Raw genomic sequence first — 115,343 nt, 5'->3', positions numbered from 1 at the left:
AAATCAGCACAGTGCTCAAAAAAATATTGCCACAACTCAATTCTTTGTGATGCTCCATCATTACTATTTTTCAGATTAAAGAAAGAGATAAAAACTATGAAACCACAAGCAGAAATTAAAGCAACTATCGAGATTTTGCTAAAGTAACCGGCAATAAGAAATCTGTAAAACCCATACAGAAGAAGCATCCCCACCAAAGCCTGTCTAGAGAGGAATGATAAAGCGACTGCAGAAAATAATAGGAACGTGACGACACCTACTTTCTGATTTAGGTTGAACGCGATATAAAGATAAAGGGAAAATGTAGACACTACAAACATCGAAGATATGTTTTTTGTAAGAAACAAATCCCTTAACGGTTCAGCTATACCATACAAACTTGAACTATCTAAATCTGCACCTGTATTAAACAATGAAAGCAGATATGAAACGCTAGTAACTCCGTTTTTCATATATATAATAATAACAGCAATCAACCACATTAAAGATATATATTTTAGTATTGATAGACTTCGCTCAGTGAAAAATATTCTTTTCGTTCCGATTAATGAAAAAATTGTTATACAATTGACGACCAGTTTCGAAGATAAATCATAATTAGGTGATGAGGAAGAAAATTCAATAATAAATGGTGGCAAAAATGCAGCCAATCCAAAAAGAAATGCCAAAACATCATTTTTATATATTGCTTTATTTCTATTTAATGCAGAGGTTCCCGTAAGTAATGCCTGAGGTAGAATATAGAGTATATGACTGAGAGTTACTATTGGATAAAATAAAATAGTCAGCATGAAAAGGTCATGCTCTACTTTTCCTGTGGCGCTTTTATGACTTAACCTAGACTCTTGGATACTCTCATTTTCGCGTTGAATCACATCTAACCCATTGATTAACATAGGTATACTATTCCTCTAATGTTGCTCTTGCTATCTTAAAACAGGCATATCCTGATGTAACATCCATAATAAGTCAATTCAATAAAAGGTGATGCGTAAAGATTGGTGTGCCTTACTCAGATTTGAGTCATCATTGCATTTAGGAAATAACTGACAAAACTAACATCATTATCTGTGCAATGATGTCCCCACGTTAAACACACTATCATATAGGTAGAATGTAATGAAATGTGTAGCTAGTGCAGTGCTTATGGTTTTGTATTCAATTAGTTACAGCTCAATTGCATCGATCGAACCAGGTGTAATGGGACGTATTGATGGGATCCACGATGATAGCCCACAGTTTGCTAGAGGATTCTACGCGTCTAGGGATACCTTCGGTATGAGGGCAAATGCGGTTGCCTCTGCGGTTAGAGCTAACCCCTCTGATCCCTATACGTACCCAGTCATTGGCCTAAATTTTGTCCAAGGTCTTCATGAATACAGAGATCGTGATTCTGTAGGTTTCTATGCAGACAATACGTCCCCACCATTCAAATCGTGGGAGATAATAAAATATGCGACTTATACTCCAACATCTTTCTCATCAATTTCTATAGATGCCTCTAAAATAAAGCCAGGCATGATAATAGATACTATGCATAATCCTAAGTGGTCGACATATGTTGTTCGTGTTTCAGAAAAAAAAGTGATAACCTCTGGATGGGTTAATGCTAAGACCGGAAGCCTAGGTACACCAGAAAATGGTATCGGGCTAACAATAAACCCTATAACTAAGGTATGGGCTGTTAATTTTAATGCGTTACTTCCCTCAACCGGGAGGGCTGACAAGCTAACAATTCAAGAAAATGGAATTATAAACAATAAAGTTGAGAACCCACCGGCCGTTAATGGAGTAGATACTGTAATCCTTCCTCAGTCTAAATTCGGTGGTACCATTGCTTATTGGGCAAGATCGGCAACATCAGGATTTAAAAAGCAGTGGAACGTTGGTTTTATGGCCAATGGTTCAAAAACGGCAAATTTCTTTAGTGCAAATGGGGTAAAAGATAATAATACTGATACAGGTTTTCTTGAGAACTCCACAGCAGATAACGGTATGGTTTTCTCCGGCGCAAACAAAAAAAGCGCTGTTGAATTTAGATATTTAGGTAAGGTTACAACTAAACTATCCCCGGATGGAAAAATAGAAAAGATTGCATACAAGACAAAAATAATCACTCAAACAAGTAAGTTAACTGATGACTATGCAAGATATATAATAAAAGCAACAAGTGATATTTCAATAATTCTTCCTAATGCAGAAAATCTTCCTGACGGGTATACTTTAGAAATTTATAATTTTACAGGGCATAGCGTAAATTTTTCTGGAAAGGAGAAAATAACTAATGCAAAAACTCTATCGACAAGGATGACAGCCATCTTTGTCGATGGAGAATGGCAAATTTTATGATCAAAGCAATCTTTCGTTATCTATTAAAATATATATAAGTAAACCCTTACAAAAGCAGAGATCATCACCAAGTCGTATGAGTACGCACTTGGTGAATATTTGCCCTATACAATATGCTGATATAGCTCTGCCATGCTATTTTTATTGGTAGCTTACTTTATATCAAAACCTAAATGCAACGATAAAATATACATTGCTTCACTCACTCCGTAAATTATGCCCTCTGAGAACATAAAAAATGAAGAAAAAAACATTTCTCAGCGTGCCATGTTTCTTGATGTTTTTATTAAAAAATAAATTAGCTCGACGAGTAACGCTCTCGTTAAACGATTCTATATAATCAGCAAGCAAAAATTTTTTATCACTTTCTAATACTGTAGAAAAATCAGATAAAAATACTGCCGATTGATTTCGCGTTCTAATTATTGATTTTTTTGTCTGTTGTAATTTTTCTTTTATGCTATCAGTCTTAATCAAATCACCTAAAGCAAATGATTTAGCACCAACTTGGTTGCCACCATGTTGTCTATATAGAATAAGTGGTTTATCAATGAAGGTTATAATACCAAATGCTGAGGCACACAAGGCTGCATACCAATCATGCATTATTGATTCTTTGATGTTACTCTTTTTTAAAATAGAGATAAGTTCTCTATTACAAGCCATAACACACCCAGTTATTGAGTTACTCACTAGCAGTTGAGAGAAACTTGGTGATTTGTTAATATTTTGATATTCAAACATCGATATATTGATTGGCGACAAATTTTTATCCGCAACACTCAAATCAGAATGGACAAGTATAGGCCCACTAAAATCTGACTCAACTTCATTAAATCTATCAATAAAAAGTGATATTTTATCTGGTAACCATAAATCATCTTGGTCACTAAAGAAAACATAGTCAGCATTACTTGCATTAATTAAACATAAGAAATTAGCCTTCACACCTCCCTTTTTATCTTTGTTTATCAAAAATACCCTATCATCCAATAATTTTATAGATTCAATTATTTCAACGGTCGAATCCGTTGAACCATCATCAGAGATTAATAATTTACAGTCGAAATCACTCAATTTGTCAAAATTTAATAGTATTGAAAAAATCTGCTCTCGAATATATTTGCAACCATTATAAGCAGCTAAAATAACCTCTATCGTTTTCATTCTACACTCATCCTACTGAAGCATGTATTTTATAAGGTATTTAGGGTTTAGTTTAAGTAAACTCCAATATAAACTATCTAATAGTGTTGCTTTCTTATTCATACAGGAAACCAAAAAAATCATGTAATTTCTTTCCTTTTCAGAATAAATCACTCTATTCCTATCAACAAGACCGATCAATGACTCAGTGATCTTTGCATTTTGAGAAACTCGAATCTCGTTAAATGCATGATCATGATTCATGATGTATGTACTAATCGGTAAACGTAAGAAATCTCCAAATTCATATGAAAGGCGTAACCAAGTATCCCAATCTTGTAGTCTCTTAACAGAGGGATCAAATCCACCGATCTTCTGAAGACGTTTTGTGATAGTGAATATTTGGTTAGAGGCTTCATTCTCAAAAAGAATCTTCTTATAACTAAATAAAAGTGGGGTGTTACATTTTTTATAGTGGTCTTTCTTATGTCCATTAGGATGAACATTCGTAAAATTAGCACATATAAAAGAGTATTTATCCTCCCAGTTACTTAAAAAGTATGCTAAGCGATTAGATTTAAACTCATCATCATCATCCAACCCAGTAATAAAGTACCCTGTCGCTGAAGTTATGCCTAAATTTCTAGTCGCACAAGCTCCTTTATTAACGTTGTTACGAAGATAAACAAATCTCTTATCACGCAACAATAAATCCTTTACGTACTCTTGAGTACCATCAGATGATGCATCATCACAAATCAAAACTTCAATATTTGCATAATCTTGACGTAACACTGACTCAACAGCTCGCTTGAGCTTATCCAAGCGATTACAGGTAGATATATAGACACTGACTTTACGTGACTCTGTCAACTTAGCCATAAAGATCTCACAAATATCTATTCAATTTCAACTATTTTAAGGATAGGCCCCCAAGGGCCTATTTTAATCTAATTTTGCAATGACTAAACGCAGCGCGGACTCCCAAGCCGAAGTAAAAACACCTTCTTCTTTAATTTTAGCGCAGTTTAGCACAGAGTATTTAGGTCTTGCTGCGGGAGTCGGATATTGATCTGTAGAAATACCATTTACATTAGGCTTTTTAGTTAAAACCTTCTTCTCAATGGCTATATCAAAAATAGATATAGCAAACTCACTCCAAGCAACCTCTTTATCACCACCAAAATGGTAAATACCGCCATTAGCATTCTTCTGCACTAGAGTGATAATTGCTTGGGCTATATCACCAGCATAAGTCGGGCAACCTCGTTGGTCTGCAACTATCCCCAACGTATCGCGATCCTTAGCCAAACGCAGCATGGTCTTCACAAAATTATTGCCGTACTCACTGAACACCCAGGCAGTGCGAATAATAATAGCTTCAGGTTGAACAGTTGCTACAGCAATCTCACCATCTAACTTGGTTTGACCATACACGCCAAGTGGATTGGTCACATCAGTTTCAGTATAGGGTGTCGTTGCCGTCCCATCGAAGACATAATCTGTGGAAACGTGTACTAAACGTGCGTCAACATCTTTTGCCGCCAAAGCCAAGTTTTCAGGGCCAGTTTTGTTGATACTCGCAGCTAGCTCATATTCGGTCTCTGCTTTATCTACGGCGGTGTAGGCCGCTGCATTAACAATGATATTTGGCTTAAACTCCGCTACGGCTGCTTTTACGGCGCTCAAATCAGTAATATCTAGAACATCTGAGTCCGTCGCCCACAACTCCCAACCTGTTGGCAAACGATCTTGGAAACAGCTACCTAGTTGTCCTTTAGAACCTGTCAGCAGCACTTTCATTGTGTCAAATCCTTAAAGAGTTTACCAATTTTATCTTTCTCAGAAAGTAAAGGATTCTCAATCGGCCATTCAATACCGACTTGAGGATCATTCCACAACAAGCAGCCTTCATGAGCCGGATGATAGTAATCGGTGCATTTATATTCAAAATCGGCAACATCAGAAAGCACAACAAAACCGTGGGCCAAACCAGGTGGAATCCAGAACTGGGCTTTATTCTCCTCGGAAAGGATCAGCCCTTCCCACTCTCCATAAGTCGGTGAATCAGGGCGGATATCCACGGCAACGTCAAAAACCTCACCACGAACAACACGTACTAACTTACCTTGCGGGTTTACTTTCTGAAAGTGCAAACCACGTAACACACCTTTCGCAGAGCGCGAATGATTATCCTGAACAAAATCAAGATCGATATCCAGCACCTCTTGGTAGCGTTTTTTCTCAAACGTTTCGAGGAAGAAACCACGCGCATCACCAAATACTTTCGGATGAATAATTTTAACACCGGCTATTTTAGTGTTTTTAACTTGCATGTTACTTTTCCCCGATCAAATGCAATAGATATTGGCCATAGAGTGTTTTACCTAACAGTTTGGCCTCCTCTGCAACTTGTTCACGAGAGAGCCAACCTTTACGGAAAGCAATTTCTTCTAAGCAAGCAACTTTGAACCCTTGTCGTTTCTCAATAGTATGAATAAATTGCGACGCTTCAACCAAGCTATCATGGGTACCGGTATCTAACCAGGCGAAACCACGACCAAGTAACTCTACATTCAATTTGCCTGCATCCAGATACATCTGGTTAAGGGTAGTAATTTCCAATTCCCCCCTATGAGATGGTTCAACTTGCTTAGCCATCTCTACCACGTTGTTATCATAGAAATACAGACCCGTTACAGCCCAATTAGATTTAGGTTTCGCCGGTTTTTCTTCTAAAGAGAGTGCACGGAAATTTTCATCAAACTCAACAACACCAAATCGCTCGGGATCCATTACCTGGTAGCCAAACACTGTTGCGCCTGTAGCCTGCGCAACCACGTTCTCAAGTTTTTTACCGAAGCTTTGACCAAAATAGATATTATCGCCTAGCACCAATGCACAGCGATCGCCATTGATGAACTCTTCACCGATCAGGAACGCCTGCGCAAGGCCGTCTGGGCTTGGTTGGATTTCGTAACTCAGATTGATACCGAACCGGCTTCCGTTCCCAAGTAAACGTTTGAAGGAAGGCATATCGTCTGGAGTAGAGATAACCAGAATATCTCGGATTCCAGCCAGCATCAGCACTGAGATCGGATAATAAACCATCGGTTTATCATAAATGGGCAATAACTGCTTAGATACACCACGTGTAATAGGGTACAGGCGCGTACCAGAACCACCCGCAAGCACAATTCCTTTCATTCAAACTTCCCCAATTAAATTAACGAGTTAAACCTAAGCGTTCGCCAGCATAGGATCCATCTTTAACGCGACTCCACCACTCTTTATTTGCCAGATACCACTCTACGGTTTTTCGGATACCACTTTCAAAAGTCTCTTGCGGTTTCCAGCCCAGTTCGGTATCAATCTTCGATGCATCAATCGCATAACGCATATCGTGGCCAGGACGATCGGTAACATAGGTAATTAAATCTTCATATTTACCAATACCAGACGGTTTGTTTGGTACCAAATCATCAAGCAAACGACAAATAGTTTGCACAACCTCTATATTTTTACGCTCGTTATGTCCACCAATGTTGTAGGTTTCACCGACTTCACCCTCGGTCACTACTTTGTATAGCGCACGGGCATGATCTTCTACATACAACCAATCACGAATTTGGGCACCGTTGCCGTACACCGGGAGTGATTTACCATCCAGGGCGTTGAGGATAACCAGCGGGATCAATTTTTCTGGGAAATGATAAGGCCCGTAGTTGTTAGAGCAATTAGTCACTATGGTTGGGAAACAATAGGTGCGTAGCCATGCACGCACCAGATGATCGCTGGAAGCCTTGGAAGCAGAGTACGGGCTACTTGGGGCATAGGACGTTGTTTCTGTGAACAAATCGTCGGTGCCATGCAGATCACCATAAACTTCATCTGTAGAAATATGATGGAAACGGAAAGCTTTTTTCGCTTCATCATCCAGATTATTCCAGTAGTGCCGCGCAGCTTCCAAAAGTGTGTAAGTACCAACAATGTTGGTTTCGATAAATGCAGCAGGACCATCAATGGAACGATCTACGTGGCTCTCCGCAGCCAAATGCATCACCGCATCAGGCTTAAACTCTCTAAAAATGCGATCCAGTTGAGGACGATTACAAATATCGGCATGTTCGAACTTAAAACGTTCATTATCCTTAATCGGTTTAAGTGACTCTAGGTTTCCCGCGTAGGTCAAACTATCCACCACCATGATCTCATCCCGAGTATCGCATATTATGTGGCGAGCCACCGCTGACCCAATAAAACCAGCTCCACCGGTAACGATAATTTTCATAGTGCTCCTTATAATAAAAATAAAAAGATATAATTAAAAGATGATATAAATTTCAAATTAAAAAAGCATATTTTATTTATCTTTTAAACTTAAAGCCCTTTAGATAAGAGCGATTATTGAAAAGCAGTAGGGTTAATAAACCTGCCCAATATAGTTTCAAATAAACAAAGTATTTATCGCCATATATTGCCTCAACAGAGGCTCCTAAAATGCATAATAAGGTAAAAAAGTACAACTCAAATCGAGGTATTTTTTTCCAACAAAGTATTGAGAGCTCCGTACGAAAAATCAAGAAGAACCAAAATGTTATACATGTACTAACAGCGGCTCCTGCAGCACCAAAATAAGGAACCAGGATATAATTAAGGCCAAAATTAATAATCAGAGCCAGCAATGAAGCCAGCATTGAGTAATACGTTTTCTTGCTTATTCCAATTCCTACAACCGTGGTTTCTGACAACGTATAAAGTAAAGGATAACCAAGGCATGCTAATAAAATAAATTTAACATCGTTATAACTTTCTGGAATGAAAAAATCGACAATCCAAGATAAAAGCCCTGCAATGCAGAATAAAACGACAACGACTAACAATAAATATTTTGACGCTTTTTTCACGAGCCCCAAGCTTTCTTCGTCATTGTTAGCAAGCTTGTAGACCATCGGAGCCCAAAGCGTTGAGAAAATACTTTGTATTATAGTCGCTGCACTGGCAAAACTGACCGCGACAGAGAATATAGCCAATTGTTCAAATGTGGATAGTGTTCGTAAAAGCATTCTATCCATCGCCGTCACTCCCCAAAAAGCCAAGCTACCTAGTATTAATGGGAAGCCAAAACGAATCATTTCTTTAGATTTTAAATAATTCACGCGAGAAGTAATGGCTGATAGCCAGTCTTTCCTTGTGATAAGCAGCATAACAATTAAAGTTAGCAAAAAACCAAAGAAACTCGCCCACAATAATTGTTCAAACTGATGGCTCTCCCAGAAAAAATAAAAAAAGAGCAAAATAACCAAGATAACTATTTTGGGAACCAATTGGCTTAGTGAGAATCCGACTCCTCTTCCCTCCATCCTGACCACTAGCGACAAAAATCTTAATATGAAGTTAAAAAAAAGAATGAACATAACTAAAAAACCAATAGAGATACTATTTTTTTCAAAAAGAAGTGAAGATACATATTCTGGATAAAAAGACAATACAAAAAATGTCAACAGTAATAACATTAGCCCAGGGACTATGGATATTTTAAGCAACTCCCCTTTGCATTCACTTTCATGATATTGTCGAACATACGCTTGATCTAAACCTAATCCAAAAAGTAAGACTGTAAATGATATCGCAACATTTAACATACCAAATCGACCGACATCCTCAGGAGAATATAACCAAGTCATCACAGGTAGGGTAATAAAACCTAAGGCGGCAGCACCTATAGGTCCCATTGCAAATGAGAAAATAACTTTGAGCTTCAATTTACCCTTCTTTTTTTGTTAAAGTCGAAACGAGTTTTTTTGTTTTTTCTAGTAGCACAGCGTTTGACCAAATCCCTTCAATAATTACTCTATTTTCAATCACTTCACAACTCGTTAATGAAGACGATAAAAGAAGTGAATCTCTTTCAAGCTCTTGAACAGAGAAAATCATCACTCCTTTATTTCTGAGAAAATTAAATGTTGGATTTTCCTCTCTGAGAAATACTTTAGCCCCCATATAAATCATGCTAATGATATTTCCGACGCCTTGCTGCCGAACATGATTCATTATGACAAAGCCACACGAACTTATTTTTTCCATGTACTCTTCAAGAGGCATAAAATCAGCCAAAACATCAGCATTTCTACCGAGTATTTCATTTGCCACCTGCTGAATTCTGAAACCATAGTCCATATCACCATAGTTAAGCGGCACAATTAATTTTCGTTCTTGAAGATCAATTTTTTTTAAAATGTCAAAAATTTCAAGATGATTGTTTGTAATGGTGGCACTATTTCCTACCAATATATTTTCTCTAGTTGCATTTTCGGCATCATCAGAAACATAATATGAGAGGTCTTTTTCTGCTGCCCCATAATTCCAATCGACCTGTTCTGGGAAAACACTCCAATTCCGGCAATTTTTCAGTAGATTATATTCATCAGGTATTACAGGAGAAAAATACTGTATCCTTTCAATAACTTTCAATCTTCTAATTGTTGGGTAGAGGATTAGTTCTTTTATAGATTGTTTAAAATTTTTATTTTTCTTCAGCTGTGTGAAAAATAAATTTGTATCCTTTAACAACCATTTATCAATTCTACCAATTAAGTCATAATAATCATACCCCCACCCAATCCATACAACTGGAATTTTTTTATCTAATTTTTCTATTGTTTTAAACCAGAAGTCTCTCAAAGAATGAATGACTAAAACATCAACATGCCCTATTTTTGAGAAATCGATACCTAGCAATGACTCTTTAAATCCGGCTCTAAAATCCACCTCCCGCTTGATATGGAGTATTTCCTCTCCTTTGTTATATATACATACTATGTTTTGTTCAGGATAGGCTAATTCGAAGGTGCTAATTGCTCTATCTATAAATTTCTCATCTGTACATAAATGTAGTATTCTTAGTTTTTTCATGAGTTTGCTTTTTGTTTATTGAGTTTTTCCTCGAGCAATAAAATATCTTTCTTTCTTTCTTTTAGAGGTCGGACTGGCGTACCAGCATAAATAACAAATGACTCGCAGTCCTTATTAACCAAACTTAGTGATCCTACAGCCGCACCTTCTCCGATAGTAACTCCAGGTAAAATAACGCTTCCTGAGCCTATAATTACATGTTTTCCGATAAATACATCAGCATGCGATACTTTAGTGAACTCTTCACTGACAGTAGGGTTTGTCATAAACTCTCCACTATAGTCATCGTTGCTACTATATATTGCAACCTTAGAGGAAATATTGGCATAATCAGAAATGGTGACTTTGCCAGCGCCAATAATTGAGCTATACACAGCAATATGAATATTTTCCCCTATCTCAATCCCACCATTTCCAGCTGATAGTACACAGAAGTCATCAATTCTGACGTTATTCCCGATAGATATATTCCTACAGTTATATAAAGAAGAGTTCTTTGATATTTTTACATTATTACCAAGTTTACCAAATCCTAGCTCAAGCAGTTCGGAATCTGAGTAATACACCATTATCACCCTTGAATTAAAGATATTATCTTTTCTTGTTCTTCGTTAGTCAGATTTGGATATATCGGTAGGCAAAGCACTTTCCGTGCAATTTCGTTCGCAACAGGGAGATTTTCCTTCGATGCTGATTTCATCCCTTTATACATAGAGAAATCACTAATCAGTGGATAGAAATATCGACGAGAGTATACATTTTTCTCTTTTAAATAATTATAAAGTTCCTCTCTATTCATTCTGAATTCATCTTCCACTAAAATCGGAAAATAGGCATAATTGGCATCAACTTGTCCAGACTGGGGCACGACCGTAATTCCTTTCAATTTTGCAAAGGCCTTGCGATACGTCTCATCTATTTCCTTCCGGCGTTGAATAGTTTTATCAACATGTTTGAGCTGTAATAGACCAAAGGCGGCATTGATCTCACTCATTTTTCCATTAATCCCTGGCGCAACTACTGTCGTTTCATCGACAATGCCGAAATTCTTTAAGTTGTTAATTCTTATTTTAGTCTTTTTATCGGGACAAATTATAGCGCCACCTTCAAATGTATTAAATACTTTAGTTGCATGGAAGCTGATTGCACTTAAATCCCCATGCCTTAGAATGCTCCCCCCTTTATCAGTAACACCAAATGCATGAGCTGCGTCATAAACAACCTTTAAATTATAATTATCGGCTATTTCTTGAATTCTTTCGATATCACAAGGATTTCCATAACAGTGTACCGGCATAATCGCTGTTGTCTGAGGCGTAATGGCTGCTTCAATCTTATCCGGATCGATATTCAATGTTACTGGGTCAATGTCGACGAAAATTGGTTTAATACCGTTCCACAAAAGTGAATGTGCGGTTGCAACGAAAGAATATGGTGTAGTGATAACTTCACCTGTAATCCTCAATGCTTGTAGGGCGGTAAGCAATGCTATAGTTCCATTATTAAATAGTGCGATCTCATTAACGCCCAGATATTCACAGAGTTCTTTCTCCAATGCCTCATGCATTGGACCACCATTAGTCAAAATCTTGTTATCCCATATACATTCCAAATACGGAATGAACTCATTCAAATCAGGTAGGTAAGGTTGAGTGACGTAAATGTTTTTATTAGTCATAAATGAACTCCGCTAATATATTAGCTTAAATAAAAAGTGAATATGGATATATTAAAACAGTATAAACAATAAAGTTAGTAAGCCCCATCTCTCTTTAACACTACATTTATTGTCTTAAAAAGAATAGCGATATCATTCCAGAGAGACCAATTCTTCACATACCACGCATCGAAATATACACGTGTATCATAGTCAACATCATTCCTACCGCTAACCTGCCATAACCCCGTCATACCAGGTTTAGCCATTAAGTAATAATCTACATCACCAGCATACCGCTCTAGTTCTTTTTCAATTATTGGGCGCGGACCGACTAAACTCATATCACCTCTTAGAACATTGAAAAGTTGCGGGAGTTCATCTAAACTCGTTTTACGGATGAACTTACCTACACGAGTGATACGCGGGTCATCTTTTAACTTGAAATCTTTATCCCATTCCGCACGGGCATCAGGATCATTTTCCAAGAGCTGATCTAATACCTCTTGAGAATTCATTATCATAGATCGGAACTTTAGACATTTGAATTTTACACCGCCACGCCCAACCCGCTCATGACCATAAATTGCATTCCCACCATCTTTGGATACCAAATAGGTTAGAATACCTAAAATGGGGGAAAGCAAAGCAATAATAGAAACTGAGCCAATAATATCAAAACTTCTTTTTAGGAACCGCGAAGTTCTTTTTGCCAAATTATTATTCACACGCAAAATCATTACTTCATGGCTGAAAATAAATGACATATCCGTACCATAAAGCGGTACGCCGCGTAATGTTGGTATAACGGATACTGAACGACAGTTATGCTTTGCTAACTTCTTAAGCCACTCGTCTCGTAAAGCATGCTCATCAAACTCTAATGCAACTATAAACTGCGTATATTCAGGATCACATTGCTCCCACAATTCCTGCTCATCACAAATAATAGGTTTGCTTAGTAGTTCTTTTTCACATTGCCGAGAACTAGAAAAAAAGGCACAAATTGCAAAACCGAGAACTTCTTCACTTTGTAAGGCCGCATAGGCATCACATGCATTTTTCCCTGACCCAATGATAACAGTATGCTTTTGCCACATTCCGAACTTGTTAAGTAGTCGCTTAGTAATGGCTCGTGCCAATGGTACCAGTACAAGCGATAAAGACCACGTTATGAACCATACATGCCGAGAAAATTGCCATTTAGAAAATGCAACTAAAGCCAAGTCAAGAACAGCGAAAATAATTAAAGTTCTTAAAATCTCTTTAAGCTCAAACCAGAATGGTTTGCGGTAAGAATAATGCCGTAATCTCACCCAAAACCAACTGATGCAAAACACAGCCAGCATAACATGAGTTAGAATACGAGCTGGCATTTCTGATTTAGGGATAAATTCACTAACATCTCCATTAAAAAGGCTAATCAAGTAAATGGCGATTGAAAGAGATAATAACAAAAAAACAAAATCAGATAATGCTAATGTAAATTTAATGAAGTTTATTTTCTTTGAGTAACTAAGTGCACTCATAAAGTATCCTTTTATTCCTAAAAATTATCCCAATACCTTTTGTGCATGCTTAACTTCCTCCTAAAAATAGCTGGTATTCTTTTGTATCTTTGTCCCAGTTTGTAACCAGCCAATTTCGCGATATTATTAACACATGCTATAGGTAACCATAAAATACCATTTTTCAATAAGTATCTGAGCTCGGAGAAAATAAATTTTTTACCTTCACCACTAGCTCCACCAAATGATTTTCTTATCCATGGTTCATCTTGATGAAAAACCCCAATGTCAAAATAACGTTTAAATTCTTCAATAACTGTATAGTTATGTGAATGATATACTTCGGCATCAGCAACATATGCAATTTTAAAATTTGCCAAAATGGCCTTGGCAGCTAGATACATGTCTTCACAAAGAATCGTATTCTCCGGAAATGCACCTAACTCATTAAATATTGATACTCTATATGCTGAAAAAGAATTTGACATAAATACTGTTTTCAGCCCTAAACGATCGCTATCCGTAATATCGCTCACATAACTATTTTCGCCATAATTAAATTTTCTGGCATGCTTTGCTAGAGGATTAGCATCATTATGAGGTAACTGACGTCCATATGCACAGGCAACATCAGGATCGGAAAATGGAGCGAGGATTCTGTCTATGCTCTCTTTTTTAGGAATTGCATCCTGAGTGATGAAAACCACAATATCACCCGTACTGTTTTTCACTGCTTTATTTCTCGTACCGCCATGATTAAATTCTGACGAGGGAATTACCTCTATAAAAAAATTATACTTTCTTGCTACTTCTACAGTTGAGTCGTTACTAGATGAGTCAATGACAAGCACTTCGCTGCTCTGAGAATAGCTTTCACGAATGGCTTTTGCAGATTTTTCCCATAAGCTACCGCCATTGTATGTTGGTATTATTATACTTACTTTCATCTCTTTCATTTTTTACCAAATAGATGTTGACGTTATGAATTACCACACGACAATCACAGGCATAAGCGCTGCTGGAATATAATGCAATTAATTAAATAGGCCACATAATGTGGCCGTTATTTCACCCTTAATTATTTAATTAACCTTTGATTTATAACTATAGTCATAATAGTCGTATCCGTAATTATAATAATTGGATGCTTTCTTAATTACTGCATTAAGAATGACCCCTTTGATATCAATGCCATTCTGTTCAAATCGTCGATAACTAACTTCGACTTCTTTCGGGCTATTTAATTCAAAGCGAGCAACCATCAATGCGGTCCCTGCGTACTTACCTATAATTGCGGCATCTGTAACTGCAAGAATTGGTGGTGTATCAACCAATACAATATCATAGTGCTCCGAAGCCCAACTTATTACTTCAGAAAATCGATGATGCATCAGCAGTTCTGAAGGGTTTGGAGGAACGATTCCTCTTGGAATAAAGTCAAGCCCTTCGAAAGCCGTATGTTGCACAGCCGAAGTCACAGTTATCTTTCCTGACAAGATCTCCGATAAACCGTTTTTTCCATCCAAACCAACTAGATCATGCGCATAACCTTTGCGCATGTCGCTATCAATGAATAGCACTCTCTGCCCGGCTTGGGCAATGACCGCTGCCAAGTTCGCGCTAATAAATGTTTTCCCGATACCTGGGCTTGCTCCCGATATCATTAACACATTATTTTTTGCCTCCATCATTGCAAAATGAAGACTTGTACGAAGGCTACGAATAGCCTCGATTGCAAGATCTGCCGGATTACCAAATGCTAACAAGGAGTTTGAATCACTATTAAGTTTTTTGCCTTTATTCTTACTAAAAAACTCAAGATCTTTAGTCCGTTGCCACTCCGAAAGGGGAACACTTGCGTAAACGTTGATACCCAATTCTTCCAATTGTTCCGGGCTTTCAATACCATGATGTAGGAAAGAGCGTAAAAGTATATAACCTACTGATAATACTCCTCCAATAATGATTGAAAGCAGGATTACGATCATTTTCTTAGGTTTGACAGGATTTGTTTGAGTAACCGCATTATCAATAATACGCACATTACCTACTGTGCTGGCTTTCGATATGCTAAGCGCTTGTTCTTTATTCAAGAGTTGCATATACACCTCTTGCCCGGATTGAACATCGCGACTTAATCGTAAAATTTCCTGTTGTGTTTTAGGCATTGCGCTGACACGCTTATTAAGCTTTTCTCTTTCGTCTTCGAGAATTTTACGTTTTTCTAATAACGCACGATAAGAAGGGTGCTCCTTCGTGTACAACTTAGAAATTTCAGCCTCTTTAAACGTAAGTTCATTGAGTTGCGTGTCAACTGAAACAATCGAATCCAGTACGGCTTTTGCTTCAAGCGATAAATCTACTGAGTCATTCTGTTGACGATATAGATTTAATTTACCTTCAGAAGAATCAAGTGCAGCGCGTAATTTTGGTAATTGCACGTCTAAGAAATCTAAGCTTTTAGCATCTTCTTCTGATTTTCTTGCAACATTCTGTTGAAGGTAGTTATTTGTTATGGAGTTAAGAATGTTACGAATAAGAACTGGATCTTCACCCGTCAGTGTAAGGTTTAAAACTCCGGTATTTTTTCCCTTATCAGAAACATCAAACATATCCAACAATTTGTTGATAGCACTCAATTCACTTACTTTGGATACCTTGAACTTCGTCCCGGGCGCAGCCTGTATCTCACTCACCAAAAGCGACAATCCATCCTTCTGCAATAGACGTCCTGTTTCGCCTTTAGCAAAGTTATCACCGTCTTTCATCAGGGTAAAACTTTTCGGGCTATTAACGATTAAGACAATTGACGTTGAATCCCCCCAGGCCTCTGGTAAGTCAAACTGTGGGATAGAAATTTTACCGGGCACTTGACCTATCAGGCGGGAATAACCCTTACCAAACAGTGGAAAATATGCCTCTTCAATTACAGTCCGTAGATTTAAATCCTCTACTGTTTTGCTCAAAACCATTCTTGACTTGAGTAATTCAATTTCAGGAGCTGATTCAGGCTGGCTATTAGGTATCATTTGATTTATATTATTAAGTAATGAATTACCTACATTTTGTTCGACCTGCACCATAGCATCTGCACGGTAAATAGGTGTGGCAAACAAACAATATAAAATGCCTAACGTTAAAAATGATGTCATTACCCCAATAATCAACCAGCGACCATCAATTATTTCACCTAACATACGCCTAAGATCAATCTCCTCGGACGTATCATTTCCTGAATTATTTACTCTATTTTTTTCTGACATTGGAAATCCTGACTGGCTATCTATCGGCTTAAGGCTTTAGCCCACTTTTGGGCTGACTCATCAAGTAAGCGGTATATAAACTCAAAGGCTTCGCGACTCTGTCGATAGGGATCGGCTATTTCTTGCTGTTCAACCCAATGCCCAAAAAGCATCGTTTTCCCTCTAACCTCTGGAGCAATACGACAAACCGCATCAATATGTTTCTTTTCCATTACGAGGATCAAATCATACTCACGACACATCGAACTTGTCAGTTGACGCGCCTGATGTCCCTCTAGAGATAACGCATGCTGGCTAGCTACCTCTGTCGCCATCCCATCGGCGGGTTTGTCTACCAATGCACCAATTCCTGCGGAACCGACTTTTTTATTAGGCAGCGCTTTTTTCAGCAACCGTTCCCCCGTAGGGGAACGACAAATATTGCCAACACATACAACCAAAATTGAATTAAACATAATTTTTGCTCTGTCTACCTGTTACGACTATGGCCAATTGCGAACACGTAATGCGCCTTCGCTGAGATTGTTGAATCCATTGATTGTTGGTACTAGCTGACTAACTACACGGTTCCAACGAGCAATTGGCGCGGTTGTTACATAGACAATGTCATAAGGTTGCAAATGGAATTCAGTACCCATTACTAGTGCTGTTGCATCAGACGCATTTAACTGATAAATGCTTGCAAGCTTGCTACCTTCAGTACCACGTAGGGGACGGATAACAAATATCCCCGTTGCATCAGACATCGCTTGATCCATACCCTGCGCATTACCCAACGCTTCAGTCAGCGTCATGCCACTGCGATCCATCTTCAGCGTAGTTTGCTGCTTCACTTCGCCCATCACAAAGACTTTGAGATCATCATTGCGTGGTACGTAAAGAATATCGCCAGGGTAAAGCAGATGGTTTTGCATCAGGTCGCCCTTTTGCATTAACGCCTGCAGAGAAATACGCTGCTCTTTACCATTGTGCGTTAATACCACGTTGCGCCAGTCGGCATTTTCGGCAAGGCCACCGGCATTATTGATCGCATCCATAACGGTTAGCGGCACGTTGGTAATCGGTTGTTGACCTGATTTTGCCACTTCACCAGTCACATACGCCTTCTGCGAACGGAAGGCCGCAATGCTTACATCTACCTGCGGGCTTTCAATATATTGCGCAAGGCGTCCAGCGATATCATTTCGCACTTGGCTAGCAGTTTTTCCTGCTACTTTCACCTTGCCAATATATGGGTAGAAGATAGTACCATCGGCATTCACCCAGTTACCTGTGTCACTTGCGCTACGGTACTGGCCTGCAGGGGTGGTTAACTCAGGGTGATCCCAAACTGTAACCATCAATACATCGCCCACACCAATGCGGTATTCATAGCTCTGCAGGTCACGTTCCAAGGCTGGGTTGTTTTGCGCGACAACGGGTTTTGGTCGCATTTTATCAACCAGACTCGGCGTCATCGGGTAGATATTGACCAGCTTATTCAGGTTGAAATCGCTGTCTTCCTGCTTAACAACGTTTTTCCCGCTGGTAGAGAGGTGGGTGCCAGGGACCACGGTACAACCGCTGATCACACTGATCGATACCAGTAGCGGTATCAGCTTCCATTGTTTCTTTGCCATCGAATTTTCATCACTTTCAAAGTAAGTAAACTTGCAACGCTAAGCCCCTGGCCAACCGTGGCCGCTTGGGGTGGTGCTTAGCAAAATTTTTTGTTTGCGCTATGTACGGCAGTCCTGCGATACATGCATGAAAGCACTCATTGAGCAAACGTTGAGCCTGGGTTTGCTAAGATGCCTCTCAGACTCGTAGTGAGTGGCGCATGCACCAGGAGTGTTTTCATGTGCGAACTGTCTCGGACAAGTCAAAAGGCCCGCCGAGATTTCCGCAGGCCTCTAACTATAAAGATTTTTTAGCTCTTTTTCAGTACAAATTACTACAATTTTAGCTGCTCGGCCCATTCACGGAAGGCTTTGCCCTGCGTTGGGTGGCGCAGACCATAGGTCACAAACGCTCGGAGATAGCCTAGTTTTTCACCGCAGTTGAACGACTCTCCCACCAGTTCCATCGCTTCTACCGTCTGTTGTTTCATCAGGTCAGCAATTGCATCGGTCAGTTGAATTCGGCCCCAGGCGCCTGGCTGAGTTTTTTCCAAAATCGGCCAGATGTCGGCAGAAAGCACATAACGGCCTACAGCAGAATAATTGGATTTCAGCTGAACTTCGCGGCTTGGCTTCTCAATGATCGACGTCATGCGTGAGCTTTCACCTGGTTTTAAGGTCGTGGTCTCACATTCTGCCACCGAGTAGTCATGCAGCACATTTTCATCCGCAGGCTGCACCAGTACTTGGCTCAGCCCGTTATCTTCGAAGCGGGCAATCATATGCGCCAGGTTGTCTTTGTGCATATCGGCCTTGGCGTCATCCAGCAGCACGTCCGGCAGCACCACCACGAAAGGTGAATCACCTACCAGTGGTTTGGCACACAGTACCGCATGCCCCAATCCTTTCGGTTGTCCTTGGCGGATATGCATCAGGGTTACGCCCTTCGGCGTGATGGATTTAACTTCATCCAGCAGCTGACGCTTCACGCGCGCTTCAAGCATTGCCTCAAGCTCATAAGACGTGTCGAAATGGTTTTCGATCGCGTTCTTGGAGGAGTGGGTAACCAGAATGATTTCCTTGATCCCGGCAGCCACGCATTCGTTGACGATATATTGGATCAACGGCTTATCAACGATCGGCAGCATCTCTTTTGGGATCGCTTTGGTCGCAGGCAACATGCGCATACCCAGACCAGCAACAGGAATGACGGCTTTCAACTTCTTCGACATGGTGTTCCTCTTAAATCTCGTGGTCGTGCTAACCGGCTAAGGTAATTCAGATTGATGATAAAGTGGCAATGTTGCTGATTTGATAGAAAAAAACGCACCAATCCTTTCTAACCCATGGATTATCCTGACGGGCGCAGCATGCAGCGCCCCTACGTTGTAAGCCCGGTGAGGGTTTGTCAGTAGTCTCGTAATTACTTACTGTTCAGGGTCTGTTTCATCCACTGGGTGAAGTTTTCGCCTTCGGAAGGGTGGCGCAAGGCATACTGTACAAACGCCTTCATATAGCCCAGTTTGTCACCACAGTCGTGGGATTTGCCGCTCATATGAAAAGCTTCTACCGTTTCCTGCTCCATCAGCATGGCAATGGCGTCGGTCAGTTGGATTTCATCGCCAGCTCCCGGAGGCGTTTTCTCCAGCAACGGCCAGATATCCGCAGAGAGGACATAACGCCCCACTACGGCCAGGTTAGATGGCGCATCTTCCCGCGCAGGTTTCTCTACCACCGCAGTCATTGGCGTACTTGCACCAGCGGCTAACGCCACACCGCCGCAATCGACCACACCGTATTTTGAAACGTCCTCTTCTGGCACTGGCTCAACCATAATCTGGCTAAAGCCGGTTTGCTCGAAGCGCTGGATCATTTTGGCCAGGTTTTCTTTCTGCAGATCGGCGGTAGAGTCATCCAATAACACGTCCGGCAGCAGCACCACAAATGGGTTATCCCCAATCATTGGTTGCGCGCATAACACCGCGTGACCCAGCCCTTTGGCTTGTCCTTGGCGCACTTGCATCACCGTTACATCTGGCGGGCAGATACTTTGTACTTCGGCAAGCAGTTGGCGTTTTACTCGAGCTTCCAACGTCGCTTCTAGCTCAAAGGAGGTATCAAAGTGGTTTTCGATCGCGTTTTTCGATGAGTGCGTAACCAGTACGATATCCTTGATGCCAGCCGCAACGCATTCGCTCACGATGTACTGAATCAATGGCTTATCGACCACAGGCAGCATTTCTTTAGGGATCGCCTTGGTTGCGGGCAGCATACGCGTGCCCAAACCTGCTACTGGGATAACGGCCTTCAATCTTTTTTGCATGAATTTTTTCCACCGACAAATAACAAGTAAGTGTAACAGAGCCAGGAAAAGTGGTAGAGCCTAACGTCTCACTGAATTTTTAACTATAAAAATCAATTAACTACAATCGTAAAGTGACGTTTTAGGCACGCTACCGCCCTTGGCTTGCAGCTACCAATGCACTGTAGACAATGTTTGAACTGACAAGCGTGCAACCGGCTCCACGCTTGTAGATGAACCTTGGGTTCTGTTCAGAATTTAATGAGAGGCAAGTCGTAGAGTAGGGAAAAGGCTATGCCTTTCTGGCCAAGTGGTCAGTCTTGCTATCATTTATAGGATGCTAGGATTCTTATACTATTGACCCAGTGAAACAAGTCTTAGTGGCTTTATTAAGACCTTTTCAGAATAAGACTACTAAGGATACTCGATTTTTAAGATTTTACTCGTTTAACTACTTTATAACAAATTGATTATAATGCTTATTATCTAAGCGCAGAATTTATAAACAGCTATTTGTTCTCTGTTTTCTGGTGCTTACCTCCAGTGACAAGATCCTGGTACTGTCTAATTATTCTACTAACATAGATTACCCGCACCCAGTGCGGATTTAATGTTGAAATCCCCTCCCTCAGCGTCCATCATTCTCAATGCGGCATAAGCCGTCGAACTAAAAGGTGAAATTAGGCGTATGGAATGGATCGCAGATCCAACAATTTGGGCCGGCTTGGCCACCCTGGTTGTACTGGAAATCGTACTGGGCATTGACAACCTGATCTTTATCGCCATTTTGGCGGAGAAATTACCTAAGAAACAACGTGATAAAGCCCGCATTGTCGGTCTTTTGCTGGCGTTGGTGATGCGCCTGGCGCTGCTAGCCTCGATATCCTGGCTAGCCACCCTGACCAAACCGCTGTTTGTGGCCATGGGGCACGCTTTCAGTGGCCGCGACCTGATAATGCTGGTCGGGGGTATCTTCCTGCTGTTTAAAGCCACTATGGAGCTGAACGAGCGGCTGGAGGGTAAAGACGAAGAACACCATGGGTCACGCAAAGGTGCGCGTTTCTGGCCGGTGGTCGCGCAGATTGTGGTGCTGGATGCCGTCTTCTCGCTGGATTCGGTGATCACCGCCGTCGGGATGGTCGATCATCTGGCCGTGATGATGATCGCAGTATGTATCGCCATTGGTTTGATGTTGCTGGCCAGCAAACCGCTCACGCGCTTTGTGAATGCTCACCCCACCATTGTTATTCTGTGCCTCAGCTTCTTGCTGATGATTGGTTTCAGCCTAGTGGCCGAAGGCTTTGGCTATGCCATTCCGAAGGGCTATCTCTACGCGGCGATCGGTTTCTCGGTGATGATCGAAGCTTTGAACCAGTTTGCCCAGTTTAACCGCCGCCGTTTCCTTTCCAAGGTGCGGCCTTTGCGTGAGCGTACCGCAGAAGCCGTATTGCGCATGTTAAGCGGTAAGCATGAAGAAGCCGAGATCGACAGCCATTCGGCACATCTGCTGGCAGACAGCTATAACGAGAATGGTGAAATCTTCAACCAGCAGGAACGCCATATGATCGAGCGGGTGCTGGGCATGGCACAGCGCACCGTCAGCAGTATCATGACTTCGCGGCACGATGTGGAATACCTTGGGCTTAACGGCCCGCTGGATAAATTGACGCAGCTGTTGGAGAAAAACCAGCATACGCGCATCGTGGTAACCGAAAATAGCGCCAGCGATGAACCATTAGGGGTGATACACACCATTGATGTGTTGAAACAACAGTTGCAGCAATCACCGCTGGATCTGCGAGCCTTGGTGCGGCAGCCGCTGATCTTCCCGGAGCAGTTAACGTTGCTGTCGGCGCTGGAGCAGTTCCGCCAGGCCAAAACCCACTTTGCATTTGTGGTGGATGAGTTTGGTTCGGTCGAAGGGGTGGTGACGTTAACCGACGTGATGGAAACCATCGCCGGTAATCTGCCAGAGGCCGATGAAGAGGTTGATGCACGCCATGATATCCAGCAAACCAGCGAAGGCTACTGGATTGCCAATGGCCATATGCCACTGGAAGATCTGGTGCTGTATGTACCACTGCCGATAGAAGAAAAGCGGGAATATCATACCTTGGCAGGGTTGCTGATGGAGCATTGCCAACGCATTCCACGCGAAGGGGAACAGTTGAAGATTGGCGACTATCTGTTTGAACCGTTGGAAATCAGTAGTCACCGCATCGTGAAGGTGAAGATCACGCCGTTAGTGACACCTAACGAAGAGGACGAAGAGTAAATCTTTGCTGGGCACCCGCTTGAGGTGCCCAGCATTGATGTCAAATGGGCGCAGCATCCCGCCCCCACAGGCATAGCTTACAGGTGCACTGGCACCAGAAACTCCGTAGCCACAATCACCACCACCAGCCCGACAATCACCGGTACCGAGGTGCGTTTCACCACTTCGAACGGCGAGATTTTTGCCATGCCAGAAACCGCAACGACCACGCCAGACACCGGCGAGAGCGTACGGCCCAGGTTGGAAGCCTGCAGCATCGGGATCACCAGGTAAGCCGGGTTAACCCCCATCTGTGCCGCCAGTTTCGGGATCAGCTCAACAAACGCATAGAACGGCGCATTACCAGAGCCGGTCGTCATCGCCGCCAACATGGTGATCACCACCAACACCAGCATCATGATGATGCCACCGGTGCCAAACGACTGTGCCAGGCTGATCAAGCCGCTGATGAAGCCAACGGTGCTCAAGCCTTGGGCAAACACCCCAGCCGCGACCAACAGCATCACCACGCTGGCAAACGCATCGGCCATGCCACGGTAAGCCACTTCTAAACCGGCAAACACCGTTTTGGCGTTGAAGCTGCGGATAAACTCGATCACCGCGGCCATGAACATACAAATCACCAATACGGTAATGATGTGCAGCTCCGGCCCCCATTTACCATCAAAGACCAGTACCCCCAGGATCGGGGTAAACGGCAAGATGGCGTAAAAACCGGGCGCATTGGTAGTGATTTCACTCACGTCCATGATGTGGTGCTGTTCGTTGGCTTTACGGTCGAGGTAGCGCTGCCAGAAGAAGTGGGCAATCGCCATACAGATAATGGCGGCGATGGAGATAGGCAGCGTGGTTTTGAAGGCGAAATCCACCAGCGGCATTTCGGCCGCCTTGGCTGCCAGCACCACATCACCCGAAGTAGGCGAAAGGATAATGGCTGCAGGAGAAGCACAGATAGCTGCCGCCGCGCCACGGCTGATCCCCACGTTAACCATCAACGGGAACAGCGTTGCCATCAGTAGCACGCCCAGCCCTGTCGCCGAAGAGACGGCCAGTGACATCAGGCAGGCAACAAAGTAGGCCGCAATCATCAGCAAATACGGGGAGTTGATCATCTGCAGCGGGCGGGAGGCCAGCTTGACCACCACGTCATTGGCGCCAATATGCGTCATATAGGCGGCAAAGCCACACAGCATCATGATCATCATGCCGAGATCGCCACCGCGGCTCATCAGCAGGATTTTGACATATTCGAAAATATCGGTGGCGCGCCAGCCGGTCGAAGTCGCACTGGCGGGCAGCAGATTTTTGCCCATAAATGCACTCACCGCCAGCAGCACCAGGCCGCCAACCATTAACACCCCGGTGGCAGAATAGCCCTTGATGATGTAACGGCCAACGAACACCGCCACCAAGGCTCCAATCAGAAGTTCCATTGTTATTCCTCGATTTAATTATTTTATTTCAGCTCATTGCCCGATTGCAGCCGAATAACGCCACACTCTGCCGAAAATCAGTACAGGATATTATGACATTCATCAATGTTGCGGGAGGAAACTATCAACAAATCGTGAAATTCCAAGCCAGGTCGCTTTGGCGATAGCCTTCCACCTGGCGGGTAGATACCGGAAACTGCAGCCAGACAGCTCAGAGCAAGCCAACTGACCATCCAGCCGGATAATAATTGATTTAATTTCAATAAATTAAATGACTCACCGCTCCCCTATCTTGCATACAGCCGACATAACATTGTGATCATGATCTGAATTTGTAGAATCTTTACGCCAGATGTTAACGATGTGTGAGTTTGATCAAACAAATGTTTTCTCCAGTTTGGTTATATGATCGCCAATGTTCACGTTGTCATTTTTGATAAATCGTTAAAATCTGTTCATAAGATAATGAATAATATAACTTAAATAAGTATTAACCTTTTTATTTCCCTAAAAATGACAACGTCAACATTGGTTTCGTATCGCTATCTAGCATGATAATGGAGAGGAAAATGAGTCAGTTACCCGAAAAGATGAGCGCGGTAGTTTGCCATGGCCCGCAGGATTACCGGTTTGAACAAGTCCCTACCCCACTACCTAAAGCCAAGGAGTTGGTGATCAAGGTCGAAGGTTGCGGGATCTGTGCCGGCGATTGTAAGTGTAAAAACGGTGCCCAGATGTTTTGGGGTGAAAACCCTTGGGTAAAACCGCCGGTCGTACCCGGCCACGAATTCTACGGCCGCATTGTTGCCATGGGAGAAGGCACAGAGCAGAAGTACAAGATCGGCGAGCGCGTCATTGCCGAGCAGATCGTGCCTTGCTGGGAGTGCCGTTACTGTAAGTCCGGCAGCTATTGGATGTGCGAGACGCACAATATCTACGGCTTCCAAAAGGACGTGGCCGAGGGGGGAATGTCGGAATACATGCGTTTTTCCGCTAATGCCATCGTGCACAAGATCCCGGAAAGCCTCAGCCATGAAGATGCCGTACTGATCGAGCCGATGGCCTGTGCCATCCACACCGTTGCCCGTGGAGATATCCAGTTAGACGACGTTGTGGTGCTGGCCGGTGCCGGGCCGTTGGGTCTGTGTATGGTGCAAGTTGCCAAGCTGAAGACGCCGAAAAAGCTGATCGTGATCGACGCCATCGACGAACGCTTGGAGTTGGCAAAAGCCTTCGGTGCCGACGTGGTCATCAACCCGCTCAAGGAAGATGCCGATAAAATCGTCAAGGCATTAACCGACGGCTACGGTTGTGATGTTTACATTGAAGCAACTGGCGCACCGATCGGCGTGACCCAAGGATTGCAGATGATCCGTAAGCTCGGCCGCTTTGTCGAGTTCAGCGTGTTTGGCAAGGAAACCACCGTAGACTGGTCCATTATCGGCGATCGCAAAGAGTTGGATATTCGCGGAGCGCACCTGGCACCTTACAGCTATGAAATTGCCATCGATCTTTTTGAACGCGGTCTGGTGACGTCCAAAGGCGTGGTGACCCACAGTTATTCACTAAAAGAGTGGGATCAGGCATTCGCCCTGGCCGATTCAACGGATTCCATCAAGGTTATTTTAGTTCCTTAATATTGAGTGATTAGTTTTAAGCAAACAATGATAACGCCCTATGATGGCGAGGCCGACCTCTGGCCGATAACCACCTAATTATTATAAATAACACTGAAAGAAAAATACCGCCCCTACAACAGGAGAATAAACTATGTTTTCATTATTCAAGAAAACCTTACCCGTGATACTCGCCGGCGGCATGCTGCTGGCCAGCCAATCGGCATTAGCCAAACAGATCACCATTGGCGTTTCATTCCAGGAAATGAATAACGACTATTTTGTCTCCATGAAACAGGCATTAGAGCAGGCCGCCGGTGATATTGGCGCCAAGCTGTATATTGCGGATGCCCATCATGACGTCTCAAAGCAGATTAATGATGTGGAAGATATGCTGCAAAAGAAAGTCGATATTTTACTGATTAACCCGACAGATTCGGTTGGCGTGCAATCGGCGGTGATCTCGGCCCACAAGGCCGGAGCGGTGGTCGTGGCGATCGATGCCCAGGCCGAAGGCCCGTTGGATTCCTTTGTCGGTTCGGAAAACTATGATGCCGGTTTCCAGGCGGGTGAATACCTGGCCAAATCCCTGGGCAACAAAGGCAAAGTGGCGATCCTGGACGGTATCCCGGTGGTGCCGATCCTGGAACGCGTCCGTGGTTTTGAAGACGCCATTAAAAAGCACCCGGAAATGAAGATTGTCACCAAGCAGAACGGCAAGCAAGAGCGTGATACCGCACTGACCGTAACCGAAAACATGCTGCAATCCACTCCCGATCTGGCCGGTATCTTTAGCGTCAACGACGTAGGTGCCCTGGGCGCATTGGCAGCCATTGAGAGTAACGGTGCCAAGGTCAAGTTGGTCAGCGTCGATGGCCAGCCTGAAGCGATTAAGGAGATCCTGAAACCGAACTCGCCGTTTATCGCCACCTCCGCCCAGTTCCCACGCGACCAGGCACGTATTGCCTTGGGGATTGCGCTGGCCCGCCATTGGGGTGCCAACGTGCCAAGCACCATTCCGGTGAAAGTAAAGCTGATCGACAGCAGCAACGCCAAAGGCTTTAGCTGGTAAACGCCCGGCCTCGAGTTTGATGACCACGCGGCAATGCTGCTGAATGTGTAGTTTGCCTCAAACCAACGCATTGATTATCAAAGCGGGCGCAGAATACGGCGCCCCTACAACACAACGAGCCGGTTGAGGTTTGTACCCGCCCCATTTCACAACGGTGGGTATAAAACCCGAAGGAGTTAACCGTGACGGCGTTATTAGAATTAAAACAGATCAAGAAGTCCTTTCCGGGCGTGAAGGCGTTGGACGGTATTGACCTCACCATTCAACACGGCCAAATACACGCCTTGCTAGGGGAAAACGGAGCCGGTAAATCGACGTTGGTGAAAATCCTGTGTGGTATTCACCAACCGGACTCTGGCGAAATAATCATGGAGGGTACCAGCCGCCAGTTTGATAATTATCGGCAGGCCATTAACGCCGGAGTGGGGATCATATTTCAGGAATTCTCGCTTATTCCTTATATGAACGCTCTGGACAATATTTTCCTCAACCGGGAAATCAGGAACCGCTGGGGATTATTAGATCGAAAAGCGATGCGCAAGAAAGCCGAGGCTATTTTCAAGCGGCTGACGGTGAATATCGATCTGGATTGCCCGGTGGCGCAGTTGAGCGTGGCGCAGCAGCAGTTTGTCGAGATTGCCAAGGCGCTGTCGCTGGACGCCCGCATACTGGTGCTGGATGAGCCTACCGCCACCTTGACGCCGGGTGAAGCCGATCACCTGTTCAGCGTCATGAACGATCTGAAACTGCTGGGCGTCGGCATGATTTTCATCTCACACCACCTGGATGAAATCTTCACCATCTGCGACCAGATCACCGTCTTGCGCGACGGCACCTATGTGCAAACGCTGCCCACGGCCGACACCAACGTGGATGAACTGGTGAAGCTGATGGTCGGGCGCAAAATCGAAAATGCCTTCCCGGTGAAGTCGCACCCTGTCGATACCTCGGTTCGCCTGCTGGAAGCCAGCATTCAGCGCACCAAGCATCAGCAGGAAGATCGCTTCCATCTGTTCAAAGGCGAGATCCTGGGATTTGCCGGGTTGGTGGGCTCGGGCCGTACCGAGACGGTCTCCGCGCTGATCGGTGCCAGCGCCTGCTATCGCAAACAGGTCAGCCTTAGTGGGCAACCAACCACCCTGCGGAACCCAGCTTTGGCATTGAAGCAAGGCATTGGCCTACTGCCGGAAAGCCGTAAAACCGAAGGGTTGGTGCTGCCTTTTTCCGTAGCACAGAACATCACCCTCAACCGCCACGAACGGTTCGGCAAGATATTCGTTAACGCCCGCAAGGACAACGATATCGTTCAGCGCCTGATCCGTGCGGTAGGCGTGAAAACCCCGGACGCGGATACCGCCGTCAGCACCCTGAGCGGCGGCAACCAGCAAAAAGTGGTCATTGCCCGCTGGCTGAACAATGACTGCAACATCCTTATTTTTGATGAGCCTACCCGTGGCATTGACGTCGGCGCCAAATCCGAAATCTATCAGCTGATGCAACAGCTCACGCAGAAAGGCATTTCTATCATCATGATTTCATCCGAATTACCGGAAATCATCGGCGTTTGCGATCGCGTGCTGGTGTTCCGTGGCGGCCACATTGTTGCCGAATTGGCAGGGGATGAAATCGAATCTCACAACATCATGCTTCATGCAACCGGGAGTGCATTATGATCGGAATTGAACAATCCCCACCTACCCACGCGGCCCAGAAGCAGAGCCTCGGCAAGCGCTGGGAGAAGTTGCTGCACCACCCCGCGATGCTGCCTTTTATCGGCTTCGCCATTCTGTTCCTGCTGATGAGCGGGCTTAATGACAGCTTCCTGACGGTCAACAACCTGACCAACGTGGCACGCCAGGTGTCGATCAACGCCATTATTGCCGTGGGCATGACCTGCGCAATCCTGACTGGGGGCATCGATCTCTCGGTCGGGCCGGTGATGGCACTGTCCGGTTCCATTGCCGCTGGCCTGATGCTGGGAGGGATCCCTATTCCTCTGGCGATGGTCGCCGCGTTGGCGATCGGCGCCCTGTTTGGCCTGGCCAACGGTGCCTGCATTGCCTATCTGCGCATGCCGCCGATTATCGTCACCCTCGCCTCAATGGGGATCGCTCGTGGTTTAGCACTGCTGTACACCGGCGGCTACCCGATTTCTGGCTTGCCGGACATGTTCTCCTTCTTCGGCCGCGGTTCCGTATTAGGTATTCAAGTACCGGTGCTGATCATGGTCGGCGTTTATATTCTGGCCTACCTGATGCTTAACCACCTGCCGTTTGGCCGCTATGTCTACGCCATTGGCGGCAATGAAGAGGCCGCGCGCCTGAGCGGGATCCGCGTGCCCCGTTACAAAGTCCTGGTGTATGTGGTGAGTGGAACGACCGCCGCACTGGCTGGGTTGGTACTCACTTCACGCCTGATGAGCGGGCAGCCCAACGCCGGTGAAGGTTTTGAACTGGATGCCATCGCCGCCGTAGTGCTTGGTGGGGCCGCCATCTCAGGAGGCAGAGGCGCCATTATCGGCACGCTGGTAGGAGCCATGATGCTTGGCGTACTGAATAACGGCCTCAACCTGATGAGCGTGTCGCCTTACATCCAGAACGTGGTCAAGGGCGGCATTATCCTCGCCGCTATCTACCTCAGTTCCAGCCGCCGTAAATAAGCTAGGGAGAACCGATATGGGATATTTTCTGGGCATTGATATTGGCGGCACGCTGATCAAGGCGGGTCTATACCGAGCTAACGGTGAGGAAATTGCCGTAGCGGAGTGTGATGGGGAAACTATTTCCCCACAACCCGGTTTCTCTGAGCGCGAGATGGAACCCTTGTGGCGTGACCTTTGCCAGACCATTCGTCAGGTACTCAACCTCGCGGATATAACCGGCGATCGGGTGCGTGGCGTAAGCTTCTCATCACACGGCAAAGGGCTATATGCGATTGATAAAAAGGGCCTGCCGGTCCGCAACGGCATCGTTTCTTCGGATACTCGTGCCGGGGCGATGGTGGTTGAGTTACAGCAGCAAGGTATTGAAGCCGTCACCTACCCCCGTAGCCTGCAGCCCATCTGGAACAGCCATCCGGCAGTGCTGTTACGTTGGCTGAAACAGCATGAGCCCGCGCAATATGAGGCGATTGATCGAGTGCTGATGGCTCATGACTACCTGCGCTTTCGCCTGACGGGTGAAGCAACGGCGGAGATCACCAACATCTCCGGCAGCAACCTGTTCAACCAGCAAACGGCCGACTACGACCCAGTGTTGATGGCGGCATTCGGCATTGAGGAAGTGGCCGACAAAACCGCGCCACTGCTAGGTTCCGCCGAGCTTGCCGGGCAAGTGACCTCTACTGCTGCCGCCCAATGCGGATTACCGGCAGGAACGGCGGTGTATGGCGGCCTGTTTGATGTGGTTGGCGCGGCCTTGTGCTCGGGAGTGGTCGACGATCGCACCCTGAGCGCCGTGGCGGGTACCTGGTCGATCGCTACCTGCGTAACGGAGAACCTGATCCCCTCCTCCCATCCTTTTGCCTGGGGGCGTTATTGCATGGAGGGCCGCTACTTTGTTCACGAAGGCAGCCCAACCTCGGCGAGCAATCTGGCCTGGTTCTTACGGCAGTTTTGCGACAACGATCATCAGCGTTATGCGCAGTTCAACCGTTGGGTACAAGAACGCAGCAAACAGCCGAGTGACATCACATTCCTGCCGTACCTGTTCGGCTCCAACCTCGGTAGCAATCTGCCGGGCGGGCTGATTGGCCTGGGCGGGCACCATGACATGGCCGATATCGTGCATGCGATCTATCAAGGCATCGTGTTCTCTCATCTGGTTCATCAGGATCGTCTGGTGGCGCTAAATCCACGCGTAGAGCGTATTCGCATGACCGGCGGCCCCACACAGTCCGACGTCTGGATGCAGATGTTTGCCAACGCCGGTAATTTGCCGCTGGAGGTGGTGAATATCCAGCAAAGTGGCTGCCGGGCCGCGGCGATCTGTGCCGCCGTGGGTGCCGGAGAGTACAGCAGCTTTACCGAGGCCGTGCAGGTTATTCAGCCTGAAGTACATACCTATTACCCCGACGCGGCGGCTAACCGACGCTTACGCGATCGCTTTGCGGGCTACCTGAATATCGCCCAAGTTTTAAATGAGGCCAAACAGCATGCAAACCACTAATAACGTCTCGCTTGGGCTGTACGAAAAAGCCTTGCCAGCGGATCTTGATTGGGCACAACGCCTGGGTATCGCCAGCGAGTTGGGTTTCCAATTTATGGAGATCTCCATTGATGAGCAGCCGGAACGCCAACAGCGCCTGGACTGGGATCGTCAGCAGCGGCTGGCGCTGATCAACGCCCGTTTTGACAGTGGCATCACGGTGCCCAGCATGTGCTTATCCGCCCATCGTCGTTATCCGTTTGGCAGCCATGATGCCGCCATCCGCCAACAGGCACGCACGTTGATGGAAAAGGCGTTGGATTTCGCCGTCGACGTCGGGATCAGGAATATTCAGCTAGCGGGGTATGACGTCTATTACGAAACTGCCGATCGCCATACCCGCCAGCGTTTTATCGAAGGTATGCAATGGGCGGTAGAGCTTGCAGCCAAGGCACAGGTGATGCTGTCCGTGGAGATCATGGATACCACCTTTATCAACAGCATCAGCAAATGGCGCGAATTTGCCAGGCAGATTGAAAGCCCGTGGTTTACCGTCTATCCCGATATCGGCAACCTCAGCGCCTGGGGCAATGACGTCGATTTTGAGCTGGAGCAAGGCATCGACAAGATCACCGCCATCCATTTAAAAGATACTTTACCAGTGCTGCCGGGCACTACAGGGCAATTCCGCGATGTGCCTTTCGGCAGCGGCTGCGTGGACTTTGCTCATACCTTTGCCGTGTTGAATCGGCTCAACTATCGCGGCCCATTCCTGCTGGAAATGTGGACACGCAACGATGGCCAGGATATCCAGCATATCACCCAGGCCAAGAGCTGGATCGAGCAGCAGATGAAACAGGGAGGCATCACATGTTAAGTGAGTTGAAGCAGCAGGTATTGGCGGCCAATCTCAGCCTGCCGGGTTATGGTTTGGTGACCTTTACCTGGGGTAACGTGTCGGCGATCGATCGCCAGCAGGGGCTGGTGGTGATCAAACCTTCGGGGATCGCCTATGAGGTGATGACGATAGACGATCTGGTGGTGGTGGATTTGGACGGAGTTATCCAAGAAGGGCAGCGTAAACCGTCCTCGGATACCGATACTCATTTGGCGCTGTATCGCGCCTTTCCCGAGATTGGCGGCATCGTCCATACCCACAGCCGTAATGCCACCATCTGGGCACAGGCTGGCCAGGCGATCCCGGCCCTGGGCACCACCCATGCCGACTATTTTTATGGTGACATTCCCTGTACCCGCCCTATGCGTGAGGACGAGATTGCTGGCGACTATGAGCGGGAAACAGGTCAGGTGATTATCGAGACGTTCCAACAGGCGAAGCGCGATCCGCAGCAGGTGCCGGGGGTGTTGGTCTATTCTCACGGGCCGTTCGCCTGGGGAAAAACGGCGGCGGATGCGGTGCATAATGCGGTGGTGATGGAGGAAGTGGCAGCAATGGCGATGGCCACGCGGCAATTGACTCCGACGATCCCGCCCATGCAACCCGCGCTGCTGGATAAGCACTTTTTACGCAAACACGGTAAAAATGCTTACTACGGGCAGTAATGGGGTGGATTAGCCTGATAACTCAGCGAATTACCCCTCACCCTAACCCTCTCCCACAGGGCTGTCTCTTATACACAACTCGGCATCTTACTGTTTTTTATGGGAATTATTTCAAGCACATCAATAGGGCGCTCGGAAAAATTCTCTTTAAAATCAGCCTGCTATGTTTCTCAAATTACGGCCATTTGACCGCAACTTGAGATGTGTATAAGAGACAGCCCACAGGGAGAGGGGACCGATCGAGTTCGTTGATTGCCCTGAGTAAGACCTTGCCTTTCTTGTTTTTACTCCCTACTTTCCGAAGCTACACGGGCTACGTATGCGTACCGTACAGCTCCCTCTCCCTGTGGGAGAGGGTTGGGGTGAGGGGCCACATCACTCGACAAGCAACATTCCGGTAAAGAATTCCCGCCTCAATGGCTGATCGCTGTGATTATTTTTAATCGCATTAAACAATAACTCTGCCGCGATTTCCCCTAACACCTGCGTATCGTGATAAACCCCGGCAATATGCTGCCCATAATCCCGCGCCTTGGGCGGTTCATCGATCGAGAAGAATTTCACCCGATGGTAAATATCCAACTGATGGCATAAAGAAATTGCACCCAGCGTGATAATACCATTGAGGCCCACGATATAATCCGGTTGATGCCGTTCATCGGCAAGATACTCTTTTACCCGTGCCGCCTGCGAAATAAAATCATAGTCGCCATGGATAATGGTGATTTTACTCCCCTTCTCCTCCAGAGCATCAATAATCCCCTGGGTTCGTGCCAAGGTAATTTCCGAGTCGGCCGGGCCGCCCAGGATCAGAATATTACTTTCCGGCTGCTCGGCCAGATATTTCCCGGCCAGTTTGCCAATCTCTTGGTTGTTGAGGAACACGCCACTAAGCTGTTGATTATAAATGTCCCTGTCGATCAGGATCAGCGGAGTATGATAGCGTTCGGCCTGATCAAGGTAGGCGGGTTGATAATGCCGATCGTCGCGTACGGCAGAAAGCAAAATGCCCCGCGCCTTATAACCGAACAGCGCCTGTACCGCCTGCATTTCAGCCTCTTCGCTGCCGTCGGTATCAAACAGCATAATCTGATAGCCCTGCATGCGGGCAATGCGCGATACGGTTTGGATCAGGTTGGAATAAAAAGGGTTATACATGCTGCTGGTAACAATGCCGATAATTTGGCTGCTGCTTTTCTTTAATCCCTGAGCGAAAGCATTGGGAACATAATTAAGCTCTTTGGCAATAGCATGAATTTTCTCTAGCGTTTCAGACTTTACCAGTTCGGGTTTATTAAAAGCACGGGAGACAGTGATATTGGTCACGTTGGCTCGGCGGGCAATATCCACAATGGTGGCATTAGAATTCGCTTTTGACACCGTCAATCCTTGCTTTATTCATTAACAGATCCCTTATTGTAGGGAAGCCATCAGCAGTATGCCAGATGAATATCAAAGGTATCGATTTTGTCGTTTGGGGGGCAAACCCGCGCTCACCATAACCTAAAGAGAGCGCGGGCAGTGTTTGATAAGGTTTACAGCTTATCGAGCAGCTTTTTCAGATCCTGGCCATCCTGGGAGCCTTTATTCTTCTCCGCCCACTTGTTCAAGGCGTCTTTGGCACGATCCTGCAGTTTCTTACGCAATAGCTGATCGACCTGTAGCTGATAATTGAGCTGATCCCAAGGGCCATAGACACGCAGTGGGATCGGCGTTTCGCGCAGTTGTGCGATTAACGCATTGTTGCCCTGCCAACCCCCTGTTACCAGTACGTTCATGGTTAAATCGCACTGTTTGCCAGGCATATTAAGCGTACCGCTACCGGTCAGGCTCATCACCGGCGACTCTGCCTGTAACTCGCTGAGCGTGATCTGTCCCTTGCTCAAGCTGGCCTTGGCGCTCATTTGTTGCACCGCGGTGTAGCGCTGGTTGTTATCCTCACCACGCACGCTACTGTCATTACGCGCCACGGCTTGCTGGATAAGCTGTTGAATATTCAGACCATGAAGCTGCGCATTCTGCATGGACAGCTCCGCCGTTCCTTGCCAGCGATGTTCGAAAGCCTTGGCATTGAGGCGGTCGCCGCTCAAATCGCCCTGCATGTTGAACGTGCCGGTCAACGCCGATGGCATGTCGAAGGCCTTGAGTACCTCGCCCAGCTCAATGTGCCGTAACTGCGGCTGCAGTTTAATCAGCGGCTTATCAGTTCGCGCATCCATCGAACCTGGCAGGGAGAAATCACCACCGGCCAACTTGCCAGACAGCGTAGTCACCGTCATTAATCCCTGTTGGTTGCTTGCCTGCACCGCCAGCTGATTAATCGACATCCCACGGTAGGTAACCTGGTCCGCCTTCAGCTTGAGTTGGGCGTTGAAGTCACGTAACACCTGTAAATTCTGTTGCGGATCGTCCGCCTGATTGGCAATCACCGGGGATGCAGTCACCGGCGGCGGCAGCTTCTCCTCATCAGGGGTTTTTGTCTGCCAGCCCGAGAGTGCATCCAGATTGAGTTGTGTGGCACTGAGATCCAAGATGTAAGCAGGCACTGGTCCGAACTGCGCGCTAGCACTCCCAGTCAACTGGCTATCATTGGCACTGAGCATCAGTTGGCTCAAGACAATCTGCTGCGAAGCCTGCTGATAAACCGCCTGTACGCTCCCTTCCCCCTTGATGGCACCGGCAAGAATATCTGCGCCCTCAAGCTGGTAGCTAAACTGCGTGACCTGCGCGCCTATCTGGCGGGGAAACTGTTGCAGATCGAGATTGGCCGCCAGGTTGAAGCTCAGATCGCGTTGGTCGCGATTCACCCTGCTGGAAAGCTCGATCTGCGCCTGATGCTTGTCATTCTGCTGCAGGGTCAGATTGATATCGCGAACGTTAATCTGCTCGTTGTTGGCTCGTTGCCAGATCAGCAGGCTATCCACCACCCGCAGGTTGTCGATATCAAATTTCCACAGGGATCCCGAGCCATCATCTGCCTGGTTACCACCGGGGGCGATAGGGGCATCGGGCTGGTTTTGTTCTGCGCTGTCGGGGGTCAGGCGGATGACGGCATTTTTCAGCATCACCTGCTTAACGTAAAGCTGGTGGGAGAGGAGCGGCAGCAGTTTGACGTCCAGACGCATATTATCTGCGCTGACCGCCGGAGCCGCTGCCCCTGGCGCCGTCAGCGTCATTCGCCCGGCAAGAATGCTCAACTGTGGCCAGACATGCCAACGAAGGTCGCCTTCCAGCGTCAGATGATAGCCGCTGCTCTGCTCAACCTTCTTGATCATATAGCCGCGGAAATCATTCGGATTAACCAACAGCACCAAGGCAGACATCCCTGCCACCAGCACCACCAGCAAAATCACCAAAGTCGTCAGTAGTCTTCTCATGCCATCCTCGTGTCAGCGTAATACCGGTTCGCTGTTAATCCTTGTCAATACGACTGGCCACGGCCCCTTGCTGATCCCTGTATTTCGCGTCCTGGCGGCTATTGTATGGCCGTGCCGCAGGCCCGGAAAGCGGTTCAAAACTCAGCGCACCGATCAACATGCCAGGGCGTAATGCCAACGGCAGCTTACCTGAATTATAGAACTCCAGCACAATGCAGCCTTGCCAGCCTGGATCGATACGGTGTGCGGTAACGTGCACCATCAATCCCAGGCGGGCTAACGAAGAGCGGCCATCGAGCCAGCCAACCAGATCGTTAGGGATGGTGACCGACTCCAGCGTCACCGCCAGCGCCAGTTCACCTGGATGAAGGAAGAAGGCTTCGCCTTCCGGCAGCACGATTTCATCGCTCATTACGCGGTCGAGGGCGGCGCTCACTTCATCCTTTGGGCCACTGAGATCGATAAAGGCAGCGGTATGACCACGGAACACACGGAACTGATTGCCCAGACGGACATCCACTGTGGCCCCGTTAATACGCTCAATGGGAGGACGCGGTGAAATCACCAGTTTTCCGTTATCCAGCCAGGCTTCGATATCGCGGTCGCACAGTCTCATTATTTTCTCCATTCCATCAAGGCGCATAAACTTATACGAAAATTGCCACACAACGGGCTCAAGGTCTATGTCAGGGCTCAAATAGTTCGCTAAAGGCCAGCAAAAACAGGCTGGCCTGTTAATGAGTTATTCAAAGAATTGGCTGATTTTTGCCTTCAGGATATCTATCGCGATACGGTTTTTACCCCCGCGCGGTACGATAATATCGGCGTATTGCTTTGAAGGCTCAATAAACTGCAGGAACATTGGGCGGACGGTTTTCTGGTACTGCGCCATCACGGAATCCATGGAGCGGCCACGCTCATTCACGTCGCGCTTCATACGGCGCATCAGGCAAATATCCAGCGGGGTATCGACGAAGATCGAGAAGTTCATTTCCTGGCGCAGGCGGATATCCGTCAATAACAGGATCCCTTCCAGGATGATGACTTTCTTGGGCTCGAGATGGATCGTCTCTTTCTTACGCGTATGTTCGGTGTAGCTATACAGCGGCAGCTCAATCGCCTGGCCGGATTTCAGCATTTGCAGATGCTGGAACAGCAGATTGTGATCCATGGCGCTGGGGTGGTCATAGTTGGTTTTGACCCGCTCTTCCATGGTCAGGTGCGTCTGGTCTTTGTAGTAACTGTCTTCCGGGATCACACCGATATGTTGATCGCCAACCTGATCGCGAAGTTCGCGGTATAACGTACTGGCAATAAGGCTTTTTCCGGAGGCTGATGCGCCAGCTATACCAATAATGACGCACTGATGCGACTTGTCAGTCATAAAATTAAAGACCTGATTTCATATGTGGGGAAAGGGGGTATAAAACAGGTCAATTATAGGGAGTTAGTGCTCCCGGCGCCAGCGTTTAGACGGTATGGCGGGAGATTATCCCCACAATCCGGCGTAATTGACATGCAGAGTATCTTTTGCCGCGGGATTTAAGATTTTTTACGCTACTGCAAATCGGCGACTCAGGGTACAATTCACGCCATCATCAAGACCGTCTTCGATCCTATTTCTTAGAGTACAACCGCACATGAACTGGCATTTTCTGACTTTTTTTGGTGACAGCATGCTGCTGCTGCCCTGCGCAGCCATCGTCTTTATTATTTTACTCCTGTCCCCTACCAGCAGAAAACCGACCTGGCAATGGATGCTGTTGTTTGGCGGCGTAGGTGCCGTAGTTTGCGTATCGAAGCTGGCGTTTATGGGTTGGGGCATAGGCAGTCGCCACTGGGATTTTACCGGGTTCAGCGGCCACTCGGCCCTGTCTGCCAGTATCTGGCCGGTTTTGCTGTGGTTGCTCTGTGGGCGTTTCTCGTCGCCAGTCAGACGCACCGCGGTGATCGTCGGCTATCTGTTGGCCGCCGTAGTCGGTTATTCACGTTTGGTGATCCACGCCCATTCTACTTCTGAGGTGATCACCGGTCTGGCGCTCGGCTTTATCGTCAGCAGCACCTTCTTAATGCTACAACGTGGCACGCAGCCACCGCGGCTGTCCTACCGCAAAATCGCCGTTACGCTGGCGCTGCCCCTTGTCCTGATCAATTCTGGCACTGCGGCACCGACCCAGGGGTTACTGGAAAGGATTGCCGTGACTATTGCACCGGTAGAAAAACCTTTTGTCCGGGCTGATTTGCACAAAAAACCACAGGTTTCAGCACCTCAGAGTCGTTAATGACCCCTCACCCTAACCCTCTCCCATAGGGAGAGGGAACCGATCGAGTTAGGTTGAAAGTGTAGTGATTCTTCATCAGTTCCAGCTGACTGACCCTGTTCATCCTGGTTAAAGTGACGGTCGAGCTGCCTGATCACCTTATTACTTCCAAAAGAGCAGGGGTTATCAGCTCCCTCTCCCTGTGGGAGAGGGTTGGGGTGGGGGGGAGACGAGAGCACTAAACTAACAATTTAATGCAGGGCAATCACAAAGCGCGGAAGGAAATCTCGGTAGGGATGGCTTCCCCCTGCCAATACATCTGAGCCGCAACGCGCCCCGCCAGTTGACGGTACATCTCGGCAAACTCGCTGTCCGGGCGGCTGACCACGGTCGGTTGCCCGCGATCCAGATCTTCCCGCAACGAGATATGCAACGGCATCTGCCCCAACAGGCGGCTATGGTATTTCTGCACCAGTTTCTCTGCCCCACCGGTACCGAAAATTGGCTCGTGATGACCACAGTTGCTGCACACATGCATGCTCATGTTCTCAACGATGCCCAATACCGGCACATGCACCTTTTCGAACATCACAATGCCTTTGGCGGCATCAAGCAGGGCGATATCCTGTGGTGTCGTCACCACCAGCGCACCGGTCACCGGGATATTCTGCGACAGGGTCAGTTGGATATCTCCGGTTCCTGGCGGCATATCCAGCACCAGATAATCCAGATCCGGCCACAGCGTATCCTGCAATAGTTGCAGCAGCGCCTTGCTGGCCATCGGCCCGCGCCACACCATGGCGTTGTCGTCGGTCACCAGGTAGCCGATAGAGTTGGTCGCTAAACCGTGCGCCATGATCGGAGCCATATGCTGGCCGTCCGGCGAGGTTGGGCGTTCATGTTCAGTCCCCAACATGTTGGGGATCGACGGGCCATAAATGTCCGCATCCAGGATCCCCACTTTGGCACCTTCGGCGATCAGTGCCAGCGCCAGGTTGACTGCGGTGCTGGATTTCCCCACCCCGCCTTTGCCTGAGCTGACGGCAATTATGTTACGCACGCCCTTCACACCGGCCTGGTCATTGGCGCGTTTCAAGGTGGTGATATCGTGTTTCAGCTTCCATTCGATAGCCTGAACGCCGGTCACGCGCAGCAGTTCGGCGCTTACAGATTCTTTCAGCGCCTCAAACCCGCTATGCCAGGCAAACGGCATGACCAATTCGATATGCAGGACATTGTCCAGTAGCGTGCAGTGGTGGATGGCTTTCAGTGCGGTCAGGTTGTTTTTTAACGTCGGGTGTTCGAAGGCGGCCAATACTCCGGTCACCAGGGCGCGCAGAACTTCAGGGTTGGTCTGCTCAGGGGATTTGGCGTTCATCCCGGCTCCTTGATTTTGAATGGGTAGCAACCTGGTAAGCATATCAGAACTGCAGGGTAACTCGCTCGTATAACCCGAAAGAAACCGCCCTAGCAGCAGAGAGCGCGATCGGGTAACATCAAAGACCCTTTTCACTCATTAAAGAAAGCAACTTTTCATTATGGCTCAAGTCGCGAAAAAATTATTGGTGACGTGCGCGCTACCGTACGCAAATGGTTCCATCCATCTCGGCCACATGCTCGAGCACATCCAGGCAGATATCTGGGTTCGTTACCAACGAATGCGCGGCAACGAAGTTCATTTCATCTGTGCGGATGACGCGCACGGTACGCCAATCATGCTCAAAGCGCAGCAGATGGGTATCCCGCCGGAAGAGATGATCGCGGAAATGAGCCGCGAGCACCAACAGGATTTCGCCGGTTTTGGCATCAGCTATGAGAATTATCATTCGACCCATAGCGAAGAAAACCGTGAACTGTCAGGTGTGATCTATGGCCGCTTGAAAGAGAACGGTCATATCAAGCGACGCACCATTTCTCAGCTTTACGATCCCGAGAAAGGCATGTTCCTGCCGGATCGTTTTGTGAAGGGCACCTGCCCGAAATGTAAATCTCCGGATCAATATGGCGATAACTGCGAAGTTTGTGGCGCAACCTACAGCCCAACCGAGCTGATCGACCCTAAATCCGTGGTTTCCGGCGCTACCCCGGAAATGCGTGATTCTGAGCACTATTTCTTCGACCTGCCTGCTTTCAGCGACATGCTGCAAGCCTGGACACGCTCCGGCGCGCTGCAAGAGCAGGTGGCAAACAAGATGCAGGAATGGTTCGAATCCGGTCTGCAACAGTGGGATATCTCCCGTGATGCACCGTATTTCGGCTTCGAAATTCCGGATGCCCCAGGCAAATATTTCTACGTCTGGCTGGATGCGCCAATCGGTTACATGGGCTCGTTCAAGAACCTGTGCGATAAACGCGGCGATCTGGATTTCGACGAGTTCTGGCGTAAAGACTCCACTACCGAGCTGTATCACTTCATCGGTAAGGATATCGTCTACTTCCACAGCCTGTTCTGGCCGGCAATGTTGGAAGGCAGTGATTTCCGCAAGCCAACCAGCCTGTTTGTGCACGGCTATGTGACGGTGAACGGCGCCAAGATGTCCAAGTCGCGCGGCACCTTCATTAAAGCTGGTACCTACCTCAAGCACCTGGATGCCGATTGCCTGCGTTATTACTACGCCGCCAAGCTCTCTTCACGCATCGACGATATCGACCTGAATCTGGAAGACTTCGTGCAGCGAGTGAATGCGGATATCGTGAACAAAGTGGTCAACCTGGCTTCCCGTAACGCTGGCTTTATCAACAAGCGTTTTGCCGGGCAGTTAGCCGATCACCTGGCCGACCCTGCGCTGTACCAGACCTTTGTTGATGCTGCCACCAGCATTGCGCAGGCCTATGCCAGCCGTGAAACCAGCCGGGCGATCCGCGAGATCATGGCGCTGGCCGATCTGGCCAACCGCTATGTCGATGAGCAGGCTCCTTGGGTCGTAGCGAAAGAAGAAGGCCGCGACGCCGATCTGCAAGCTATCTGTTCGATGGGTATCAACCTGTTCCGCGTGCTGATGACCTACCTGAAGCCGGTACTGCCTGCGTTGACCGAACGTGCCGAAGCGTTCCTCAACTGCGAACTGAGCTGGGATGGCATTGAGCAGCCGCTTCTGAGCCATCAGGTGAGCACCTTCAAGGCGTTGTTCAACCGTATCGATCTCGACAAAGTGAATGAAATGGTAAATGCATCAAAAGAAGATCTGGCCGCCAGCCAGAAGGTTGTCAGCGGCCCGCTGGCGGACGATCCGATCCAGGACACCATCAGCTTTGACGATTTTGCCAAGGTCGATATGCGCATCGCGCTGATCAAGAGCGCCGAGTTTGTTGAAGGCTCCGACAAGCTGCTGAAGCTGCAGTTGGATCTGGGCGGTGAATCACGCCAGATCTTCTCCGGTATTCGCTCTGCCTACCCTGATCCTTCACTGCTGGAAGGGCGTTTGACGATTATGGTGGCCAACCTGGCACCGCGTAAAATGCGCTTTGGCGTTTCTGAAGGGATGGTGATGGCGGCTGGCCCTGGCGGCAAGGAGATCTTCCTGCTCAGCCCGGACAGCGGCGCACAGCCTGGCATGCAGGTTAAGTAAGCTTTTGTAATATCGAGCAAAGTCCCCTCACCCTAACCCTCTCCCACAGGGAGAGGGGACTGATCGAGTTCGTTGATTTCTCTGAGTTATACCCAGCCTTTCTTCTTACTCCTTACTTTCCGACCTAGTAATACCTATCGAGTTCGTTGATTTCTCTGAGTCATACCCAGCCTTTCTTCTTATTCATTTATTTCCGAAGCAGCACGGGCTAACTATATGCTCCGGGCAGCTCCCTCTCCCTGTGGGAGAGGGTTGGGGTGAGGGGCAATCTCAACGGCCAGAATGAGGGGATATCTTGCGCTGCAGATGCCATAAAATCACCTGTCTCACACCCTCCCAATTAAGTAAAACCTCATCATTCCAAAAACAAATCACGGTAAAACATTGCTGCTCTAGAAAATGGGTACGCTGCTGATCATAAGCCACCTGCACCGAATGCTGGCCGCCATCCAGCTCAACAATCAGCCTCGCCTGCCAACACGCAAAATCGGCAAAGAAAGGCCCAACCGGAAATTGTCGCCGAAACTTAAACCCCGCCAAGCGGCGATCGCGCAGCTGCAGCCACAAGGCTAGTTCTGCCTCGGTCATATCAGATCTTAAACGGCGTGCCTTAATCAGCGTGATTGCACTCTTCATCAGCCAAGATTACCGCCACCAGCACCGTCGATCTCCCGGCTCCTGCCAAAACTGCGCACCCCATCCAAACCAATCGTTATAACACCTGAGAAAAATTCATAAGCCGGTGGATTCCCAATTGCCGGGCATCTGGTTATGATGCTGCATCGCATAAAATAGACGTCCAGACGGAAAGATATCCACACATCCAATTTTACCGGGAACTCTTCACCTGCTTCGGAGCCAATCATGAAAACAATAAAGACCTCACTGCTCGCCCTCAGCCTGAGCCTGCTAACCAGCCTGCCCCTGCTGGCCGCTGAAGCCACGCTTGCCCCCGTTCCTGACGCTATTGCTCAGCATCAAGGGCAGATCCGCGTGGCGGTGATCCGTAACCTGGGTTCCGATGACAACACCACCCAGTTTTTGGCCGGAGCAATCCAGGAGGGGCGCAAGCTCGGTTTCAAGGTCGATACCTTTCTGAGCAACGGTGATGACGCGCGTTTTCAGGACTTCGTCAACCAGGCCATCAGCCAGAAGTATGACGGCATCATTCTTTCTCAAGGCCGCGCGCCCTATTCCACCGATCTGGTCAAGCGCATCGCTGCGGCAGGTATCGCGGTGTCGGCCTTTGATACCGACGTTAGCGGCGAGATCCCCGGCGTCACCGTTTCCCAACAGGATGATGCCTCGCTGGCCAATGAATCCTTCGGCCAGTTGATTAAAGACTTCGACGGCAAGGCCAACATTATCAAGCTGTGGGTTGCTGGCTTCCCGCCGATGGAGCGCCGCCAGGCCGCTTACCAGCAGTTGCTCAAGCAAAATCCGGGCATTCATGAGTTGGAATCGATTGGGGCGGTTTCCTCCGACGTCCAGGGCGATACCGCCAATAAAGTCGGTGCGGTGCTGGCCAAATACCCGAAAGGCAAAATCGATGCCATCTGGGGCACTTGGGATGCCTTCAGCCAGGGAGCCTATAAGGCGCTGCAAGAAAATGGCCGCACCGAGATCAAGCTCTACAGCATCGATATCTCCAACCAGGATCTGCAACTGATGCGCGAAGCTGGTAGCCCGTGGAAGGTCAGCGTCGCGGTAGATACCAAGCTGATCGGGGCCGTCAACCTGCGCCTGATTGCCAACAAGCTGGCGGGTGAACCAACTCCTGCCACCTATCAGTTTAAAGCCGCGGCCATCCCGCAGGCCTTGCTAGTCAGCCAGACCGGTCCAATCAACGTAGCCTCGCTGGGTAAAATTATTCCAGGCTGGGGCAGCAGCGAAGATTTCATCCAGCCTTGGTTTGCCACCCTGCAGGCCAAATCCGGTAAATAATGCTGTTTTACCTAGGGGCTACAGACGTAGCCTCTTTTTTTTAAACAATTTTTCCGTTGCCCTCTTCTCTGCACCACAAAATAAGCTACTGTAGTTGCATTAACGTAATAACTGTATGCATCAACAGGTTTGGTTATGAAGGGATTCCCCCCACTGATTAAAATATTGCTGGCAAGTTCGCTGGTGCTGACCATAGGCCGTGGCGTCACGCTGCCCTTTATCACCATTTACCTGACCGAGCACTTCCATCTGCTGCCGAAAAACGTGGGCATTATCTTGGGCGTCAGCCTGACTATCGGTATCATCAGCAGCTTTTATGGCGGCTATCTGGTCGATCGCTTTAATAAAAATCCGCTGATCCTGCTCGCCATCCTGCTATTTTCGCTGAGCTTTTTTGCTATCCCATGGGTCTCGCGCCCCGCTGGCGTTATCCTGGTGCTGGCCATCTTGCATACCGCCTATGCGGTGCTCAGCATCGCCATCAAGGCTTGCTTTGCCAGTTGGTTGCCGGTAAATCAGCGTATCAAGGCATTCTCGATCAACTATACGCTGGTGAACGTTGGCTGGGCCGTCGGCTCATCGTTGGGCGTGATGGTAGCCGGTTACAGCCCACTGCTGCCGTTCTACCTGTCCGGCGGGTTGGCGTTACTGACTGTGATAACCCTGAGCTTCCGCCTGCGCAGCTATCCATCGCCACCGATAGAAGACACTGGCAACACTCCACCGTCGGTTCTCAACTTCCGCCAGACGTTGAATGTGCTACGCGGCGATCGGCGGCTGATTTATTTCACCCTTGGCAGCACGTTAGGCGCGGTGGTGTTTGGCCAATTTACCGGCTATCTGTCGCAGTATCTGATCATCGTTAGCGATGCCGAATTTGCTTACAAAGTGATTGGCGTGGTGATGATCGTCAACGCCTGCATCGTCATCGCCCTGCAGTATCTGCTGAGTCGCGGTATGCGCCAGGACAACATGCTGCGCTGGCTGATGCTGGGCACGCTGTTCTTCGTCCTGGGGCTGATCGGCTTTATGCTGGCAGGTCTTTCGATATGGCTATGGGTGCTGGCCATGGCGATTTTCACCCTGGGGGAAATCATCGTCATTCCGGTCGAATATATGTTTATCGACTTTATCGCCCCGCCTCACCTGAAAGGCAGCTATTACGGCGTGCAGAGCCTGAGTAATCTGGGAGGTGCCCTCAACCCGGTGATGTGCGGTTTCCTGCTGAGCTATGCGCCACCGCCGGTCATGTTCCTGGTGTTGATCGCCGCCGCGTTGTTCAGCCTGCTGTTCTTTTTCCTTGGCCATCGTTTGGCGGAACAACAAAAGCCGCTTGCCAGCCTAAGCAACACGGAATAGCCTGGCCCGCTACACTTAAGGCGGGCCGTAATCTTGCCAAAATGGCATGATAGGCATAGCGAGAATTCATGATGCGTTTTGTGGCGTAGCTCACAGTTTAATTGTATGATGAATGAGTCAACATCAACGAGAATGCACTATGGGCAACCTATTTAACCTGTGTTGGAAATATGTCAGGGCGATCGTGCTGATCTACCTCAGCCTGTTCGCCGGTAACGCCATTGCGGCGCTGCTGCCGATCGCCATCCCCGGCAGCATTATCGGGATGTTGATCCTGTTTGCCCTGCTCTCCTCACAAATTCTACCGGCCAAATGGGTCAAGCCTGGCTGCCATCTGTTTATCCGCTATATGGTGTTACTGTTCGTGCCAATCGGCGTCGGTATCATGAAGTATTACGACCAGATAGTTGACGATTTGGCTCCGCTAATCGTGTCTTGCCTGATCAGTACGCTGCTGGTGTTTGTGGTGGTTGGCTATACTTCACATTACTTCCACCGCGAGCGTCCCATCCTCGGTAAAGCAAAAGATGCGGGGGATGAGCAATGATGCAAAATATCTGGTGGTCCTTGCCGCTGACCCTGATGGTGTTTTACGCGGCACGCAAGCTGGCGCAAAAGCTCCACATGCCGTTGCTGAACCCATTATTGGTCTCGATGGCGGTGATTATCCCGCTGCTGTTGCTGACCGGCATTCCGTATGAACGCTATTTTCAAGGCAGCAAAATCCTCAACGATCTGCTGCAACCGGCGGTGGTCGCCCTTGCCTTTCCGCTATACGAGCAGATCCATCAGATCCGCGCGCGTTGGAAATCCATCATCACCGTCTGTTTTATTGGCAGCATGACCGCAATGATCAGCGGCGGTGCCATTGCCCTGCTGATGGGGGCCAAACCCGAGATTGCCGCCTCGATCTTGCCCAAATCGGTGACGACTCCGATAGCCATGGCGGTAGCCGAGTCGATTGGCGGCATCCCGGCCATCAGCGCGGTGTGCGTAATTTTTGTCGGTATTCTGGGGGCGGTTTTTGGCCATTCGCTGCTTAGCCTGTTGCGGATCAACACCAATTCATCGCGCGGTTTGGCGATGGGTACCGCCTCGCATGCGTTGGGTACGGCACGCTGCGTAGAAATGGATTACCAACAGGGCGCATTCAGTTCGCTGGCTCTGGTTATCTGCGGGATTATCACTTCGCTGACCGCGCCGTTTGTGTTCCCGATACTGCTGCGGCTGTTTGGTTAACGGCTAAAAACCTGCGATACGTCTCGCATTTATAGGTTTCATTGCAGTTGTTTCATTAAAAAATAGATATTAGTCACACTTTATTGTGGGCCGGTTGCCTAGAATGTTAACCCGTTAACTTGTAGAGAGACTACTTATGCACTCGCGCTTTCAAACTGCCTACGGCGAATTGCCAACGGCCTTGCAATCCGCCCTGCTGCCCTATTTAGATGCGCCTGATTTCGCAGCCATGTTCAAGGCCGAGCAGATTGCGGCGATCAAGCAACAGTGCGGGTTGGATGACGATGCTCTGGCCTTTGCTCTGCTGCCATTGGCGGCGGCCTGCTCGTTAACGCCGATTTCGCATTTCCACGTGGGGGCGGTGGCGCGTGGCATCAGCGGCAACTGGTATTTTGGTGGCAACATGGAATTCCGTGGTGCACCTATGCAACAAACCGTGCACGCGGAACAGTGCGCTGTCACGCATGCCTGGTTGCGTGGCGAAGCCAAACTGGTTGCGGTCACCGTCAACTACTCACCCTGCGGCCACTGCCGCCAGTTTATGAATGAACTTAACAGCGGCACCGAGTTGGAGATCCACCTGCCTGCACGGGCAACCGCCACGCTGGGTGATTACCTGCCTTACTCCTTCGGCCCGAAAGATCTGCAAATCAGCGAGTTGCTGATGGATCCGGTCGATCACGGTTTCCAACTGACGCTGGATGATGAACTGGCGAAAGCCGCCCTGGATGCCGCCAACCGCAGCCATGCTCCTTACAGCACCGCCCATAGCGGCGTAGCGCTGGAAGCCGAAGACGGCAAGGTTTACGCAGGCCGCTATGCAGAAAACGCCGCATTCAACCCAAGCCTGCCGCCATTGCAGGCCGCACTGATCCTGATGAATGTCTCCGGCGGTGATTGCCAGAAAGTCCGCCGTGCCGTATTGGCAGAAGCGGAAGGCGCAATCCTGACCCAGTGGGATGCCACCCGCGCCACCCTGGCGGCCTTGGGCTGCGAAGACGTCCAACGCGTCACCTTCTGATCCCTCAGGCGGAGCCACCGTGCTCCGCCGCAATCCGTCTAAAAAACCAGCAACAAGCGACAATTCCTCATTATTTACTAACAAATGCTGTACATATTTTGCCGATATCTTAGGATCGGCAGTAATAAAGCTTACCCTAGGCAAAGAGTAAAACTGATGGAACTGGAATACGAAAGCAAACGCCCTCTCTACATCCCCTACGCTGGCCCCATTCTGTTGGAGTTCCCGTTACTGAACAAAGGCAGCGCCTTTTCCGAAGAAGAACGCAGTAACTTCAACCTGCATGGCCTGCTGCCGGAAGCGATAGAAACCATCGAAGAACAGGTGGAACGCGCTTACCGTCAGTATCAGGATTTCAAGAACGATAACGACAAGCACATCTACCTGCGCAATATCCAGGACACCAACGAAACGCTGTTCTATCGCCTGCTGGATTCGCACCTGAGCGAGATGATGCCCATCATCTATACGCCAACCGTGGGTGAAGCCTGCGAGCATTTCTCCGATATCTATCGCCGCGCACGTGGGCTGTTTATCTCCTACCCGAACCGCGATCGCATCGACGATATGCTGCAAAACGCCACCAAGCAGAACGTTAAGGTGATTGTGGTCACCGACGGGGAACGCATCCTTGGCCTGGGCGACCAGGGCATCGGGGGCATGGGTATTCCAATCGGTAAACTCTCCCTTTACACCGCCTGTGGCGGCATCAGCCCGGCCTATACCTTGCCGGTGGTGCTGGACGTGGGTACCAACAACCCGCAGCGCCTGAACGATCCGCTCTATATGGGGTGGCGTCATCCGCGTATTTCTGGCGATGAATATCACGCCTTTGTGGAAGAATTCATCCAGGCGGTGAAACGCCGTTGGCCGAACGTGCTGTTGCAGTTTGAAGATTTTGCCCAGAACAACGCCACGCCGCTGCTTAATCGCTATCGTGATGAGCTGTGCTGCTTTAACGACGATATCCAAGGCACCGCCGCCGTGACGCTGGGCAGCCTGATTGCCGCCAGCCGTGCTGCTGGTAGCCAACTACGCGATCAAACCGTTGCCTTCCTGGGTGCCGGTTCCGCAGGTTGTGGTATTGCCGAGCAGATCATTGCCCAGATGAAATCCGAAGGATTGAGCGAAGAAGAAGCCCGCGCCCGCGTCTTTATGGTTGACCGCTTTGGCCTGCTGACGGATAAGCTGCCTAATCTGCTCGATTTCCAGAGCAAGCTGGTGCAGAAAAGTGCCAGTCTGCAGCAATGGCAGGTGGAGAGCGATGCGATCTCCCTGCTGGAAGTGGTGCGCAACGCCAAGCCGACCGTGCTGATCGGCGTCTCTGGCCAGCCGGGGCTGTTTACCGAAGAGCTGATCCGTGAGATGCACCAGCATTGCCCGCGCCCGATCGTGATGCCGCTGTCCAACCCAACTTCCCGCGTGGAAGCCCGGCCAGAAGATATCATCAACTGGACCGACGGTGCCGCACTGGTCGCCACTGGCAGCCCGTTCTCACCGGTAACCTATAAAGACCAGTTGTTCCCGATTGCCCAGTGCAACAACTCCTATATCTTCCCGGGGATTGGCCTTGGCGTATTGGCTGCAGGGGCAAAACGGGTCACCGATGCCATGCTGATGGCCGCCAGCCGTGCCCTGGCAGACTGCTCTCCTCTGGCTACCGATGGCCACGGCGCACTGCTGCCGAATATCGATGATATTCAGGGCGTATCCAAATGCATCGCGATGGAAGTGGGTAAAGCCGCTCAGTTGCAGGGTGTAGCAGTGGTGACGTCGGAAGAGGCGTTGTCTAAAGCCATTGAGCATAACTTCTGGCGCCCTCAGTATCGCATCTACAAACGTACCTCGTTCTAAGTTCCTCACCGGGCCTGTTAATCAGGCCCGGTTCTCACGCCTAGACAAGATTATGCTGAAAAATGCAGCGTAATACCTGCGGTAAACGGCTCATTGCTTGCGTCTGCCGGGCAGGTAAAGTAGCCTTGAGTCTTACTTTAGCCCTCGTTCGCGCAAGGCATCAACATGTGGAAACGCCTGATAATTAGCCTGTTCATCATCATTTCGGTGCTGATGCTGTCGGCTATCGCGCTCGATCGCTGGATAAGCTGGAAAACCGCGCCTTACATTTACGAAGAAATGCAAACGCTACCACACCGTCAGGTGGGAGTGGTGCTTGGCACCTCCAAATATTACCGTACCGGAGTGCTTAACCAATATTACCGCTACCGTATTCAAGGGGCGATCAACGCCTATAACAGCGGCAAGGTGAAGTACCTGCTGCTGAGCGGCGATAATGCCCAGCAAAGCTACAACGAGCCGATGACCATGCGCCGCGATCTGCTGGCCGCTGGCGTTGCGCCTAGCGATATCGTGCTCGACTACGCCGGTTTCCGTACCCTCGACTCCATCGTCCGTACGCGCAAGGTGTTCGATACCAACGACTTCATCATCATCACCCAGCGATTCCACTGCGAGCGCGCCCTGTTTATCGCCCTGCATATGGGCATCCAGGCGCAATGCTATGCGGTACCTTCGCCAAAAAACATGATGACGGTGCGCGTACGCGAGATCTTTGCCCGCCTGGGAGCCTTGACCGATCTGTATATCCTCAAGCGTGAGCCCCGCTTCCTTGGCCCATTAATCCCGATATCTGCGATGCACAAGGTGCCGGAAGATGCGCCGGGTTACCCGGCGGTGTCGCCGGAGCAGTTGGTAGAGCTGGAGCACAAGCTGGCGGCAGAAAAGGTTAAGGCTCAGCAGCAGAAGAAGAGCTGAGTTTGACCTCACGCTTCAGCGATCGCCCCTCACCCTAACCCTCTCCCAAAGGGCGAGGGGACCGTACGTGCCACAGATTAACTCCTGCGTCTGACCACAACATCGAATGCGTCATGGCCACAAATAAACTCCTGTCCCTGAACGCAGCTCCGTTCTGCCCCCTCTCCTTTTTGGGGAGAGGGCTGGGGTGAGGGGGAACAGCGACGACTGGAATAACACTAAGATGGTATATCTGTCGTGTTACATAGCAAAAGCAAAACGGCCAGCAAATGCTGGCCGTTATCGTAAAGCGCAAAACAGACTTATTTTTTCTTGGCGTACTTAAGGGAGTCCAACGCTACCGCGAAGATGATAATACTACCCTTGATAATGTACTGCCAGTAAGGGTTCACGCCGATATAGGTCAGGCCATAGTTGATGACGGTAAAGATGATCACCCCGGTCACCACGCCCAGCACCGTACCTACCCCACCGGCGAACGACACCCCGCCGACCACACAGGCCGCGATGGCATCCAGCTCATACATAAAGCCGAGGTTGTTGGTGGCACTACCGATACGGCCCGCCTCCAGTAAACCGCCAAAGGCATAGAACACCCCGGACAGCGCATAAATCATGATCAGGTTCAGCGGGACGTTGACGCCAGAGACTTTCGCCGCTTCCGGGTTACCACCGATGGCGAAGATATTCTTGCCGAAGCGGGTTTTATTCCACAGCACCCAGACAAAGGCGATCGCAATAATGGCGTAGAAGGTGATATATGACAGCTTGAAGTCACCGAATCGCAAGAACCCTTGGGCAAAGGTGGAGAATTTCGGATCGAAACCGGCCACCGGTGAAGCCCCCACGTAATCGTAATACAGGGAGTTGATCCCATAAACGATGATCATGGTGCCCAACGTGGTGATAAACGGCGTCACGTTGAGATAGGCGATAATCAAGCCGTTGACCAGGCCAATCACCGCGCCCACGGCGCAAACCAGCAAGATCACCAGCGGGATCGACCAGGTTTCCATCTGCGGGAACACTTTGTTGACGTTATCCATCGATTGCAGCAGGGTCGCGGCAATCACCGCTGCCAACCCTACCTGACGCCCGGCGGAAAGGTCTGTCCCCTGCGTGACGATCAGCCCGGCCACGCCCAGCGCAATGATAATACGCACCGAGGATTGGGTCAGGATATTACTCAGGTTCATCAGGCTTAAAAAGGTTGGGTCCTGGATAATAATAATCGCCAGTAACACCAACAGGACCAGATAAATGCCACCTTCTTTAAAATAGGTGAACAAGGTTTTTTTATTCAGTGCGCTCATAATTACGATCCTTAAAGATGCAAGGAGGCTAGCCGCAATATTTCATTTTGCGAGGTCTGTTTGGTATTCACAATGCCCGCAACCTGACCATTACTCATCACCAATATTCTGTCGGTAATTCCCAAAAGCTCCGGCATTTCGGAAGAGATTATAATGATCCCCTTGCCCTTCTTCGCCAATTCGGTCATTAACTGGTAAATTTCAAACTTGGCCCCCACGTCGATACCGCGCGTTGGCTCATCCATCATCAGGATTTCCGGCTGTGTCAGTAGCCAGCGGCCAATGATCACCTTTTGCTGATTACCGCCGGAAAGCGAACCGATATTGGTATGGTGGCCCGGCGTTTTCACCCGCATGGCATCGATCACCCATTGGGTGTCGCTTTTCATCCGGTTATTATCCAGCAGGCCCATCTTGTTTTTGTATTGCCGAATATTGGCAATCAACGAGTTAAAGCCAATATTCAGGTAAGCATAAATACCGGTGGAACGACGCTCTTCCGTCACCAGGGCAAAACCGTGGTTGATAGCTTCGTTAGCACTGTTATTGTTGATATTTTTACCGTGCAGCTTGATGGTGCCGGCCACCTTCTCGCGGATGCCAAACAGGGTTTCCACAATGTCGGTGCGCTTGGCACCCACCAGCCCGGCAATGCCCAGGATCTCCCCATGATGCAGATCGAAAGAGATATCGCGGATCGAAGGTTGGCGCAAAGAGGTCAGGCCTTTCACCTCTAAAATCACCTCTCCCGGCGTATTCTGACGATCGGGGAAACGCTGGCTCAGCGAACGCCCAACCATCATCGAGATAATCTTGTCCATATCCAGCCCTTCCAGCGGCTGGGTGGCGATCCATTGGCCGTCGCGCAGAATGGTGATTTCATCACATAGCTGGAAGATCTCTTCCATCTTGTGCGAGATATACACGATGCCGCAGCCACGCTCTTTCAGCTTACGGATAATGGTGAACAGATGATTCACCTCCTTCTCGGTTAGAGAAGAGGTTGGCTCATCCATAATCACAATTTTAGCGTTGTAGGAGAACGCCTTGGCAATTTCGATCATCTGCATCTGAGATACCGACAGCGTGCCGACTTTGGCGCGGGGATCGATATCAATATCCAGTTCGTCGAAAATTTCCTTGGTGTCTTTGTACATCTTGTCCTGATCGACAAACAGCCCTTTGGTCGGGTAGCGCCCCAGCCACATGTTGTCCATCACGGTACGTTGCAACACCAGGTTCAGTTCCTGGTGCACCATCGAAACGCCCTGCTCCAACGCCTCTTTGGAACTTTTGAAATCGACTTCCTGCCCCTGAAACAGAATACTGCCGGAGTCTTTTTTATAAATGCCAAACAGGCATTTTAATAAGGTGGATTTTCCGGCGCCGTTCTCCCCCATTAGTGCATGAATGGAGTTTGGACGTACGCGTAAATTCACTTTGTCTAATGCCTTTACGCCGGGAAACGACTTACTGATATCCGTCATTTCCAGTAGCCACTCACGAGAGTTTTCGGCCATAAATAGTCCTGGCTAATTCTGGAACCAGCACTCTCCAAAGCTGGCTTGCAGCAGTGGAGAATTAACGGGTTCTTCTAATAAGTTCCCCCGCCTAAACACCGGCGGGGGCATTTCTCTCTATCTCGGTTTATTTCACGAACTGAGACAGGTTATCTTTATCTACACCCACGTAAGGAATACGCACGATTTTATCGACGATCTTCCATTGGGTGCCGTCAGCAGCAGGTTTGCCCGCGGCCAGGTTCTTCGCCAGATCGAAGGTCGCCTTCGCCTGATTGTCGGCATCGTTCAGCACGGTACCGGCCATCGCCCCGGATTTCACCATTGCCAGTGCTTCTGGCAGGGCATCGACACCAAAGACCGGAATGCTGCTCTTGTTGTGAGCTTTCAGGGCTTCAACCGCACCCATGGCCATCGCGTCGTTGTTGGCGATCACCACTTCGATCTTGTTGGCGTTAGGGCCAGACAGCCAGGCATCCATCTTGTCTTTAGCCTGAGCGGTATCCCACATCGCGGTGTCCATCTGCAGTTGCTGAGTCTTATCGCCTTTTTCATTCAGCGTTTTGATCACGTAGGTGGTACGCGCTTCTGCATCCGGGTGGCCTGGCTCGCCTTTCAACAGCACATATTGGATCTGACCGTCTTTGTTCAGATCCCAGGCTGGGTTGGCTTTCCAGTGTTTGGCAATCAGTTCGCCCTGGATCACGCCAGACTCTTTAGAGTCGGTACCGACGTAATAGGCTTTGTCGTAGCTATCCAGAGCCTTGCGGGAAGGTTCTTTGTTGTAAAACACCACCGGGATATCGTTGGCACGCGCCTTGTCGATCACCACCGGAGCAGCGGCAGGGTCCACCAGGTTGATCGCCAGCGCTTTTACGCCTTTGGCAATCAGTACGTCGATCTGGTCATTCTGCTTGGACTGGTCATTCTGTGAGTCATTCATCAGCAGCGTGACATCCGGAGAAGCCTTGGCATCTTTCTCGATCGCCTTACGCACCACCGACATAAAGTTGTCGTCATATTTGTAAATCGTGACGCCAATGCGGGTATCAGCATGCGCAGCTGCGCCAAACATCATGCTTGCGGCCAGCGCGGCCAGGGTGAAAACCTTCTTATTCATTGTCTGTCTCCGGTTTGTAGAGGGTCGTACTCGGTATTAAGCCTTTAGCCACAATGCACACAGTTGGGCGTGGCAGTTTCAAAAGAATTCCTGTCATCCATGTTGCTTGTTATTCCTGTGATGCTGTGTCAGCGCCAGATTAAAAGTTGGCTGGCAAGAGCCTTTGCGCTGGAAAACGACTAGAGCATAGACGGCACTATGTTAATAATCTGTGAATTTTCTCACAGATTGAAAACGGTTACACAATATTAAATGTTCAGAGAGTGACCGAAGCCTCACTTTGCCACGGCGCGACAGAGTGGCGGCGTACCAGCGTCGGCATGAACAGGTGTGAAGCCTGAGGTTCAAGCTGCCCGGCAGCGCCCTTCAGCGCCAGCTCAGTAGCCAGGGTGGCCATTGAAACGATCGGATAACGGATGGTGGTCAACTTGGGGCTGGTATAGCGGGCAATGGGGATATCATCAAACCCCACCAGCGAGAAATGCTGCGGCACTGTGATACCGTTTTCTTTCAGCACCGCCATCGCACCGGCTGCCATGGCGTCGTTATAGGCGAATACGGCGCTCAGGTGCAGGTTGCGGCCCAGCAGTTCAACCATTGCCGCTTCACCGCCTTGCAAATCCGGTGAGCCGTAGGCCCGCCAGCTATCCGGTGGGGAAAAACCTGCCGCGGCCATCGCCTGGCTATAGCCTTGCTGGCGCAGCGGGCCGTCTTCGATGGGGTGATCGGAGCCCAGATAACCGATCCGCTGATGCCCCTGCGAGAGCAGCAAACGCATGGCAACTTCTGCGCCAAACACATTGTTCAGGCCAACGCAGCGGTGCTCATAGCCCGTTACAATTCTGTTAATTAACACCATGCCCGGGATCTGCTCCATAAAGGCGATCAGTTCCGCGTCACCTAACGCTTTTGCATGAACAATCAAGGCATTGCAGCGTTGACGGATCAGCACCTCGATGGCATGGCGCTCTTTGTCCGCCTGATGGTAACTGTTGCCGATCAGCAGATATTTGTGGTTTTGCTGCGCCACCGTGTCTACCGCTTTCACTAACGCGCCGAAGAACGGATCGGAGACATCCATCACCACCACGCCCAGCGTTTCACTGCTCTGGGTAGCCAATGCCTGCGCGTTGGCGTTTGGCCGATAACCCAGTTCCGCCACCGCCTTCAGCACCTGTTCGCGGGTCTCTTTGCTGGTCAGGGCACTGTTGTTCAGCACTCGCGAGACGGTAGCGACGGACACACCCGCACGCTTCGCCACATCGCGAATGGTGGTTGAATGCACAGAATTCATGAAACGTCCCGAGGTCGACAGAGTAGACAGTGGCGTTATCCTACCCCGTTTGTCATCCTCCTCAGCGTGAATTCCGTCACAGGAAAGAAAACGTTTACATACAATTTTTTAACCTACCTGCGCCAGATCTCATTTTGTCGGCTGACGGAGACTTTCGCCCGCAGCAAGGGAAGTCAGCTTGCGCCATAGCCATTCCATCGGGCCCTGCGCGAAGTAACGCAGCCACAGCGTGGAAAACAGCAGGTTGGCCAGCCACACCAAGGGAACGACCGCCAATAGCTGCAAACGGTCGAGCTGTTGATAGAGGCCAAAATGAAAGAACAGCGTGCTGCAAATCAGGGTTTGTAGCAGGTAATTACTTAGCGCCATCCGCCCAACCTGGGTTAACCAGTGGCTGATACGCAGGCGGGAAAGCGTTGGCCAAAAACCGTAGACCAAAGCCAGGTAGCCAATGGCCTGCAGTGGCGAGCCCAATTCACGCGGCACCTGCAACAGAAAGCCACTCCAGCGATAATCCCAATTCAGATGCCACTGCAACAGCACACCGGGCAACTGGATCAACAATGAAAGCGGTATCAGCCAGGCGGCCTGACGGCGGTAGTAAGCCGGCGAATAGCTGTTACGCAGCCAACCGCTGCGCATCATGCCTGCACCAAACAGCATCAGCCCGGCCAGTTGCCAGCCATACTGCGCGCCGATGGCTATCAGGCTGGAAGAGAGCAGATCCAGACGGCTGCGCCAGGCTTCCGGGCCGCCTTGCAGCTTCCAGAACTTCTCATACTGCAATTCGGCCACGCTCGGCTGCCAGAAACTGCCCGGCTCACCGTGAGAGATAAACCCTAGCAGCAGCAACACCGCCACGCCGATCAGATACAGCACCGCACCGGTTTTCAACAGGGTGAAGGTATTCTGTGCGTCACGGATCATCCGCCAGCACACCAGGCCGATCAGCCCGTAGGCCAGCAGGATGTCCCCATCCCATAAGAAAATGGCGTGCCCGAGGCCAATCAGGACCAACCAGGATAACCGGGCGCGGATCCAGACTTTGCCCCGCCGTAGCAGCAGTTGCAGCCCGGCCCCAAACAGCAGCGCGAACATGGCCAGGAACTTGACCTGAGCGAACAGATCCAACAGTGCCCAGGTCCAGACATCGCGTGTGGAGGGCATCCCCAGATAGGCAGGGTTGAGGTAGGCGGCTTTCGGTAGGCCAAATGCGCTGATATTCAGCAGCAGAATGCCAAGGATGGCGATACCGCGTACGCAGTCCAGCGTAGCAATGCGTGGTAGCCGGGGAGTTTCGTTAGCGTTCATGTTATTCCGCTGTATTTCTATCAGTAAAAAGGCGCCCACAGGCGCCTTCATCGTCATAGCTCAGCCATCAACCGTGATGGTGACGCACCGCACGCAGGAACTCCTGGCGCGTATTCTGGCTGGATTTGAACAACCCGCCCAGCGACGTGGTAGTGGTAGCACTGGTAGCGTCACGAATACCACGAGCTTTAACACAGTAATGCACTGCATCGATCGATACCGCCACGTTGTTGGTGCCTAACAGCGTTTGCAACGCCACCAGGATCTGCTGAGTCAGCCGCTCCTGTACCTGTGGGCGGCGGGCAAAGAACTGCACGATGCGGTTTATTTTCGACAGGCCAATCACCGAGTCTTTAGGAATATACGCCACGGTGGCTTTACCATCGATGGTGACAAAGTGATGTTCGCAGGTGCTGGTCAAGGTAATATCACGCACCGTTACCATTTCGTCCACTTTCATCTTGTTTTCGATGACGGTGATCTTCGGGAAGTTGGCGTAATCCAGACCGGAGAAGATCTCATCGACATACATTTTCGCAATACGGTGTGGCGTTTCTGCCAGGCTGTCGTCGGACAGATCGAGGTTCAACAGCTGCATGATTTCCGTCATGTGCTCTTTGATACGGCGCTTGCGCGTCTCGCGATCCAACACTTCCCCACATAACGGGGTTTCCAGGCCGCGCGCTTCAAGCGCCGCGTGCACCAGTGCAGCTTCATTACTTAACGATGTCATGGCGATGTATCTCCAGCAGGCGGCCCCGGCAATATCCCCGTGGTCTTTCAAATTGCAGCGTTGTTATTGGCTGTTGGTTACTTGCCCCGTGTGATGAGGACGCAGTATACAGCGCCCCTACAAATCCAGGGAAAGAGCTAACTGCAGCTTGAAAGACGACGGATAGATAACGTGAACCCGATCAATATTTTCCCCCACTCTAGAGGAGAGTGAGACGTTTATCCAGTGATTGTGTTTCATCCTGGTATGAAAAATCCGCATCCAGCCCGTAGCAGGCTGGCTGCGGCTATCCCACATTTTTTGTATGTATTTTACTCAAGATAAAGTTGGCTTGTTTGCCGTGGCCCGCGCCGGGGTATTGATCACCAGCACACCGGCGATCACCAGCCCCAGTACCGCCACATACAGCGCGGGTTCCAGGCGATGCGTCAGTGCCGTTGACACCGCCGAGAGCATCGGGCCAACCAACTGGCCGATGGCATAACCCGTGGTCAACAACCCGGCCATATAACGTGCGTGATTCGGAGCCAATTCCCTACCGTGCTGGATAGATAGCTGTACCACACTGAGGAACCCACCGCCGGTTAGCATGGCCCCTATTGCCAGGCCGGTAACGCCCGGCACCACTTCGGCACAAAGCACGCCCAGTGCCTGTACCCACAGCGTGATCGCCAGGCGGGTCTGCGTGGTGAGCCGATGACGGGTTGCAATACCGATGATAATCCCCAGCACCGCCGCACCGCCAAAAATCGGCCAGACAAACTGGGCGAACAGGCTGTCAGGGAAACGAGCCGCCGCCATCTGTGACAGGAAGGTCGCAGGCAGGATATAGCCAAAGCCCGCCAGGCTGTAGCTCCACACCAGGCGCTTTAATGCCGGGGTGAGCACCAGCGGCTCAGGCTTCACATCGGGACGATGCAGCTCCCCTGCCCTTGGCAAATTAATGCTGATCGCGGCAATTAACACTAACGCCAATGCGCCATATACCAGCCAGGCCTGCGAAGCGCTCAAGCCCCAGCTGTTGATCGCCACCGCCAGCATGCCGCTGATGAATATCCCGGCCCCAGGCCCGGCAAAGACTGCAGCACTCAACGCTGGGCGGCCATAATGCGCCAACCGCTCGTTAGTCCAGGCCGCCACCAGCACCATCGACCAACCGCTGGCCCAACCAATCGCAAAGCGCACTGCACCGTGCAACCACTCCCCCGATACCAAGGCAGACAGCAGCGTCAGTGCTACAGCTCCCCACACGCCAAGCCACAGGCGGCGCTCCACATGGCGGCTGGCACGCATCGCATCATAGGCACCGCACAGGTAGCCCAGGTAGTTCAACGCCGCCACCAGCCCGGCCCCGGTCAGGGTGAACTGGTGCTCAGCAATCATCAGCGGCACCTGCGGGGTAAAGGCAAACCGGCCAATCCCCATCGCCACGATCAAAGCAATAAAACCACTCAAGGCTATTTTTAGCGCCATCGCTGTATCCAACCTGTTAAAAGAAAGTTGCGGCTAGCATGCCGCAGTATTACACTCACAAAAACTGAATAATACTCATCAAGTTCATCACGAAAAGAGAAGGTTATGGATCTTACCCAACTGCGCATGTTCTGCTGCGTGGCCGAAACCGGCTCCGTCGCCCGTGCCGCCGAGCAACTGCACCGCGTGCCGTCAAACTTGACCACGCGCCTGCGCCAGCTCGAGCAGGAACTGGGCACCGATCTGTTTATCCGTGAAAAGCAGCGCCTGCGCCTCTCGCCGATGGGCCATAATTTTCTCTGCTACGCCCACCGCATTCTGGCGCTCAGTGAAGAAGCCATGAGCATCACCCATGCCGGGGAACCGGCCGGTAATTTTGCGCTTGGCTCGATGGAAAGCACCGCCGCCACCCGGCTACCTACTTTGCTGGCAGCTTATCATCAGCGATTCCCGCAGGTTTCCCTTTCGCTGGCTACCGGCACCTCCGGGGAAATCATCGAGCGTGTACGCGCGGGAACCTTGGCTGCCGCCTTGGTAGATGGCCCGTTGCAACATGATGAACTGAACGGCTGTGTCGCTTTCCCCGAACGCATGGTGGTGATCACCTGCCTGGACCATCCGCCCATTCACAGCGCTCAGGATGTCAGAGGGGAAACCCTGTTTGCCTTCCGCGCCAGCTGCTCTTATCGCCTGCGCTTGGAGTCCTGGTTCAAGCGTGACGGTTCATTGCCAGGTACCATCATGGAGATCCAGTCTTATCACTCCATGCTGGCCTGCGTGGCCAGCGGTGCCGGGCTGGCGATGATCCCATATTCGGTGCTCAACCTGCTGCCCGGCTACAAGCGAGTCAAAGTTCATTCACTCCCTGCCGACATTGCCGAAACTGCCACCTGGCTGTTATGGCGGCGTGATGCGTTTGGGCCAAACGTCCGCGCGTTAAAACAACTGATTATAGAACAGGCTGAAAGTTCGGAGGTGGAGGCCGAGTCCATCCTCCTGACAGAGTAGGGGCGCCGCAAGTGCTGCCCATTCAGATATCAATGAATTAATTCGGGTCGAACATGTTCGACCCCCTAAAAGTAACGATTAGGAGAACATGATGGAATTTATCAAAACCCGTGCTGCCGTGGCTTGGGGGCCGAACCAGCCGCTGAAGATTGAAGAAGTCGATCTGATGCCGCCACAGAAAGGTGAAGTGCTGGTGCGCATCGTCGCTACCGGCGTTTGCCATACCGATGCCTATACCCTGTCAGGCAAAGATCCGGAAGGCGTGTTCCCGGCGATCCTGGGCCACGAAGGCGGCGGCATAGTCGAAGCGATCGGCGAAGGCGTGACCAGCGTTGCCGTCGGCGACCACGTGATCCCGCTCTACACCCCAGAATGCGGCGAGTGCAAATTCTGTAAATCCGGCAAAACCAACCTGTGTCAGGCCATCCGTGCCACCCAGGGCAAGGGTCTGATGCCAGACGGCACCACCCGCTTCTTTAAAGACGGCAAGCCGATTTTCCACTACATGGGCACCTCCACCTTTGCTGAACGCACCGTAGTACCAGAAATCTCACTGGCAAAAATCAGCAAAGAAGCGCCGTTGGAAGAAGTCTGTCTGCTTGGCTGTGGCGTCACTACCGGCATGGGCGCGGTGATCAACACCGCCAAGGTCAAGGCTGGCGATACCGTGGCTATCTTCGGCCTGGGCGGCATCGGGCTGTCGGCGATTATCGGCGCTCAGATGGCCGGTGCCAGCCGCATCATCGGTATCGATCTCAACACCAGCAAGTTCGAACTGGCTCGCAAGCTGGGCGCGACCGACCTGATCAATCCAAAAGATTACGATAAACCTATCCAGGACGTGATCGTCGAGCTGACCGACGGCGGGGTCGACTTCTCCTTTGAATGTATCGGCAACGTCAACGTGATGCGTTCAGCGCTGGAGTGCTGCCACAAGGGCTGGGGTGAGTCGGTCATTATCGGCGTTGCCGGTGCCGGTGAAGAGATCGCGACCCGTCCGTTCCAACTGGTGACGGGCCGCGTCTGGCGCGGTTCTGCCTTTGGTGGCGTGAAAGGCCGCAGCCAACTGCCGGGGATCGTGCAGCGTTATCTGGACGGCGAGTTCGCACTGAACGACTTTATCACTCATACCATGGGGTTGGAGCAGATCAACGAAGCGTTCGATCTGATGCATGAAGGCAAATCGATCCGTTCCGTGATCCATTTCGATAAATAAGCCAGGAGGCAGAGGATGACGATGTCATTAGAACTTCTCGAAGAGCACCGCATGTTCGGTGGTTGGCAACAACGTTACCGCCACGCGGCGCAGAGCCTGAATTGCAACATGACGTTCAGTATCTATCTGCCACCACCGCGCGACGATAACCCGCCGCCGGTGCTGTATTGGCTGTCGGGTCTGACCTGCAATGATGAAAACTTCACGTTGAAAGCCGGTGCCCAGCGCGTTGCCGCCGAGCTAGGGCTGGTGCTGGTGATGGCAGATACCAGCCCACGCGGCGATGAGGTGCCGAATGGCGAAGGTTACGATCTGGGCCAGGGGGCGGGGTTCTACCTCAATGCCACTCAGGCACCCTGGGATCAGCACTTTCGCATGTATGACTACATCAGCGATGAGCTGCCAGCGCTGATCAAGCAGCATTTCAGCGTCAGCGATCGTCAATCCATTGCGGGCCACTCGATGGGCGGCCATGGTGCGTTAATGATGGCAATGCGTAACCCGCAGCGTTTTCGTTCGGCGTCGGCCTTTGCGCCGATCGTCAACCCTTGCCAGGTGCCTTGGGGCCGTAAAGCCTTTGCGGCCTATCTGGGGGATGACGAAACGCAGTGGCTGCAATATGACAGTTGCCATTTGCTGGCCAGCGGGGCGGAGCAGCTGCCGATGTTGATTGACCAAGGAGATGGGGATCAGTTTCTGGCAGATCAGCTGCAACCGGCCAAGCTGGCGGAGTTGGCACGCCAGCGCGACTGGCCGTTAACCCTGCGTATTCAGCCGGGTTACGACCACAGCTACTTCACCATCGCTACCTTTATCGAGGATCATCTGCGTTTTCATGCCGAGCATCTGTTTAAATAGTCGATACCCCCCTCACCCTAACCCTCTCCCTCAAGGGAGAGGGGACCGATCGAGTAAGTTTGAAAATGCAGTGACGCACCTTGGATGAAGGAGTGATCGAATTTGCTGAGATAGCCTCTTTAACTTCCAAAAGAGCAGGGACTTTCAGCTCCCTCTCCCTGTGGGCTGTCTCTTATACACATCTCAAGTTGCGGTCAAATGGCCGTAATTTGAGAAACATAGCAGGCTGATTTTAAAGAGAATTTTTCCGAGTGCCCTATTGATTCGCTTGAAATAATTCCCATAAAAAACAGTAAGATGCCGAGTTGTGTATAAGAGACAGCCCTGTGGGAGAGGGTTGGGGTGAGGGGTCATCCCTTCAGTTTCGGATCCAATGCATCACGTAGCCCATCGCCTAACAGGTTAAACGCCAGCACGGTAAAAAAGATTGCCAGGCTGGGGAAGATCGCCACATGCGGGGCTATCACCATATCCGCCCGCGCTTCATTGAGCATCGCGCCCCATTCCGGCGTTGGCGGCTGCGCCCCCAATCCCAAGAACGACAGGCTGGCAGCGGTAATGATTGAAGTACCGATACGCATGGTGAAATAGACCACGATCGACGAGATGGTGCCCGGCAAGATATGCCGCAGAATGATGGTCCAGTCCGAAGCGCCGATACTGCGCGCCGATTCAATGTAGGTCAGGTGCTTCAGCACCAGAGTATTGCCACGCACCAGACGCGCAAACGCCGGAATGCTGAAGATGGCCACGGCGACAATCACGTTGGCCATGCCGCTGCCCATGATCGCCACCACGCCAATCGCCAGCAGAATACCGGGGAAGGCAAACAGCACGTCGCTGATGCGCATTACGATGCGATCCCACCAGCCTTCGTAATAGCCCGCCAACAGCCCGAGCACCGTGCCAATCACGCTGCCAACTAGCACCGAGAACACCCCGGCAGCCAAAGAGATCCGCGCTCCCATCAGAATACGACTGAAAATATCCCGGCCCAGCGAATCCACCCCAAGCCAGTGCACCAGCGAAGGCCCTTGATTGAGCCGATCGTAATCAAAGAAGTTTTCCGCATCAAAAGGCACCAGATGCGGTGCCAGCAGCGCAGCGGCCACCAGCAGCAACACAAACACGCCGGCCACCATTGCGACCTGCTGGCGACGAAAACGCCGCCAGAACTCATGCCAAGGCGTACGCACCGCGTTGGGATTAATCACCGGCATTGCCTTGAGCGCGGCATTACGCCGCCAATACTTCATCATACGGCCTGCCTATTGGTAACGAATCGAAGGGTTGATTGCCGCATACAGCATATCCACCAACAAATTAATCAGAATAAATTCCAGCGAGAACAGCAGCACTTCGGCCTGGATCACCGGGTAATCGCGCATTTCTACCGAATCCACCAGCAGGCGCCCCAACCCCGGCCAGTTAAATACCTTCTCGACCACGATCGAGCCACCCAGCAGGAAACCAAACTGTAGGCCCATCATGGTGATCACCGGGATCATGGCGTTGCGTAGCCCGTGTTTGACGATCACCAGTGTCTCCGGCACGCCCTTGGCGCGGGCGGTGCGCATGTAATCTTCCTGCATCACCTCAACGAACGAGGCGCGGGTGAAGCGGGCCATCACCGCCGCTACCGCAGCGCCAAGCGTGATTGAAGGCAAGATGTAATGCTGCCAAGTATCCGCTCCGACCGTCGGCAGCCAGCCGAGGTTGACCGAGAACACCTGCATCAGCAACATCCCCAACGCAAAGGCCGGGAATGAGATGCCCGACACGGCCAGCGTCATCCCCAGCCGATCCGGCCAGCGGTTGCGCCATACGGCGGAAATCATGCCGATCGCCATGCCAAAAATCACCGCCCACACCATGCTGGCGATGGTCAGCCAGAAGGTTGGCATAAAGCGCGAGGCGATCTCTTCACTGACCGGGCGTTTGGACACCATCGACGTGCCGAAATCGCCCTGCAAAATATTGACAAAGAAATGCACAAACTGCTGTGGCAACGGCTTGTCCAGCCCCAGATCCTGGCGCACCAGTTGGACGACGGCTTCGTCGGCCTCCGGCCCCGCCGCCAACCGCGCCGGATCGCCCGGCAGCATGTGGACAAACAAGAACACCAGCACGGCCACGATCAGCAGCGTCGGGATCAGGCCCAGCAGGCGTTTTAGAAAATAATTAAGCATTGCGCATAAATCCCCCTCACGCCGCCCTCCCCAACCGGGAAAGGGCGGCGCCCAGCGCTTATTTCAAATCCGCGTTATCAAAGTTAAACGAGGTGTCCGGCATCACGTAGAAGCCGCTCAGCTGTTTGTTGTTGGCAGACAGCAGGCGCTCGGTCACCAGGAAAATCCATGGTGCGTCGGCCCAGATGCGGTCTTGTGCATCTTTGTACAGCGCCTGTTTCTGGGCACGATCGGTGGTGGCCAACGCTTCGGCCAGATCCTTGTCCACCTGCGGGTTACTGTAGAACGCGGTATTGAACTGCTTAGGCGGTGCAGATTGGGTGGCGAACAGCGGCGTCAGCGCCCAGTCGGCTTCCCCAGTTGAGGCAGACCAGCCGGTATAGAACATGCGCACACCGGTATCCTTCACGCCGACGCTCTCTACCTGCGCCGCACGCTGGCCCGCATCCATCGCGGTGACGGTCACTTTGACCCCAACCTGCGCCAGCTGCTGCTGAGCAAACTGCAACACTTTCTGAGCAGTGCTGTGGTTATGGGAAGACCACAACGTGGTAGTAAACCCGTCCGGATAGCCCGCTTCTTTCAGCAGCTCACGCGCCTTGGCCGGATCGTATGGCCAAGCGTTGTAGAGGGTGGCAAAATCAATGGCCGGAGGCACCGGGCCTTCCGCCGGAACGGCAAACCCAGAAAACGCCACCTTAATCAGCGCGTCCTTGTTGATCGCATAGTTCAGCGCCTGGCGCACCTTCGGGTTATCGAAAGGCTTCTGCGTCACGTTCATGCTGATGTAGCGTTGCAGGATCGACGGCGCGGCCACCAGATCCAGCTTGCTGTTTTTCTCCAGCACCTTGGCTTGCTCATAAGGGATTGGGAAAGCAAAGGTCGCTTCGCCGGTTTGCAGCATCGCCGCACGGGTGTTGTTATCCACTACTGGCCGCCAGGTGATGCTGTCCAGCTTCGGTAAGCCCGCTTTCCAGTAGCCGTCGAATTTCTTCACTTTCACATAGTCGGTCTGGTTCCAGGTTTCGAACTGGTAAGGGCCGGTACCCACCGGATGGAAACCGATCTCCTTGCCATACTGCTTGAGGGCCGCCGGGGAAATCATCGCCGCCGCCGGGTGCGCCAGGTTGTTGATAAACGCCGAGAATGGCGCTTTCAGCACGATTTTGACCGTGGTGGGATCGACCACTTCGGTTTTATCGATCATCTTGAACAGGTTGTAGCGTTTCAGGCGATTATCCGGGTTACTGGCGCGATCCAGGTTAACCTTGACCGCCTCGGCATCGAACGCGCTGCCGTCGTGGAATTTAACCCCCGGCTGGAGCTTGATGGTGTAGGTCAGACCGTCTTTGCTGACGTCGTAACTGTCCGCCAGGACGTTCACCAGCTTCATATCCTTATCAAAGCCAAACAGCCCCTGATAGAAGGATTTGGCGACCGCCTGCGACAAGGTGTCGTTGGCATCGTACGGGTCGAGCGTAGTGAAATTGGACGCTACGGCAATCACCGCATCCTTGGCAGCCCAAGCCGGGCCAGCAGCGGCAGCCAGCAGTACGGCGGCCAAAACATTACGCTTGAATGTGTGCTTAGTCATATTGCTTAACTCTCCTGAGGCAAGGCTAAAAAGCACCGGCAATAGGGTGACGGGCCACAAAGTGCCCTGGCCCTACCTGCACTAAAGGTGCGGTAACGGGTTCATCGTCCAGCCCACGGATCGGGCTGGGTATTTCATCCACCAGCAGCGGCTGACGTTTATGCGCATGGGTTGGATCGGCCACCGGCACGGCGGCCATCAGCTTACGGGTATAGGCATGCTGCGGGTTTTCAAACACCGCGCGGCGTGGGCCGATCTCAACAATCTGGCCCAGGTACATCACCGCGACGCGATGGCAGACTCGTTCCACTACCGCCATATCGTGGGAAATAAACAGAAATGCAATGCCCAATTCACGCTGTAAATCGAGCAGCAGATTGACAATTTGCGCCTGAATCGACACGTCCAGCGCGGAGACCGCTTCATCGGCAATCACCACTTTCGGGTTGAGTGCCAACGCGCGGGCAATGCAGATACGCTGGCGTTGACCACCGGAGAACTCATGCGGATAACGCCGCGCATGCTCCGGCTTCAGCCCCACCCGCTCCAATAGCCAGGCCACCCGTTTTTCAGCCTCCGCCCCGCGAGCAACGTTGTGCACCAGCAACGGCTCCATGATGGAGAAACCAACGGTGAGCCGTGGGTCCAGAGAAGCGTAAGGGTCTTGAAAGATAAACTGAATATCACGGCGTAAATGCTGTAAGGCAGAGCCTTTCAAGCGGTTGATCTGTTGGCCGTTGAAGGTAATAGTGCCGCGTTGGCTATCGACTAGCTTTAACAGTGAGCGGCCGGTGGTGGATTTGCCACAACCGGATTCGCCGACCAACCCCAACGTTTCGCCGGGATAGAGGTCGAAGCTGATATTTTCCACCGCATGCACACGGCGCGTGACGCGGTTGAGAATGCCGCTGCGCAGATCGAAGCGCGTGACCAGATTTTCTACCTGCAAGATCGGCGTAGCTCCTGCGGGTATGGTGTCTTGCGGCTGGTCGTTATCGTCAACGCCCGCTAACGGAAATTTTGCCGGGAAGTCTTTATCTGCCATCGCGCCCAGCTGTGGCACGGCGGCCAACAAAGCTTGAGTGTAAGGCTGCTGTGGAGCGGCGAACAGCGAGCGCACCTCCCCCTGTTCCACCTTTTCACCTTGGTGCATCACCAGTACCCGATCGGCAATCTCCGCCACCACGCCCATATCGTGGGTAATGAAGATCACCCCCATGTGCATTTCCTGCTGCAACACGCGGATCAGCTGCAGGATTTGCGCCTGAATGGTGACGTCCAGCGCGGTGGTGGGTTCATCGGCAATCAGCAGCGCCGGTTTGCAAGACAGCGCCATGGCAATCATCACCCGCTGGCGCATCCCGCCAGACAGTTGATGCGGATAGCGACCAAGGACGTTTTTGGCCTCGGGAATGCGCACTAGATCGAGCATACGCAGCGCTTCACGTTTGGCGCTGCGGTGATCCATCCCCTGGTGCAGACGCAAAGATTCAGCGATCTGCTCCCCCACCGGAAACACCGGGTTGAGGGAGGTCATCGGCTCTTGAAAAATCATCGCCATATCGGCGCCGCGCAAGGTTCGCAGGGTGCTCTGTTTCGCCTTGGCCAGATCGAGCACCTGGCCGTTACGCCGGCGAAAATGCATTGCGCCGCTGGTCAACTCACCGCCGCCCTGCTCGACCAGACGCATCAACGCCAGTGAGGTGACCGACTTGCCGGAGCCGGATTCTCCAACGATCGCCAGTGTTTCGCCACGGTCGACGGTGAAATCCAGATGGCGCACGGCCTCAACGACGTCGCCTTCTTGGCGAAATTGTACGCACAGATCGCTCACCGCCAAGACGCGCTCGGGCGGTAAAATCAGCCCACGTTCTGCCTGTGGCTGGATGGCAGTATCGGTCATGCGCCCTCCCGGCAAGCATTCAGCGGTAGATACCTACGGAAGGGGCATCGCCGACATAGCCGAAACCGCGATACATTCCTTCACTGTTAAACGGCAGTGCGACGTTGCCAAAACGATCGATAGCGATCAGCCCGCCGCTGCCGCCCAGCGCCAACAGCTTTTCCATCACCACTTTGTCGCAGGCCTGTTGCAGGGTTAGACCGGCATATTCAATCAGAGCAGAAACGTCGTAGGCCGCGACGGTGCGCATAAAGATTTCGCCGGTACCGGTGCTGGAAACCGCCACCGTGGCGTTGTTGGCATAGCAACCGGCACCAATTATCGGCGTATCGCCAATGCGCCCTGCCGCCTTGTTGGTCATGCCACCGGTTGAGGTGGCCGCTGCCAGGTTGCCCAAAGCATCCAGCGCTACCGCACCCACGGTGCCAAATTTGCGATCGGGATCCAGTGGATCGCCGCTGAGCGCCGCCGCGCCGTCGTGATCGAGCAACACCCGGCCCTGCTCTGCCTGAGCACGGTGCAATTGGTCAAAACGTTCCTGGGTAAAGAAGAAATCGGGATCGACCATTTCCAGGCCGTGATTGGCGGCAAATCTTTCTGCCCCTTCTCCGCCAAACAGCACATGAGTGCTATTTTCCAGCACCGTACGCGCGGCCAGCACCGGGTTGCGTATCCGGCTGACCCCGGCAACCGCCCCGGCATCACAAGTTCGGCCATCCATCACGCAGGCATCCAGCTCATGGGTGCCCTGGTGGGTAAATACCGCGCCTTTGCCTGCGTTGAACAGCGGGCACTCTTCCAGCAGCCTGACGGCCTCCGTTACCGCGTCCAGTGCGCTGCCGCCTGCAGCCAAAATAGCCTGCCCGGCAGCCACAATGTCGGAAAGCGCCTGGATATAATCTTGTTCCTTCTCTGCACTCAATGCCGCACGGGTAATTGCGCCCGCACCACCATGAATGGCAATCACTGGTTTGCTCATTGACCTGACACCTGTGTCTATCCGCGGCAATTCAAGCAGGTACCGCATGAAAATGGAGAGAGAATTATTATTTAGTCTTTTTCGACTATATTTAGCCCGGCAATCGATGTAAAGCACAAACTCGTCGCCAAGCATTAAGCGTAGCCTGCTTAGACTATTTTGTGCATTGAAAGAGCTAAATGGTATAAAAACAGAGGGTTATCTGGGTTTTCATTTACCGCTGACAGATTTAACCGGCCTATTGGCGGCGGCAGAAAATAGGCCGGCTTGGTTCATGTTTAATAAGCGTTATCCCATGTCCCTCTCCGCTATTTCCCGCCTACACGCCAATGAAAAATATTCAGAAACCCGATCCCGGTTGTTGCAGAAATTCCTGCTCCTCAAACGTAGATTCCCGGCCTAATATCTCGTTACGATGGGGATAACGTCCAAAACGATCGATTATTGATTTATGACGTATTTCAAACTCCAACTGGTCACCATTATTTAATTGGCGAAACAGCTCCAACGCCTGCTGGTGGATCAAGGCGGATTCGGAATGCATAAACGGCAAATAGAGGAAGCCGCGCTGCTCGACCGTCAGGTTTTCACATAATCCAGTGGCGATCGCTTCCTGAGCCAGCACCAGCGCCATTCCGTCACAAGCAAAGGAGCGTGGCGTGTTGCGGAACAGATTACGGCTGAACTGATCGAGTACGATGATTTCCGCCAGTCGTCCTTTGATGGTTGCACGCCAATGCGCCAGTTCTCCTTGGGACGCTGCCTGCCACAGCTGGCCAAAGCGGGTGTGCAGCAAACGGTCGAACTCATCGTCCTTTTTAAACCACATGACTGGGTCGATCTCTTCGAACCAAAAATCCAGTACGTGCTGGTGCATGGCTGTCTCCTATTATTGATTTCAATACGTTAACCTGGTTTCTCCACCACGGCGTTATCTGCCATAATAGCCCTACTTTGCCGAAAAATTCGCGCACGCCGATTACGGAGTTTTGTTTATGGATCACTGTCATACTTCTGACCTCATTTCTCTTGAGCAGGCACTGGAGAAAATGCTCTCCCAGATCGCGCCACTGCAACAGAGCGAATCTATCGCCTTGACCAACGCAGCCGGGCGCATTACCGCCACCCCGGTGGTCTCCCCTATCGATGTTCCGCCCTTCGCCAACTCGGCGATGGACGGCTATGCGGTACGTCTCAGTGACCTGAACGGCAACTCTCCGTTACCGGTAGCGGGTAAAGCCTTTGCCGGAGCACCGTTTACGGATACCTGGCCAGCCAACACCTGCGTACGCATCATGACCGGAGCGCCAATTCCAGCCGGTGCGGATGCGGTGATCATGCAAGAACAGGCTGAAGTAACCGAGGCTGGAGTGCGTTTCAACGCCCCGGTAACCGCCGGGCAAAATATCCGTTTGGCGGGTGAAGATATCCTTCGTGGGGCGAGTGTGCTGCCCACCGGGATCACGTTGGGGGCCGCACAGTTGCCGTTACTAGCTTCATTGGGCGTGGCCGATGTGCAGGTGATGCGTAAATTGAAGGTGGCCGTATTCTCCACCGGTGACGAATTGCAGCCAGTCGGCCAGCCGCTACAAGCCGGGCAGATCTACGACACCAACCGCTTTGCCGTTCGCCTGATGCTGGAACAGCTCGGTTGCACGGTGATCGATCTGGGGATTATTCGTGATAATCAGGAAGCATTACGCGCGGCGTTTATCCAGGCGGATAGCGAGGCCGACGTGGTGATCAGCAGCGGCGGCGTTTCCGTTGGTGAAGCCGATTACACCAAACAGATGCTGGATGAACTCGGCAAAGTCAGCTTCTGGAAGCTGGCCATCAAACCGGGCAAACCTTTTGCTTTCGGCAAGCTCCAGCACGCCTGGTTCTGTGGCCTACCTGGCAACCCGGTCTCTGCGGCTTTGACCTTCTATCAGCTGGTGCAACCGTTGCTGGCCAAGCTGGCCGGTCACACCGAATGGCAACTGCCACCCCGCCTGAAAGCTCGCGCCCTGACGCCACTGAAAAAGTCGCCGGGTCGCCTCGATTTCCAGCGCGGCATCTTCACCAGCAATGCCCAGGGCGAGCTGGAAGTGAGCACCACTGGCCATCAGGGTTCCCATGTGTTCAGCTCATTCAGCCAGGGTAACTGCTTTATCGTGCTGGAGCGTGAACGTGGCTCGGTAGCCGCTGGTGAGACAGTAGAGATCGAACCTTTCAATGCGTTGCTGAGGAACTGAACATGCTGCCGGAATTAACCGATGCACAAGCGCTGCGCTACAACCGCCAGATCGTACTGCGGGGATTCGACTTCGACGGTCAGGAAAAGCTGCAGGCGGCGCACGTGCTGATCGTTGGGCTTGGCGGGCTGGGCTGTGCGGCGGCGCCTTATTTGGCTGCCGCTGGCGTAGGCCATCTGACGCTGGTTGATTTCGACACGGTTTCCCTCTCCAATCTACAGCGCCAGATCCTGCACCGGGATGACCGCATTGGTATGGCGAAGGTCGAATCTGCCCGCATCGAGCTGAGCTCCATCAATCCTCATATCCGTATTGATACCCTGGACACACAGCTGGATGACGAGCAAATGGCGGCGCAGATTGCCGCCTGCGACGTGGTGCTGGACTGTACCGATAACGTGGCGACCCGCGATCTGCTCAACCGCCTGTGCCATGCACAGCGTAAACCGCTGGTCTCAGGGGCTGCCATCCGCATGGAAGGTCAGCTCAGCGTCTTTACCTATCAGCCGGAACAGCCCTGTTATCGCTGCCTGAGCAGGCTGTTTGGGGAAAATGCGCTGACCTGCGTTGAGGCTGGCGTGATGGCGCCTTTAGTCGGCACTATCGGTACGCTGCAGGCGATGGAAGCCATCAAGCTGTTGGCAAACTATGGCCAGCCTTTGGTAGGGAAGTTGTTGATGTTTGATGCGATGAGTATGCAGTTTCGCGAGATGAAGCTGCCGAAGGATCCGCGGTGTGAAGTGTGTAGTAAAGATTAGGCCCCCTCACCCTAACCCTCTCCCAAAAGGAGAGGGGACAGATCGAGTTCGTTGATTCTTCTGCGTAATACCTATCGTTTTCTTACTCATCACGTTCCGAAGCCGTACGGGCTAACCACTCGCTCTGGACTGCTCCTTCTCCCTGTGGGAGGGTTGGGGGACAGATCGAGTTCGTTGATTGCCCTGGGTAAAACCTTGCCTTTCTTGTTTTTACTCCCTACTTTCCGAAGCTGCACGGGCTAATTACCTACTCCGGGCAGCTCCCTCTCCCTGTGGGAGAGGGTTGGGGTGAGGGGCGTGCGGTAAGACTCGAAGGGATCAGTTGATACCCTGGCTACGCAGGTAGTCTTCGTAGTTGCCGGTAAAGTCGATCACCTTGTTCGGGGTCATTTCAAGAACACGGGTGGCCAACGAGCTAACGAACTCACGGTCGTGGGAAACGAAGATCAAGGTGCCTTCATACATTTCCAACGCCATGTTCAGTGACTCGATGGATTCCATATCCATGTGGTTGGTCGGTTCATCCATGATCAGGATGTTCGGACGCTGCATCATGATCTTGCCGAACAGCATACGGCCCTTCTCACCACCGGACAGCACTTTTACGCGCTTCTTGATATCGTCCTGGCTGAACAACAGGCGGCCAAGAATGCTGCGTACCGCCTGCTCATCGTCCTTTTCCTGCTTCCACTGGCTCATCCAGTCGAACACGCTCAGGGTTTCATCGAACTCGTATTCGTGATCCTGTGCGTAGTAACCGATCTTGGCGTTTTCGGACCATTTCACACTACCGTGATCCGGCTGCAGGTCACCCACCAGCGTTTTCAGCAGGGTGGATTTACCGATACCGTTGGCACCCAGGATCGCCACTTTCTCGCCCACTTCAACCATCAGGTTAAGTTTGCTGAACAGCGGGCCGTTGTCGAAGCCTTTGGCCAGCGCTTCCACTTCCAGCGCGTTACGGAACAGCTTCTTGTCCTGCTCAAAACGGATGAACGGGTTCTGACGGCTGGAGGCTTTCACCTCTTCCAACTGGATCTTGTCAATCTGGCGGGCACGAGAGGTAGCCTGCTTGGATTTTGAGGCGTTGGCGCTGAAGCGGCTAACGAAGGACTGCAATTCGTTAATCTGTGCCTTCTTCTTGGCGTTGTCAGACATCAGGCGCTCACGAGCCTGGGTAGCCGCCGTCATGTATTCGTCGTAGTTGCCTGGGTAGACACGCAGTTCGCCGTAGTCCAGATCCGCCATGTGGGTACAAACCATGTTCAGGAAGTGACGGTCGTGCGAAATGATGATCATGGTGCTGTTACGCTCGTTCAGCACCTGCTCCAGCCAGCGAATGGTATCGATGTCCAGGTTGTTCGTTGGTTCGTCGAGCAGCAGGATTTCCGGATCGGAGAACAGGGCCTGAGCCAACAGAACACGCAGTTTGAAGCCGGGAGCGATCTCACTCATCGGGCCATAATGCTGTTCTACCGGAATACCCACGCCAAGCAGCAACTCACCGGCACGTGCTTCTGCGGTGTAGCCGTCCATCTCGCCATAGGCCACTTCCAGATCGGCCACTTTATAGCCGTCTTCTTCGCTCATCTCCGCCATGGCGTAGATGCGGTCACGCTCTTCCTTCACCGCCCACAGCTCGGTGTGGCCCATGATCACGGTGTCCAGCACGCTGAACTGTTCAAAAGCGAACTGATCCTGGCGCAGTTTACCCAGGCGCTCATTCGGATCCAGGAACACGTTACCGCCGCTCGGCGCCAGATCGCCACCGAGGATTTTCATGAACGTCGATTTACCGCAGCCGTTGGCTCCGATCAGACCATAGCGGTTACCGCCGCCAAATTTGACAGAGATGTTTTCAAACAACGGCTTACTGCCGAACTGCATAGTGATGTTGTTAGTGCTTAACACAGCGCTCGCTCTTAATTTGATTGGGAATGTGATTTGGCGCGCATTATGCCATAACGGCGGTCAGAGATCGCGAGGATTTTTGGCTGCTTTTTAAGCAACACAAGGCAAGACCTATTCTAATGGTGGTTAGTCAAAGGGGAGAAGGTCAAAACATGAGGCTTAACTAGCAAAAATAACCCTCTGATTAAGCTAGGCTAGTAAATCGACACTTGTTTCTATAGGGATAGGCCGTTACTAAATGGGCTAACTATATAGTAGAAACAAACCAAGTCCCCTCCCGCCTGAGGTGTGTGTATAAGTGGCTAGAAGCTCAACAATAGAGATCTAACAATGGATTTTCGAATCTAGCTTTTTACTTGATTTTATCATGATCATAATAACAGCTTGTTATCAATTTTTAGTGTATGTAAACACAGTACAAAGACAAGTTATATTTAGTTATTATCTAACCCTTGTTACATGTAAAATTAGCTAAAAAAGGACTCAAAGTATGGAAGGAGCCTCCAATAACGCAACAAAAAAACTTCTTGGTTTTGACTATCAAAAACTCCTAGCATTAGAGTCCTGTTTAAATGCTAAAGAGAATGAAACAATTTGGATTGAATGTTTTGGGGACATAGCTCTTGCGGATAAAAGCACAGAGGTAAAACATCATTTAACTCGAAGTGTTTTAAACGACGCCCACATAGATTTTTGGAAAACACTATATAATCTAGCCAATGAATACCCGATACTCTCTGGTTTTAATAGGTTTGAACTGTTAACCACATCAGAAATTAATGATGCTTCTATTTTTTTTAATTGGAATAATGTTACCGCAGAAATAAAACTTTCTCGCATAACATCAGTAAAATCAAACAAAACAATATCAAAGTATCACGACTTCATTTTTAGTTATGAAAAAAACAAATTACTAACCATACTAGAAAAATTAACAATCATTGGTTCTCAACCCATGATTAATCAAAAGTATGAAGAGCTCAAGTCACATGCATCATTTCTTATCATACCTGACCAACATGTGGATAGTTTCATGCATAAAATGCTAGGTTATATATCAATGAAAGCTATCGACGACATGGATAGATGGCACATCGATCGCAATGAGTTTAAAAGAGAGATGGAGGGATTTGCAAAACCATTCATAGATAAAGATTATCCATTCCCTCACGTAGCTAAAAAAGACGTAAATAGAAGCGATGCATCAAAATTTAATTTTATTGATGAATTAAAAAAAATCGATCTCGATGATACAATTGTAAATAATGCTATAGTAGACTTTCTTCGTGCGGAAAGAAGTGCGCTAAAGATACTAAAGCTTCACTCATCCATGGCTGACAATCTTGAGGAATTTGATGACGCGCTTTGCGATGATCTTTCTCTTGTAAAGTTAAAGCATTCAGCCGTGATCTCTCATGAAAAACAGAAAGAATTAGAAATAGTTTCGACTTCAAAAAAAATGTACTCAGAATGTTTATTACTAAACAACAAGAAGATACTTGGAATACAAGAAATAGCGGGCTATTACCAAAAAGGTAGGATACATTCCATTGTAGATAGAAAGGATTTTTCTTGGATATTTCTGGAGGATAACAAATGAGACCAAAAGAAATCTCAGCGCTGTTGAACTCTCCTTTATGGATTGCCTTATTGTTAAGATATTTTCTATCCGGGGCACAACAAATAAAAAAAAATGGGATAGAGTTGGAACTCATCTATCTCTCAATCCCATTTATATTAAACGAGTCTGTTGTAGACGAGTTATCACATGGAAACAAAAGCTCGAATCTAAGTAAGATAACTACAAATCCGAAACTAAGGGGAGAGTTTATTTCATCACGTGATTTAATAAATTTCTATAGACCGATAGTAAAAGCCGGGCTAATAACTTTGGCATCCTCTTGCAAAATAAAAATCAATAATAGAATATATCTAGAGAACATTTCTACTAACTTTAATTCGCTAAGTGATTCCCATGTAAAAAAGCACTGTAAGGCAGCATACAATTTAGGTGCGATTTTTGCCAAAGAAGAATCCGTGGAGCTAATGATTAGATTTGGAGCGAAATAATGAAAGCTATCATCGAATCAATAAATATCTTCAATGAATCAGGAGATCACAGGTTCATTGAGTTAACAAATGGGCTTAATGTAATCACTGGTGACTCTAAAACAGGAAAGAGCGCCTTACTAGAAATAGTCGATTACTGTTTATTCTCAAAAACATCAAGTATTCCCAAAGGGGTTATCACGACATTTGCATATTTTTACTCTGTAGTTTTTAAACTAAAGGATAGTTACATAATTGTTGGTAGACATGCTCCAAAAACCAATTTGGGATCAAAAGCATTTATAAAACTGGAAACCAATAAGGATAACATATCCCCTTTGAGCCTTAATTATTTTGACAACCAATCCCCAACAACTATAAAAGCAGCACAATCCAAATTTGAAACATATCTTGGCCTGTCCGTTTTAGATATGAAAGATGAAATAAATAGTTTTCATCATGGTAAAGCGTCAATTAGAAATGCAGTGTCATTGCTATTTCAGCATCAGAATCTAATAGCAAACAAGCATGCTCTGTTCTATAGATTCCATGATTTTGTAAAAAGAGACAGGACAATAAAAGAACTGCCTATATTTTTAGGTTGGGTGGAAGGGAATTATTATAGACTTATAAGAGAGCGCGATGATACATTAAAAAAAATACGTACCCAAGAAAAAATAGAAATGCATGCAAAGAACACTCAAGATGAAAACAAGAGAATAATAAAAAATCTTGTTGAGGAGTACCTTTCTGCTATTGACTATAAAATAGACGAAAATATTTCTTACTCTAAACTATTAATGTTGGCTAAAAATCTCCCACCAGTACCTGATATTCCACATGGTTCACCTCAGACAGAAAAAAACTATCAAGATGCAAATAATTCACTAGTAGAGCTGAACTCAAAACTAATCGAGATTAACAGAAAAATTGCAATCCTAGATAACTGCTCTGATATATCTATCAATCAAGCCATTGATTTATCTAAAATAAAAAGCACATTTGGTATATTTGAGCCTGGAGAAATAATAACTTGCCCCCTATGCTCTAGTGTGCAACCCGAACTCAGTAATGAGTTAAAAGAATTGGAACTACATCAGGAAAAGTTAATTTCCGATATAAATAAGCTACAATATTTTCAAGAGGATACTTCACAGGAACTGGAAAGATTAATTAAATTAAAAGATAGTATAAAGAAGGACGTTAGAATATTAAATGCAAAAATAAAAGATTACGAAAAAAACAAGATAGAGTTAAGTAAATTTAATAACTTTAGAGAAAAAGCTAGTTTTATGAGAGGGAAAGTCACCTCGCTAATATCTTCTTTCTTTAAAAACAATGATATTATTAATTCAAGTGATAACCTAAAGACGTTGAGAGATAGGTTAAAAAAACTAGAAACTGAATTATTACAATATGATTTAGAAAAAAAATACTCATCTAGTGAGAATCGGCTTTCACGGGTAATGACTCAAATTTGCAATGAACTAGATTTTGAAGAAGAATTAAAACCAGCGAAACTATACTTCTCGTTGAAGGATTTCGACTTTTATCACTATCATGAAGGAGAAAGAATAAGTTTACATGAAATGGGAAGCGGTGCAAACTGGTTGGCATGCCACTTATCTCTTTTCTTAGGTTTATTATTCTTGTTATCAATAGAAGAAAAATCTTGCATACCAGCTTTTTTATTTTTAGATCAACCAAGTCAAGTTTATTTCCCTTCTGATTCAGATCGGAAATTAGCAAAACACTCTGATATCAAACAAGTTGAAAATATTTTCAACACTATAAATGCAGTGCTGAATTATATATATAAAGCATCTGGCTTTTTACCGCAAGTTATAGTGCTGGAGCATGCTGATAAATTACAATTAAAAGATATAGAATTTGATTCAATAGTGAGAAAACGTTGGAGAGAAAACGGGGAAAAATTGATATAGACTATCATTTTATTTTTACCGAAAGTTACAACTATCAGCAAGTCAGGAGGAGGATTTCCTCCTGACATACAACTTGTAACTAGCACTTTTTAATCCGTTGACTACCGAGTTAATCAGTTAAGTGGTACAAATTGGTGTCATCACCAAGCTTAGGTTACCGCGTTCCAACGTTGAGATATTTCTTCCACCTTTCACAGCAGAGCTGAAAGGTGGAAGAAATATCTCAACTACCGGGTGGAGTTTCCCTGTTCCGTCCCAACAGAAAGTAACGAATGTGCCACATTAACATAATGCCTTGACTATTACTTACTCCTCTCTTGATAATTCAGTTTTTACTTGTAAACTCCTCAATTATCAATATTTCAACAGGTATCAAATGTCGATTAATTGCAACATCGCCACCTTCGACTTCTATAGCCTTAGTCGCTATTAACTCATCGAATATGAATTTTTTATCCGCATAAGATAGATGTCTCAATTGTTTATGTGGGTTTTCATGCTTAACAATAATTGAGCGCATTCCGTTATCACACTCTTTCGATTCAATTCTTGAACTTTCTCTATTGCTAATATCCACAGTGTATTCATCAAGCAATTGACTAACTGATAAGTTATTTAAACTAATTATAACGCCTGATATGTAATGCGAGTATCCATTGTCTATCTCATACTGTATAGACGCATTCATATTATTAAACCCATCATTTGAAATATTCAAATTTTCTTTTTTAACGAGGAGATATAGGTCTACTGCGAAATTGAATATTGCTGGATATATATCAATGAAATCCCCATAATTTATAGAACTGTCAGTTAAGCATGATTTTGTATAAGCAGACTTTGTATCGCGCAATATAAAATCGAATGACCTTTTTGGTATTAGACATATAATAGTAACATCAGCGCGTAACTTCCCCCAATTTTTAGAATCTATTGCTTTTGTATCATTTAACAATTCAGACTTGTGGGTTGCGAAATTCCTCAGTGCTTTTAATGCTATATACCGTTTATTATTGCTGCTGATATTATAAAAAGCTTTCTCGAATTTTTCTACAGAACTACATATGACTGTAAGTAAATCCTTCAGATCATCTGAATCCGATGAGGCAGTATACTCATAGTATTTTTTTGAAAAATCGTGCCATCTCTTTTTCGCAACTTTCTTTAGGTGTCATAGAAACTCCATCTGTAATATTAACAATTCACAAGTATAAATCTCATTACAGTGTCCTTCAACATCTTCTTAGAGTTTTTATAAATGCATTGCTCACAATTTTCAGTAGTTTACATTTATTTGTTAATATTCTACCTACTGATGTACAACATGCGCTGTTTTAATTTCATCAAAAATGTAAAGTTAGTGCTTAAAACAGCGCTCGCTCTTAATTTGATTAGGAATGTGATTTGGCGCGCATTATGCCATAACGCAACACAGAGATCGTGGGAAGTTTTGGTGAAGATTTGCTCGGCGCTCGGGGTGTGGAGATATTCGCCTGTTAAATATCTCCTTCAGAACGCATTAACAGCTAACCAAACCCGTCACTTTTTTAGCCCATTTCCTTGACCTGATCTTGCAACATCGCAATAAATGCTCGTGAAGCGGCGCTGCGGTAACCCTCTTTGCGTTGCAGCACCACGGCGTGGCGCTCGGGCATGGGAACCGACAGCTTGATGGGCAGCAGCAGCGGATTACTCCGTGCGATGGCCTGCGGCAGAATGGTCGCGAGCTGGCCGTGGCGCACAATCTCAACGATGGCGCTAATCGCATTCGCCTCCATGGCAACCTGAGGATAAATCGCGTGCTGATGGAAATATTCATCTACATAATGACGCGTAGCGAAGTCACCGTTGAGTAGCACCAACGGCACCTGTTGCACCTCTGCTACGCTCAAGGCGGCGCGGCGCTTGGCAAGCTGATGCCCCTTCCCTACCATCAGTTGCAGCCGCTCCGTGAACAACCTGGTAGCGGCTATATCCGCAGAGTGAACCGGCTCGAAGGCAATCCCCAGATCCAATTGGTCATCGCACAATAACGCCTCCATCTTATCCTGCGTCATCTCACGGATGTTCAGCGTAATCCCCGGGTAGCGCCGGAAAAAGCCGTCGACCAACGGTCCAATCAGGTAGGAGGTAAAGGTCGGCGTCATCGCCAAACGCAGGTTACCGCGTTCCAACGTCGCGACATCCTGAATGGCCCGCTTGCCAGCCTCCAGATCCTGTAATGCTAGTCGGGCATAGCGCATCCATGCCTGACCCGCATCGGTGAGTTGCACCCTACGCCCGGAACGGTCGAACAGCTCTACCTGTAACGTCTCTTCCAACTGTTTGATCTGCTGTGACAAGGTCGGCTGAGAAACATGCAGCACCTCCGCCGCCCGGGTGAAGTTCCCCTGCTCCGCCACCGCCAGAAAGTAACGTATGTGCCGCAGTAACATAACGCCTCTACTATTAGTTATCCCTATCGTGACGATTATAAATGAGTCTTGGAACCTATAGCTAGAAAAGTCCATTCTTGCCTCCATTGAAAGCGAGCCACACATTGATGGAGTCACCATGCAAGAGGTTATTGACGGTTTTCTGAAGTTCCAGCGCGAGGCTTTTGTTGAGCGCACAGAACTGTTCAAACGTCTGGCCACCAGCCAGAGCCCACGCACCCTATTTATCTCATGTTCCGACAGCCGATTGGTGCCGGAGCTGATCACCCAACGCGAACCAGGCGACCTGTTCGTTATCCGCAACGCGGGCAATATTGTCCCTTCTTTCGGGCCTGAGCCCGGTGGCGTTTCGGCCTCGGTGGAATATGCCGTTGCCGCGTTAGGCGTAGAGGATATCGTGATTTGCGGCCACTCCGATTGCGGCGCCATGACCGCCATCGCCACCTGCAAATGCCTGGATCACATGCCCACCGTAGCCAACTGGCTGCGCTATGCCGATGCCGCCAAGGCAGTCAATCAGGCGAATGAACACGCCAGCGAGCACGATCGCATTAACTCGATGGTGCGTGAAAACGTCATCGCCCAACTGACCAACCTGAAAACTCACCCTTCGGTCGCGCTGGCGCTCGATCGAGGTAATCTGCGACTGCATGGCTGGATCTACGATATCGCTACCGGCTGTATTGATGCATTAGATGGCAATACCCGCCGTTTTGTGCCGCTGGCGAGCAACCCGAGCGTCACCGCCAGCCCAGCTATACAACGCTTCTAATCTACCAAACCTATTGGAGTCAACATGACACAGTCTCTACATAACACTTCCGCACGTCAGAACCTGACCGACATCATCATGGAGGCTAAAGTCCGTAAAGGCCTGACCTTCGAAGCCATTAATCAAGACACCGGCTTGAGCTTGGCGTTTGTGACCGCCGCACTACTTGGCCAGCATCCGTTGCCGGAACAGGCCGCCCGTGTAGTAGCCGCAAAGCTGGATTTGGATGAAGATGCGGTGCGCCTGCTGCAAACCATCCCGGTGCGCGGCAGTATTCCCGGCGGTGTGCCGACCGATCCGACCATCTATCGTTTCTACGAGATGGTGCAGATCTACGGCTCAACCCTGCGGGCGCTGGTGCATGAACAATTTGGTGACGGGGTGATCAGCGCCATCAACTTCAAGCTGGATATCAAAAAGGTCCAAGACCCCGATGGCGGTGAACGCGCGGTGATCACGCTGGATGGTAAGTACCTGCCAACCAAGCCATTCTAGGCCGTTAAGTCACAAAGTAAGCTGAATTCACATGGATGACAAAGTGGCAATGTTGCTGATTTGGTTAAAAAAACGCACCAAACCTTGCTAACCCATTGATTATTCAGATGGGCGCAGCATGCAGCGCCCCTACGTGTTAAGTCCGGTGAGGGGTTGTCAGTAGTCTCAATTCAGCGCCTGGTATCAGGCGCTGAATCTCCCCCTTGACTCACACGACTGTGGCAATAGTTAATGTACCGTCATGATCAAGGTGGCGGATGCCGTGAAACTGCCGGTAACGGCCTTAGTCACATCCCTAATCACCGGAGCTGCCTGTAATTCATCTTGCCCAATACCGTTAAGTAGCGTGGTGTGAAACTTTTGGTTCGGTTTGACCACTTGGCCATTATATCTGACCATCACCCCAATATCCTCAGGCAGCGTAGTGGCAATAAGCTCTGAGGAGAAAGCTGCCGGAACCGCAATAAGATTAATATCGATATCTTGCGTTACCGCACTGTTGCAACGGTATTGTAGCGGTATGGTTTTGACATAACGGCTGCCATCGCTACTGATCTGGGTATTATCAAGATCGCCAAAGTCCACCTCAATAGCAGTACCGTTATTAATGGTACACACTAGGGGGATAGGAATAAATTGCCCTGCCGTCGAGACACTCATGAAAGGGGTATCATTAAAAACGGTCTGACTCCATGCTGAACGAAAAGCCCGGAATAATTTTACATTTGCCGGAATTATCAATGTGCCACCTAGCTGATCGCGGCGCAAACGCAGTGTCATAGTATTCGTATCTGTTCGGCTAGTAAATCGTACGTAAAAGGAATGAATTCCAGGGGGTACCAAATCGTTTATTCCATCAAAAATCCCGGTTTTGCTGGGGATATCATGTATATTCAGCGAAAAAGTATACATTTTTATGTCAACGTCTTCATTAAGCTTATAAAATCCGCCACCGAATTCTGATAGTGGCAAATTCGTCTTGGTTTGATTATACCATTCTATACGTGTATAACCCCAGCTTGGGTCTTTGTCTATCCAACAGCTCACAATATAATCAAGTGGCACTGCAAAATTAAATTTAGCCGTTGCCCCCGCCTTGCTGCTATAAAAAGCCCCGTCGTTAAGTTTAACGTTGAAATCATTATTACCGCCTGGGTCCCAGCAGGTATTCTTCATCTCACTGGCGCTGGCTACGGCAGGCATCAGGAGTAATATAGCAAGCATCATTTTCAGTATCATAGCCACCCTATCCATTGAATAAAACCTTAATAAAAACATTGCAGGCACCCAACCTCGTCCATTTGCAGCATTAAAACAATCCAATCATTTCTTTATTATCACTAATGAACGAATAGAGTTCCTGGTTAGTTTGCAGATTAAGCTTTTTCATTGCTGATTTTTTCTGCGTAAAAATGGTTTTTACACTTTTCTTTAAAACATAGGATATCCGTGTCAGCGTATACTCTTTGGCTATAAATTTAATAACTTTCATTTCATTCGAGGAAAGTCTAAGTCTGCCACAAACGCTGCATGATTTCGTCATGATACTTTCATGCTCAATATGCTTCATTCTGTCACGACTTTCCAGCTGACGAACAACTCTTTCTATCACCGCGCCCAATGGCTCATCTCTGAATATGATAGGAAAGTGCCTTAAGCATTCGCATACCTCATTTTTCCCTTTCCCATTCGTATCACGCTCCACAATGGGGAAAAATATACCCTTGAAGCCCTGCTTGATATAGGGTGTTGCCAGTAAGCAATCGGTTCCTGGATCGATTTGTTGAAAAATAATATCGCAGCGCCTTACGTCATCGGCTAAATCAAAATATTCAACCGCCCGTTTGCGTGAAGCGAGCGCTTGCTCTAAACCCAGTCGCAGCCCCAATGCATAGGCTGCATTATTATCCTTTATCACTATCCCCAGCATAATTCCCTCAACAAAGCTAAAGTCTGGAATAACTCCACAACAGTTTTTATCATCTATCATTAAGGATAATATAAGGTAAAGGCCACGTTCGCGGTAAAATCACCCTCAACAATCCCTTGGTGGTCAATAGCCGCCTCTGATGCACTGACGTAAGCGGAAAATTTCAAAGTACGGTTACCGTCGGTGAGTAAATAGGATTTAATCGTCTTGTTAATCTCCAGCGGTTTCCCCTTCTCGGTCTCTAATCCTATCGCAATACCTTCCGCCATCCCGTTGACTGCCAGCAAGCCTGGCTGTTGCAAGTCCTCAACACCGTTGAAACCGATCTCAACGCTGTTCCCCAAGCTAATATCACACTCCTCCAATACAATGGAGAAACCATAGCTATGCGTACGTTGATGTAGATAAAGCGTATTCTTAATGACATTACCTAATTTAACGGTCTGATTAACCGATGCCATACTTAGCGTACAAGGTTCTTCAACCAGTTCGCCATGTAGAGATATATTATAATCCTGTGCCGCGAGGGTCTGATTAACCCCTAACAACAGACAGAAAATTAACACCACACGATAATACATCCTGCTCTCTTCCACTTAGAAATAGCTTGATACCAACGTTGCAACGGCACTGAACTGCCCTGTCCCCAAAGGGATTGCCGTATCCTTTTTTACCGGTACAGCAATAAAGCTGAACGTCTTTTGGTCTACCGCGTCAAAAAAGCGATTTAAAACAATCGGCCCCCCGTTGGCATCCTGGATAGCAATACCCAGGTTGGCTATATTGGTGGTCAATATATTCCCCCCACCAACGGTGGCTTCGCCTTGCAGCTGCAAACGTAGTTTTTTACCCAGGCTTTCTTTACAATTTAGATTGACCACGGTGAATTGTGAATACTTCACGCCGTCTACCTTTTTGATCCCCACCTTACCAAAATCGACGTCAATGGTTTTGCCACCGTTAAATTCACAAGCGGGTTCGAAAATGCGTCCCTTGAAATTCATAGCCGTTCCAGCAGCAGCTTGTCCCTGCGATACGCAAAGCATCAGGAATAGGGGTATCGCAGGCAAAGATTTACATCGCATAGGGCCTCCCTCCAGCGTGCGGGATCACAGACTGATTAGTCATAACTCAACTGAAAATTAACCACGGCGTAGAAAGCTCCGGGGATCAGCCGTTCAGCCGTACGCTGTGGGATAACGTAAAAAGTTAAGCGATTATCACCAGGCATTAATAGCTGAGCCTGACTGGGCATCCCGGGCCATAACTGGCGATGTTGTTCATCCTCCAGCCGTAAAGCCAACCCCCTCGCCTGACCTGTTACCGCGACCAGCCCCCCTTGCTGCTGTTTGCTGCGCAAGGTGATAGCTACCGTTTGCTGGCCCGCTCCCCAGACCAGGTTATTGCCATGTGCTGCACTGCGAGTTACCCCACCCCAGTGTCCACAATCGCGTAGCAATAAATGGAAGGCGACGGGTGGCGCTTCGTCACCAAACCGGTTTAATACATGGCTGGCTATGCCCCCCAGGCTGACGGTTTGGTCTTCAGAAACCATCTCGAGCGTACAGGCCGATTCGACGATCGAGCCTTTAACCACCAGTGAAGCCACCATGCCATCCACCTGGGTGTGGTTTTCTGCCAACATTGGCAATGACCAAGCTGCCACTGTGCTGACCAATCCCCATTTAATGAAATCCACGGTTTTCATCACTTGGTGTCGTTCACGCTACAGCGCTGCTGCGCGCAGGTAAATGCCAGTTCAGGGCGCCCACCGTAATCGTTGATATAGGTGACTACAGGCGCGTCAAAGACTGTTGATTTCACATCGGTACGGCTTTTCGGCGCCAGAGTTACCGGCACAAAACCGTTGTCTTCACGCCCTTTTGCCCGCGCCGCAATCCCCGCCACGGTGATGTAATAAGGCGTCGGGTTTTCAATCTGGTAACCTGTCGCGGTTTTATGCAGCACCAACTGGTTTTGCCAAACTGCACCTAGCTTCATCACAATGGATGCCGGGCGATAAAACAGCTTCACTTTGGTCTGCAAGGCGATTTGCATCACATTGGATTTATCACTGCGCGGGGGAATTTCACGTAGATTAAAATAAAATAACGTTTCCCGATCCTGTGGCAACGCTTTAGCCTCAGGCATCGCTGATATTCTCACCATACTTTTTGCACCCGGTTCAAGACGCTGAATCGGCGGCGTAACAATTAACGGCCCCGCGACTTTCTGCTGTTCATGATCCTCGATCCACGCCTGTGCCAAATAGGGTAATTGCTTATTCTCATTACTGATATTTAAACTAATCGCTTTGCTGCCGCCTTCATAAATCACCCTGGTACGATCCAGCGTAATAGCAGAATAAGCCGTATGAATAGGCATAATAGTGAGAAAAACAAACACCATAAAAGCTGATTTACTCATAATATGATCTCTTGATTACTTGATAATGTGGCACGGTAATAATAAATTTCCCCGAACCAGCAGTGGCTTAGGCAGTGATACCTGACACCCTTTCGCGCCATTCCAGTTCACACTGAGTGATTCCCCGGCAGTGATACCCGATAGATAGGCCAGGCCACCGTCGCTGACAATGGCCAGTTCTCGCCCCTGTGGGTTAACCACGCTGGCCCCAAATGGCGGATGTTTGCCATCAGGCATGACAATAACCGCCAGGGCTTTTTCACCTTTCAGCAAGGAAAAGCGTCGATAGCCAATAGCTCCCTCGGTTAGCGTCGATTCGACCACCCCTTTGCTGACCTCTACATCATCAGCAAGCTGGTTAATATCTACGCGGGTATCCGTGCGGTAATAACTATTCACGTTCGCCAACACGGCGATCCCGAAGCGATTACTGCGAACTGCGCCCCCTTCTATCGGTACACCAGCAATTCCCTCGGTGCTTAGCATCAAACGAGTACTACCATTAGTTCCTGCTGGATGCAGTGCCGCCCCTTTTGCCGTTGCGGTTAGGCCCCCTTGCATGGAAAGCCCGGCAGAAGTGGTGCCATTTTGTACGTAAGCCGCATTCAAGCTGATTTCGCTGTTATCACCACGGTGAGTGTAAAAACCATTCACCTGTGTCGCCGTTTGCTGACCTCCCAAGTTATTAACCCCGGCGGCAATTCGGTAGTTATTATTGATATCGACGTTATTGGAATAACTCAGTGCCTGATTCAAGCGGTTATTTGAATTCTGCCCGCTATACCCCAAACTCTGGCCACTGCCCAACGGCACGGACAGGCTGACAAATACGGCATCGTTATAACGCTGCTGATATTGGCTACGGCTAGCAGACACGTTTAGCGACAGATCTTTGTGCCCCATAAAATCGAAATAGCGGCTTACCGACAGGCTATAGCTGTCCTCCGGCTGACGATCCCAATAGCTTTGGTGGGTATAGGTGGCATACAGGCTCAACTGGGCAGCCGTAAAACTTTTATTAGCCGTTATGGTATACATCTCTTTACTGTGCGCGACGGTGCTCCCCCCAAAGCGGCTATCCAGGTATTGCCCCATCGACATATAATCGCGCTCAGAAAAGCGATATCCCGCAAACGTGACCTCACTGTCAAATTCATCAAAGCGCTTGGAATAGCTCAGCCGATAGGACTTGCCTTTCTTTTCGCCGTCTAGCCCTGGCAACCTGGCGATAGACTGGGTCACATCTGCCGACAACGCCCCCAGCATAAACAGATTCCGTCCCAACCCAACAGAAACGGCCTGATAATCATCAGCCCCAACGGCACCACCATAAAGCGACCAGTTGTTGGCTACCCCCCAAGAGAACTCGCCACTAGCAAACAAAGGCCCATCTATATCATGCTGATAGGTAGAAGGACGGCCCACGGCGGTTTTATAACGCACCGTTCCCGGCCGCGTCAGATAAGGGACATTGGCGGTATCCACAGTAAAGGTTTGCTGGGTGCCATCTTGTTCATTCACTTGAACATCCAGCCTACCGCTGACGGCACGGTTCAAGTCCCGGATACGAAACGGTCCAGAGGCAACAGTCGTTTCATAAATCACCCGCCCTTGCTGAGAAACCGTCACCGTGGCGTTGGTTTTAGCAATCCCACGGACTTCAGGGGCATAACCACGCAGGTTAGGCGGCAACATGCGTTCATCGCTCGCCAGACCCACCCCGGTAAAACGGAATGAATCGAAGATATCGGAATAAAAATAGTTTTCACCCAGCGTCAGCGTGGCATTCAAACGAGGTAGCGCCCGATAAGCGTACCAGCGGCTCCAGTCGAAATGACGTTGCGCCTGACGTGTTGCAGAGGAGAACTCATAGTTGCCCTGATAATCTCCCCGTAGCCGCCAAGGCCCGATATTGACCCCTGCGGTACCGCTAAGGCTGGCGTTTCTGGAGCTTTCCCCCTGGTGACTTTTGCTGGTTGCTGCGTTGAGGCTATAGTCCAGCAGTACCCCCGGAATACCATTATCCCAGCGGGACGACGGTAACCAATTTGGATCGCTGTATTCCAGAAAGGCCTGAGGAGCACTGACGTATAGCGTACCGTTGGCGATATCGCCCTTCAGCGTCAAACCCGGTAATGCAGAGAAGTCCGCGCACTCTTTCTGGTGCCAAAAAATGACCTTGCTAGCGGCCTCTTCCGTCAGGCCCAACCGGCTGACCAACTCAGCGGGAAAGCATAGCTTGGTGGTATTGGCAACGTTGGTGTCAGCATAAAAGGGGATAGTTTGTTCACGATCGGCAATGTTCTGTTCATTAAGATAAACAGCCATAATATAATTGCCCGGCATCACATAGCCTAGCCGTGAAAACCGTGACAAATCAACGTTATCTCGATCTTCTGCATCTAACACGTCGAGGTTGAATTCTATTGCTTGCGATAGCTTACTGAACCCCAGTAGTGAAATAAAAATCGCCACAGTAATCTTATTGATTCCATTCATAGTTCTATCCAGAAATAAAAGTCCATTTTCAAAATATAAATAAGATTACTTTTAAGCAAAAATGAGGTTCATCGATAGCTAACGACTATATTCATAGTGCTGTAGTAGCTCCCCGATGTCACTTGCTTGCCATTAACCACTAAAAAGACATTATATTTTAATAGTATTTCACCTGAATCAATCGGAATGTCAGACAAAGGAACCCCAGGCGTAATTTTATGGCCTTTTTCATCCTGAACCATGAGTACAAAACCACGATCCTGCAAAGATTCAATAGCGCCATGACTGCCAGGGCTAAAGGTCACTTCTATTGACTGATTCCCGTCTCCGCTATCGTCGGACAAAACGCAATTAATCAGCCTTATTTTAAATGGATAGGCTTGGCTGATCCCGTTGCGCTCAAGCGTTTTTAGTGGGATAGTCCCCAATTCAACCGTTTGAAAAACATTATCCGGCGAGATTGCGCAGGCAGACTCAAGAATAGCGCCTTGTAACTTAACCGTACCCTGTGCCCATACCACCGTATTAAAGTAAAACAGAGCCATAAACAACAGAGTCTGGATGAGCTTACACATAACAATCCATTGTTAATATCCGCCATTTAAGTCACATACAAAATGAAGCATAGGGTATATACCCTATGCTCCTCATTGATTAAGGGTAAGTCAGCGTAAAGTTGGCAACGCTGGAGAATTCACCCGGCGTTACGCTACCATCGGCTTTATTACCTTGCAGATAAGCGGAGAAGTTCAGTTTGTTGTTACCTGCCAACAAACCACGTGCCGCAGAAGGCACACCCAGCGTAATTTGCGTACCGCTACCATCGGTCAAGGCAATACCAGCACCTTTGGCAGTACCCGTGATCCCCAGCAGCTTATCGTTCTCAGCGTCTTTAGAACCACCAAAGGTGATGACGACGTTTTTCTTCGTCGTAATATCACACTTCTCTAAATCAATGGTAAAGTTGCGTGGTGTAGAAGTTCCCGCCTTTGCCAGTAATGAGTTTGACACCTGGCCAAGATCAACAGTTTGGTTGGAACTCTCTGGTGTAATTGAGCAAGGCGCATCAATAATAGAACCGGTAAAGGTAATATTACCGCTACCCTGATCGGTAGCTTTAACCGGATCATCTGCTGCAATCGCGCCAAACGCAGAAATACCGGAAGCCATCACCATCGCCAATACCATTTTATTCATTTTCATAACTATTTCCATTCAGTTAATTTTGATTTCAATCTTCATTTGATCAAGAAGTGGTTAATACGCCCATCTTTCTCAACTCATGCACCACAACCGTAAGAATCATCTACAAAGCTGCGATGAGGAATATCTTAAGCCGCTAATGAGAAAATACTGCAATGAACTCTTCTTAAAAAATAAAAAGTAAGGTAAAAATAAATAAATTCATTATAAATCAAATGGATGTGAATCTTTAAAATGATATTAAATCGTTATTTAAGAGCATTTAAGACGCATAAAAAAGGCCATACTAGCGAAACATGTATGGCCTTAATTAGAGAGGATAAGCTGATGATAAAAAAGGTTACGTTTAGGTTTACTTAATAAACCGACATAAAAGTTGCGGGATAGGATTAGTCGATATCAAATAGCCATTCCCCCCATTACGTTGAACACTGATATTCGTCCATCCATTCTGCTCTCTGATGTAGCTGTAAAGGTATTTTTTAGCCAATAGATCGGGTAGGGTATCAAATGGCGCAACATTGAGCTTATCGGTTCGGATGAGAAATGAGCTATCATTGCTCACCGTATAACTGACCTCAGCATCTCGTTTGATAGTATATTCACTGCCTTGGTCGGTTAGTGTTCCACTATAAGAGATCACGCCATGTCCATTTGAAAACAAGAAAAATATCCCAGCGTGTATGACAACCGTTTTTTTATCTGAGACATAGTCATATTGCACCTGTGAGTAACAGCTGATGCCATCCCGGAGCTGTCTTTTATTCATATAGTCAACCACAACGACAACGACTGCCGTCACTGATAGTATAGAAATAATTAAACACCATTTTCTTTTCATTATTAGCTCTCAATAAAGTAGCGATATCTTGACCTACAATTGCTTCCTTTATCTAAAGCATCGCCATCACAAAAAACCAAAGACTCACGCGGCAATCCAGTATAGAGTGAGATATAAACCCGCTCTTTATTGTCACAATGTAAATCAGCATTAATGGGTAGGTTACCGCCATTATTTTTTACTTTGTTTTTGAAATAATCATCAACATAGAGTTGACATTGATTATAGTCCCCCCAGTACGAATAATGATAAAATCGACTTTGTGTTTTGAGATATTTACCGTAAGCAAAATCAGTAGATGCGGCAATAATAATAAAAAGTAACATGACAGAGGTAAAAACCAGGCTTATCTTTTTAAGGTTATAATGAAATGGAGTATTATGACTACTGACATCACCTAGCCCATCATCAGGGATAGGTGTAGGCAACGTGAGATTGGCCGTTTGAGCCTCGTTGTCTATCCTATTATCAACGCACTCTTCATACTCAGCAATATCTACCGTATCTGCCACCAGCATCCCGCGCCTTGGGATGGTAACAATGATATCCTCCTCAAGACCTAACTGCCGAAAGGCCTTTCGTATCATGGCAATGTTTTGGTACAGCGTATTGGGGTTAATTGGAATGCCATATTTTTCCCACACTTCCTCAAACAATTCTTTCTGTGTGGTAATTTCAGGTTTATTTTTTAACAGAATTTGCAAACAGTTATTCGCTGGTGTGGTAAGGACAATTTCATCATGCTTGTTCCCGATATCTATCAGAGAGCCTGAAATTTTATCGTAGATAACATGATGATTTAAGATGATTTTACTGCTCATGCTCACTCTTCTATATGGGGATTCTTAAGATTTTACTTATACGCATATAGAATAAATTATGGCTATAGATTAATCAACAATTTACTCAGAAAATTCTCATGTCATTATCGCGAACTTTAAAGTGTCATTCTGAATATAACAAACCGCGCTGAGCGCGGTTAATGGTGGCGGATGAATCACGTCAAGACATAGCTATCCATCCGAATTTAATCTGGATGAAAATGGCGGCTATCCGCCGGAGCCTGCTCACGCGGTTCCAAGCCATAATCCCGCACCACCTCGGCCACCCGCAGCCGGTAATATTCCAACACCTCATGCCTGCCACGCGCCTGGGCTTGACGGTGTTGCTCCAGGTTGCGCCACTGCTGTACCGCCGCCTCATCACGCCAGAACGACAGCGATAGCAACTTGTCCGGTTCACTCAGGCTCTGAAAACGTTCGATAGAGATAAAGCCGTCAATTTCCGCCAGCAACGGTTTCAGCTCCGCCGCCAACTCAAGATAGGTTTCCCGCTGCCCAGCGGCAGCACGTAGTTCAAAAATCACCGCGATCATGATTGTTCTCCTCGGCAGTATAAAATTCAGGTACACACGCATTTTGCGAAACACGCCAGCGAAAATGGCTTAACAGTTCGGGCTTAAAATTGAGTTTGGATAAATGATCGATCCCCGCCAAGGCGATCAACCGTGCCCACCGTTCTCCTGGGCAGCGATGAGCACCATGACCAAAGGCAAAACTCTCTTGCGGCGTTTTCAACTGCACCAATACGCTCTGCCCCACCGCCAGCGGTTGGCCATCAAGCAACGTAGCCTGTCGCGCAAACCTGCGGGTAGTATGGATCGGCGGAGTTTGCTGCAACACCGCCAAGATCAACGCTTCTGCCGGTTGATGGCGCTGATTTGCCAGCAACAGTGTCTGGCCGATTAATCCGGCGGTGCCCTCACAGGCCTGGAACCAAAGCCCGATGGCATTGGCTATCGCCAGCGAACGATCGCCAATGTGTTGGCACAGTAGTTCAAACAACGCTCCATCTGCCCGTTGCATCCGGATCTGCAACTTCCCGGCGGCTACCGCCCCCGCAGCCATCTGCTCTACGCTGCCGCCAGGAGCAATACAGCGCACAAAGTCCAACACCTCATCCACCAAGGTAGATCGATCCTGATGTGTCACGCCCAATAAGTCAGCCAGTACGCAAATCGGCAAAGCGTAGTTAAACCGGGTGAGTTGCTCTGCCGTTGTCAAACTGGCCGCTAACCGTTGAGCCACGCAAACCGCAGTCTGGCGGATCTCATCGTCTATGATCGCGGCCAGAGCCGCCTCGATCGCGCCCTTTAATTCACGCTGCCCGGCACCATCATTCATACGCACCAGAGAGGCGAAAATCGAGTGAGCGGGCGTCCCAATCAAAGCAGTGGGTACCGGCTCATCCGTGGGGCGAACACCGAGGTGAGGATGGGTTAAGGCTTCACGCACCGCTTGCCGCGATGCAACAGAAAAGGGGCAGGCCGTCATGGCAATTTCCTTCCGATAAGAATAGAGAACAGCCATTGTCGGGTTAGACGAGCAGCAATACTTCGGTTACTCTCGAAGTATGAATGACAATACGCTTGAAGACCGCCTGGCCGCATTGACGGCCGCTATCGCCGATCGCACCCGAGCGCGCATGCTGTGCCTGCTGATGGATGGGCGCGCCTATACCGCAACAGAGCTGAGTGCGGCGGTGGACGTCGCGGCCTCCACCGCCAGCAGCCATCTGGCACGTTTGCAGGAGCAAAACCTGATCGGTTGTGTCAAACAGGGCCGCAATCGCTTTTACCGTCTGGCGGGCAAACCGGTGGCCGATATGCTGGAAAGCCTGATGGCGTTGGCCGGTGTAGAACGCCCGACGGTGAAAAGCAGCACTCCGGCCTCATTACGTTATGCACGCACCTGCTATGACCACATGGCCGGTGAGATCGCGGTTCAAATTCATCATCAGTTGCTGGCGCGGGCCTGGCTAATCGGAGATAACGACTATCAGCTCAGTGAGTCCGGGCAGGCTGCCTTGACACAGTTGGGTGTCGACTGCTCCCCGGCCCCGACCCGGCGGCGTTTTGCCTGCGATTGTCTGGACTGGAGCGAACGCAAGGCTCATCTCGGTGGCGCTCTGGGCGCTGCCATGTTGGCCGCATTTGAAAAACGTGGATGGGTTCAGCGCCAGCTAGATAGCCGTGAGCTGCAACTGACCGCCGCTGGTAGAAAAGCGCTGAGCGCACATTTTGGCCTGGCGCTTTGAATGCCTGACAAGCTAGCTTAGCTGCCATACTCAATGGGTTTACCTGTTGACGATCCCGTCATATCCGAGGAGTTATCATGTCCGATATTAACCAATTCCCGATCGCCAAACGTTGGCCCGCCAAGCATCCTGAACGTTTACAACTCTACTCGCTGCCGACCCCTAACGGGGTGAAAGTCTCCATCATGCTCGAAGAGATCGGCCTGCCCTATGAGGCGCATCTGATCGACATCGGCAAAAATGAAACCTGGACGCCGGAGTTCCTGTCGCTCAACCCTAACGGCAAAATCCCGGCGATCCTCGATCCTGCGGGCCCAGACGGTAAGCCGTTAGCGCTGTTCGAATCCGGGGCTATCCTGCTGTATCTGGCAGAGAAATGCGGTAAGTTTCTACCCAAGGATCCCTCCCAGCGGTATGAAACCATCCAGTGGGTGTTTTTCCAGATGGCGTCCGTTGGGCCAATGTTCGGTCAGCTAGGCTTCTTCCACAAATTCGCCGGACGTGAATATGAAGACAAACGGCCATTTGAACGCTACCAGAAGGAGTCCAAGCGGCTGCTGGGTGTGCTGGAAGAACGGCTGCAAGGGCGTGATTGGATCATGGGTGCGGAATACACCATTGCCGATATCTCCCTGCTTGGCTGGGTACGCAACCTGATTGGTTTCTATGAAGCGCGCGACGTGGTGGAGTTCGACAACTTCCCGCTCGTGGGCCAATGGCTGGAACGTGGACTGGCAAGGCCAGCCGTTCAGCGCGGTATCAATATTCCTGCCCGCCAAGCCTGATAAGCTATTGGGATAGCCAGGAAAGGCTATCCCTTTTCCCACCTGACGCGTCATAAAAATGTCACTTTCCTGCTCTACTCTCCCGTGTAACAAAATAATGCCAACCCTATTTTTGTATTACGACAAGGAGCCCTACCCATGCAGCAGTCCGTTTCCCTGATCGCCGGTGCCGTATTATCCGCTCTGTTATGTTCCGCCGCCCTCGCTGACAATAATCCCCCCACCAACCGCGCGGCTCGTGGCGATATTACCGAACCCGGCGGTGCACGCCGTTTGGCAGGCGATCAAACCGCTGCACTGCAAGCGTCGCTGTCGAATAAAACCGCTAAAAACGTGATCCTGCTGATCGGCGACGGCATGGGCGATTCGGAAATCACTGGCGCACGTAACTATGCCGAAGGCGCAGGCGGTTACTTCAAAGGGATCGATGCCCTGCCGCTGACCGGCCAATACACCCACTACTCGCTGGATAAGAAAAGCCATAAACCGGACTATGTCACCGACTCTGCCGCCTCGGCCACCGCTTGGGCTACCGGCGTCAAGACCTATAACGGCGCGTTGGGCGTGGATGTGAACGGCAAAGATCAACCAACGATTCTGGAACTGGCCAAGGCCGCAGGTAAAGCCACAGGCAACGTCTCCACGGCGGAACTGCAAGATGCCACACCGGCGGCACTGGTTTCGCACGTAACCTCGCGCAAGTGCTACGGCCCAGAGGAGACCAGTGAGCAATGTGCCAGCAACGCGCTAGAAAAGGGCGGGCACGGATCGATCACCGAGCAGTTGATTAAAACCCGCGCCGACGTCACGCTGGGCGGCGGGGCAAAATCCTTCGCTCAGTTGGCGAAAAGCGGCGAATGGCAGGGGAAAACGCTGAAAGCCCAGGCCGCCGCATTGGGTTACCAATGGGTGGAGGATGCCGAAAGTCTGAACGCGATTAACCTCGCCAATCAGCAAAAGCCGCTACTGGGCCTGTTTGCGCCAGGCAATATGCCAGTACGCTGGAAGGGACCGAAAGCGTCCTACCACGGTAACCTCGATCAGCCTGCGGTGACCTGTGAGAATAACCCAGAGCGCGGCGCCAATGTGCCAACGCTGGCGGCGATGACCGAGAAAGCCATCGAGCTGTTGAAGAACAACCCGAACGGTTTCTTCCTGCAGGTGGAAGGGGCGTCCATCGACAAACAGGATCATGATGCCAACCCATGCGGCCAGTTTGGCGAAACGGTCGATCTGGATGAGGCAGTACAAAAAGCGTTGGAGTTCGCCCGCGCCGATGGTAATACCCTGGTGATCGTCACCGCCGACCACGCTCACTCCAGCCAGATTATTGCCGCCAAGGCCAAGGCGCCGGGGCTGACCCAATCATTAACCACCAAAGACGGCGCGGTGATGACCATCAGCTATGGCAACTCGGAAGAAGGCTCCCAGGGCCATACCGGTACTCAGTTGCGCGTTGCCGCCTATGGCCCACATGCCGCCAACATTGTAGGGCTGACCGATCAGACCGACCTGTTCTTCACCATGCGCGACGCCATGAACATCAAGTAACTAACAGGCTCATTCCCCTCACCCTAACCCTCTCCCAAAAGGAGAGGGGACCAATCGAGTTCGCTGATTTTTCTGCGTAATACTTCATCCATCTTCTTTCTCATCACGTTTCGGAGCAGCACAGCCCCATCAGCGACGCCGGACAACTCCCTCTCCCTGTGGGCTGTCTCTTATACACAACTCGGCATCTTACTGTTTTTTATGGGAATTATTTCAAGTGAATCAATAGGGCACTCGGAAAAATTCTCTTTAAAATCAGCCTGCTATGTTTCTCAAATTACGGCCATTTGACCGCAACTTGAGATGTGTATAAGAGACAGCCCAAAAGGAGAGGGGACCGATCGAGTTCGCTGATTTTTCTGCGTAATACTTCTTCCATCTTCTTTCTCATCACGTTTCGGAGCAGCACAGCCTCATCAGAGACGCCGGGCAGCTCCCTCTCCCTGTGGGAGAGGGTTGGGGTGAGGGGAAACTAAACCCCTACCCCTGGCGGAGCATTTTTCGCCACGTCAATTATCCAAGTTTACCCTTGCGTAACCGCCAAGGCGCGCCTATTATCAAAGAATAAACTTGGATTATTAAGTCCCATTTGACTGTGACCCGAATGTCGTCGCTGCAGGAGAATTAAACCAATGGATCGCGCCAATATCATTCACGACTTGCTGAACTGGATCGAAAACCACCTGGATCAACCGCTGCTGCTGGATAACGTGGCTGCAAAATCTGGCTACTCCAAATGGCATCTGCAACGTATGTTCCGCAGTACCACTGGTCATGCACTCGGCAGCTATATCCGCGAGCGCCGTTTGTCCAAGGCCGCACAGGCACTACGCGCCACGCCGCGTCCCATTCTGGATATCGCCCTGCAGTTCCATTTTGATTCCCAGCCTTCATTTTCCCGGGCCTTTAAAAAGCAGTTTGGTGAAACGCCGGCGGTCTATCGCCGCACGCCGCAGCAAGATGAAGTGGCGCTCTCCTCAGAGCACAGCTATCGGCACAGCACACCGAGCCTGCATTCACTGTACAAACGCCAATGCGTAGACGAAGGCTGCACCAACTGGGTCGGCCAGCGTTAAAAGCAAACAGGCCAACGGGATATAAACCCATTGGCCTTTTTGTTTGGTAAATGGACGCTGTATACAGCGCCCGTATTGAACTGGCGGACGTTTTATCAGTTATATTCGAGGGTAAAGGTGGCAATCGACTTGATGGTGCCGCCCTTCATTTTCGCTGCGGTCTGATAGTAACGCGCCTTGAGCGGCAAGGTGATGGTATTGGTCTGGTTGGCAATGGTATGCCCGGCATACACCGCCGTGCCGCTAGTGATTGGCGTTGAGTTATTGCCGGTCAGCAGTTGGACACCAACGCCGCTGGCGGCATTGCTATCCTGTACCGGCTGGAGCACACCCGGTGCATTCGAGGCATCGCGGGTATAGTCAAAACGTACGTTCACCAGCCCTTCCCCTGTGCCGCCAGGTAACAGTTCCGTCCCCGTCCCCCCACACAGTTGATGTTAATCGAAAAGTCCTGCTCTGCAGCGGTACTGCCCACGCCTTTAAACGCCGCAGTAGCCACCGTACTCAGGTTGATCACCTTGTTTTTGGAACCGGCGTCCACCGAACAGGACGAGGTGACAATGGTGATACTGTTCGCCAACACGTGGGAGATCAGGATCGGTCTTGAAGGACCCGTCCCATCCGCATAGTAAGAAGAATACTGCCCGGGGGCTAACGAGCCGGTACCGGTGTTCTGGGCAATTTTGATCACCTCAACCACAAAATACCCCTCAGCCAGATACACCCCGCCGTTGCGGTAGATCTCGTGCGGATAATAGGCACCTTCCTGCGAGCCGATCTGGCGATAAAGCCGCAGCCCTACCCCCGGTACGTTGGTGGTCCAGATTTTGTCACTGATCGAACTCGGCCCACCTTGTAAAATGCGGCCGTACAACGTGCTATTACCGCTGCAAGAAATATTGTCATCCCGGCGGATATCGAACTTGCCGGTGGCCAGGATATCGCCCACCTTGGTATTCGGCGTAATCAATACTCTGCCGACGTTCATAATGATGTCCTGCGGCCTGGTCGTGTTAACCCGACATTGAGCATATGCCTGTTGCCCGGCCATCATCAGTAACAAAAACAACATGGCTTGTTTAGGGCGTTGGCGCATGGCGGTGAATTTATGGATAACGTTGATCATTTGCAGCTCGCCTCGATAATTTCGTAATCAGTGCTGTTTTGTGTTTTGGCCTGGTAGTTCACGGCACACTGTTGTGTCGGCTGAGTACCCCATTTCACCAATAGCAGCCCCTGTAACGCTTCGGTACGCAGATAGATGCGGCTGCCCTGGCCGACGATGCCGATCACCTGGTTACGGGGATCCAATACTTCGGCACCAAAAGGTAATGCCGTGTTGTTCGGGCCCAGCGCATGAATAATCAGCGCCTGACCTTTGATGGTCTTGAACTCCAGCTTGGCAATCGCACCGGCATAAGGCGCTACCTGCTGGCTGCTGCTTTCCAGCTCAACATCGCGTGACATGCCATTAGGATCCAGCGTGACGTTGGTCATGCGGTATGGGGCAACATAAGGCACCACTGCATAGCCGTTATCATCGATTCGCACCCCAGGAGAGTTGGTAACAATCGCCCCTGCGGCATCCGGCGCTTCAACCAATACCATGGTCTGGCCACGCTGAGGCGTCATGGTCACGCCACCGCTATGGGCCACAATGCTGCCGGAAGCCCCAATGGACGACTGACGGAAATCGCGGCCATAGCTGTAAGAACCGTTCATGGTGGCGAAGCGACTGCGATATTCCCCATTCACACTGGTGTTGGTCCCACCGCTTTGGTCGTTAGCCAAAGTGGCGCTGTAGCTGATGTTGTTATCCTCCCCGGTGGAGCCGTTAATCCCGATGCGGCTGCTGTCGTAGCCTTGGTCGTTGTAGGCCAGTGCGCTGTTCAGGCTGATGTTTTGCGAGCCAACGTTGAACGGGATCGAGAAGTTCAGGAAGTAACGGGTTTCATCGTGGTTATAAGTATCGGTGGTACGCATGGCGGACAAACCGTAAGTAACTCGGCCGATGAAGTTGTTGTAACCCACCTGATACTGTTTGGAGGTACCGCCACGGTTCCAGTAATCGCGCACCGAACCGGTGATATACAGCGATCCCAGATTGGCACCCAGCCCCTGGTTCAGCGTGAGCTGATATTCACTGCGCTGGCGGTTAACCGCATCGGCACTTAAGCCCCGGCTCTCGTTATCACGGGCATACACCGCATCACGCAGTGACAGATAGCCGGAAGTCGAGTAGCGGTAGGCCGCAATGGTGAAGTTGGTGTTGGTTTCCGACATCAGCTTGCTGTAGCTGATTTTGTAGCTCTGGCCGGACATATCACCCTGTTTCAGGCGGGTGTTAGCCTGAGTCACGTCGACGGCAAAAGCCCCCAACGGTGTTGCCACCGCACTCCCCAGCAGCACTGCGCTGTAACCGTCACTCACGGTCGCCCCGGTGTAACCGGTCAGAATATTGGTAAACCCGCGCTGATAAGTCGCCTGGAACATCTCGGGCAAGGTATGTAAATTATCATCGCGAACTTGGCCAGCGGTTAACGCATAGCGCTGGATCCCCGGGCGCAACATCTGTGCCACCGAAGCATAGGGAACGCTGAACTGACGCACGGAACCATCGGCCTCATTGACCGTGACGTCCAGATCGCCGCCGTAGCCGGTAGGGAACAGATCGTTAATCACGAACTCGCCCGGCGCTACGGTGGTTTGATAGATCAACTGGTTGTTCTGGCGAACTTCCACCAAGGCGTTGCTTTGTGCCACACCGCGCACCACGGGTGCATAGCCGTTAAGGGAGTCCGGCAGCATGCGATCGTCGGTGCTCAGTTGCGCACCGCGAAAACCGATCGAATCAAAGAAATCCCCGCTGGTAAAGGCATCCCCCAAGGTCAACATGCCGCGCACAGCAGGAATGGCACGCTGTGCATAGGTAGCCGTGTTCTGCCAATGGGTGCTTTCCTGACTACGCCAGTTCACGTTAGAGTCATGGCGCAGTTGCCAACCGGCAATGTTCACCCCGGCGTTCATCGTCAGATAAGCGTTGGTCGAGTCCGAGTTGCCACCGGAATTGGAGCTGTGCGAATTAAAGGCGTTGAAGTTATAGGACAGAAAACCAGCGGTGATGCCGCGATCCCAGAATTTCGGATCGACATAACCACGTGCGGTACGACGCAGCGCGACCTGGGGAACGCTGACATCCATACGCAAGGTGCTGGTATTGAGGCGGTAAGACGCTTCCGGCACCCATTCCCCCAGCGGCTTGCAGCTGCTGGTCGTCACCGCCGGATCGCTACCCATTGCCGCAGTATCGACGCCAAACTCTTCCAGAGACAGCAGGCTAAAGCAGGTATCGGCACTGTCTTTACCCGGCACGCTCTTGAATTCGATGTTCTTTTTGCCCTTCCATTCCCCGTTGACGTAAACATCCAGAGAATATTTCCCCGCCAATACCGGGTTGCCATCACGAAAGCGCGAAAGATCCACGCCCTGCGCCTGGCCAACCAGGAAATTGCTGTTGAAAGTGGCTTCGACCGGTGCAGCGGCCTGGTTGGCATCGTTTTGAGCCGCTGCCAGCGAAAATGCCGGGGTGGTCAGGCAAAGGGCACTACCGGTCAACAGCAGGATGGATCTGTAATTGAAAAGTGCCGACTTTACGGCGGCAGAGATAGGTAACTCGTTCATATCCATGCATTCCTTTACCAAATTAAGCGTCCCCGCCGGCTGACTTCACCTCGCGGCATGGGGCTTTCCAGGAGTTACTTTTGCTGATTTTTGCTGCGTTGAACCCGGCCACCAAAGTCATTGATGGTGGTGTACTCAATATCAGCGATCCGCGAACTGTCACCGGTAAAGGCCAGCGTTTTTTCCTGGCCAGGGGCCAGCATGTCGCCATGCGGTGCCAACGTGACTTTCTTGCGATTGGCAACGGCATTGATTTCGGTGAAGGAAACATAAAACGGCGTGGGATTTTTCACTTTCACACCGCCCGCCACGAAGCTCCACTGCAGTTTTTCTGGCGCGTCATTGGCTACGCCGCTAAGGCCTTGCGGGCGATAGAACAACTTCACACGGGTTCTGAAGGCCACCTGCAGGAAGTTTTCTGGCGTGGTGTCGGCAGCTGCTCCGGTTGGTGCAGGGGGAATTTCCAGCACGTTCAACCAGAACAGAGATTCTTTGTCTTGCGTCAACGCCGTAGTGGTCAGCGAAACGCGCAGCGCCTGGCCGCCGTTGGGCTCAATACGGCTGATCGGAGGCGAAATAATAAAAGGAGCCTTGCTGTTTTCTGGCGTCGTTTCGGCGTTGCCCTCATCGATCCAGGCCTGAACCAGCGCCGGGGCGGTCCCATTATTGGATAGTTGGACGGTCACTTCCCGCTGTTTGGCCGGATAAATAACGCGTGTGCCGTTCACAATAACGCTGGCAAAAGCGCTGCTGCTGAAAAGCACGGCCATCAGCAATACGCTGTATTTCTTAAACGATTTTTTCATTTTAATATCACTACTATAGAAATACAGCGGGGGAAAAGTTTCCACCCGCCAGAATAAATACCCGATGATTTTCACTCCCTGAAATTAGAGGCTATCAGGGCGAAAAAAATCGCCCCGAAAGGTCACAGGGAGGAAACAACATTTAACTAGAAAAGGGACGGGTAATAACTTATTGGTAGATGATGGTGTATTGTACGTTTGAGGTCACATCACCAGCGCCCGCCGCTGCGGTTGCGAAATATTCCGCATAGTAGTTCAGGTCAGCTGAATCACCTTCATTGGCAACGGTAACCCACTGGGAGTTGGCCTGTGCGCCGTTGTTGGTAGCAGCCAGAATTGGCAGGAATTGGTTGTTGCTACCCAGCAGCTGGATTTGCACGTTGGTCGCGGCATTGGTTTTGGTTTGGTTATTCAAACGACCCGTTTTGAAATCAACGGTTGAACCTGGTTCGAAATAGGTTGCTACCTGGCCTTTAGAGCATTTGGTCAGGTTGATTGCGAATGGAGTACGGCCCGCAGTAGCGCTAACTGCATTCAGGGTAGAAGAAGATACGGTTGGCAGAGTAACGGTAAAATCTTTACCACCCGGGGTGCTGATAGTACAGGTCTGGTCGGTCACTTTACCGTTAAAAGTAATAGTACCATCGGCAGCCTGTGCTGAAAGAGAAGGAATGGCGGTGGCGCATACAGTCAGTGCTAATACAGCGGACAGCTTAGAGATTTTCATATTTTCGACTCTCGGTGAATTAATACATCCGTTAAGTACATTCAACGATGCTACTCCCTGTCAGGAATGAAGCCCGATGAATCCATTGCCCGGCGAAATATAGTCCAAGAACATTCTCATTGATAAATCGTTTAAAACATTCATAACGCCCCTCATGATAGGAAAAAACTATCAACAAATACCTATCGATCGATGTTGACGATTTACCCAGTTCGTAATAATCTTAATTCGTCAAGTTTAGCGGTCAAAAAATTCGATAAAACGCCTAAAAACCAGAATATAACTCTGTTAATGCGCTTTCAGCCATCTTGAGCGCAAGCGTGTTCCCTCTGAAATTTCAATCTTTTAGAGGAATTTACCACCAGGTAAGATGATTCTTTCTTTAATAAGATTATTACCAATAAACAGCCATTTATTTCTTTGTTTATTGTTTAAAATCATACAGATAAATTTCAATCAAAGGATTGAGAAATGCGCAGCGCTTTTAACGATAAAAATAACGGCATTAATTATGTTTTCCAGCCTATGTTTGCCAAATCTGGGCAACTGCTGGCCGTTGAATGTTTATCGCGCTTCTCTTTCGATAGCGAATTTGCGCATTTCTCTCCAGAACAATTCTTTCAGCAGGCCGATCGGGAAACCCGCGTCGAGATCCTGCATCAACAAATTGAATTGATAGAAAAATACCGTGACTGGTTTCAACAACACCAGATCATTGCCACCATCAATGTCGACGACCATTCGCTGCAGGCGCTGGCAAACGGTGCGTTGGCCGATAAAATCCGCGCGATGAATTGCCTGCATTTCGAAATCAACGAGAACGCCAGCAGGCTGGTAAAAAACCGCGTCCATAACGATCCCTCTTTGAATAATTATTCATTTTGGCTCGATGACTTTGGTTCTGGTTATGCCGGGTTTTCCGCCTTGTATAACAGCCGTTTCCGCTTCGTAAAACTCGATCGACAACTGCTGTGGGACTTTATGAAAAAGCCCGGCGGTGAGGGGTTGATGCGCGCATTGTTGCGTTTTTTTCACCTGAATCATTACCGGGTGATTATCGAAGGAGTTGAAACGCACGAACAAAAAAAATGGCTGGACGAAATGCCTTATTATGCACTGCAGGGGAAGTTGTGGCAGGAATCCAGCATCAACGATTTAAATCAGCTGCTTGCTGCTGAATACTTTTAACTCATTATGGGTATCCCCAATATGTCTAAAAACAATGTCCTGGTGATTAGTGAGTGTAAGTACAGCTATGTCGGGCTTTCAATGCTGTTGAAAAAGCATTATGGCAAGTACGATATCAAGCTGTTTTCGGACTTTATGCACGGTGGTGCGAAGGCGGAGAAAATTATCAAGCATGATATTGCGTTGATTTTCACCTCGCAAAATCTGGAACAAAGCGTCAACGTGATCGAAAGCCTGGTGTCTGTGCATCAGCAACACATGAGCTCAACGCGTATTCTGGTATTTTATGATGATGAGCGGGTGGCCAAACTGTTGGCGATCCTGGGGATCTCGGTGGAACTGGTATCGGCGCGCATGCCGCTTTATTTACTAGAAGAAAAAGTGGAAAACCTGCTGGCGAGCGAGGAGTCGGGGCAATTGAAGGTGCAGAAAACCCGCGAGCTCAGCCCGGCAGAAAGCGATGTGATCTTCAATCTGTTGCGCGGTGATAGTCTGCTGAACATTGCAGCCAAGCGCGGAACCCATCCGAAAACCATTTTTTCACAGAAATACAGCGCATTAAAGAAGTTGCGTCTGCGAAATATGAGCACCATTTTCGTCGCTGGCAATTGAGCAACAGGGGCGGACTCAGCAATTGAGCGCGCCCCTTGCCGTACCAGAGACAGGATAACTGGCGGTCATCGGCACCTTTACTGGCTCATAGCGTCTTTCTTCATACCCTCTTTAGCCATGGAGTCCTTTTTCATCCCGTCTTTGGCCATATGATCCTTCTTCATGCCATCTTTGGCCATGGAGTCCTTCTTCACGCAGTCTTTATCCATACACTCTTTTTCCATGCCCTGTTTAGCCATCCCATCGTGGGACATCTGGCTCATACCGTCCTTTTTCATTGCGTCCTTGCCCATGCTGTCGGCCGCATTGGCTCCGGTGATACCCAGCATCAGTGCGCTACACATCATCATGGCAAATAACTTTTTCATGGTATTTCCTTTTCTTGGTTAACCGGCACGCGTCGTGCCATGAAACTGCATCGGCGGCAATCAACTACCGCCAAACCAGTTGTAGCCTTGGTCTTCCCAGTAGCCGCCGGGAAAGTGGTTGGTGACTTCGATCACTTGAATATGTTTGGGATTCTTGTAACCCAGCTTGGTGGGCATCCGCAGTTTCATCGGATAGCCGTATTTACGCGGCAAAATCTGCCCGTCGTAGGTCAACGCCATCAGCGTTTGCGGATGCAACGCCGTGGCCATATCGATGCTGGTGTAGTAGTCGTCGGCACATTTAAAGCCGATGTAGCGGGCGTTAAGATCTGCGCCAATCGCTTTCAGGAAGGTGGCAAATGGCACCCCACCCCATTTGCCGATGGCGCTCCAGCCTTCCACACAGATGTGCCTGGTGATCTGGCTGATTTGCGTCATTTGATGCAGTTGTGCCAACGTCCAGGGCTGCTTGTGCAGCACCAACCCCGCCACTTCCAACCGATAATCGTCGCCATTGATATCCGGCGCCTGATCCTCGCTATAGAAAGCATTAAACGGGAATGGCCGAGTGATCATCGATTCGGCATACTCTGGTGCCAGATGGTTGGCATTGAACAGCCAGCCCTGAACCCGATCGTTAAAGCGTGAGATGCGGTTCAAGGCCTGATCTACCTGAGCGTTATCGCTGAGATCGCAGCCAGTCAGCATCGCTACGCCCCCCAGAGTCAAGCCATTGCGCAGAAAACGGCGGCGTGACGACGATGCCAACTGGTGCGCTAACAGGCGTTGTGCCTCTTTAACGATATCCTGGCCTTCGCTGAGGCTGAGAGGGGGTTTTTCCATTTTCATCGGTGTCTCCTTAGCGTCCACGCAACATGGCCAGCAACGTACGTGGCACCAGGGCCACCATCACCAGATGGATCACCACGAAGCCAACCAGCGCCGTCATGGCAAAAAAGTGCACATAGCGGGCCGCGTCGTAGCCCCCAAGCAGGGTACGTAACAGGGGAAACTGCACCGACTTCCACAACACCAGCCCAGAGAGCACCATCAGGACGCTAACCACGATAGCCACCAGATAGGCCACACGCTGGACCATGTTGTAGTGGCGCAGATCGGCGTGTGACAACTTGCCGCACAGGGCGGCCCAAAGATCGGCCACAAACTGCCTGGGGCTGAGCGGCCAGAATTGGCGTTTAAAGCGGCCACTGAACAGGTTGATCAGCAGATAGCACAGGCCATTGATGCCAAACAGCCACATGCCGGCAAAATGCCATTGCAGCGCGCCCCCAACCAACCGCCTAGCGTCAGCTCGTTGATAAAACTAAAGTTAAACAACGGGGAAGCGTTATAAATGCGCCAACCGCTGGTGACCATAATCAGCATGGCAAGTGCGTTCAGCCAGTGTGTCAGCCTTAGCCACAGCGGGTGGATAAGGGTCTGTTTCGCCGTGATCATCGCTTCTCTCCTGCCCCGTATCGGTTCGATGTCGGCAGTATTCAACGGATTTGTTCCCCAAGACCTCACGCAAAGTTAAATAAAATGTGATCACTTCCAAGGTAGGGGTTGTGTAGACTTCAGGTAGACCAGTTAACTGCGGTAGAGAAAATGGAAAAGGCAAAACGAATCTTGATCGTCGAAGACGACGGCCATATCGCCGAACTGTTGCAACTGCATCTGCGCGATGAAGGCTATGACATCAGCCACGCGGCCGATGGCAATCTGGGCATGGCAATGCTGGAACAAGGAGGTTGGGACGCGCTGATCCTCGATCTGATGCTGCCGGGCATCGATGGCCTGGAAATCTGCCGTCGCGCCCGTAATATGACGCGCTATACGCCAATCATTATCACCAGCGCCCGCTCTAGTGAAGTCCACCGGGTACTGGGGTTGGAACTGGGTGCAGACGACTATTTGGCCAAACCCTTTTCCATGCTGGAGCTGGTCGCCCGCGTCAAAGCTCTGTTCCGACGCCAAGAGGCGATGACCCGTAATCTCAGGATGGAGGCGGGAACGTTAAGCATGAACGGGCTGGTGATCGATCCTATCGCCCGCGAAGTTCTTCTAAACCAGCAAACGGTGGAACTGACACCACGCGAGTTCGACCTGCTGTATTTCTTCGCCCGCCACCCCGGCAAAGTGTTTTCCCGCCTCAGCCTGCTCAATCAAGTCTGGGGTTATGAACATGAAGGGTATGAACACACGGTGAATACCCATATTAACCGGCTACGGATCAAGATTGAGCGCAACCCGGCAGAACCCGAGCACATCCTCACCGTGTGGGGTAAGGGCTATAAATTCGCGGCTTCGCCGCAAGGGTAAATGATGAAAAATCTCACGCTAACGCAACGCCTGACTCTGGTTTTCGCCCTGCTGCTGCTCATCTGCTGTTCGATCTCCGGATGGTTACAGGTCCGCAGCAGCACACAATATAGCCAGGCGGTGATCCAACGGCTTTCCACCAATCTGGCGCAGCATATCGCCACCAGCAACCCACTGTTGAGTTCACAAGGCTGGAACGATCGGTCGGTGCATACCCTGTTCGATAAACTGATGGCGGTTAATCCGAGCGTTGAGGTTTATCTGCTGGATAAACAAGGCAACATCGTCGGCAACGCGGCACCTGCCGGGCACATGAAACGCCAGAAGGTCGATCTGTTACCGATACAGACATTGTTGAACGGGGCCGAAATGCCCCTCTATGGCGACGATCCGCGCAATCTTAATAACCAAAAAGTCTTCAGCGCCGCGCCGCTGCGGGTAAATGGCGAGATTGAAGGCTATTTGTACGTGGTGCTGCTGGGGGAAGATTATGATGCGCTGGCCAATAGCGCCCAGATCAATTCTGCCATTTATACCGCTCTGTGGTCGATGGGGCTGGTGGCGCTGTTCGGGCTGCTGGCTGGGGGCTTTGCCTTCCACTGGGTAACACGGCCGATCCGCCGTCTGACCCAGCAGGTTAGTGCTCTGGATAGCGACGGCATCGCAGCACTGCAAACCTATGCCAACACCCCTGCGGAGAGTCACAGCCGTGATGAAGTCAGCCAGTTGCAGCAGGCATTCCGCCGTATGGCACAGCGCATTACCGAACAATGGCAAACCCTGTCACAACAGGACCAACAACGGCGCGAGTTTATCGCCAATATCTCTCACGATCTGCGTACTCCATTGACCTCGCTGCATGGTTATCTGGAAACGCTGTCGGTAAAATCCGCCAGCCTGACCCCCACCGACCGTCAACGCTATCTGGAGATAGCCCTGGCGCAGAGCCGCAAAGTTGGGCGGCTGGCTCAAGAGCTATTTGAGCTGGCCAGGCTGGAATACGGCGTGGTGAAACCTCAGAAAGAACCGTTCTCTCTCAGTGAGTTGGTGCAGGACGTATTCCAGAAGTTCGAATTGGCCGCCGAGGCTCGCCAGCAGCGCCTGCTTGCCGATATTCAGCCGGGCATCCCCCTGGTGTTTGCCGATCTGAGCATGATGGAACGGGTGCTGACAAACCTGCTGGATAACGCGATCCGACATACGCCAAGCGGTGGAGAGATTGAAGTGCGCCTGTGGCCGCAGGGTAATAAGGTGATGGTTCAGGTCAATGACAGCGGGCCTGGCATTCCCTTGGAACTGCGCCCAGATCTGTTTATCCGTCCGTCAATTCTCAACCATGCCCGCCGTCATGCAGGGGGTTTGGGGCTGATGATTGTCAAACGCATTCTGCAGTTACACGACAGTGATATTACGCTAGTGGATCAGCAGCATGCTGGCGCCTGCTTTCGTTTCTCCCTGTCGGTAATCTAGCTAAAGTGCCGGCAATCAGCCTCCAGGGAAGGGCTTATGGCGTGCCGGCACCCCGTATGATTTCCACCTGTTGCCCTCTTCGGCACAGCTATTTAGTTGAGCAACTCATAATAGGATAAGGCCCCTAATGTCGGCACTTTAACGACTTCATTGGCTGGCTCACCAAATTCCCTCTCTTGGCCTATCTCATCATTGACCACGTTGACCTGATAGGGAATAAGATTGGGGATAATGGCATAGCCGCGACTGTCGGTAATCACATCAACCTGCTCGGGGATCGTCGCATTGGGATGCTTTTTGCTATAAACCAGTGCGTTAGTGTCACCTAACGCTGGCCCTAAGGTAATCCCCGCCTGGTGGGCAACCAATGAACCTGAGCTGTTCGCCGAGTAAAGCGCATAGTTTGTTCCAGACTGGTATCTGATAGCCGATTCACCCGCAGCATAACGGTAATTGGCATTCGCCTGATAACTTGCCTTGCTCTGTTTGCCCCTGCGGCCAGTCACCCGGTAGTTAAGGTTATTATTTAGATGTCTACCGCTAACGCCAAGCTCAGATTGATAGTGATCATAGGGGTTATAGCTGTATCCCAGATTCAGGCTGGTGTTATCAATCCCCATTCTCTTTAAGGGTACCCTGAAGGTAATACCAAACAGCATTTCACTTTTTTGCGCAGGGTATTGATAGTAGGACAGGTCAAGGTCATAGGATAAGTTGACGGTGTTTTGCATAAACTTCAGCGAGTAGAACGTCCGCTTACCTTGATCTTCTTTGTATTTTTCCCGGTTGATATTTAACGACAAGCTCTGTGAGGTACCGATCAATGCGCTTAGCGAAAAATCAAAACCATATTCTTTTTTATAATAATCACAGCAATAATAATCTGTTTTAGCATTATAGGCGTAATTATTGAAATCATTAAAATGAGGCTGTAGATAATACTCGCCATTTAACCTGATGCTGGCATTCGCCTTGTTGAAATTAGCCACATAGTGTAAACGCAACTTCTCACCATTCACCTGACCCTGCTCTGCCGATGTTATACTGCTGTACTGATGATTAAAGGTAACATCACCGAATTGATTGAGTCGCTGACCAATACCTAGTGAGTGGCTATAGTAATTTTGCGATATCAACGCACCACCAAATAAAGAGCTTTGTGCAGTGAGGCCATATCCAGCGCCCCCTGAAAGAAAATGGGGTTAGACTCTTCCATTCTCTCACTACTCATAAACTTGCCGAATGAGATATCATATTTCCACATGTTCTTATCCAGGATGTTGTCCAACCGACTCCAGGGTACGTCATAATAAATGATGCTACCGTCGCTTTCTCTCACCGTCATGGTAATAGAACCCGACTTGTCAAACAGTTTGATATTTCTCAGCACGAAATCCCCGGCTTGAACCATCGTACGGTAAACCGGTTTGCCGTTCTGCCGGATCTCAACTTCAGCATCACTGGTGGCCACTCCGTATACCCAAGGCAACACCGGCCCCTGTGACGAAGGAAACATATTATCGTCCGAGGACAATTTTATCCCGCGATAGGGGAAGGGATCCAGATAGAAAGTATTATTGTAGCCCTCACCAAAATGCAGGCGAGAGTTTATCACGGGGATATCTCTTTCAGCATAGAGATCGGAAAACCTTATTCGTTGCTGTAGCATATCCTCATTATCATGAAACTGCCGTGATCTTAACCGCCAGTGTTGATAGTTGATGCCAGACTCTAACTCAACGACTAAGTTATCTTTTCTTTTTCTTCTGACATAACGTTCTCCCTGATATTTTTTATAGTTAACATCATAGTTTATCAGGATAGCTGGAATACCCTCATCTCTATACTCGATAGCCAGGCGAGGATCGGCCTTGACCTCTGTCGACTCCAAGAATGTAAAAATGAGAAAATTCACCTTATCAATTAAGGTAACGGTAATATTTAATGGATAAAGATCTTTAACTTTGATACAGCCGGTTTCTGGTACCTCACTCATATTTGCTGGTGAAAGGATTTCCCATTCAATAAGCTGTTGTCTATCAAAACATGGAAAACCGTCGTCCGCCACGTCCAATTCCATATGGCCTATATCCGCTCCCCTTGGGAGATATAAAAATACTCCCCTGCATTGGCAAACCAGGCTGCCATTAATAGAGTAGGGAAAACGAATAAATTTTTATTCATATAGCGAGAATGGAAATAATGGGATTTATAAAAATGCACCGGCAGTCATAATTAAACGTGCCGGTACATAATTATTTAATTAGAACAGATTACTTACCTTCTACAGAAGGCAGGATCGCATCCAATTTATCAAGCTCACGCATCATAGCACGATAAACATAGAGTTTAGACTGAGCATGGCGCCCATCCAATTTGTTTGCTGCGGCAAGATCACGAAGCTTTTTAACCAATTTCAGGGTATTGGGTTGGTTGGCATCTGCCTTAGGAATGGCGCTATATTCTGCAAAGAGATCCTGCCACTCTGCTTCCCAAGCCTCTTGCTGGTTGTACCCTGGCGTGATTGCAGTTCTGGTTTTAGCGGCAACGGAACCGCAATACTTATGTGCACCACCGCGTGTGCCGTAAATAACCCAGAGAGGCGATTTTTCCCGAGGATCATTGCCATATGACTGGATATCACTGACGCACTTGGTGACTTCATTACGCATATTTTGCTCTTGGCTGCTGATACCAGCAAAAGCATTCGCTGAGAACACCAGAGTACCGAGCATCAAAAGCCCAATTTTGCTTTTATTCATCTATATAGATCCTTCTAGAATAATTAATTAAAAACATGAATACGCCGTTCTTAAAGGCAGAAGGACCTTAATTTATAGCATTTATTAAGACAATAAAATTCAGCTAAAATATTTTACTTTCGGATCTTTCATGAGAAATTCTTTAGTGTAACCAGTAAATTCTCAAATTAACACCGGGAATGATAATATTACCACGCTATTAATAACACCAAGACAGAACATTTTATAGTCAATTGTAACGTAAAACAGCGACCTAGTTCGCTTACAAGTGACATATATATCATTAATAAAAAGCCTGGAATTAATAATAAACCTAGAATAAAGGCGATCTGCACTGATTTAAGCCAGGCCGATTGACAGAGGAATTGTTTGAACTAGCACCGCTGGCACAACCTCAGAAACAGCCCTTCTCTCTCAGTGAGGTGGAGCTGGATGTACTCCAGAAATAGCAGTTTCATCCCAATAACGGGTTCTGAACGCCAACAGCAGCTGCATAAAGCCAACCTGATTCAGCCCCAGCTTGCGCATAATATTCAGCTTATGGGTACAGACGGTCTTATAGCTGCGCCCGATAACCTGAGCGGCATGCTGTGCATTGGCTCCGGCAACCATCAACCCCAGGATGCGCCATTCACAACCTGATAATGGCCGCAGTTCCTGCAACAACAGCTGCCGCATCGCTGGGCTACGATAACTCGCAGTAGGATGGGCCGCCGAAACAGCTGCCAGCAAATAATTCACACTATCGCGCTTGGCCACTAATGAGAGGTGTTTTTGTGCGGCAAGCAACGACAAAATATCCGGGTTGATGATATCGGTGAAAACCACCAAGGACGCCTTTGGCCAAAGCGTACCGAAGGTCAACACGAATCGCACCACCTGATAAATGTCTTCGGTATGATGGTAGAGCTCCATAATAACCGTTTGCTGTTCTTTATCATTAAGTAACGAGACAATATCTTTCAGTCTACTTAGACGGCTGATTTTTTTATTGTTCGGGTCAATCAATGCCTGCAGGCCGATATTCACCAAAGGATGGGGATCAAAGATAATAAAAGTCTCGTTATAAAAGGCATGCATAATTAATTACCCCATTGAAAATATTATATTTTTTAGTTTATAAAAACCACCTGAAACCAGCGTTTCCTGCCGAACGGTCAATAAAATCTTGCTATTTAAATGCAACTTTTATCCACGTTGATAAACTTATCGTTATAAATAATAAATTTCTGACCTTGCAGTTTGATACCCGGATGCGACAGCGTATCCCCTGGTCGTAAATACTCGGTGATCCCTTCTTCATCAGTGCTATCACAACCGGGTTTCAGCAAAAACTTAAAAAAGGTATTACCGGTGTTTTTGAGCGTACCGCGCTGCTTGTCAAGCTGATAGTCAAACTGGATCACACGCGGTCTGACCACCAGAATGGTATCCATTACCACGATCGGCTCCAGGTTGGCCCCAGCTTTATTGCTCTGCCCGGTGGTCAGCAGGTTAGTCGGTACCTCACGAAATGAGACGCGATAATAACGCTCTTTATTATCCTTCGGCCCATGGTAATAGAACTTGTAATATTCCCCCTGCCCTGCCCGCAGCGTCAGTTGCTTGGGGGCAAACAGCAATTCCCCTCTGCCGGGCGGGTTCGTACCTCTTGCTCCCCTGGCCGATCGATGGCACGAATGGAAACCTGATAAAACCGGGCGCTGGCGTTATTGTTCAACACCCGCTTGGCGACAAAGGACTGATCCTGATCCATCGCAAACGTCATGGTACCCACGTTGATCGCCCCGGCGGTAAAGGGCAGGAAGATTAGCCATAGCAGCAGAGTTTTCATATCATCCCCTTAATTAATATTGCGCCAGGTTGCCTCAACGTGGATTTCACCGGCGGCATGCACATCACCATACCAGGCGTTACCTTCCACCGTTTTCAGCGAGATCGGATCGTTCATCGGGATCCTGAACTTGACCTTGGTCTTGTTCATCACCCCCACGTCACCGGAAATATCATTCCATGGGGTGCTGCTCCATAGGGCGTTGGTCATATCGTGCCACTGGCTGTCACAACCGGCATCAAACACCTGCTCCGTCCCCGTGCTGGTGGTGATACTGAGCTGGGCCGGGAATGGAACCTGCGTAGTATTGTCTGGAGAGGAGAAAATACAGTAGTTGATCCCCCGCAGTGACTGCGTTGGGCCAGTCGCCATCACCCTGACCTGATCGGCATTGGTCTTGGCGCTGGTGGTCACAATATAGCCAAACTCCAAAGGTGGCTCGGAGGGGCCAACATAGCCTTCCCGGTGCGGATTATTATCGAAATCCTCGGAAATAATGCTGATACTGAAATCACGAGGCTTGATGATCAGTTGGTTAGAGGTCGAGAACTCATACCAGCCCGATTCCGGCGAGGTGGTGTTCTGGAAACGGAAGTTAATCAGATCGTGCGTACCGCCGTCGGTGATCCCCAGCTTGACCATCTGTTTGAAGAAGTTACTGGCAAAAAACACGTAAACGGCATTGCTGCTCTTCAACTCGTTAAACGTATAGTAGCTGCCGGTACCCGAGGTATTTTTCCAACTGTTGCCATTCAAACTGAATTGCAGATCGGCCGCATTAACCGCCGATGACAGTGCGGCATGGTTGATCGACGGAAAAATATGGATCGAGGTATTGCTGACGCTGCCATCCGTTTGCAGGTCGTAGCTCACCATCTTGCACATGATACCGCTGCGGGCACCGACGGTTTGGTTGCGGCAGTCCGCATTACCTTCACCGATGATCGGTATTCCATCACTGTTGACGAACACTTCCGATACCGCATTGGTATTAATAAAACGCAGGTGTGCCGCTTTGCTATGGGTGACGTTACGTCGATACCAGGTGCCACGAGCCTGATCCTGGCAACGTTCGCCGTTGCTGGCATTGTAGACAACGTTGGTCTGACAACCGTTGATCTGCATGCTGAACGAAGTGCCCGCTCCCATCTGTTTCAGGTACTGATAAAAACTCGGTGACATCATGCCGTGCATCCATTTTGCCCCACCGGAGGTGACGACAGCACCGTAAAACCCTTTCTCATCAGTGGCTTCAGGCAAGATCAGGCTGGTGTCCATATTGCAGCCGGCATACCAGTTGATACAACGCAGGCCAAGGAACGGATTTTTAATAGGCGCATTTTCCAGCCACATATCGAAGCGGTTGTTAGCCGTCAGCCCATAGTTATAGCCATTATCGACGTAGCCCAGGCTCTGCTGGTAAATGGTGCCGGAACCCCCATATTTCAGGCCGGTCCATTTATTGGCACCGGTCATACGCGGATCAAGCCCCCCTGCCGGGGTTACAAAGAAGTTATCGTCCGCATTGTTCTCAACAAAGACAAACTTCATCGTTGCGGCATCTCCCAGATTGGTCGGGTTCACCGCCTGCGCCGGGGCAATGCTCAGCAGGCCGCCGATCAACAGCGCCAAACGTATGTTATTAGCCTTCATTGCTCATATCTCCTGGTTGGCCCACTTTGGCGTAGGACTTCAAGCCGCGGCAAACCACGTCGCCGACCCAGACCGCACCCTGTGCCTTGCTCAGATCCAGCGCCACCTCACAGCTTTGATTGTGGCGGTAGGTAAAATCGATTACTGGGAATTTCTTATCCACATCCATCACGAACTCCCCTTTTTCATCCGTACGGGTACGCCCGATATGGTTGTTGATATTGGCGTTGGCCAGCAGCGTGCCATCCTCGGCCTTGATACGGCCAAATACCGTGACCATCTGTTTGATTTGCGGTTCGATGACCGCCACGTTGCCCGGGTACAGCGTCAGGCTGTTCTTACGATTGGTGACGATATCGAAGCTTTCCGCCGAGTTTTTGTTGTTCATCAGCTCCACGACATACTGACCATAAGGGGACAGTGGCAGATAGTTCTTGTCGCCGGTCAGCTTGACGACGCGGCCATCCACGCGCGCGGTCAGCATGCCTTCATTTTCCAGGCCGGTATTGATAATGATCCCTGAGTTACCTTCATTGCGTCCACTTGCCGCGATATGACGCCCCTGCCAACCGACGCTACCGTTAGCGGTCAGGCTGGTATTCACGTAGCCGTCTGCGGAACTGCTAACGTTGACGGTGCCGGTAGAATACTTGGTGTCAAAACGGGCGTAGGCACCGCCGTTAAAGCTGTTATCCCCGTTGGTGTCGCCGGAGATAGCGCGCGACAGGTTTGCCCCCACGGTACGGATCGGCCCATCGGCGATCTCTTTACGCGCCGCAATATTGGCCGTGGTGTAGCCATTCTGGTTAGAAACCCCGGCGCTGAACCAGTTGCCCAGCGGCAAGGAGAAATCGAGCGCAATGTACTTGCCGGTATTGCCGCCGGAATGGCCATTATTGTATCGCTGTACCCCGGCACGTATGCCCAGCGTGCCGTAACGGCCGGTGAACAGATTCTGGTAGTAATCCACGTTGTAGTAATGGCTGCTATTTTTCTTGTCATCGTTATAACTGACGCTGA

General features: G+C 49.7%; 101 protein-coding genes and 3 pseudogenes (2 of these 104 only partly in view). 36 read left to right on the top strand and 68 right to left on the bottom strand.

Features of this window, described 5'->3' with window-relative positions; translation table 11 throughout:
- Nucleotides 1-896 carry the 5' portion of a hypothetical protein gene (locus D9980_RS03315; RefSeq protein ID WP_121606413.1) on the bottom strand. The gene continues 295 nt to the left of window position 1, outside the view, so the window shows 896 of its 1,191 coding nt (coding positions 1-896); the start codon lies at nt 894-896; its stop codon lies beyond the left edge, outside the window.
- Between the two features lie 223 nt (nt 897-1,119).
- On the opposite strand from D9980_RS03315, the gene D9980_RS03310 reads away from it, so the two are divergent.
- The gene (locus tag D9980_RS03310; protein WP_162304225.1) at nt 1,120-2,349 is read left to right on the top strand and encodes a hypothetical protein; all 1,230 of its coding nucleotides are present in this window, start codon (nt 1,120-1,122) and stop codon (nt 2,347-2,349) included.
- Nucleotides 2,350-2,547: 198 nt separating this feature from the next.
- Here D9980_RS03310 and D9980_RS03305 read toward each other — a convergent pair whose 3' ends face one another.
- The 17 genes from D9980_RS03305 to galU (D9980_RS03225) form a co-directional block, all read right to left on the bottom strand.
- Nucleotides 2,548-3,516 (bottom strand): glycosyltransferase family 2 protein, encoded by a 969-nt coding sequence (locus tag D9980_RS03305; RefSeq protein WP_121606411.1) that lies wholly within the window; start codon nt 3,514-3,516, stop codon nt 2,548-2,550.
- 12 nt (nt 3,517-3,528) lie between these two features.
- The gene (locus D9980_RS03300) at nt 3,529-4,377 is read right to left on the bottom strand and encodes a glycosyltransferase (RefSeq protein ID WP_121606410.1); all 849 of its coding nucleotides are present in this window, start codon (nt 4,375-4,377) and stop codon (nt 3,529-3,531) included.
- 63 nt (nt 4,378-4,440) lie between these two features.
- Nucleotides 4,441-5,298, bottom strand: coding sequence for a dTDP-4-dehydrorhamnose reductase (rfbD, locus tag D9980_RS03295; RefSeq protein ID WP_121606409.1), 858 nt, complete (start codon nt 5,296-5,298; stop codon nt 4,441-4,443).
- The gene (gene rfbC, locus D9980_RS03290) at nt 5,295-5,831 is read right to left on the bottom strand and encodes a dTDP-4-dehydrorhamnose 3,5-epimerase (RefSeq protein WP_121606408.1); all 537 of its coding nucleotides are present in this window, start codon (nt 5,829-5,831) and stop codon (nt 5,295-5,297) included. The genes rfbD and rfbC overlap by 4 nt, the downstream gene beginning before the upstream one ends.
- A gap of 1 nt (nt 5,832) precedes the next feature.
- Entirely contained in the window at nt 5,833-6,702 is an 870-nt protein-coding gene (rfbA, locus tag D9980_RS03285) for a glucose-1-phosphate thymidylyltransferase RfbA (protein ID WP_121606407.1), read from the bottom strand.
- A 19-nt stretch (nt 6,703-6,721) separates the two neighbouring features.
- Nucleotides 6,722-7,786, bottom strand: a complete 1,065-nt coding sequence (rfbB, locus tag D9980_RS03280) for a dTDP-glucose 4,6-dehydratase (protein ID WP_121606406.1) — start codon at nt 7,784-7,786, stop codon at nt 6,722-6,724.
- A 76-nt stretch (nt 7,787-7,862) separates the two neighbouring features.
- The gene (locus D9980_RS03275) at nt 7,863-9,260 is read right to left on the bottom strand and encodes a lipopolysaccharide biosynthesis protein (RefSeq protein WP_238393682.1); all 1,398 of its coding nucleotides are present in this window, start codon (nt 9,258-9,260) and stop codon (nt 7,863-7,865) included.
- Between the two features lies 1 nt (nt 9,261).
- A complete protein-coding gene (locus tag D9980_RS03270; RefSeq protein ID WP_121606405.1) occupies nt 9,262-10,410 on the bottom strand; it encodes a TDP-N-acetylfucosamine:lipid II N-acetylfucosaminyltransferase in 1,149 nt (382 codons plus the stop codon).
- The gene (locus D9980_RS03265) at nt 10,407-10,979 is read right to left on the bottom strand and encodes an acyltransferase (protein ID WP_121606404.1); all 573 of its coding nucleotides are present in this window, start codon (nt 10,977-10,979) and stop codon (nt 10,407-10,409) included. Before D9980_RS03265 ends, D9980_RS03270 begins: the two co-directional genes overlap by 4 nt.
- Nucleotides 10,980-10,981: 2 nt before the next feature.
- The gene (locus D9980_RS03260; RefSeq protein ID WP_121606403.1) at nt 10,982-12,088 is read right to left on the bottom strand and encodes a DegT/DnrJ/EryC1/StrS aminotransferase family protein; all 1,107 of its coding nucleotides are present in this window, start codon (nt 12,086-12,088) and stop codon (nt 10,982-10,984) included.
- A 74-nt stretch (nt 12,089-12,162) separates the two neighbouring features.
- Nucleotides 12,163-13,596 carry an undecaprenyl-phosphate galactose phosphotransferase WbaP gene (wbaP, locus tag D9980_RS03255; protein ID WP_121606402.1) on the bottom strand — a complete coding sequence of 478 codons (1,434 nt, stop codon included), beginning with the start codon at nt 13,594-13,596 and terminating at the stop codon, nt 12,163-12,165.
- Nucleotides 13,597-13,613: 17 nt separating this feature from the next.
- Nucleotides 13,614-14,522 (bottom strand): glycosyltransferase family 2 protein, encoded by a 909-nt coding sequence (locus D9980_RS03250; protein ID WP_121606401.1) that lies wholly within the window; start codon nt 14,520-14,522, stop codon nt 13,614-13,616.
- 135 nt (nt 14,523-14,657) lie between these two features.
- The gene (gene wzc / locus D9980_RS03245) at nt 14,658-16,838 is read right to left on the bottom strand and encodes a tyrosine-protein kinase Wzc (protein WP_121606400.1); all 2,181 of its coding nucleotides are present in this window, start codon (nt 16,836-16,838) and stop codon (nt 14,658-14,660) included.
- A gap of 20 nt (nt 16,839-16,858) precedes the next feature.
- A complete protein-coding gene (locus tag D9980_RS03240) occupies nt 16,859-17,293 on the bottom strand; it encodes a protein tyrosine phosphatase (RefSeq protein ID WP_121606399.1) in 435 nt (144 codons plus the stop codon).
- Between the two features lie 27 nt (nt 17,294-17,320).
- Nucleotides 17,321-18,457, bottom strand: coding sequence for a polysaccharide export protein (locus D9980_RS03235; protein WP_121606398.1), 1,137 nt, complete (start codon nt 18,455-18,457; stop codon nt 17,321-17,323).
- A gap of 314 nt (nt 18,458-18,771) precedes the next feature.
- Nucleotides 18,772-19,668, bottom strand: a complete 897-nt coding sequence (gene galU / locus D9980_RS03230) for a UTP--glucose-1-phosphate uridylyltransferase GalU (protein ID WP_121606397.1) — start codon at nt 19,666-19,668, stop codon at nt 18,772-18,774.
- Between the two features lie 191 nt (nt 19,669-19,859).
- Nucleotides 19,860-20,759: a UTP--glucose-1-phosphate uridylyltransferase GalU gene (gene galU, locus D9980_RS03225; protein ID WP_021180603.1), complete on the bottom strand. Its 900-nt coding sequence runs from the start codon at nt 20,757-20,759 to the stop codon at nt 19,860-19,862.
- Nucleotides 20,760-21,426: 667 nt separating this feature from the next.
- Between galU (D9980_RS03225) and D9980_RS03220 the strand changes: the two genes are divergently transcribed.
- Nucleotides 21,427-23,013 carry a TerC family protein gene (locus tag D9980_RS03220; protein WP_121606396.1) on the top strand — a complete coding sequence of 529 codons (1,587 nt, stop codon included), beginning with the start codon at nt 21,427-21,429 and terminating at the stop codon, nt 23,011-23,013.
- Nucleotides 23,014-23,090: 77 nt separating this feature from the next.
- Here D9980_RS03220 and dcuC read toward each other — a convergent pair whose 3' ends face one another.
- Nucleotides 23,091-24,446, bottom strand: coding sequence for an anaerobic C4-dicarboxylate transporter DcuC (gene dcuC, locus D9980_RS03215; protein WP_121606395.1), 1,356 nt, complete (start codon nt 24,444-24,446; stop codon nt 23,091-23,093).
- A 569-nt stretch (nt 24,447-25,015) separates the two neighbouring features.
- On the opposite strand from dcuC, the gene D9980_RS03210 reads away from it, so the two are divergent.
- The 7 genes from D9980_RS03210 to araD all read left to right on the top strand — a co-directional run bounded on the left by D9980_RS03210 (nt 25,016) and on the right by araD (nt 32,842).
- A complete protein-coding gene (locus D9980_RS03210; protein ID WP_024484881.1) occupies nt 25,016-26,083 on the top strand; it encodes an alcohol dehydrogenase catalytic domain-containing protein in 1,068 nt (355 codons plus the stop codon).
- A gap of 133 nt (nt 26,084-26,216) precedes the next feature.
- Nucleotides 26,217-27,134, top strand: a complete 918-nt coding sequence (locus tag D9980_RS03205; protein WP_121606394.1) for a substrate-binding domain-containing protein — start codon at nt 26,217-26,219, stop codon at nt 27,132-27,134.
- 182 nt (nt 27,135-27,316) lie between these two features.
- Nucleotides 27,317-28,807 carry a sugar ABC transporter ATP-binding protein gene (locus D9980_RS03200; protein WP_121606393.1) on the top strand — a complete coding sequence of 497 codons (1,491 nt, stop codon included), beginning with the start codon at nt 27,317-27,319 and terminating at the stop codon, nt 28,805-28,807.
- Entirely contained in the window at nt 28,804-29,793 is a 990-nt protein-coding gene (locus D9980_RS03195) for an ABC transporter permease (RefSeq protein ID WP_021805043.1), read from the top strand. The genes D9980_RS03200 and D9980_RS03195 overlap by 4 nt, the downstream gene beginning before the upstream one ends.
- A 16-nt stretch (nt 29,794-29,809) precedes the next feature.
- Complete coding sequence (locus tag D9980_RS03190; protein WP_121606392.1) at nt 29,810-31,300, top strand: FGGY-family carbohydrate kinase; 1,491 nt, start codon at nt 29,810-29,812, stop codon at nt 31,298-31,300.
- A complete protein-coding gene (locus D9980_RS03185) occupies nt 31,287-32,156 on the top strand; it encodes an L-ribulose-5-phosphate 3-epimerase (protein WP_121606391.1) in 870 nt (289 codons plus the stop codon). The genes D9980_RS03190 and D9980_RS03185 overlap by 14 nt, the downstream gene beginning before the upstream one ends.
- The gene (araD, locus tag D9980_RS03180; RefSeq protein ID WP_121606390.1) at nt 32,150-32,842 is read left to right on the top strand and encodes an L-ribulose-5-phosphate 4-epimerase; all 693 of its coding nucleotides are present in this window, start codon (nt 32,150-32,152) and stop codon (nt 32,840-32,842) included. Before D9980_RS03185 ends, araD begins: the two co-directional genes overlap by 7 nt.
- A gap of 375 nt (nt 32,843-33,217) precedes the next feature.
- On the opposite strand, the gene D9980_RS03175 is transcribed toward araD, so the two are convergent.
- The 4 genes from D9980_RS03175 to udk all read right to left on the bottom strand — a co-directional run bounded on the left by D9980_RS03175 (nt 33,218) and on the right by udk (nt 37,603).
- Nucleotides 33,218-34,222 (bottom strand): LacI family DNA-binding transcriptional regulator, encoded by a 1,005-nt coding sequence (locus tag D9980_RS03175; RefSeq protein ID WP_121606389.1) that lies wholly within the window; start codon nt 34,220-34,222, stop codon nt 33,218-33,220.
- Nucleotides 34,223-34,377: 155 nt separating this feature from the next.
- Nucleotides 34,378-36,219 (bottom strand): outer membrane assembly protein AsmA, encoded by a 1,842-nt coding sequence (gene asmA / locus D9980_RS03170; RefSeq protein WP_121606388.1) that lies wholly within the window; start codon nt 36,217-36,219, stop codon nt 34,378-34,380.
- A gap of 34 nt (nt 36,220-36,253) precedes the next feature.
- Nucleotides 36,254-36,835, bottom strand: a complete 582-nt coding sequence (gene dcd / locus D9980_RS03165) for a dCTP deaminase (protein ID WP_024484888.1) — start codon at nt 36,833-36,835, stop codon at nt 36,254-36,256.
- 126 nt (nt 36,836-36,961) lie between these two features.
- The gene (gene udk, locus D9980_RS03160) at nt 36,962-37,603 is read right to left on the bottom strand and encodes a uridine kinase (RefSeq protein WP_021180590.1); all 642 of its coding nucleotides are present in this window, start codon (nt 37,601-37,603) and stop codon (nt 36,962-36,964) included.
- Between the two features lie 256 nt (nt 37,604-37,859).
- Here udk and D9980_RS03155 point away from each other — a divergent pair, with 256 nt between their 5' ends.
- On the top strand, nt 37,860-38,501 hold the full coding sequence (locus tag D9980_RS03155; RefSeq protein WP_121606387.1) for a phosphatase PAP2 family protein: 642 nt from the start codon (nt 37,860-37,862) through the stop codon (nt 38,499-38,501).
- A gap of 244 nt (nt 38,502-38,745) precedes the next feature.
- Here D9980_RS03155 and apbC read toward each other — a convergent pair whose 3' ends face one another.
- Nucleotides 38,746-39,858: an iron-sulfur cluster carrier protein ApbC gene (apbC, locus tag D9980_RS03150; RefSeq protein WP_121606386.1), complete on the bottom strand. Its 1,113-nt coding sequence runs from the start codon at nt 39,856-39,858 to the stop codon at nt 38,746-38,748.
- A 160-nt stretch (nt 39,859-40,018) separates the two neighbouring features.
- Between apbC and metG the strand changes: the two genes are divergently transcribed.
- Nucleotides 40,019-42,049 carry a methionine--tRNA ligase gene (gene metG, locus D9980_RS03145; protein ID WP_121606385.1) on the top strand — a complete coding sequence of 677 codons (2,031 nt, stop codon included), beginning with the start codon at nt 40,019-40,021 and terminating at the stop codon, nt 42,047-42,049.
- Between the two features lie 270 nt (nt 42,050-42,319).
- Here metG and D9980_RS03140 read toward each other — a convergent pair whose 3' ends face one another.
- The gene (locus D9980_RS03140) at nt 42,320-42,685 is read right to left on the bottom strand and encodes an endonuclease domain-containing protein (RefSeq protein WP_202913974.1); all 366 of its coding nucleotides are present in this window, start codon (nt 42,683-42,685) and stop codon (nt 42,320-42,322) included.
- Between the two features lie 228 nt (nt 42,686-42,913).
- Between D9980_RS03140 and D9980_RS03130 the strand changes: the two genes are divergently transcribed.
- The 7 genes from D9980_RS03130 (at nt 42,914) to sanA (ending at nt 50,384) form a co-directional block, all read left to right on the top strand.
- Nucleotides 42,914-43,993: a sugar ABC transporter substrate-binding protein gene (locus D9980_RS03130; protein ID WP_121606383.1), complete on the top strand. Its 1,080-nt coding sequence runs from the start codon at nt 42,914-42,916 to the stop codon at nt 43,991-43,993.
- 135 nt (nt 43,994-44,128) lie between these two features.
- Nucleotides 44,129-45,352 (top strand): MFS transporter, encoded by a 1,224-nt coding sequence (locus D9980_RS03125; RefSeq protein WP_121606382.1) that lies wholly within the window; start codon nt 44,129-44,131, stop codon nt 45,350-45,352.
- A 139-nt stretch (nt 45,353-45,491) separates the two neighbouring features.
- On the top strand, nt 45,492-45,899 hold the full coding sequence (locus D9980_RS03120; RefSeq protein WP_021180584.1) for a CidA/LrgA family protein: 408 nt from the start codon (nt 45,492-45,494) through the stop codon (nt 45,897-45,899).
- A complete protein-coding gene (locus tag D9980_RS03115) occupies nt 45,896-46,591 on the top strand; it encodes a CidB/LrgB family autolysis modulator (RefSeq protein ID WP_121606381.1) in 696 nt (231 codons plus the stop codon). Before D9980_RS03120 ends, D9980_RS03115 begins: the two co-directional genes overlap by 4 nt.
- A gap of 136 nt (nt 46,592-46,727) precedes the next feature.
- Nucleotides 46,728-47,612: a cytidine deaminase gene (gene cdd, locus D9980_RS03110; protein ID WP_121606380.1), complete on the top strand. Its 885-nt coding sequence runs from the start codon at nt 46,728-46,730 to the stop codon at nt 47,610-47,612.
- Between the two features lie 156 nt (nt 47,613-47,768).
- Entirely contained in the window at nt 47,769-49,466 is a 1,698-nt protein-coding gene (locus tag D9980_RS03105) for an NAD-dependent malic enzyme (protein WP_024485745.1), read from the top strand.
- Nucleotides 49,467-49,631: 165 nt separating this feature from the next.
- Nucleotides 49,632-50,384 carry an outer membrane permeability protein SanA gene (gene sanA, locus D9980_RS03100; RefSeq protein ID WP_024485746.1) on the top strand — a complete coding sequence of 251 codons (753 nt, stop codon included), beginning with the start codon at nt 49,632-49,634 and terminating at the stop codon, nt 50,382-50,384.
- A 302-nt stretch (nt 50,385-50,686) separates the two neighbouring features.
- Here sanA and mglC read toward each other — a convergent pair whose 3' ends face one another.
- The 7 genes from mglC to D9980_RS03065 all read right to left on the bottom strand — a co-directional run bounded on the left by mglC (nt 50,687) and on the right by D9980_RS03065 (nt 59,148).
- On the bottom strand, nt 50,687-51,697 hold the full coding sequence (mglC, locus tag D9980_RS03095) for a galactose/methyl galactoside ABC transporter permease MglC (RefSeq protein ID WP_046808124.1): 1,011 nt from the start codon (nt 51,695-51,697) through the stop codon (nt 50,687-50,689).
- 11 nt (nt 51,698-51,708) lie between these two features.
- Nucleotides 51,709-53,217, bottom strand: a complete 1,509-nt coding sequence (gene mglA, locus D9980_RS03090) for a galactose/methyl galactoside ABC transporter ATP-binding protein MglA (protein WP_121606379.1) — start codon at nt 53,215-53,217, stop codon at nt 51,709-51,711.
- Nucleotides 53,218-53,344: 127 nt separating this feature from the next.
- Nucleotides 53,345-54,337 carry a galactose/glucose ABC transporter substrate-binding protein MglB gene (gene mglB / locus D9980_RS03085; RefSeq protein WP_021180577.1) on the bottom strand — a complete coding sequence of 331 codons (993 nt, stop codon included), beginning with the start codon at nt 54,335-54,337 and terminating at the stop codon, nt 53,345-53,347.
- 256 nt (nt 54,338-54,593) lie between these two features.
- A complete protein-coding gene (gene galS / locus D9980_RS03080) occupies nt 54,594-55,631 on the bottom strand; it encodes an HTH-type transcriptional regulator GalS (protein WP_121606378.1) in 1,038 nt (345 codons plus the stop codon).
- 129 nt (nt 55,632-55,760) lie between these two features.
- A complete protein-coding gene (yeiB, locus tag D9980_RS03075) occupies nt 55,761-56,942 on the bottom strand; it encodes a DUF418 domain-containing protein YeiB (RefSeq protein WP_121608938.1) in 1,182 nt (393 codons plus the stop codon).
- 67 nt (nt 56,943-57,009) lie between these two features.
- Nucleotides 57,010-57,675 carry a GTP cyclohydrolase I FolE gene (gene folE / locus D9980_RS03070; RefSeq protein ID WP_021180574.1) on the bottom strand — a complete coding sequence of 222 codons (666 nt, stop codon included), beginning with the start codon at nt 57,673-57,675 and terminating at the stop codon, nt 57,010-57,012.
- 315 nt (nt 57,676-57,990) lie between these two features.
- A complete protein-coding gene (locus D9980_RS03065; RefSeq protein WP_121606377.1) occupies nt 57,991-59,148 on the bottom strand; it encodes a YbfB/YjiJ family MFS transporter in 1,158 nt (385 codons plus the stop codon).
- Nucleotides 59,149-59,253: 105 nt separating this feature from the next.
- Here D9980_RS03065 and D9980_RS03060 point away from each other — a divergent pair, with 105 nt between their 5' ends.
- The 3 genes from D9980_RS03060 to fghA all read left to right on the top strand — a co-directional run bounded on the left by D9980_RS03060 (nt 59,254) and on the right by fghA (nt 62,230).
- Nucleotides 59,254-60,156, top strand: coding sequence for a LysR family transcriptional regulator (locus D9980_RS03060; protein ID WP_121606376.1), 903 nt, complete (start codon nt 59,254-59,256; stop codon nt 60,154-60,156).
- A gap of 91 nt (nt 60,157-60,247) precedes the next feature.
- Nucleotides 60,248-61,372, top strand: a complete 1,125-nt coding sequence (locus D9980_RS03055) for an S-(hydroxymethyl)glutathione dehydrogenase/class III alcohol dehydrogenase (RefSeq protein WP_024485753.1) — start codon at nt 60,248-60,250, stop codon at nt 61,370-61,372.
- Between the two features lie 15 nt (nt 61,373-61,387).
- Nucleotides 61,388-62,230 (top strand): S-formylglutathione hydrolase, encoded by an 843-nt coding sequence (gene fghA, locus D9980_RS03050; RefSeq protein ID WP_121606375.1) that lies wholly within the window; start codon nt 61,388-61,390, stop codon nt 62,228-62,230.
- Nucleotides 62,231-62,580: 350 nt separating this feature from the next.
- On the opposite strand, the gene gsiD is transcribed toward fghA, so the two are convergent.
- From gsiD to D9980_RS03020, 6 genes are all read right to left on the bottom strand, one after another.
- Nucleotides 62,581-63,486 (bottom strand): glutathione ABC transporter permease GsiD, encoded by a 906-nt coding sequence (gene gsiD, locus D9980_RS03045; protein ID WP_121608937.1) that lies wholly within the window; start codon nt 63,484-63,486, stop codon nt 62,581-62,583.
- 12 nt (nt 63,487-63,498) lie between these two features.
- On the bottom strand, nt 63,499-64,419 hold the full coding sequence (gsiC, locus tag D9980_RS03040) for a glutathione ABC transporter permease GsiC (RefSeq protein WP_121606374.1): 921 nt from the start codon (nt 64,417-64,419) through the stop codon (nt 63,499-63,501).
- A 58-nt stretch (nt 64,420-64,477) separates the two neighbouring features.
- Nucleotides 64,478-66,013 carry a glutathione ABC transporter substrate-binding protein GsiB gene (gene gsiB, locus D9980_RS03035; protein WP_121606373.1) on the bottom strand — a complete coding sequence of 512 codons (1,536 nt, stop codon included), beginning with the start codon at nt 66,011-66,013 and terminating at the stop codon, nt 64,478-64,480.
- Between the two features lie 25 nt (nt 66,014-66,038).
- Nucleotides 66,039-67,916: a dipeptide ABC transporter ATP-binding protein gene (locus D9980_RS03030; RefSeq protein ID WP_121606372.1), complete on the bottom strand. Its 1,878-nt coding sequence runs from the start codon at nt 67,914-67,916 to the stop codon at nt 66,039-66,041.
- Between the two features lie 19 nt (nt 67,917-67,935).
- A complete protein-coding gene (locus tag D9980_RS03025; RefSeq protein WP_024485985.1) occupies nt 67,936-68,895 on the bottom strand; it encodes an isoaspartyl peptidase/L-asparaginase family protein in 960 nt (319 codons plus the stop codon).
- Between the two features lie 340 nt (nt 68,896-69,235).
- Complete coding sequence (locus D9980_RS03020) at nt 69,236-69,772, bottom strand: DUF924 family protein (protein WP_121606371.1); 537 nt, start codon at nt 69,770-69,772, stop codon at nt 69,236-69,238.
- A gap of 118 nt (nt 69,773-69,890) precedes the next feature.
- Here D9980_RS03020 and moeA point away from each other — a divergent pair, with 118 nt between their 5' ends.
- Nucleotides 69,891-71,129 carry a molybdopterin molybdotransferase MoeA gene (moeA, locus tag D9980_RS03015; protein WP_121606370.1) on the top strand — a complete coding sequence of 413 codons (1,239 nt, stop codon included), beginning with the start codon at nt 69,891-69,893 and terminating at the stop codon, nt 71,127-71,129.
- Between the two features lie 2 nt (nt 71,130-71,131).
- The gene (gene moeB / locus D9980_RS03010; RefSeq protein WP_121606369.1) at nt 71,132-71,887 is read left to right on the top strand and encodes a molybdopterin-synthase adenylyltransferase MoeB; all 756 of its coding nucleotides are present in this window, start codon (nt 71,132-71,134) and stop codon (nt 71,885-71,887) included.
- Nucleotides 71,888-72,205: 318 nt separating this feature from the next.
- On the opposite strand, the gene D9980_RS03005 is transcribed toward moeB, so the two are convergent.
- The gene (locus D9980_RS03005; RefSeq protein ID WP_121606368.1) at nt 72,206-73,798 is read right to left on the bottom strand and encodes an ABC-F family ATPase; all 1,593 of its coding nucleotides are present in this window, start codon (nt 73,796-73,798) and stop codon (nt 72,206-72,208) included.
- Nucleotides 73,799-74,288: 490 nt separating this feature from the next.
- Here D9980_RS03005 and D9980_RS03000 point away from each other — a divergent pair, with 490 nt between their 5' ends.
- The 3 genes from D9980_RS03000 to D9980_RS02990 are packed head-to-tail and all read left to right on the top strand — an operon-like array spanning nt 74,289 to nt 77,790.
- A complete protein-coding gene (locus D9980_RS03000; RefSeq protein ID WP_121606367.1) occupies nt 74,289-75,398 on the top strand; it encodes an ABC-three component system protein in 1,110 nt (369 codons plus the stop codon).
- A complete protein-coding gene (locus D9980_RS02995; protein ID WP_121606366.1) occupies nt 75,395-75,868 on the top strand; it encodes a three component ABC system middle component in 474 nt (157 codons plus the stop codon). Before D9980_RS03000 ends, D9980_RS02995 begins: the two co-directional genes overlap by 4 nt.
- On the top strand, nt 75,868-77,790 hold the full coding sequence (locus tag D9980_RS02990) for a DUF3732 domain-containing protein (RefSeq protein WP_121606365.1): 1,923 nt from the start codon (nt 75,868-75,870) through the stop codon (nt 77,788-77,790). Before D9980_RS02995 ends, D9980_RS02990 begins: the two co-directional genes overlap by 1 nt.
- Nucleotides 77,791-78,115: 325 nt before the next feature.
- Here D9980_RS02990 and D9980_RS02985 read toward each other — a convergent pair whose 3' ends face one another.
- Both D9980_RS02985 and cynR read right to left on the bottom strand, forming a co-directional pair.
- Entirely contained in the window at nt 78,116-78,745 is a 630-nt protein-coding gene (locus tag D9980_RS02985; protein WP_121606364.1) for a hypothetical protein, read from the bottom strand.
- A gap of 592 nt (nt 78,746-79,337) precedes the next feature.
- Nucleotides 79,338-80,225 carry a transcriptional regulator CynR gene (gene cynR / locus D9980_RS02980; RefSeq protein WP_121606363.1) on the bottom strand — a complete coding sequence of 296 codons (888 nt, stop codon included), beginning with the start codon at nt 80,223-80,225 and terminating at the stop codon, nt 79,338-79,340.
- A gap of 118 nt (nt 80,226-80,343) precedes the next feature.
- Between cynR and D9980_RS02975 the strand changes: the two genes are divergently transcribed.
- Together D9980_RS02975 and cynS are read left to right on the top strand one after the other, a co-directional pair.
- Nucleotides 80,344-80,997, top strand: a complete 654-nt coding sequence (locus D9980_RS02975) for a carbonic anhydrase (protein WP_024485977.1) — start codon at nt 80,344-80,346, stop codon at nt 80,995-80,997.
- A gap of 24 nt (nt 80,998-81,021) precedes the next feature.
- Nucleotides 81,022-81,492: a cyanase gene (gene cynS, locus D9980_RS02970; protein WP_121606362.1), complete on the top strand. Its 471-nt coding sequence runs from the start codon at nt 81,022-81,024 to the stop codon at nt 81,490-81,492.
- A gap of 228 nt (nt 81,493-81,720) precedes the next feature.
- Here cynS and D9980_RS02965 read toward each other — a convergent pair whose 3' ends face one another.
- From D9980_RS02965 to D9980_RS02905, 13 genes are all read right to left on the bottom strand, one after another.
- Entirely contained in the window at nt 81,721-82,731 is a 1,011-nt protein-coding gene (locus D9980_RS02965; protein ID WP_162304224.1) for a fimbrial protein, read from the bottom strand.
- 70 nt (nt 82,732-82,801) lie between these two features.
- Nucleotides 82,802-83,482, bottom strand: a complete 681-nt coding sequence (locus tag D9980_RS02960) for a LuxR C-terminal-related transcriptional regulator (RefSeq protein WP_121606360.1) — start codon at nt 83,480-83,482, stop codon at nt 82,802-82,804.
- Nucleotides 83,482-84,003 (bottom strand): fimbrial protein, encoded by a 522-nt coding sequence (locus tag D9980_RS02955; protein ID WP_121606359.1) that lies wholly within the window; start codon nt 84,001-84,003, stop codon nt 83,482-83,484. Before D9980_RS02955 ends, D9980_RS02960 begins: the two co-directional genes overlap by 1 nt.
- A gap of 15 nt (nt 84,004-84,018) precedes the next feature.
- Nucleotides 84,019-84,426, bottom strand: a complete 408-nt coding sequence (locus tag D9980_RS02950) for a fimbrial protein (RefSeq protein ID WP_162304223.1) — start codon at nt 84,424-84,426, stop codon at nt 84,019-84,021.
- Nucleotides 84,427-84,542: 116 nt separating this feature from the next.
- Nucleotides 84,543-85,121 carry a fimbrial protein gene (locus D9980_RS02945; protein ID WP_162304222.1) on the bottom strand — a complete coding sequence of 193 codons (579 nt, stop codon included), beginning with the start codon at nt 85,119-85,121 and terminating at the stop codon, nt 84,543-84,545.
- 8 nt (nt 85,122-85,129) lie between these two features.
- Nucleotides 85,130-85,849, bottom strand: coding sequence for a fimbria/pilus periplasmic chaperone (locus tag D9980_RS02940; protein WP_121606356.1), 720 nt, complete (start codon nt 85,847-85,849; stop codon nt 85,130-85,132).
- A 15-nt stretch (nt 85,850-85,864) separates the two neighbouring features.
- A complete protein-coding gene (locus D9980_RS02935; protein ID WP_121606355.1) occupies nt 85,865-88,348 on the bottom strand; it encodes a fimbria/pilus outer membrane usher protein in 2,484 nt (827 codons plus the stop codon).
- Nucleotides 88,349-88,416: 68 nt separating this feature from the next.
- Nucleotides 88,417-88,923: a fimbrial protein gene (locus tag D9980_RS02930; protein ID WP_121606354.1), complete on the bottom strand. Its 507-nt coding sequence runs from the start codon at nt 88,921-88,923 to the stop codon at nt 88,417-88,419.
- Nucleotides 88,924-89,002: 79 nt separating this feature from the next.
- Nucleotides 89,003-89,551 carry a fimbrial protein gene (locus D9980_RS02925; protein WP_121606353.1) on the bottom strand — a complete coding sequence of 183 codons (549 nt, stop codon included), beginning with the start codon at nt 89,549-89,551 and terminating at the stop codon, nt 89,003-89,005.
- A 352-nt stretch (nt 89,552-89,903) separates the two neighbouring features.
- Nucleotides 89,904-90,392 carry a hypothetical protein gene (locus D9980_RS02920; protein ID WP_121606352.1) on the bottom strand — a complete coding sequence of 163 codons (489 nt, stop codon included), beginning with the start codon at nt 90,390-90,392 and terminating at the stop codon, nt 89,904-89,906.
- Between the two features lie 2 nt (nt 90,393-90,394).
- The gene (locus D9980_RS02915; RefSeq protein ID WP_121606351.1) at nt 90,395-91,213 is read right to left on the bottom strand and encodes a winged helix-turn-helix domain-containing protein; all 819 of its coding nucleotides are present in this window, start codon (nt 91,211-91,213) and stop codon (nt 90,395-90,397) included.
- A 206-nt stretch (nt 91,214-91,419) separates the two neighbouring features.
- A complete protein-coding gene (locus D9980_RS02910) occupies nt 91,420-91,767 on the bottom strand; it encodes an antibiotic biosynthesis monooxygenase (protein WP_121606350.1) in 348 nt (115 codons plus the stop codon).
- A complete protein-coding gene (locus D9980_RS02905; RefSeq protein WP_121606349.1) occupies nt 91,748-92,725 on the bottom strand; it encodes a cytochrome P450 in 978 nt (325 codons plus the stop codon). Before D9980_RS02905 ends, D9980_RS02910 begins: the two co-directional genes overlap by 20 nt.
- 79 nt (nt 92,726-92,804) lie before the next feature.
- On the opposite strand from D9980_RS02905, the gene D9980_RS02900 reads away from it, so the two are divergent.
- The 4 genes from D9980_RS02900 to D9980_RS02885 all read left to right on the top strand — a co-directional run bounded on the left by D9980_RS02900 (nt 92,805) and on the right by D9980_RS02885 (nt 96,900).
- Nucleotides 92,805-93,488, top strand: a complete 684-nt coding sequence (locus D9980_RS02900) for a helix-turn-helix transcriptional regulator (RefSeq protein ID WP_121606348.1) — start codon at nt 92,805-92,807, stop codon at nt 93,486-93,488.
- 77 nt (nt 93,489-93,565) lie between these two features.
- Complete coding sequence (locus D9980_RS02895; protein WP_121606347.1) at nt 93,566-94,273, top strand: glutathione S-transferase N-terminal domain-containing protein; 708 nt, start codon at nt 93,566-93,568, stop codon at nt 94,271-94,273.
- A 138-nt stretch (nt 94,274-94,411) separates the two neighbouring features.
- Complete coding sequence (phoA, locus tag D9980_RS02890) at nt 94,412-95,824, top strand: alkaline phosphatase (RefSeq protein WP_121606346.1); 1,413 nt, start codon at nt 94,412-94,414, stop codon at nt 95,822-95,824.
- 632 nt (nt 95,825-96,456) lie between these two features.
- Nucleotides 96,457-96,900: a helix-turn-helix domain-containing protein gene (locus D9980_RS02885; RefSeq protein WP_021180553.1), complete on the top strand. Its 444-nt coding sequence runs from the start codon at nt 96,457-96,459 to the stop codon at nt 96,898-96,900.
- Between the two features lie 95 nt (nt 96,901-96,995).
- Here D9980_RS02885 and D9980_RS26925 read toward each other — a convergent pair whose 3' ends face one another.
- From D9980_RS26925 to D9980_RS02865, 5 genes are all read right to left on the bottom strand, one after another.
- Nucleotides 96,996-97,277, bottom strand: coding sequence for a fimbrial protein (locus D9980_RS26925; protein WP_238393681.1), 282 nt, complete (start codon nt 97,275-97,277; stop codon nt 96,996-96,998).
- Nucleotides 97,274-98,026 carry a fimbrial protein gene (locus tag D9980_RS02880; RefSeq protein WP_238393680.1) on the bottom strand — a complete coding sequence of 251 codons (753 nt, stop codon included), beginning with the start codon at nt 98,024-98,026 and terminating at the stop codon, nt 97,274-97,276. The genes D9980_RS26925 and D9980_RS02880 overlap by 4 nt, the downstream gene beginning before the upstream one ends.
- Nucleotides 98,023-100,581: a fimbria/pilus outer membrane usher protein gene (locus D9980_RS02875; RefSeq protein ID WP_121606345.1), complete on the bottom strand. Its 2,559-nt coding sequence runs from the start codon at nt 100,579-100,581 to the stop codon at nt 98,023-98,025. The genes D9980_RS02880 and D9980_RS02875 overlap by 4 nt, the downstream gene beginning before the upstream one ends.
- A gap of 74 nt (nt 100,582-100,655) precedes the next feature.
- Nucleotides 100,656-101,387, bottom strand: coding sequence for a molecular chaperone (locus D9980_RS02870; RefSeq protein ID WP_024484530.1), 732 nt, complete (start codon nt 101,385-101,387; stop codon nt 100,656-100,658).
- Between the two features lie 169 nt (nt 101,388-101,556).
- Nucleotides 101,557-102,114: a fimbrial protein gene (locus D9980_RS02865; protein ID WP_037412058.1), complete on the bottom strand. Its 558-nt coding sequence runs from the start codon at nt 102,112-102,114 to the stop codon at nt 101,557-101,559.
- Nucleotides 102,115-102,585: 471 nt separating this feature from the next.
- Between D9980_RS02865 and D9980_RS02860 the strand changes: the two genes are divergently transcribed.
- Together D9980_RS02860 and D9980_RS02855 are read left to right on the top strand one after the other, a co-directional pair.
- Entirely contained in the window at nt 102,586-103,302 is a 717-nt protein-coding gene (locus tag D9980_RS02860) for an EAL domain-containing protein (protein ID WP_024484532.1), read from the top strand.
- A gap of 21 nt (nt 103,303-103,323) precedes the next feature.
- Entirely contained in the window at nt 103,324-103,914 is a 591-nt protein-coding gene (locus tag D9980_RS02855) for a LuxR family transcriptional regulator (RefSeq protein WP_037375072.1), read from the top strand.
- Between the two features lie 77 nt (nt 103,915-103,991).
- Here D9980_RS02855 and D9980_RS02850 read toward each other — a convergent pair whose 3' ends face one another.
- The 3 genes and pseudogenes from D9980_RS02850 to D9980_RS02840 form a co-directional block, all read right to left on the bottom strand.
- Entirely contained in the window at nt 103,992-104,282 is a 291-nt protein-coding gene (locus D9980_RS02850; protein WP_121606344.1) for a pentapeptide MXKDX repeat protein, read from the bottom strand.
- Between the two features lie 60 nt (nt 104,283-104,342).
- Nucleotides 104,343-105,131: a molybdopterin-dependent oxidoreductase gene (locus tag D9980_RS02845; protein ID WP_121606343.1), complete on the bottom strand. Its 789-nt coding sequence runs from the start codon at nt 105,129-105,131 to the stop codon at nt 104,343-104,345.
- A 10-nt stretch (nt 105,132-105,141) separates the two neighbouring features.
- Nucleotides 105,142-105,740, bottom strand: a pseudogene (locus tag D9980_RS02840) (cytochrome b/b6 domain-containing protein).
- A 150-nt stretch (nt 105,741-105,890) separates the two neighbouring features.
- On the opposite strand from D9980_RS02840, the gene D9980_RS02835 reads away from it, so the two are divergent.
- Nucleotides 105,891-106,604, top strand: a complete 714-nt coding sequence (locus D9980_RS02835; protein WP_121606342.1) for a response regulator transcription factor — start codon at nt 105,891-105,893, stop codon at nt 106,602-106,604.
- 3 nt (nt 106,605-106,607) lie between these two features.
- Nucleotides 106,608-108,074 (top strand): HAMP domain-containing sensor histidine kinase, encoded by a 1,467-nt coding sequence (locus D9980_RS02830; RefSeq protein ID WP_121606341.1) that lies wholly within the window; start codon nt 106,608-106,610, stop codon nt 108,072-108,074.
- Between the two features lie 92 nt (nt 108,075-108,166).
- Here D9980_RS02830 and D9980_RS26920 read toward each other — a convergent pair.
- From D9980_RS26920 to D9980_RS02795, 6 genes and pseudogenes are all read right to left on the bottom strand, one after another.
- A pseudogene (locus D9980_RS26920) lies at nt 108,167-110,070 on the bottom strand (fimbria/pilus outer membrane usher protein).
- Between the two features lie 277 nt (nt 110,071-110,347).
- Nucleotides 110,348-110,836, bottom strand: coding sequence for a hypothetical protein (locus D9980_RS02815; RefSeq protein WP_121606338.1), 489 nt, complete (start codon nt 110,834-110,836; stop codon nt 110,348-110,350).
- 414 nt (nt 110,837-111,250) lie between these two features.
- On the bottom strand, nt 111,251-111,448 hold the full coding sequence (locus D9980_RS27220; protein ID WP_370454326.1) for a hypothetical protein: 198 nt from the start codon (nt 111,446-111,448) through the stop codon (nt 111,251-111,253).
- 563 nt (nt 111,449-112,011) lie between these two features.
- Nucleotides 112,012-112,670, bottom strand: a pseudogene (locus D9980_RS02805) (fimbria/pilus periplasmic chaperone).
- Nucleotides 112,671-112,679: 9 nt separating this feature from the next.
- Nucleotides 112,680-114,323 (bottom strand): hypothetical protein, encoded by a 1,644-nt coding sequence (locus D9980_RS02800; RefSeq protein WP_121606337.1) that lies wholly within the window; start codon nt 114,321-114,323, stop codon nt 112,680-112,682.
- A protein-coding gene (locus D9980_RS02795) for a fimbrial biogenesis outer membrane usher protein (protein WP_202913985.1) crosses the window boundary here: on the bottom strand, nt 114,313-115,343 show its final stretch. Its footprint extends 1,453 nt past the window's final position; 1,031 of the gene's 2,484 nt are visible here — the last part of the coding sequence; the start codon falls outside the window, past its right edge; it ends in the stop codon at nt 114,313-114,315. Before D9980_RS02795 ends, D9980_RS02800 begins: the two co-directional genes overlap by 11 nt.

Origin of the sequence: Serratia sp. 3ACOL1, assembly GCF_003668775.1 — a bacterium.
Classification (GTDB): Bacteria; Pseudomonadota; Gammaproteobacteria; order Enterobacterales; family Enterobacteriaceae; genus Chania; species Chania fonticola.
The sequence above is the reverse complement of the archived record's forward strand: the minus strand, read 5'-3'. Positions and strand labels throughout refer to the sequence as shown.

What these genes read in the sequence shown, in the direction of transcription:
- D9980_RS03310 (WP_162304225.1), top strand. Translation starts at nt 1,120, where the DNA reads ATGAAATGTGTAGCTAGTGCAGTGCTTATGGTTTTGTATTCAATTAGT.
- D9980_RS03305 (WP_121606411.1), bottom strand. Translation starts at nt 3,516, where the DNA reads ATGAAAACGATAGAGGTTATTTTAGCTGCTTATAATGGTTGCAAATAT.
- D9980_RS03300 (WP_121606410.1), bottom strand. Translation starts at nt 4,377, where the DNA reads ATGGCTAAGTTGACAGAGTCACGTAAAGTCAGTGTCTATATATCTACC.
- rfbD (WP_121606409.1), bottom strand. Translation starts at nt 5,298, where the DNA reads ATGAAAGTGCTGCTGACAGGTTCTAAAGGACAACTAGGTAGCTGTTTC.
- rfbC (WP_121606408.1), bottom strand. Translation starts at nt 5,831, where the DNA reads ATGCAAGTTAAAAACACTAAAATAGCCGGTGTTAAAATTATTCATCCG.
- rfbA (WP_121606407.1), bottom strand. Translation starts at nt 6,702, where the DNA reads ATGAAAGGAATTGTGCTTGCGGGTGGTTCTGGTACGCGCCTGTACCCT.
- rfbB (WP_121606406.1), bottom strand. Translation starts at nt 7,786, where the DNA reads ATGAAAATTATCGTTACCGGTGGAGCTGGTTTTATTGGGTCAGCGGTG.
- D9980_RS03270 (WP_121606405.1), bottom strand. Translation starts at nt 10,410, where the DNA reads ATGAAAAAACTAAGAATACTACATTTATGTACAGATGAGAAATTTATA.
- D9980_RS03265 (WP_121606404.1), bottom strand. Translation starts at nt 10,979, where the DNA reads ATGGTGTATTACTCAGATTCCGAACTGCTTGAGCTAGGATTTGGTAAA.
- D9980_RS03260 (WP_121606403.1), bottom strand. Translation starts at nt 12,088, where the DNA reads ATGACTAATAAAAACATTTACGTCACTCAACCTTACCTACCTGATTTG.
- wbaP (WP_121606402.1), bottom strand. Translation starts at nt 13,596, where the DNA reads ATGAGTGCACTTAGTTACTCAAAGAAAATAAACTTCATTAAATTTACA.
- D9980_RS03250 (WP_121606401.1), bottom strand. Translation starts at nt 14,522, where the DNA reads ATGAAAGTAAGTATAATAATACCAACATACAATGGCGGTAGCTTATGG.
- wzc (WP_121606400.1), bottom strand. Translation starts at nt 16,838, where the DNA reads ATGTCAGAAAAAAATAGAGTAAATAATTCAGGAAATGATACGTCCGAG.
- D9980_RS03240 (WP_121606399.1), bottom strand. Translation starts at nt 17,293, where the DNA reads ATGTTTAATTCAATTTTGGTTGTATGTGTTGGCAATATTTGTCGTTCC.
- D9980_RS03235 (WP_121606398.1), bottom strand. Translation starts at nt 18,457, where the DNA reads ATGGCAAAGAAACAATGGAAGCTGATACCGCTACTGGTATCGATCAGT.
- galU (WP_121606397.1), bottom strand. Translation starts at nt 19,668, where the DNA reads ATGTCGAAGAAGTTGAAAGCCGTCATTCCTGTTGCTGGTCTGGGTATG.
- galU (WP_021180603.1), bottom strand. Translation starts at nt 20,759, where the DNA reads ATGCAAAAAAGATTGAAGGCCGTTATCCCAGTAGCAGGTTTGGGCACG.
- D9980_RS03220 (WP_121606396.1), top strand. Translation starts at nt 21,427, where the DNA reads ATGGAATGGATCGCAGATCCAACAATTTGGGCCGGCTTGGCCACCCTG.
- dcuC (WP_121606395.1), bottom strand. Translation starts at nt 24,446, where the DNA reads ATGGAACTTCTGATTGGAGCCTTGGTGGCGGTGTTCGTTGGCCGTTAC.
- D9980_RS03210 (WP_024484881.1), top strand. Translation starts at nt 25,016, where the DNA reads ATGAGTCAGTTACCCGAAAAGATGAGCGCGGTAGTTTGCCATGGCCCG.
- D9980_RS03205 (WP_121606394.1), top strand. Translation starts at nt 26,217, where the DNA reads ATGTTTTCATTATTCAAGAAAACCTTACCCGTGATACTCGCCGGCGGC.
- D9980_RS03195 (WP_021805043.1), top strand. Translation starts at nt 28,804, where the DNA reads ATGATCGGAATTGAACAATCCCCACCTACCCACGCGGCCCAGAAGCAG.
- D9980_RS03190 (WP_121606392.1), top strand. Translation starts at nt 29,810, where the DNA reads ATGGGATATTTTCTGGGCATTGATATTGGCGGCACGCTGATCAAGGCG.
- D9980_RS03185 (WP_121606391.1), top strand. Translation starts at nt 31,287, where the DNA reads ATGCAAACCACTAATAACGTCTCGCTTGGGCTGTACGAAAAAGCCTTG.
- araD (WP_121606390.1), top strand. Translation starts at nt 32,150, where the DNA reads ATGTTAAGTGAGTTGAAGCAGCAGGTATTGGCGGCCAATCTCAGCCTG.
- asmA (WP_121606388.1), bottom strand. Translation starts at nt 36,219, where the DNA reads ATGAGAAGACTACTGACGACTTTGGTGATTTTGCTGGTGGTGCTGGTG.
- dcd (WP_024484888.1), bottom strand. Translation starts at nt 36,835, where the DNA reads ATGAGACTGTGCGACCGCGATATCGAAGCCTGGCTGGATAACGGAAAA.
- udk (WP_021180590.1), bottom strand. Translation starts at nt 37,603, where the DNA reads ATGACTGACAAGTCGCATCAGTGCGTCATTATTGGTATAGCTGGCGCA.
- D9980_RS03155 (WP_121606387.1), top strand. Translation starts at nt 37,860, where the DNA reads ATGAACTGGCATTTTCTGACTTTTTTTGGTGACAGCATGCTGCTGCTG.
- apbC (WP_121606386.1), bottom strand. Translation starts at nt 39,858, where the DNA reads ATGAACGCCAAATCCCCTGAGCAGACCAACCCTGAAGTTCTGCGCGCC.
- metG (WP_121606385.1), top strand. Translation starts at nt 40,019, where the DNA reads ATGGCTCAAGTCGCGAAAAAATTATTGGTGACGTGCGCGCTACCGTAC.
- D9980_RS03140 (WP_202913974.1), bottom strand. Translation starts at nt 42,685, where the DNA reads ATGAAGAGTGCAATCACGCTGATTAAGGCACGCCGTTTAAGATCTGAT.
- D9980_RS03130 (WP_121606383.1), top strand. Translation starts at nt 42,914, where the DNA reads ATGAAAACAATAAAGACCTCACTGCTCGCCCTCAGCCTGAGCCTGCTA.
- D9980_RS03125 (WP_121606382.1), top strand. Translation starts at nt 44,129, where the DNA reads ATGAAGGGATTCCCCCCACTGATTAAAATATTGCTGGCAAGTTCGCTG.
- D9980_RS03120 (WP_021180584.1), top strand. Translation starts at nt 45,492, where the DNA reads ATGGGCAACCTATTTAACCTGTGTTGGAAATATGTCAGGGCGATCGTG.
- D9980_RS03115 (WP_121606381.1), top strand. Translation starts at nt 45,896, where the DNA reads ATGATGCAAAATATCTGGTGGTCCTTGCCGCTGACCCTGATGGTGTTT.
- cdd (WP_121606380.1), top strand. Translation starts at nt 46,728, where the DNA reads ATGCACTCGCGCTTTCAAACTGCCTACGGCGAATTGCCAACGGCCTTG.
- D9980_RS03105 (WP_024485745.1), top strand. Translation starts at nt 47,769, where the DNA reads ATGGAACTGGAATACGAAAGCAAACGCCCTCTCTACATCCCCTACGCT.
- sanA (WP_024485746.1), top strand. Translation starts at nt 49,632, where the DNA reads ATGTGGAAACGCCTGATAATTAGCCTGTTCATCATCATTTCGGTGCTG.
- mglC (WP_046808124.1), bottom strand. Translation starts at nt 51,697, where the DNA reads ATGAGCGCACTGAATAAAAAAACCTTGTTCACCTATTTTAAAGAAGGT.
- mglA (WP_121606379.1), bottom strand. Translation starts at nt 53,217, where the DNA reads ATGGCCGAAAACTCTCGTGAGTGGCTACTGGAAATGACGGATATCAGT.
- mglB (WP_021180577.1), bottom strand. Translation starts at nt 54,337, where the DNA reads ATGAATAAGAAGGTTTTCACCCTGGCCGCGCTGGCCGCAAGCATGATG.
- galS (WP_121606378.1), bottom strand. Translation starts at nt 55,631, where the DNA reads ATGAATTCTGTGCATTCAACCACCATTCGCGATGTGGCGAAGCGTGCG.
- yeiB (WP_121608938.1), bottom strand. Translation starts at nt 56,942, where the DNA reads ATGAACGCTAACGAAACTCCCCGGCTACCACGCATTGCTACGCTGGAC.
- folE (WP_021180574.1), bottom strand. Translation starts at nt 57,675, where the DNA reads ATGACATCGTTAAGTAATGAAGCTGCACTGGTGCACGCGGCGCTTGAA.
- D9980_RS03065 (WP_121606377.1), bottom strand. Translation starts at nt 59,148, where the DNA reads ATGGCGCTAAAAATAGCCTTGAGTGGTTTTATTGCTTTGATCGTGGCG.
- D9980_RS03060 (WP_121606376.1), top strand. Translation starts at nt 59,254, where the DNA reads ATGGATCTTACCCAACTGCGCATGTTCTGCTGCGTGGCCGAAACCGGC.
- D9980_RS03055 (WP_024485753.1), top strand. Translation starts at nt 60,248, where the DNA reads ATGGAATTTATCAAAACCCGTGCTGCCGTGGCTTGGGGGCCGAACCAG.
- fghA (WP_121606375.1), top strand. Translation starts at nt 61,388, where the DNA reads ATGACGATGTCATTAGAACTTCTCGAAGAGCACCGCATGTTCGGTGGT.
- gsiD (WP_121608937.1), bottom strand. Translation starts at nt 63,486, where the DNA reads ATGAAGTATTGGCGGCGTAATGCCGCGCTCAAGGCAATGCCGGTGATT.
- gsiC (WP_121606374.1), bottom strand. Translation starts at nt 64,419, where the DNA reads ATGCTTAATTATTTTCTAAAACGCCTGCTGGGCCTGATCCCGACGCTG.
- gsiB (WP_121606373.1), bottom strand. Translation starts at nt 66,013, where the DNA reads ATGACTAAGCACACATTCAAGCGTAATGTTTTGGCCGCCGTACTGCTG.
- D9980_RS03030 (WP_121606372.1), bottom strand. Translation starts at nt 67,916, where the DNA reads ATGACCGATACTGCCATCCAGCCACAGGCAGAACGTGGGCTGATTTTA.
- D9980_RS03025 (WP_024485985.1), bottom strand. Translation starts at nt 68,895, where the DNA reads ATGAGCAAACCAGTGATTGCCATTCATGGTGGTGCGGGCGCAATTACC.
- D9980_RS03020 (WP_121606371.1), bottom strand. Translation starts at nt 69,772, where the DNA reads ATGCACCAGCACGTACTGGATTTTTGGTTCGAAGAGATCGACCCAGTC.
- moeA (WP_121606370.1), top strand. Translation starts at nt 69,891, where the DNA reads ATGGATCACTGTCATACTTCTGACCTCATTTCTCTTGAGCAGGCACTG.
- moeB (WP_121606369.1), top strand. Translation starts at nt 71,132, where the DNA reads ATGCTGCCGGAATTAACCGATGCACAAGCGCTGCGCTACAACCGCCAG.
- D9980_RS03000 (WP_121606367.1), top strand. Translation starts at nt 74,289, where the DNA reads ATGGAAGGAGCCTCCAATAACGCAACAAAAAAACTTCTTGGTTTTGAC.
- D9980_RS02995 (WP_121606366.1), top strand. Translation starts at nt 75,395, where the DNA reads ATGAGACCAAAAGAAATCTCAGCGCTGTTGAACTCTCCTTTATGGATT.
- D9980_RS02990 (WP_121606365.1), top strand. Translation starts at nt 75,868, where the DNA reads ATGAAAGCTATCATCGAATCAATAAATATCTTCAATGAATCAGGAGAT.
- cynR (WP_121606363.1), bottom strand. Translation starts at nt 80,225, where the DNA reads ATGTTACTGCGGCACATACGTTACTTTCTGGCGGTGGCGGAGCAGGGG.
- D9980_RS02975 (WP_024485977.1), top strand. Translation starts at nt 80,344, where the DNA reads ATGCAAGAGGTTATTGACGGTTTTCTGAAGTTCCAGCGCGAGGCTTTT.
- cynS (WP_121606362.1), top strand. Translation starts at nt 81,022, where the DNA reads ATGACACAGTCTCTACATAACACTTCCGCACGTCAGAACCTGACCGAC.
- D9980_RS02965 (WP_162304224.1), bottom strand. Translation starts at nt 82,731, where the DNA reads ATGATACTGAAAATGATGCTTGCTATATTACTCCTGATGCCTGCCGTA.
- D9980_RS02960 (WP_121606360.1), bottom strand. Translation starts at nt 83,482, where the DNA reads ATGATAGATGATAAAAACTGTTGTGGAGTTATTCCAGACTTTAGCTTT.
- D9980_RS02955 (WP_121606359.1), bottom strand. Translation starts at nt 84,003, where the DNA reads ATGTATTATCGTGTGGTGTTAATTTTCTGTCTGTTGTTAGGGGTTAAT.
- D9980_RS02950 (WP_162304223.1), bottom strand. Translation starts at nt 84,426, where the DNA reads ATGAATTTCAAGGGACGCATTTTCGAACCCGCTTGTGAATTTAACGGT.
- D9980_RS02940 (WP_121606356.1), bottom strand. Translation starts at nt 85,849, where the DNA reads ATGAGTAAATCAGCTTTTATGGTGTTTGTTTTTCTCACTATTATGCCT.
- D9980_RS02935 (WP_121606355.1), bottom strand. Translation starts at nt 88,348, where the DNA reads ATGAATGGAATCAATAAGATTACTGTGGCGATTTTTATTTCACTACTG.
- D9980_RS02930 (WP_121606354.1), bottom strand. Translation starts at nt 88,923, where the DNA reads ATGTGTAAGCTCATCCAGACTCTGTTGTTTATGGCTCTGTTTTACTTT.
- D9980_RS02925 (WP_121606353.1), bottom strand. Translation starts at nt 89,551, where the DNA reads ATGAAAATGAATAAAATGGTATTGGCGATGGTGATGGCTTCCGGTATT.
- D9980_RS02920 (WP_121606352.1), bottom strand. Translation starts at nt 90,392, where the DNA reads ATGAAAAGAAAATGGTGTTTAATTATTTCTATACTATCAGTGACGGCA.
- D9980_RS02915 (WP_121606351.1), bottom strand. Translation starts at nt 91,213, where the DNA reads ATGAGCAGTAAAATCATCTTAAATCATCATGTTATCTACGATAAAATT.
- D9980_RS02910 (WP_121606350.1), bottom strand. Translation starts at nt 91,767, where the DNA reads ATGATCGCGGTGATTTTTGAACTACGTGCTGCCGCTGGGCAGCGGGAA.
- D9980_RS02905 (WP_121606349.1), bottom strand. Translation starts at nt 92,725, where the DNA reads ATGACGGCCTGCCCCTTTTCTGTTGCATCGCGGCAAGCGGTGCGTGAA.
- D9980_RS02900 (WP_121606348.1), top strand. Translation starts at nt 92,805, where the DNA reads ATGAATGACAATACGCTTGAAGACCGCCTGGCCGCATTGACGGCCGCT.
- D9980_RS02895 (WP_121606347.1), top strand. Translation starts at nt 93,566, where the DNA reads ATGTCCGATATTAACCAATTCCCGATCGCCAAACGTTGGCCCGCCAAG.
- phoA (WP_121606346.1), top strand. Translation starts at nt 94,412, where the DNA reads ATGCAGCAGTCCGTTTCCCTGATCGCCGGTGCCGTATTATCCGCTCTG.
- D9980_RS02885 (WP_021180553.1), top strand. Translation starts at nt 96,457, where the DNA reads ATGGATCGCGCCAATATCATTCACGACTTGCTGAACTGGATCGAAAAC.
- D9980_RS02880 (WP_238393680.1), bottom strand. Translation starts at nt 98,026, where the DNA reads ATGATCAACGTTATCCATAAATTCACCGCCATGCGCCAACGCCCTAAA.
- D9980_RS02875 (WP_121606345.1), bottom strand. Translation starts at nt 100,581, where the DNA reads ATGAACGAGTTACCTATCTCTGCCGCCGTAAAGTCGGCACTTTTCAAT.
- D9980_RS02870 (WP_024484530.1), bottom strand. Translation starts at nt 101,387, where the DNA reads ATGAAAAAATCGTTTAAGAAATACAGCGTATTGCTGATGGCCGTGCTT.
- D9980_RS02865 (WP_037412058.1), bottom strand. Translation starts at nt 102,114, where the DNA reads ATGAAAATCTCTAAGCTGTCCGCTGTATTAGCACTGACTGTATGCGCC.
- D9980_RS02860 (WP_024484532.1), top strand. Translation starts at nt 102,586, where the DNA reads ATGCGCAGCGCTTTTAACGATAAAAATAACGGCATTAATTATGTTTTC.
- D9980_RS02855 (WP_037375072.1), top strand. Translation starts at nt 103,324, where the DNA reads ATGTCTAAAAACAATGTCCTGGTGATTAGTGAGTGTAAGTACAGCTAT.
- D9980_RS02850 (WP_121606344.1), bottom strand. Translation starts at nt 104,282, where the DNA reads ATGAAAAAGTTATTTGCCATGATGATGTGTAGCGCACTGATGCTGGGT.
- D9980_RS02845 (WP_121606343.1), bottom strand. Translation starts at nt 105,131, where the DNA reads ATGAAAATGGAAAAACCCCCTCTCAGCCTCAGCGAAGGCCAGGATATC.
- D9980_RS02835 (WP_121606342.1), top strand. Translation starts at nt 105,891, where the DNA reads ATGGAAAAGGCAAAACGAATCTTGATCGTCGAAGACGACGGCCATATC.
- D9980_RS02830 (WP_121606341.1), top strand. Translation starts at nt 106,608, where the DNA reads ATGAAAAATCTCACGCTAACGCAACGCCTGACTCTGGTTTTCGCCCTG.
- D9980_RS02815 (WP_121606338.1), bottom strand. Translation starts at nt 110,836, where the DNA reads ATGAATAAAAGCAAAATTGGGCTTTTGATGCTCGGTACTCTGGTGTTC.
- D9980_RS27220 (WP_370454326.1), bottom strand. Translation starts at nt 111,448, where the DNA reads ATGGTTGCCGGAGCCAATGCACAGCATGCCGCTCAGGTTATCGGGCGC.
- D9980_RS02800 (WP_121606337.1), bottom strand. Translation starts at nt 114,323, where the DNA reads ATGAAGGCTAATAACATACGTTTGGCGCTGTTGATCGGCGGCCTGCTG.